Annotated in this window: 94 protein-coding genes and 1 tRNA gene; 49 read left to right on the top strand and 46 right to left on the bottom strand. The window is 73.2% G+C overall.

The window, feature by feature from the left end; genetic code table 11:
* Window positions 1–189 precede the first annotated feature (189 nt).
* Genes IE185_RS27130 through IE185_RS27120 form a run of 3 tightly spaced genes read right to left on the bottom strand, consistent with a single transcriptional unit; the run spans window position 190 to window position 4,003 of the window.
* A complete protein-coding gene (locus IE185_RS27130; protein WP_138898383.1) occupies window positions 190–1,626 on the bottom strand; it encodes a benzaldehyde dehydrogenase in 1,437 nt (478 codons plus the stop codon).
* Between the two features lie 12 nt (window positions 1,627–1,638).
* Complete coding sequence (locus IE185_RS27125) at window positions 1,639–2,814, bottom strand: 4-hydroxybenzoate 3-monooxygenase (protein WP_138898382.1); 1,176 nt, start codon at window positions 2,812–2,814, stop codon at window positions 1,639–1,641.
* 4 nt (window positions 2,815–2,818) lie between these two features.
* Window positions 2,819–4,003, bottom strand: coding sequence for a thiolase family protein (locus IE185_RS27120; protein ID WP_138898381.1), 1,185 nt, complete (start codon window positions 4,001–4,003; stop codon window positions 2,819–2,821).
* Window positions 4,004–4,126: 123 nt separating this feature from the next.
* On the opposite strand from IE185_RS27120, the gene IE185_RS27115 reads away from it, so the two are divergent.
* Window positions 4,127–5,788: an IclR family transcriptional regulator domain-containing protein gene (locus IE185_RS27115; RefSeq protein WP_189716182.1), complete on the top strand. Its 1,662-nt coding sequence runs from the start codon at window positions 4,127–4,129 to the stop codon at window positions 5,786–5,788.
* 130 nt (window positions 5,789–5,918) lie between these two features.
* Here the strand turns inward: IE185_RS27115 and IE185_RS27110 are convergent, their stop codons facing one another.
* Window positions 5,919–6,953: a LacI family DNA-binding transcriptional regulator gene (locus tag IE185_RS27110; protein ID WP_189716180.1), complete on the bottom strand. Its 1,035-nt coding sequence runs from the start codon at window positions 6,951–6,953 to the stop codon at window positions 5,919–5,921.
* A 131-nt stretch (window positions 6,954–7,084) separates the two neighbouring features.
* On the opposite strand from IE185_RS27110, the gene IE185_RS27105 reads away from it, so the two are divergent.
* Complete coding sequence (locus tag IE185_RS27105; RefSeq protein WP_229843716.1) at window positions 7,085–8,368, top strand: MFS transporter; 1,284 nt, start codon at window positions 7,085–7,087, stop codon at window positions 8,366–8,368.
* 26 nt (window positions 8,369–8,394) lie between these two features.
* The gene (locus tag IE185_RS27100; RefSeq protein ID WP_138899079.1) at window positions 8,395–9,090 is read left to right on the top strand and encodes an alpha/beta fold hydrolase; all 696 of its coding nucleotides are present in this window, start codon (window positions 8,395–8,397) and stop codon (window positions 9,088–9,090) included.
* Window positions 9,091–9,157: 67 nt separating this feature from the next.
* Here IE185_RS27100 and IE185_RS27095 read toward each other — a convergent pair whose 3' ends face one another.
* Window positions 9,158–10,231 carry a glycosyl hydrolase family 18 protein gene (locus IE185_RS27095; protein WP_189716177.1) on the bottom strand — a complete coding sequence of 358 codons (1,074 nt, stop codon included), beginning with the start codon at window positions 10,229–10,231 and terminating at the stop codon, window positions 9,158–9,160.
* Between the two features lie 71 nt (window positions 10,232–10,302).
* On the opposite strand from IE185_RS27095, the gene IE185_RS27090 reads away from it, so the two are divergent.
* Window positions 10,303–10,755: a type II toxin-antitoxin system PemK/MazF family toxin gene (locus tag IE185_RS27090; RefSeq protein WP_138897996.1), complete on the top strand. Its 453-nt coding sequence runs from the start codon at window positions 10,303–10,305 to the stop codon at window positions 10,753–10,755.
* Here IE185_RS27090 and IE185_RS27085 read toward each other — a convergent pair.
* On the bottom strand, window positions 10,740–11,612 hold the full coding sequence (locus IE185_RS27085; RefSeq protein WP_138897995.1) for a TIGR02452 family protein: 873 nt from the start codon (window positions 11,610–11,612) through the stop codon (window positions 10,740–10,742). The two genes, IE185_RS27090 and IE185_RS27085, sit on opposite strands and share 16 nt — an antisense overlap.
* A 157-nt stretch (window positions 11,613–11,769) precedes the next feature.
* Between IE185_RS27085 and egtA the strand changes: the two genes are divergently transcribed.
* From egtA to IE185_RS27060, 5 genes are all read left to right on the top strand, one after another.
* Window positions 11,770–13,047, top strand: coding sequence for an ergothioneine biosynthesis glutamate--cysteine ligase EgtA (gene egtA / locus IE185_RS27080; RefSeq protein WP_138897994.1), 1,278 nt, complete (start codon window positions 11,770–11,772; stop codon window positions 13,045–13,047).
* Window positions 13,044–14,402, top strand: a complete 1,359-nt coding sequence (egtB, locus tag IE185_RS27075) for an ergothioneine biosynthesis protein EgtB (RefSeq protein WP_138897993.1) — start codon at window positions 13,044–13,046, stop codon at window positions 14,400–14,402. The genes egtA and egtB overlap by 4 nt, the downstream gene beginning before the upstream one ends.
* Complete coding sequence (gene egtC, locus IE185_RS27070; protein WP_138897992.1) at window positions 14,402–15,157, top strand: ergothioneine biosynthesis protein EgtC; 756 nt, start codon at window positions 14,402–14,404, stop codon at window positions 15,155–15,157. The genes egtB and egtC overlap by 1 nt, the downstream gene beginning before the upstream one ends.
* On the top strand, window positions 15,154–16,116 hold the full coding sequence (egtD, locus tag IE185_RS27065) for an L-histidine N(alpha)-methyltransferase (RefSeq protein ID WP_138897991.1): 963 nt from the start codon (window positions 15,154–15,156) through the stop codon (window positions 16,114–16,116). Before egtC ends, egtD begins: the two co-directional genes overlap by 4 nt.
* Before the next feature lie 204 nt (window positions 16,117–16,320).
* The gene (locus tag IE185_RS27060) at window positions 16,321–16,536 is read left to right on the top strand and encodes a dodecin (RefSeq protein ID WP_138898794.1); all 216 of its coding nucleotides are present in this window, start codon (window positions 16,321–16,323) and stop codon (window positions 16,534–16,536) included.
* Window positions 16,537–16,545: 9 nt separating this feature from the next.
* Here IE185_RS27060 and IE185_RS27055 read toward each other — a convergent pair whose 3' ends face one another.
* On the bottom strand, window positions 16,546–17,049 hold the full coding sequence (locus IE185_RS27055; RefSeq protein WP_138898793.1) for a phosphatase domain-containing protein: 504 nt from the start codon (window positions 17,047–17,049) through the stop codon (window positions 16,546–16,548).
* Between the two features lie 136 nt (window positions 17,050–17,185).
* Here IE185_RS27055 and IE185_RS27050 point away from each other — a divergent pair, with 136 nt between their 5' ends.
* Together IE185_RS27050 and IE185_RS27045 are read left to right on the top strand one after the other, a co-directional pair.
* Window positions 17,186–18,208, top strand: a complete 1,023-nt coding sequence (locus IE185_RS27050) for an MsnO8 family LLM class oxidoreductase (RefSeq protein ID WP_138898792.1) — start codon at window positions 17,186–17,188, stop codon at window positions 18,206–18,208.
* Between the two features lie 46 nt (window positions 18,209–18,254).
* Complete coding sequence (locus IE185_RS27045; protein ID WP_189716175.1) at window positions 18,255–20,741, top strand: excinuclease ABC subunit UvrA; 2,487 nt, start codon at window positions 18,255–18,257, stop codon at window positions 20,739–20,741.
* 8 nt (window positions 20,742–20,749) lie between these two features.
* On the opposite strand, the gene IE185_RS27040 is transcribed toward IE185_RS27045, so the two are convergent.
* The 7 genes from IE185_RS27040 to IE185_RS27010 form a co-directional block, all read right to left on the bottom strand.
* Window positions 20,750–21,169, bottom strand: coding sequence for a hypothetical protein (locus tag IE185_RS27040; protein WP_229843715.1), 420 nt, complete (start codon window positions 21,167–21,169; stop codon window positions 20,750–20,752).
* Window positions 21,166–21,645 (bottom strand): protease inhibitor I42 family protein, encoded by a 480-nt coding sequence (locus IE185_RS27035; RefSeq protein WP_189716173.1) that lies wholly within the window; start codon window positions 21,643–21,645, stop codon window positions 21,166–21,168. The genes IE185_RS27040 and IE185_RS27035 overlap by 4 nt, the downstream gene beginning before the upstream one ends.
* Before the next feature lie 11 nt (window positions 21,646–21,656).
* A complete protein-coding gene (locus IE185_RS27030; protein WP_138899267.1) occupies window positions 21,657–23,261 on the bottom strand; it encodes a C39 family peptidase in 1,605 nt (534 codons plus the stop codon).
* Between the two features lie 61 nt (window positions 23,262–23,322).
* Window positions 23,323–23,760: a type VII secretion target gene (locus IE185_RS27025; protein ID WP_138908013.1), complete on the bottom strand. Its 438-nt coding sequence runs from the start codon at window positions 23,758–23,760 to the stop codon at window positions 23,323–23,325.
* 84 nt (window positions 23,761–23,844) lie between these two features.
* Window positions 23,845–24,594, bottom strand: coding sequence for a succinate dehydrogenase/fumarate reductase iron-sulfur subunit (locus tag IE185_RS27020; protein WP_138896734.1), 750 nt, complete (start codon window positions 24,592–24,594; stop codon window positions 23,845–23,847).
* Complete coding sequence (locus IE185_RS27015) at window positions 24,591–26,549, bottom strand: fumarate reductase/succinate dehydrogenase flavoprotein subunit (protein ID WP_138896733.1); 1,959 nt, start codon at window positions 26,547–26,549, stop codon at window positions 24,591–24,593. Before IE185_RS27015 ends, IE185_RS27020 begins: the two co-directional genes overlap by 4 nt.
* 1 nt (window position 26,550) lies before the next feature.
* Window positions 26,551–27,255: a succinate dehydrogenase gene (locus IE185_RS27010; RefSeq protein WP_138896732.1), complete on the bottom strand. Its 705-nt coding sequence runs from the start codon at window positions 27,253–27,255 to the stop codon at window positions 26,551–26,553.
* A 92-nt stretch (window positions 27,256–27,347) separates the two neighbouring features.
* Here IE185_RS27010 and IE185_RS27005 point away from each other — a divergent pair, with 92 nt between their 5' ends.
* The gene (locus IE185_RS27005) at window positions 27,348–28,265 is read left to right on the top strand and encodes a LysR family transcriptional regulator (protein ID WP_138896731.1); all 918 of its coding nucleotides are present in this window, start codon (window positions 27,348–27,350) and stop codon (window positions 28,263–28,265) included.
* Here IE185_RS27005 and IE185_RS27000 read toward each other — a convergent pair.
* The 4 genes from IE185_RS27000 to IE185_RS26985 all read right to left on the bottom strand — a co-directional run bounded on the left by IE185_RS27000 (window position 28,235) and on the right by IE185_RS26985 (window position 32,938).
* Window positions 28,235–30,448, bottom strand: coding sequence for a putative bifunctional diguanylate cyclase/phosphodiesterase (locus tag IE185_RS27000; RefSeq protein ID WP_138896736.1), 2,214 nt, complete (start codon window positions 30,446–30,448; stop codon window positions 28,235–28,237). The genes IE185_RS27005 and IE185_RS27000 overlap by 31 nt on opposite strands.
* Window positions 30,449–30,450: 2 nt before the next feature.
* A complete protein-coding gene (locus IE185_RS26995; protein ID WP_138896730.1) occupies window positions 30,451–31,263 on the bottom strand; it encodes an SAM-dependent methyltransferase in 813 nt (270 codons plus the stop codon).
* A gap of 229 nt (window positions 31,264–31,492) precedes the next feature.
* Complete coding sequence (locus IE185_RS26990) at window positions 31,493–32,479, bottom strand: SCO0930 family lipoprotein (protein ID WP_138896729.1); 987 nt, start codon at window positions 32,477–32,479, stop codon at window positions 31,493–31,495.
* An 84-nt stretch (window positions 32,480–32,563) separates the two neighbouring features.
* Window positions 32,564–32,938, bottom strand: a complete 375-nt coding sequence (locus IE185_RS26985; protein WP_189716171.1) for a hypothetical protein — start codon at window positions 32,936–32,938, stop codon at window positions 32,564–32,566.
* A gap of 361 nt (window positions 32,939–33,299) precedes the next feature.
* Between IE185_RS26985 and IE185_RS26980 the strand changes: the two genes are divergently transcribed.
* Window positions 33,300–34,064, top strand: coding sequence for a bestrophin-like domain (locus IE185_RS26980; RefSeq protein ID WP_138899068.1), 765 nt, complete (start codon window positions 33,300–33,302; stop codon window positions 34,062–34,064).
* Window positions 34,065–34,322: 258 nt separating this feature from the next.
* Entirely contained in the window at window positions 34,323–34,880 is a 558-nt protein-coding gene (locus IE185_RS26975; RefSeq protein WP_138899069.1) for a hypothetical protein, read from the top strand.
* Window positions 34,881–34,986: 106 nt separating this feature from the next.
* On the opposite strand, the gene IE185_RS26970 is transcribed toward IE185_RS26975, so the two are convergent.
* Entirely contained in the window at window positions 34,987–35,472 is a 486-nt protein-coding gene (locus tag IE185_RS26970; RefSeq protein WP_138899070.1) for a hypothetical protein, read from the bottom strand.
* A 310-nt stretch (window positions 35,473–35,782) separates the two neighbouring features.
* Between IE185_RS26970 and IE185_RS26965 the strand changes: the two genes are divergently transcribed.
* Window positions 35,783–36,442, top strand: coding sequence for a class F sortase (locus IE185_RS26965; RefSeq protein ID WP_138909716.1), 660 nt, complete (start codon window positions 35,783–35,785; stop codon window positions 36,440–36,442).
* Between the two features lie 37 nt (window positions 36,443–36,479).
* Here the strand turns inward: IE185_RS26965 and IE185_RS26960 are convergent, their stop codons facing one another.
* Window positions 36,480–37,328 carry a polysaccharide deacetylase family protein gene (locus tag IE185_RS26960; protein WP_189716169.1) on the bottom strand — a complete coding sequence of 283 codons (849 nt, stop codon included), beginning with the start codon at window positions 37,326–37,328 and terminating at the stop codon, window positions 36,480–36,482.
* Between the two features lie 107 nt (window positions 37,329–37,435).
* Between IE185_RS26960 and IE185_RS26955 the strand changes: the two genes are divergently transcribed.
* Window positions 37,436–37,897 carry a universal stress protein gene (locus tag IE185_RS26955; protein ID WP_138896776.1) on the top strand — a complete coding sequence of 154 codons (462 nt, stop codon included), beginning with the start codon at window positions 37,436–37,438 and terminating at the stop codon, window positions 37,895–37,897.
* 146 nt (window positions 37,898–38,043) lie between these two features.
* On the top strand, window positions 38,044–39,477 hold the full coding sequence (locus tag IE185_RS26950) for an amino acid permease (protein WP_138896777.1): 1,434 nt from the start codon (window positions 38,044–38,046) through the stop codon (window positions 39,475–39,477).
* Between the two features lie 99 nt (window positions 39,478–39,576).
* Here the strand turns inward: IE185_RS26950 and IE185_RS26945 are convergent, their stop codons facing one another.
* Complete coding sequence (locus tag IE185_RS26945; RefSeq protein WP_138896778.1) at window positions 39,577–40,743, bottom strand: CapA family protein; 1,167 nt, start codon at window positions 40,741–40,743, stop codon at window positions 39,577–39,579.
* A gap of 339 nt (window positions 40,744–41,082) precedes the next feature.
* Between IE185_RS26945 and IE185_RS33310 the strand changes: the two genes are divergently transcribed.
* Together IE185_RS33310 and IE185_RS26935 are read left to right on the top strand one after the other, a co-directional pair.
* Window positions 41,083–41,625, top strand: a complete 543-nt coding sequence (locus tag IE185_RS33310; RefSeq protein ID WP_229843714.1) for a sigma-70 family RNA polymerase sigma factor — start codon at window positions 41,083–41,085, stop codon at window positions 41,623–41,625.
* A 237-nt stretch (window positions 41,626–41,862) separates the two neighbouring features.
* Window positions 41,863–42,324, top strand: coding sequence for a hypothetical protein (locus IE185_RS26935; protein ID WP_138896780.1), 462 nt, complete (start codon window positions 41,863–41,865; stop codon window positions 42,322–42,324).
* On the opposite strand, the gene IE185_RS26930 is transcribed toward IE185_RS26935, so the two are convergent.
* From IE185_RS26930 to IE185_RS26910, 5 genes are all read right to left on the bottom strand, one after another.
* On the bottom strand, window positions 42,325–43,566 hold the full coding sequence (locus IE185_RS26930; RefSeq protein WP_138896781.1) for a sensor histidine kinase: 1,242 nt from the start codon (window positions 43,564–43,566) through the stop codon (window positions 42,325–42,327).
* The gene (locus IE185_RS26925; RefSeq protein WP_138896782.1) at window positions 43,563–45,308 is read right to left on the bottom strand and encodes a sodium/solute symporter; all 1,746 of its coding nucleotides are present in this window, start codon (window positions 45,306–45,308) and stop codon (window positions 43,563–43,565) included. Before IE185_RS26925 ends, IE185_RS26930 begins: the two co-directional genes overlap by 4 nt.
* Entirely contained in the window at window positions 45,309–45,707 is a 399-nt protein-coding gene (locus IE185_RS26920) for a hypothetical protein (protein ID WP_138896783.1), read from the bottom strand.
* Window positions 45,708–45,747: 40 nt separating this feature from the next.
* Entirely contained in the window at window positions 45,748–46,026 is a 279-nt protein-coding gene (locus IE185_RS26915) for a hypothetical protein (RefSeq protein WP_138896784.1), read from the bottom strand.
* Between the two features lie 158 nt (window positions 46,027–46,184).
* Window positions 46,185–46,961, bottom strand: coding sequence for a LytR/AlgR family response regulator transcription factor (locus tag IE185_RS26910; RefSeq protein WP_189716167.1), 777 nt, complete (start codon window positions 46,959–46,961; stop codon window positions 46,185–46,187).
* 241 nt (window positions 46,962–47,202) lie between these two features.
* On the opposite strand from IE185_RS26910, the gene IE185_RS26905 reads away from it, so the two are divergent.
* The gene (locus IE185_RS26905) at window positions 47,203–47,898 is read left to right on the top strand and encodes an anti-sigma factor family protein (protein WP_138897247.1); all 696 of its coding nucleotides are present in this window, start codon (window positions 47,203–47,205) and stop codon (window positions 47,896–47,898) included.
* A gap of 9 nt (window positions 47,899–47,907) precedes the next feature.
* Here the strand turns inward: IE185_RS26905 and IE185_RS26900 are convergent, their stop codons facing one another.
* The 3 genes from IE185_RS26900 to IE185_RS26890 all read right to left on the bottom strand — a co-directional run bounded on the left by IE185_RS26900 (window position 47,908) and on the right by IE185_RS26890 (window position 52,326).
* On the bottom strand, window positions 47,908–48,768 hold the full coding sequence (locus tag IE185_RS26900) for an Fpg/Nei family DNA glycosylase (RefSeq protein WP_138897248.1): 861 nt from the start codon (window positions 48,766–48,768) through the stop codon (window positions 47,908–47,910).
* Window positions 48,769–48,782: 14 nt separating this feature from the next.
* Window positions 48,783–50,117, bottom strand: a complete 1,335-nt coding sequence (locus IE185_RS26895) for a wax ester/triacylglycerol synthase family O-acyltransferase (RefSeq protein WP_138897249.1) — start codon at window positions 50,115–50,117, stop codon at window positions 48,783–48,785.
* 115 nt (window positions 50,118–50,232) lie between these two features.
* On the bottom strand, window positions 50,233–52,326 hold the full coding sequence (locus IE185_RS26890) for a SpoIIE family protein phosphatase (RefSeq protein ID WP_138897250.1): 2,094 nt from the start codon (window positions 52,324–52,326) through the stop codon (window positions 50,233–50,235).
* 147 nt (window positions 52,327–52,473) lie between these two features.
* Between IE185_RS26890 and IE185_RS26885 the strand changes: the two genes are divergently transcribed.
* The 4 genes from IE185_RS26885 to IE185_RS26870 are packed head-to-tail and all read left to right on the top strand — an operon-like array spanning window position 52,474 to window position 55,777.
* Window positions 52,474–53,295 (top strand): YndJ family protein, encoded by an 822-nt coding sequence (locus tag IE185_RS26885; RefSeq protein ID WP_138897251.1) that lies wholly within the window; start codon window positions 52,474–52,476, stop codon window positions 53,293–53,295.
* The gene (locus IE185_RS26880; protein ID WP_138897252.1) at window positions 53,292–53,813 is read left to right on the top strand and encodes a DUF1990 domain-containing protein; all 522 of its coding nucleotides are present in this window, start codon (window positions 53,292–53,294) and stop codon (window positions 53,811–53,813) included. Before IE185_RS26885 ends, IE185_RS26880 begins: the two co-directional genes overlap by 4 nt.
* Window positions 53,814–53,840: 27 nt before the next feature.
* Window positions 53,841–55,262 carry a lipase maturation factor family protein gene (locus IE185_RS26875; RefSeq protein ID WP_189716166.1) on the top strand — a complete coding sequence of 474 codons (1,422 nt, stop codon included), beginning with the start codon at window positions 53,841–53,843 and terminating at the stop codon, window positions 55,260–55,262.
* A gap of 41 nt (window positions 55,263–55,303) precedes the next feature.
* On the top strand, window positions 55,304–55,777 hold the full coding sequence (locus IE185_RS26870; RefSeq protein WP_138896431.1) for a hypothetical protein: 474 nt from the start codon (window positions 55,304–55,306) through the stop codon (window positions 55,775–55,777).
* Between the two features lie 67 nt (window positions 55,778–55,844).
* On the opposite strand, the gene IE185_RS26865 is transcribed toward IE185_RS26870, so the two are convergent.
* Complete coding sequence (locus IE185_RS26865) at window positions 55,845–56,030, bottom strand: hypothetical protein (protein ID WP_138896432.1); 186 nt, start codon at window positions 56,028–56,030, stop codon at window positions 55,845–55,847.
* Window positions 56,031–56,332: 302 nt separating this feature from the next.
* Between IE185_RS26865 and IE185_RS26860 the strand changes: the two genes are divergently transcribed.
* Entirely contained in the window at window positions 56,333–56,884 is a 552-nt protein-coding gene (locus IE185_RS26860; protein ID WP_138896433.1) for an inositol oxygenase family protein, read from the top strand.
* A gap of 42 nt (window positions 56,885–56,926) precedes the next feature.
* Here IE185_RS26860 and IE185_RS26855 read toward each other — a convergent pair whose 3' ends face one another.
* From IE185_RS26855 to IE185_RS26840, 4 genes are all read right to left on the bottom strand, one after another.
* Window positions 56,927–58,420, bottom strand: coding sequence for an SDR family NAD(P)-dependent oxidoreductase (locus IE185_RS26855; RefSeq protein WP_138896434.1), 1,494 nt, complete (start codon window positions 58,418–58,420; stop codon window positions 56,927–56,929).
* A gap of 191 nt (window positions 58,421–58,611) precedes the next feature.
* Complete coding sequence (gene glgC, locus IE185_RS26850; RefSeq protein WP_138896435.1) at window positions 58,612–59,829, bottom strand: glucose-1-phosphate adenylyltransferase; 1,218 nt, start codon at window positions 59,827–59,829, stop codon at window positions 58,612–58,614.
* A 17-nt stretch (window positions 59,830–59,846) separates the two neighbouring features.
* A complete protein-coding gene (gene glgA, locus IE185_RS26845) occupies window positions 59,847–61,013 on the bottom strand; it encodes a glycogen synthase (RefSeq protein WP_138896436.1) in 1,167 nt (388 codons plus the stop codon).
* 33 nt (window positions 61,014–61,046) lie between these two features.
* Window positions 61,047–61,775 (bottom strand): (2Fe-2S)-binding protein, encoded by a 729-nt coding sequence (locus IE185_RS26840; RefSeq protein ID WP_138896437.1) that lies wholly within the window; start codon window positions 61,773–61,775, stop codon window positions 61,047–61,049.
* Window positions 61,776–61,973: 198 nt separating this feature from the next.
* Between IE185_RS26840 and IE185_RS26835 the strand changes: the two genes are divergently transcribed.
* Window positions 61,974–63,035: a DMT family transporter gene (locus IE185_RS26835; RefSeq protein ID WP_189716163.1), complete on the top strand. Its 1,062-nt coding sequence runs from the start codon at window positions 61,974–61,976 to the stop codon at window positions 63,033–63,035.
* Here the strand turns inward: IE185_RS26835 and IE185_RS26830 are convergent.
* Window positions 63,005–64,207, bottom strand: coding sequence for a transglycosylase family protein (locus tag IE185_RS26830; RefSeq protein WP_138896438.1), 1,203 nt, complete (start codon window positions 64,205–64,207; stop codon window positions 63,005–63,007). The genes IE185_RS26835 and IE185_RS26830 overlap by 31 nt on opposite strands.
* 249 nt (window positions 64,208–64,456) lie before the next feature.
* Here IE185_RS26830 and gnd point away from each other — a divergent pair, with 249 nt between their 5' ends.
* Window positions 64,457–65,899 carry an NADP-dependent phosphogluconate dehydrogenase gene (gene gnd, locus IE185_RS26825; RefSeq protein WP_138896439.1) on the top strand — a complete coding sequence of 481 codons (1,443 nt, stop codon included), beginning with the start codon at window positions 64,457–64,459 and terminating at the stop codon, window positions 65,897–65,899.
* A gap of 564 nt (window positions 65,900–66,463) precedes the next feature.
* Here gnd and IE185_RS26820 read toward each other — a convergent pair.
* Window positions 66,464–67,576: a PP2C family protein-serine/threonine phosphatase gene (locus IE185_RS26820; RefSeq protein ID WP_138899427.1), complete on the bottom strand. Its 1,113-nt coding sequence runs from the start codon at window positions 67,574–67,576 to the stop codon at window positions 66,464–66,466.
* Window positions 67,577–67,709: 133 nt separating this feature from the next.
* Window positions 67,710–67,937: a hypervirulence associated TUDOR domain-containing protein gene (locus tag IE185_RS26815; RefSeq protein WP_189716161.1), complete on the bottom strand. Its 228-nt coding sequence runs from the start codon at window positions 67,935–67,937 to the stop codon at window positions 67,710–67,712.
* A gap of 169 nt (window positions 67,938–68,106) precedes the next feature.
* On the opposite strand from IE185_RS26815, the gene IE185_RS26810 reads away from it, so the two are divergent.
* The 7 genes from IE185_RS26810 to IE185_RS26780 all read left to right on the top strand — a co-directional run bounded on the left by IE185_RS26810 (window position 68,107) and on the right by IE185_RS26780 (window position 75,764).
* Window positions 68,107–69,006, top strand: a complete 900-nt coding sequence (locus IE185_RS26810) for an SDR family oxidoreductase (RefSeq protein ID WP_189716159.1) — start codon at window positions 68,107–68,109, stop codon at window positions 69,004–69,006.
* A 3-nt stretch (window positions 69,007–69,009) separates the two neighbouring features.
* Window positions 69,010–70,227, top strand: coding sequence for a spore photoproduct lyase family protein (locus IE185_RS26805; protein WP_138898874.1), 1,218 nt, complete (start codon window positions 69,010–69,012; stop codon window positions 70,225–70,227).
* A gap of 192 nt (window positions 70,228–70,419) precedes the next feature.
* On the top strand, window positions 70,420–70,956 hold the full coding sequence (locus IE185_RS26800) for a Dps family protein (RefSeq protein WP_138898875.1): 537 nt from the start codon (window positions 70,420–70,422) through the stop codon (window positions 70,954–70,956).
* 90 nt (window positions 70,957–71,046) lie between these two features.
* Window positions 71,047–72,231, top strand: a complete 1,185-nt coding sequence (locus IE185_RS26795) for a polyprenyl synthetase family protein (RefSeq protein WP_138898873.1) — start codon at window positions 71,047–71,049, stop codon at window positions 72,229–72,231.
* Window positions 72,228–73,709 carry a phytoene desaturase family protein gene (gene crtI / locus IE185_RS26790; RefSeq protein ID WP_189716157.1) on the top strand — a complete coding sequence of 494 codons (1,482 nt, stop codon included), beginning with the start codon at window positions 72,228–72,230 and terminating at the stop codon, window positions 73,707–73,709. The genes IE185_RS26795 and crtI overlap by 4 nt, the downstream gene beginning before the upstream one ends.
* Window positions 73,710–73,719: 10 nt before the next feature.
* On the top strand, window positions 73,720–74,754 hold the full coding sequence (locus IE185_RS26785; RefSeq protein ID WP_138899135.1) for a phytoene/squalene synthase family protein: 1,035 nt from the start codon (window positions 73,720–73,722) through the stop codon (window positions 74,752–74,754).
* Window positions 74,751–75,764, top strand: a complete 1,014-nt coding sequence (locus IE185_RS26780) for a DUF5914 domain-containing protein (RefSeq protein WP_138908565.1) — start codon at window positions 74,751–74,753, stop codon at window positions 75,762–75,764. Before IE185_RS26785 ends, IE185_RS26780 begins: the two co-directional genes overlap by 4 nt.
* A 10-nt stretch (window positions 75,765–75,774) precedes the next feature.
* Here IE185_RS26780 and IE185_RS26775 read toward each other — a convergent pair whose 3' ends face one another.
* From IE185_RS26775 to IE185_RS26765, 3 genes are read right to left on the bottom strand one after another with little or no spacing between them, the layout of a single operon-like run.
* On the bottom strand, window positions 75,775–77,334 hold the full coding sequence (locus IE185_RS26775; protein WP_138898634.1) for an FAD-dependent oxidoreductase: 1,560 nt from the start codon (window positions 77,332–77,334) through the stop codon (window positions 75,775–75,777).
* Window positions 77,331–78,065, bottom strand: a complete 735-nt coding sequence (locus IE185_RS26770) for a class I SAM-dependent methyltransferase (protein WP_138898635.1) — start codon at window positions 78,063–78,065, stop codon at window positions 77,331–77,333. The genes IE185_RS26775 and IE185_RS26770 overlap by 4 nt, the downstream gene beginning before the upstream one ends.
* The gene (locus IE185_RS26765) at window positions 78,062–79,282 is read right to left on the bottom strand and encodes a lycopene cyclase family protein (protein ID WP_138898636.1); all 1,221 of its coding nucleotides are present in this window, start codon (window positions 79,280–79,282) and stop codon (window positions 78,062–78,064) included. Before IE185_RS26765 ends, IE185_RS26770 begins: the two co-directional genes overlap by 4 nt.
* Before the next feature lie 260 nt (window positions 79,283–79,542).
* Here IE185_RS26765 and IE185_RS26760 point away from each other — a divergent pair, with 260 nt between their 5' ends.
* On the top strand, window positions 79,543–80,424 hold the full coding sequence (locus tag IE185_RS26760) for an oxygenase MpaB family protein (RefSeq protein WP_138899359.1): 882 nt from the start codon (window positions 79,543–79,545) through the stop codon (window positions 80,422–80,424).
* Window positions 80,425–80,451: 27 nt separating this feature from the next.
* On the opposite strand, the gene IE185_RS26755 is transcribed toward IE185_RS26760, so the two are convergent.
* Window positions 80,452–80,988, bottom strand: a complete 537-nt coding sequence (locus tag IE185_RS26755) for a DoxX family protein (RefSeq protein ID WP_138899360.1) — start codon at window positions 80,986–80,988, stop codon at window positions 80,452–80,454.
* Window positions 80,989–81,562: 574 nt separating this feature from the next.
* Between IE185_RS26755 and IE185_RS26750 the strand changes: the two genes are divergently transcribed.
* From IE185_RS26750 to IE185_RS26735, 4 genes are all read left to right on the top strand, one after another.
* Window positions 81,563–83,362 (top strand): S8 family serine peptidase, encoded by a 1,800-nt coding sequence (locus IE185_RS26750; RefSeq protein ID WP_229843713.1) that lies wholly within the window; start codon window positions 81,563–81,565, stop codon window positions 83,360–83,362.
* 190 nt (window positions 83,363–83,552) lie between these two features.
* A complete protein-coding gene (locus tag IE185_RS26745) occupies window positions 83,553–86,477 on the top strand; it encodes a helix-turn-helix transcriptional regulator (protein ID WP_229843712.1) in 2,925 nt (974 codons plus the stop codon).
* Between the two features lie 7 nt (window positions 86,478–86,484).
* Window positions 86,485–89,046 (top strand): SpoIIE family protein phosphatase, encoded by a 2,562-nt coding sequence (locus tag IE185_RS26740; RefSeq protein ID WP_138895184.1) that lies wholly within the window; start codon window positions 86,485–86,487, stop codon window positions 89,044–89,046.
* The gene (locus IE185_RS26735; RefSeq protein ID WP_138895185.1) at window positions 89,043–91,565 is read left to right on the top strand and encodes a SpoIIE family protein phosphatase; all 2,523 of its coding nucleotides are present in this window, start codon (window positions 89,043–89,045) and stop codon (window positions 91,563–91,565) included. Before IE185_RS26740 ends, IE185_RS26735 begins: the two co-directional genes overlap by 4 nt.
* A 134-nt stretch (window positions 91,566–91,699) precedes the next feature.
* Here IE185_RS26735 and IE185_RS26730 read toward each other — a convergent pair.
* Window positions 91,700–91,776: transfer RNA gene (locus tag IE185_RS26730), tRNA-Pro, on the bottom strand.
* A gap of 93 nt (window positions 91,777–91,869) precedes the next feature.
* Here IE185_RS26730 and IE185_RS26725 point away from each other — a divergent pair.
* A complete protein-coding gene (locus IE185_RS26725) occupies window positions 91,870–92,403 on the top strand; it encodes a DUF309 domain-containing protein (RefSeq protein ID WP_138895186.1) in 534 nt (177 codons plus the stop codon).
* Window positions 92,400–93,164 carry a precorrin-6A synthase (deacetylating) gene (gene cobF, locus IE185_RS26720; RefSeq protein WP_138895187.1) on the top strand — a complete coding sequence of 255 codons (765 nt, stop codon included), beginning with the start codon at window positions 92,400–92,402 and terminating at the stop codon, window positions 93,162–93,164. Before IE185_RS26725 ends, cobF begins: the two co-directional genes overlap by 4 nt.
* On the opposite strand, the gene IE185_RS26715 is transcribed toward cobF, so the two are convergent.
* A complete protein-coding gene (locus IE185_RS26715; RefSeq protein ID WP_138895188.1) occupies window positions 93,133–93,918 on the bottom strand; it encodes a cobalt-precorrin-6A reductase in 786 nt (261 codons plus the stop codon). The two genes, cobF and IE185_RS26715, sit on opposite strands and share 32 nt — an antisense overlap.
* Window positions 93,919–94,094: 176 nt before the next feature.
* Here IE185_RS26715 and IE185_RS33305 point away from each other — a divergent pair, with 176 nt between their 5' ends.
* Window positions 94,095–95,636, top strand: coding sequence for an RNA polymerase sigma factor (locus IE185_RS33305; protein WP_138895189.1), 1,542 nt, complete (start codon window positions 94,095–94,097; stop codon window positions 95,634–95,636).
* Between the two features lie 131 nt (window positions 95,637–95,767).
* Here IE185_RS33305 and IE185_RS26700 read toward each other — a convergent pair whose 3' ends face one another.
* Window positions 95,768–96,079 (bottom strand): hypothetical protein, encoded by a 312-nt coding sequence (locus IE185_RS26700; protein WP_138895190.1) that lies wholly within the window; start codon window positions 96,077–96,079, stop codon window positions 95,768–95,770.
* Window positions 96,080–96,215: 136 nt separating this feature from the next.
* Between IE185_RS26700 and IE185_RS26695 the strand changes: the two genes are divergently transcribed.
* From IE185_RS26695 to IE185_RS26670, 6 genes are all read left to right on the top strand, one after another.
* Window positions 96,216–96,638: a DUF350 domain-containing protein gene (locus IE185_RS26695; RefSeq protein ID WP_138895191.1), complete on the top strand. Its 423-nt coding sequence runs from the start codon at window positions 96,216–96,218 to the stop codon at window positions 96,636–96,638.
* A 319-nt stretch (window positions 96,639–96,957) separates the two neighbouring features.
* Complete coding sequence (locus tag IE185_RS26690) at window positions 96,958–98,529, top strand: ATP-binding protein (RefSeq protein ID WP_138895192.1); 1,572 nt, start codon at window positions 96,958–96,960, stop codon at window positions 98,527–98,529.
* Entirely contained in the window at window positions 98,526–98,933 is a 408-nt protein-coding gene (locus tag IE185_RS26685) for a roadblock/LC7 domain-containing protein (protein WP_138895193.1), read from the top strand. The genes IE185_RS26690 and IE185_RS26685 overlap by 4 nt, the downstream gene beginning before the upstream one ends.
* Window positions 98,930–99,304, top strand: coding sequence for a DUF742 domain-containing protein (locus IE185_RS26680; protein ID WP_138895194.1), 375 nt, complete (start codon window positions 98,930–98,932; stop codon window positions 99,302–99,304). The genes IE185_RS26685 and IE185_RS26680 overlap by 4 nt, the downstream gene beginning before the upstream one ends.
* Entirely contained in the window at window positions 99,285–99,896 is a 612-nt protein-coding gene (locus IE185_RS26675) for a GTP-binding protein (RefSeq protein WP_138902105.1), read from the top strand. The genes IE185_RS26680 and IE185_RS26675 overlap by 20 nt, the downstream gene beginning before the upstream one ends.
* A 32-nt stretch (window positions 99,897–99,928) precedes the next feature.
* On the top strand, window positions 99,929–101,464 hold the full coding sequence (locus IE185_RS26670) for a cytochrome P450 (protein ID WP_138898575.1): 1,536 nt from the start codon (window positions 99,929–99,931) through the stop codon (window positions 101,462–101,464).
* Here IE185_RS26670 and IE185_RS26665 read toward each other — a convergent pair.
* Window positions 101,439–102,419, bottom strand: coding sequence for a terpene synthase family protein (locus tag IE185_RS26665; protein WP_138898576.1), 981 nt, complete (start codon window positions 102,417–102,419; stop codon window positions 101,439–101,441). The two genes, IE185_RS26670 and IE185_RS26665, sit on opposite strands and share 26 nt — an antisense overlap.
* A gap of 400 nt (window positions 102,420–102,819) precedes the next feature.
* Between IE185_RS26665 and IE185_RS26660 the strand changes: the two genes are divergently transcribed.
* Complete coding sequence (locus tag IE185_RS26660; protein ID WP_189716150.1) at window positions 102,820–103,728, top strand: TetR/AcrR family transcriptional regulator; 909 nt, start codon at window positions 102,820–102,822, stop codon at window positions 103,726–103,728.
* Window positions 103,729–103,804: 76 nt separating this feature from the next.
* Here the strand turns inward: IE185_RS26660 and IE185_RS26655 are convergent, their stop codons facing one another.
* Window positions 103,805–104,770, bottom strand: a complete 966-nt coding sequence (locus IE185_RS26655) for a YihY/virulence factor BrkB family protein (RefSeq protein ID WP_138899587.1) — start codon at window positions 104,768–104,770, stop codon at window positions 103,805–103,807.
* Window positions 104,771–104,899: the final 129 nt, after the last annotated feature.

Raw genomic sequence — 104,899 nt, 5'->3', positions numbered from 1 at the left:
GCACCGTCTCCGCCGGGATCTCCCCAGATCCCTTCGGCTGCATCGACATCCGCACCCATCCCATACGACAACGTCGGCCTTCAAGACCACAACCGGGTCTTGAAGGCCGACGTCACGCAGGGCCCGAATTAACCAACAGCGTCGCGACGTGCGGCCGGGCCCTCGCGCGTCCCGCGCCCGGGGTCGTTCCTAGAAGGGGTGGTCCGCCGGTTCGCGGCGTACCGTCGTCCAGCGCACCTCGGTGAAGGCGTCCAGGTTCGCCTCGCCGCCGAAGCGCGCCCCGGTGCCGGACGCGGCGACTCCGCCGAAGGGCGCGACCGCCTCGTCGTTCACCGTCTGGTCGTTGATGTGGACGATGCCGGTGGGGATGCGGTCCGCGAGCTGGATCCCGAGCGCGGTGTCACGGGTGACGATGCCCAGGGAGAGGCCGTACGGGCTCGCCGACGCCAGGGTCGCCGCCTCGTCCAGGGTGCTGAAGGAGCGGACCGGAGCCACGGGGCCGAACACCTCCTCGGCGTACGCCGGAGTGTCGTCGCCGACGCCCGCGAGCACGGTCGGCCGGTAGAAGAGGCCGCTGTGCGTACCCCCCGCCACGAGCTTCGCGCCGCCGGCCGTGCTGGCCTCCACCAGGGCGTGGATCTTGTCCAGTTGCCCCTGGTCGATGATCGGCCCCAGGTGCACCTTCTCCCGGTGCGGGTCGCCGACGGCCAGGGACTCGGCCTTGGCGGCGAGCCGTTCGACGTACTCCTCGTACAGCGACTCGTGCACGAGGTGGCGGCCCGTGGTCATGCAGATCTGGCCCTGGTGGAAGAAGGAACCCCAGGACGCCTGGGCGACGGCGCCTTCGAGGTCGGCGTCCTCCAGGACGACGAGGGCGGAGTTGCCGCCCAGTTCGAGGTGAGCGCGCTTGAGAGCGCGCCCGGCTGCCTCGCCCACCGCGCGGCCCGCCGCCGTGGACCCGGTGAAGGAGACGACCGGCACGTCCGGGTCTGCGACCAGCGCCTGCCCGGCCCCGGCCCCGCCCGGCAGGACGTGCAGCAGCCCTTCCGGCAGCCCCGCCTCGGCGAACACGGCGGCCAGGGCCAGGCCGCCGCAGACCGCCGTGCGCGGATCGGGCTTCAGCAGTACGCCGTTGCCGAGGGCGAGCGCCGGGGCCACCGAGCGGATGGCGAGGATCAGCGGGGCGTTGAACGGTGCGATGACACCGACCACCCCGACCGGCACCCGGCGGGTGTACGACAGCCGCAGGGCCTCGCTCGGCAGCACCTGCCCGGCGGGGCGGGAGGCGAGCGCGGCGGCCTCGTAGCACTCCTGGGCGGCGACGTGGAGCTCGAAGTCGGCCTTGCCGGGTATGGAGCCCGACTCCCGTACGAGCCATTCCCGCAACTCGTCGGCGTGCGCGGTGAAGAGGTCCCCGGCGCGGCGCAGTACGGCGGCCCGTGCGGAGTGGGGCGTGCGGGCCCAAGCCGTCTGGACGGCCCCGGCGGTCCGGGCTGCCGTGCCGACGTCGTCCGCGGAGGCGAGCGTGACACGGCCGAGCGTTTCGCCCGTGGCCGGCTCGACGACGTCCGACTCACCGCCCGAGAGCCGGACGGGCTGCCAGGTCTTGGGGTCGAGCAGGGGCATGCGGATCTCCAGTCAGAGAGGCAGTCCTGTGTAGTTCGCGGCCAGTTCCGCGGCGGCGGGCGCGGAGGCAGCGAGACGGTGCAGTCGTGCGAGATGCACTCGGGTGTCGAACGCGTTCTCGCCTGGTTGACTGTGCAACATCGTAGTCATGTCGTACGAGAAACGGGTGGCTTGCCACACCCGTCTCAGACACAAGTGCGAGTAGGAGTCGAGGAGTTCGTCCGATCCGGTGCGGTGGTGGTGCGCGAAGGCGCGGGCCAGGACCCGAACGTCGGACACCGCCAGGTTGAGCCCCTTGGCCCCGGTGGGCGGCACGATGTGCGCCGCGTCACCGGCCAGGAAGACCCGTCCGTAGCGCATCGGCTCGGTGACGTGACTGCGCATCGGTGTCACCGACTTCGAGGTGATCGGGCCGCGCGCCAGTCTCCAGTCGCCGTCGTCCGTCGCGAAGCGCCGGTCGAGTTCGTCCCAGATCCGCTCGTCGGACCAGTCGGCGGGGTCGGTTCCGTTGGGGACCTGGAGGTAGAGGCGCGAGACGGTGGGCGAGCGCATGCTGTGCAGCGCGAAGCCGTCCTCACCGCGCGCGTAGATCAACTCGTCGCAGGACGGCGGGACATCGGCCAGGATGCCGAGCCAGGAGTAGGGATAGGTGCGCTCGTACGTACGGCGGATCTCGTCCGGGACGGCGGCGCGCGCGATGCCGTGGAAGCCGTCGCAGCCGACGACGTAGTCGCAGTCGAGAGTCTGCTCGCGGCCCGCGTGGGTGAAGCGGACGACCGGATGGTCGGATTCCGGCTTCTCGACGGCGAGGGCCCGCGCCTCGAAGAGGAGGGGCGGCCCCTCGGCCAGCTGGAGGGCGATCAGGTCTTTGACGACCTCGGTCTGGGCGTACACCGTCACCGACCGGCCGCCGGTCAGTTCGGGGAAGCCGATGCGGTGGCGGCGGCGGTCGAAGCGCAGCTCGATGCCGTGGTGGACGAGCCCTTCGGCGTCCATGCGGGCGCCCGCCCCGCAGGCGCGCAGGGCGTCGACGGTGCCCTGTTCGAGGATGCCGGCGCGCTGGCGCTGTTCGACGTACGCGCGGGTCCTGCTCTCCAGGACGACGCAGTCGATGCCGGCGCCGTGCAGCAGCCGGGCGAGCAGAAGGCCGGCCGGGCCGGCTCCGATGATCGCGACAGTGGTACGCACCGGCTCAGCGCTCCAGTACGAGGGCGAGGCCCTGGCCGACGCCGATGCACAGGGCGGCCAGGCCCGTGCCGGAGCCCGCGGCGGCGAGCTGGTGGGCGACGGAGCCCGCGAGGCGGGCGCCGGAGGCGCCGAGCGGGTGGCCGATGGCGAGGGCGCCGCCGCGCGGGTTGACGACGGCGGGGTCCAGGTCCGGCCATTCGGCGAGGCAGCCGAGCGACTGGGCGGCGAACGCCTCGTTGAGCTCGAAGGTGGTGAGGTCGTCGAAGGACCTGCCGGCCTTGGCGAGCGCGCGCCGGACCGCCTCGACCGGGCCGAGGCCGAAGAGCTGCGGCTCGATGCCGGTGACGGCGGAGGCGCGGATGCGGGCGAGCGGCTCACGGCCGGTGGCGCGCAGGCCCTCGTCGTCGACGAGCAGGAGCGCGGCGGCGCCGTCGTTGAGGGGCGAGGCGTTGCCGGCCGTGACGCTGCCGTCCTTGCGGAAGACCGGCTTCAGTCTGGCCAGGGCCTCCGGGGTCGAGCCCTCGCGGACGCACTCGTCACGGGTGAGGTCCACGCCGTCGTACGGCACGACCTCGCCGTCGTACAGCCCGTCCGCCCACGCCTTCGCCGCCTTCTGGTGGCTGGCCAGCGCGAACGCGTCCTGCTGCTCGCGGGTGATGCCGTGCTTGTCGGCCACGAGCTCCGCGCCCTCGCCGAGCGGGACGGTCCACTCGTCGGGCATCCGCGGGTTGGTCATGCGCCAGCCGAGCGTGGTCGAGTACAGCTCCTGATGCCCGGCGGGGAAGGCGCGCTCGGGCTTCTGGAGGACCCAGGGGGCGCGGGACATGGACTCCACGCCGCCCGCGACGGCGACGGAGGCGTCGCCGACGGCCACGGCGCGGGCGGCCTGGATGACGGCCTCCAGGCCGGAGCCGCAGAGGCGGTTGACGGTGACGCCGGGGACGGAGACGGGGAGCCCGGCGAGGAGCACGGCCATGCGGGCGACGTCCCGGTTGTCCTCACCGGCCCCGTTGGCGTCGCCGAAGTAGACGTCGTCGATCCTGGCCGGGTCGAGGTCGGGCGTGCGGGCGACGAGCGACTTGACGACGTGGGCGGCGAGGTCGTCCGGACGTACGCGGGAGAGGGCACCTCCGAACTTGCCGATCGGGGTGCGGACGGCGTCGACGATGTAGACGTCGCGGATGCTCATCGGGTCTCTCCCGGAGTCGTGGAGTTTTCAGTGTTCGCACAATGAACTATCGTTCACATCTGACTTCGCCCCGAGTCTCTGCCGAGCGCCGTCCGGTGTCAACGGCCTGCCAGGAGGAATCCCATGCCGAACGCCGAGCCCGCCGAATCCGCCGGGTCCGTCGGGTCCGCCGATGCCGTAGGGCCGCTGGAGCGCGGGCTCACCGTGCTGCGGGCCCTGTCCGCACCCGGCGCGGACGACCGGACGCGCCACAGCGACCTCGTACGGGAGACCGGCCTGGCCCGCTCCACCGTCGACCGCGTGGTGTCGACGCTCGACCGGCTCGGCCTGGCGCGCAGCGACGGCCGCGAGGTCGCGCTCGCGCCCCGGCTGATGGAACTGCCCGGCGCGTACCTCATGGCGTGCGGGATCCCGGCGGCCCTCGGACCTGCGGCGGAGCGGCTCGCGGACGAGTTCGACGAGTCGGTGTCGGTCGCGGTGCCGGACGACGGGGTCGCGGGAGTGCGGTTCGTCCTGCAGACGACGCGGCGGCGCACGATGTCCCTGGCCTTCCGGATCGGCGACCTGCTGCCCGCCGAGCGATGCGCGCCCGGCGCGCTGTTCGCCGCCAGGTGGGACGCCGAGGGGTGGCGGGTGTGGCGCGCGCGGCGGGAGACGGATCCGCTGGGGGCCGGGTTCGCGGTGGCGCCGCCGGCGGGAGGGGTGCGGGACGGTGGCGGGTTCGAGGAGCGGGCGGCGCGGGCGGGAGCGGACGGCTGGGCCGGCGACGACCAGCTGATCGAGCCGGGCCTCGTGGCCGTCGCCGTGCCCGTGCGCGACGGGGCGGGCCGGACGGTGTGCGCGGTGAGCGTGGTCAGCCACACCAGCCGGCACACCCTGGAGTCGCTGCGGAAGCGGGTGCTGCCCCGACTGCGTTCCGTACAGGGCGAGTTGGAGGCGGCGCTGGCGGCGCCACGCCCCGCGCCCGGGGCCGCTCCCGTACGGGACACGTCACTGGAGGCCAAGCGTGAGCTGGGGCCCGGCTTCCTCCAGTCGCTGGCACGCGGACTCGCCGTCCTGGGCTCCCTCGGCGCCGACCGGGGCGACGGGATGGCGCTGACGGCGGTCGCCGAGGCCACCGGCCTGGCCAGGGCGACGGCGCGGCGTTCGCTGCTCACGCTGGAGCAGCTGGGGTACGTCGCCCCGGACGGACGCCGGTGGCGGCTGCTGCCGCGAGTGCTCGAACTGGGCTGCGCGCGGCTGTCCGGGCTCGGGCTGGCGGAGATCGCCCGGCCTCACCTGGTGGCGCTGGTACGGCGGGTGCACGAGTCGGCGTCGCTCGCGGTGCTGGACGGCGCGGACATCCGGTACGTGGCGCGCGTTCCCACGGTACGGATCATGAGTGTCAACATCACCGTGGGCACCCGGTTCCCGGCGTACGCGACGTCGATGGGGCGGGTCCTGCTGGCGGGCCTCGCGCGGGACGAGCGGCCGGCGCTGCCGGAGGTCCTGCCGGCGCTGACGCGGCGTACCGTGACCTCGCCACTCGCGCTGGACCGGATCGTGGAGCGGGCCGCGGCCGACGGGTTCGCCCTGGTCGACGAGGAGTTGGAGGAGGGCCTGCGTTCGCTGGCGGTGCCGGTGCGCGGCGCGGACGGCCGGGTGGTGGCCGCGGTGAACGTGGCCCGGCACGCGGGGAACGGTACGCCGGACGAGATGCGGGACGCGCTGCTGCCGGCGCTGCGGGAGGCGGCGGAGCTGATCGGGGCGGACCTGCGGGCGCTGGGCGGGACGCGGTCGCTGTGATCGGGTGAATCAGCGCCTCCGGTACGCCGACCGCGGGGAACGGCGGTTCCAAGGGGGCGCCCCGGGCACCGGGCCGGGCGCGGGAGGGCACTCCCTGGGGCGGCCGGGGCCCGCGGACCCCGCGGCGGGGTCAGCTGGACTCCCGCCCGATCGCGTGCGCCGCCATCAGGTCGTGGCGTTCGACGTCGCCGTCCGGGTCGCGCACCACCCGGTCGACCAGTTCCGCTATCTCCCGGCCCGTCGGCAGCTCGATGTGCACCGTGCTCAGGCGCGGCCGCAGCAACTTGCCGAGCAGCAGGTCGTCGGCGCCGACCACCGCGCACTCCCCCGGCACGTCGACCCCCGCGTCCTGCAGGGCCCGCATCAGCAGCTGCGCGTACTCGTCGTTGTACGCGTACACGGCGTCGAGGCCGAGACCGCGCCAGGCCGCCGCGAGCCGCGCGGCGGACTCCTCGTCGTACGCCATCGTCAGCGGCTCCACCCGGGCAGGCTGGTCCGCGCCGCCCTCCGACACCGCCTTGCGCACACCGGCCAGGCGCGGCCGGGAGAAGAGGTCCAGCCCCGGTTCGGCTGGGACGACCACGCCGATCGCGCGCCGGCCACGCTCCAGCAGGTGCGCCGCCGCCGCGCTGCCGACCGCCCGCTGATCCATGACCAGGGCGTGGGCGCCCTCCACCCGCTGCGGGCCGAGGGTGATGACGGCCTTCGCACCGGAGCGCTTGAGGACCCGCACGCCGTGCGGGGTCAGCCCGATCTCGCCGAGGGAGAGCACCGCGACGGGCCGCAGCTCCGCCCACGCGCGGGCCGCCTCGTCGGCGCCCAGGCCCAGGCTTCCGTACTGCACGACCGTGTAGTCCAGCGCCCGCAGGGCCCACTGGACCTCGTTCAGGAACCTGCTGTAGAGGGGTCCGACGGGAACGTGCGCCGTCGGCAGCAGCACCATCCGGCTGTGCCCCGCCCGGAGGCTGCGCGCGGCCGCGTGCGGCACGTACCCCAGCTCCTCGGCCGCCTCGCGCACCCGGCGGCGCGTCGGCTCGCTGATGCGGACCGCCGAGGTGTCGTTCAGGACGTACGACACCGTGGCGCGCGAGACCCCGGCCAGGCGCGCGACGTCGGTGCTGGTCGGAACGGGGGCATCGGCGGAGTGCTTCGGTGTCTGGCTCATCGCGTTCGGCATCTTTCCAGATCGGTGGGGAGCAGGGTCTGGCGGATGGCCGGATTGCGGTGCTACACAATGCTGACACGTAACTGACACGTGTCACCACCGTCTCTTCGGACCCCCTCATGGAGGGCAGCGTGGCCTTTTCCCCGCCCGGCACCCCCGGCGTCCCAGGCGCCCCGAGCACCCCGGCCTCTCCGGACGGCCCCGGCGCCGGCCCCACCGCCCCGCCCCGCCCGAGCCGGGGACTGCTGCCCCTGCTCCTGGTCGGCAACACGGCCATGTACGCGCTGTACATCGGCGTCGGCGGCGTCCTGCTCGCCCTCCAGGTCGAGGCCGTCGACCCGGCCGGCAAGGTGGCGAACCTCGGGCTCGTCGCCGGCGTCTCCGCGGTCTTCGCGACCGTCTTCAACCCGGTCGCCGGCGCCCTCTCCGACCGCTCCGGCCGCCGCAACCCGTGGATACTCGGCGGCGGCCTGCTCTCCGTCCCCGCGATGTTCCTGCTCGGCAGCGTGCACACGGTCCTGACGATCACCATCGCCTGGTGCCTCGGCCAGGCCGTGATGAACGTCCACCAGGCCGCGATCACCTCCGTCGTCCCCGACCGCGTCCCGATGACCGCGCGCGGCAAGGCGTCCGCGGCCGTCGGCCTCGGCCTGCCCTTCGGCAGTACGCTCGGCGCCCTGATCGGCGCCGCGTTCTCGGACGACTACCGCACCGGCTACCTGGTCCTGGGCGCCCTGGTCGCCGCCTCGGCCGTGCTGTTCACGGCGTGCGCCCGCGAACAGCGCCTGCCGGCCCGGCCGTCCCTGCCCGTACGGGAGCAACTGGCCGCGTTCGCGGGGGCGTTGCGGTCGCACGACTTCCGCTGGGCGTTCATCGGCCGCGCCCTGCTGGTCCTCGGGTACTTCGCCGTCAACGGCTTCCTCCTTTACATCATCAAGGACCACACCGTCCTGCCCGCCGGCCTGCGGCCCGAGGAGGCGGTGGCGGTCCTGATGCCGGTCACCAGCGTGGCCATGATCGTGTCCACGGTCCTCGGCGGATACCTGTCGGACCGCTTCGACCGGCGCAAACTGTTCGTCGGCGCCTCGGCCGCGCTGTCGGCCTTCGCCCTGGTGATCCCCGCCCTGTCGACGAGCTGGACGGCGATGGTCGCCTTCGCGGTCGTCAACGGCCTGGCCTTCGGCTGCTACATGGCCGTGGACACCGCGCTGGTGACGATGGTGCTGCCGAAGGCGGAGGACGCCGCGCGTGACATGGGCGTGCTCAACATCGCCAACGCGGGGCCGCAGATCGTCGCCCCGTTCATCGCCTCGGTCGTCGTCGGCCTCGGCGGCTACACCACCCTGTTCCTCGTCGCCGCGGGCCTCGCGGTGCTGGGCGCGCTCGCCGTGCGCCCGATCCGCTCCGTGCGCTGAACCCCACCCATCAGAAAGGCACCACTGTGCAGCTCCACACCCGTACCTGGGGCGAGGGCGACCGCCTCGCGCTCCTGATCCACGGCATCATGGCCGACCACCGCACCTGGCGGCGCGTGGGCCCCGCGCTGGCCGCGAGGGGCTACCGGGTCATCGCCGTCGACCTGCGCGGACACGGCGCCAGCGGCCGGGGGGCGTACACGCCGGAGATCTTCGCCGACGACGTCGTCGAGACCCTCCCGGCCGGGGCCGACCTCGCCATCGGTCACTCCCTCGGCGGCCTCACCCTCTCGCTCGCCGTCGACCGCCTGCGGCCGCGCCGGGCCGTCTTCTCCGACCCCGCGTGGCACCTCGCGACGGCCGACGAGGGTTTCCGTCCCGCGGTGTTCGCCGAGTTCAAGGGGGCGTCCCGGGAGCGGATAGCGGCCATGAACCCACGCTGGGAGGCGGCGGACGTCGACATCGAACTGGAGACCCTGCGGGCCTGGGACGAGGCGTCGGCCTTCGGCCTGGCCGCGCTGTCCGGTAGCGATCTGCTGCCCGCCGGGCCCGTCGTGCCGTCCCTGGTGCAGCTCGCCGATCCGAGCTTCCTCATCGACGCGGCGAAGGCGGCCGTGCTGGAGGAGCGCGGTTTCGAGGTCCGTACGGTCAAGGGCGCGGGCCACACCATCCACCGTGACGACTTCGACGCGTTCATGACGTCGCTGGAGGGCTGGATCTGACCCGGCGCGCGCGGGGTACGGGCCGGACTCCCCGGGTGGGCGGCCGGCCCGTACCCCGCGCGGCCGTTCAGCCTTTGGCCAGCACCGGCCACAGGTCCGGGTCCTCGAAGTTCAGCGCCCACAGGGCCGTGTGGGTGACGCCGTACTTGCGCAGCGCCGGCAGGTGTTCCGCGACGCCGCGCGCGTCCTGGTACCAGACCTCGCGCCGCTGGTCGCCTTCCTGGTAGCCGAAGTGCGGAGTCCGGGACTCCGGGTCGAGGCCGTACGGCGCGCCCTTGGCGACGCGCAGCGCCTCCGCCTCCTTCCAGGTGACGTGCTTCGCCCGGGACGAGCCGTCGGCGGGCCAGTCCCAGCCGTACGCCGGCAGGCCGACCTCCAGCTTGGCGGCCGGTACCTCCGCGGTGGCGACGCGCAGGATCTCGTCGTACCACTGCGGGGTGGACAGCGGGCCCGGCTTGCCGCCCTTCCAGTGGTAGTCGTACGCCATGAGGCGCATCCGGTCGGCGGCGCGCCCGATGGCCGTGTAGTCCCAGATCCGGCCGGTGGACGCCGTCTTGGGCGACACGGTGACGACACACTGCTTGTCCATCGCGCGCAGGCCGCGGCACAGCTGCGTGACCAGTTCGGCGTATCCGGCGCGCACCCGCTCGTACGCCGCGTCGCCGGTCGCGGCGATGGACTCGTAGTCGAGGTCGAGCCCGTCGTAGTCGCCGCTCCGGGCGACTTCCAGGAGGGTACGGACGTGCGTGGCGCGGCGGGTGGGACTGGTGAGGATGGAAGCCAGTACGCCGTGCTTCAACGTCTCGTTCACGGTCGGCACGACCTTGACACCGGCGGCGCGCAGCCCGTCGACAACGCGCCGCTCGCCCGCGCCCGGGTGGCCGTCGACGCGCCCCGCCGAGACGGCGTGGTACCAGAACGGGCTGACGGTGTGCAGCTGATCGGCGTGGCTGAGGGCGTCGCGGTACGCCCCGTCCTGGTCCCAGTAGGGAAGCCAGGCGGAGACGGTCTGCGGCGCGGGGGCGACGGCCGGACCGGGGTACGGCGGGGGCCCGGGGCGCGGCGGGGCGGCCGGCGGGGACGGGGCCGCCGCGCCGACGAGGGCGGCGGCGACGAGGGCGATCAGGATGCGTGGGGCCATGGACCGAGCCTGGGGCCCGGTCACGGGGCCCGCCCCGCGGACTGCGCCGTCCAGGCCCTGACCTCACCCGGGTGACGACATCTTCCGACGGCCTGGCCGAGCTGCCCGGCCGGCGCGGCCCCGCCGCGACCACCGAGGCCGACCCCCGTACGACCGGCCCGGTGCGGACCTCGTACGCGCCGGACCGCGACGGCGATCCCGACCCGGGCGAGATCGTGTGGACGTGGGTGCCGTACGAGGAGAACGACGGGCGGGGCAAGGACCGGCCGGTGCTCGTGGTCGCCCGCGAGGCGGCCGGCACCCTGCTGGCCGTACGGCTGTCCAGCAAGCCCCACGACCGCGACCGCGAGTGGGCCGCGATCGGTTCCGGGCCGTGGGACGCGCGGGGTCGCGAGTCCTGGGTCGACCTCGACCGGGTCCTGCGCGTGCACGAGGACGGAATGCGCCGGGAGGCGTGCGCCCTGGACCGCCCGCGCTTCGACCGGATCGCACGGCGCCTGCGGGAGCGCTACGGCTGGACCTGAGCGGCGTCTACGGCGGCCGGGGCGGTGGCCGGCGTCCGGGCCGCGAAGACCGTACGGAACGCGCCCAGCACCGTCGCCGCGCGCGTGCGGTCCAGCACCCCGAAGACCACCTCGTCGAAGTGGCGGGAGAAACGGCCCGCGCCGGTGAGGTGCGCGTGGAACGCACCCGCCACCGCGACGGGGTCGTTCATGAACACGCCGCACCCCCAGGCGCCCAGCACCAGTCGCCGGTAACCGCGGGCCGCCGCCGTCTCCAGGACCCGCTCCGCCCGGGACGCGAGCGCCGCCGGGATGCGGTGCTCCCTCTCGGGCTCCCGGCCGCGGATCACTCCCGCGTTGGGCGCGGGCGAGGTCAGGAACCCCACGGTGTACGGCGTGGCGAGCAGCGCGCCGCGGTCGTCGCGGAAGACCGGGACGCCGGGCGAGTGAATGACCCGGTCGGTGTAGAAGGGGCTGCGGTCCGCCCGGTGGTGGGCGTAGAAGCCGGGGGCGCGCAGGAGCGTCGCGTACAGGGCGGACGCACGGCACAGTGCCTCCTCCTGCGCCTGTGCGCCGTTGAGATAGCCGCCGCCCGGGTTGCGCGCGGAGGCGAAGTTGAGCACGGCGACCGCGCCGGGCCCCGCGCCGGTCAGCCGGCGAGCCGCCGCCAGGCTGCTCTCCCCCGTGACCTCGAAGGCCGTCGTACGGTCCGCGTCCGGCGTGACGGCGACCGGGTCGGGGCCGTACACCCTGGTCCCCGCGAGAGCGGCGGCCAGCTCCTCGCCGATCGGCACGCCGCGGCCGCCCGGAGCGGCGTACCGGCCCGCCCGGACGATCTCTTCGGTCTCTTTCGCGATTCCGCGCAGTCGTGCACTCACCGTCAGATCGTCGGCGACCGCCGGGCCCCGGCGCAACGGGGTTCTCGCGCCGACCGGACGCTCTTGTGCGATTCTGCGTCTGTGGCTTTAGCTGGGTGCGATGCCCGTCCCGATCCCGGGACGGGCCCCACACCGTCGCGGCAAGGAGGCACAGGCCATGTCCACGGGCGACTTCGTACCAGAGGGCCCCCCGGTCACGGAGGCCGGAGCGGAAGCATTACTGCACGGCATCTGTTTCAAGACGGGTCCACCGAGCATCGTCGGCGTCGAACTCGAATGGTTCGTCCATGAGCTGCACCTTCCCGAGCTCCCCGTAGAACCCGCCCGCCTCGAAGCGGCTCTGACCGCTCTGCGGGCCCTGCCCCTGGCGTCGGCCCTCACCGTCGAGCCGGGTGGCCAGCTGGAACTCAGTTCCTCCCCGGCCCCGTCCCTGACCGAGTGCGTCGACTCCGTCTCCTCGGACCTCGACGCCGTACGCGCCGTTCTGCGCTCCTGGGACCTCGGCCTCACCGGCATCGGCACCGATCCCTGGCACCCCCCGAAGCGCCTTCTGCGGGAGCCGCGCTACGACGCGATGGAGGCGTACCTGGACCGGGCGGGACCCGCCGGACGGGCCATGATGTGCTCCTCGGCGTCCGTCCAGGTCTGCCTGGACGCGGGCCACGAGGAGCCGGGCCCGCTCGGCCACGGGCGGCGCTGGCTGCTCGCCCATCTGCTGGGCGCGGTGCTGTCGGCCGCGTTCGCCAACTCCCCGTTCCAGCACGGGCGGCGTACCGGATGGCGGTCGACCCGGCAGGCCCTGTGGACGGAGATCGAACCGGGCCGGTCCCTCGCCCCGCCCCTCCACGCGGAGCCGCGCGGCGCCTGGACGGACCGTGTGCTGGACGCTCCCGTCATGTGCGTGCGAGGCGCTCCCGGCCGGTCGTGGGACGTACCCGACGGGTTGTCGTTCCGCTCCTGGATACGCTCCGGGGCGCCGCGCCCGCCGACCCGCGCCGACCTCGACTACCACCTGACCACGCTCTTTCCGCCGGTACGACCGCGCGGCCATCTCGAACTGCGCATGATCGACGCGCAGCCGGGCGAGAACGGCTGGGTCGTCCCGCTCGCCGTGACCACCGCGCTGTTCGACGACCCCGCCGCCTCGGAGATCGCGTACCGGACGGTCAAGCCCCTCGCGGAGACGGCCGGTTCGCTGCCCGCGCCGCGCAATCCGCTGTGGATCAACGCCGCGCGGTACGGGCTGGCCGACGCCGAGCTGCGGGCGGCCGCCGAGATCTGCTTCGACGCGGCGCTCGACGCGCTGCCCCGCCTGGGCGCGTCGACGGCCGTGCAGTGCGCCGTCGCCGCCTTCACCGAGCGGTACGTGGTCCAGGGGCGATGTCCCGCCGACGATCTGCTCGACCCCGCTCACGGGAAGGACATCCGCACATGAGCGACCCCTCGGGCGTCACGGACCCCGAATCGCTGCGCAGCCGCGCCGTCGACGCGCTGCTGCGGGCGCGCGAGCGCACCGCCGGGCTCACCGACTGCGTGGACGACGGTGAACTCACCGCCCAGCACTCCCCGTTGATGTCGCCGCTGGTCTGGGACCTGGCGCACATCGGCAACCAGGAGGAGCTGTGGCTCCTGCGGACGGTCGCCGGGCGCGACGCGATGCGCCCCGAGATCGACTCGGTGTACGACGCCTTCGAGCACCCGCGCGCGGAGCGCCCGTCGCTCCCGCTGCTCGCCCCCGCCGAGGCGCGGGTGTACGCCGCCGACGTACGGGGCCGGGCCCTCGACGTACTGGAACGCAGTCCCCTGCAGGGGACTGCGCTGCTCGACTCGGCCTTCGCCTTCGGCATGGTCGCGCAGCACGAACAGCAGCACGACGAGACCATGCTGATCACCCATCAGCTGCGCCGGGGTCCCGTCGCGCTCACCGCTCCACCGCCGCCGCGTCCCACCGGCCCGGCGGCGAGCGCGGCGGGCGAGGTACTGGTCCCCGGCGGCCCGTTCACCATGGGCACGTCCACCGAGCCGTGGGCGCTCGACAACGAGCGGCCCGCGCACCACCGTTTCGTCCCGGCGTTCTTCATCGACACGGTGCCGGTGAGCAACGGCGCGTACCTGGACTTCATGGCGGACGGCGGGTACGCCGACGCGCGCTGGTGGGCGGCCGAGGGCTGGGCACAGATCCGCAAGCACGACCTGAGCGCCCCGCTGTTCTGGCGCCGCGAGGGCGGCCAGTGGCTGCGCAGGCACTTCGGGGTGGTGGAGCCCGTGCCCGAGGACGAGCCGGTGCTGCACGTCAGCTGGTACGAGGCGGACGCGTACGCGCGCTGGGCCGGCCGGCGGCTGCCCACGGAGGCCGAGTGGGAGAAGGCCGCCCGGCACGATCCGGCGTCCGGGCGCTCGACGCGCTACCCGTGGGGCGACGCCGACCCGACCCCGGAGACGGCCAACCTGGGCCAGCGGCACCTGCGGCCGGCGCCGGTGGGGGCGTACGCGGCCGGTGCGTCGCCGCTGGGCGTACGGCAGCTGATCGGCGACGTGTGGGAGTGGACGTCGAGCGACTTCCTGCCGTACCCGGGCTTCGCGGCGTTCCCGTACCGCGAGTACTCCGAGGTGTTTTTCGGCAGCGCGCACAAGGTGCTGCGCGGTGGTTCGTTCGCGGTGGACCCGGTGGCCTGCCGGGGGACGTTCCGCAACTGGGACCTGCCCGTGCGGCGGCAGATCTTCGCCGGGTTCCGCACGGCGCGCGACGCGCCGGACACCCGGCACGTGCCCGGCGCGGGGGTGTCCTGATGTGCCGTCACTTCGCCGCGCTGGGGCCGCCGGTGCCCCTCGGCGAGCTCCTGGTGAAACCGGCGCACGGCCTCTACCGCCAGGCGTGGGCGCCGCGCCACCAGCGGTACGGGACCGTCAACGCGGACGGGTTCGGAGTCGGCTGGTACGCCGAGGGCGACCCGGCGCCGGCCCGGTACCGGCGCTCGGGCCCGATGTGGGCCGACGCCTCCTTCGCGGACCTGGCCCGGGTCGTACGCTCGGGAGCCGTGCTCGCGGCGGTCCGCGACGCCACGGAGGCGGGCGCGGACGGGGAGGCCGCGGCGGCGCCGTTCGCCGCCGGGCGCTGGCTGTTCAGCCACAACGGCGCGCTCACGGGCTGGCCCCGGACGGCCGCGACGCTCGCCGGAGCACTGCCCGCCGCCGAACTGCTGGCCCTGGAGGCGCGCTGCGACTCGGCGCTGGTCTGGGCGCTCGTACTGCACCGCCTGCGCGACGGCGACGAGCTGGGGCAGGCGCTGGCGGACACCGTCGTGGAGCTGGCGGAGGCCGCCCCCGGCTCCCGGCTGAACCTGCTGCTGACGGACGGCGAGACGGTCGCCGCGACCTCCTGGGGCGACACGCTCTGGTACTTCGCGGAGCCCGGCCGTCGCACGCTGGTGGCCTCCGAGCCGTACGACGACGATCCGCACTGGCGCGAGGTCCCGGACCGCACCCTGCTCGCCGCCACCCGCACCGATGTCCTGCTGACCCCGCTCAAGGAGCCCACTGCGTGAGCCCGTTCCTGCTGACCCGCACCCTGCCCGAGGACGCGACGGACGCCGATCTGCGCGCCGACGTACTGCACGGACTGACCCGCACGCCGAAGGTGCTGCCGCCGAAGTGGTTCTACGACGCGCGCGGCAGCGAGCTGTTCGAGGAGATCACCCGGCTGCCGGAGTACTACCCGACGCGCGCGGAGCGGGAGATCCTGATCGCCCGCGCGCCCGAGATCGCGGCGGCGACGCGGGCGCGCACGCTGGTGGAGCTCGGCTCGGGCTCCTCGGAGAAGACCCGCCACCTGCTGGACGCACTGCCCGCACTGGAGAGCTACGTCCCGGTCGACGTCAGCGAGAGCGCGCTGACGGCCGCCGCGGCGTCGCTCCTCGACGAGCGGCCCGCCCTGTCCGTGCACGCGCTGATCGCGGACTTCACCCGCGGGCTGGCGCTGCCCGGCACGCCGGGGCCGCGCCTCGTCGCCTTCCTGGGCGGCACGATCGGCAACCTGCTGCCGGACGAGCGGGCGGTGTTCCTGAAGTCCGTGCGCTCGCTGCTGGCGCCGGGGGACGCGCTCCTCATGGGCACGGACCTGGTGAAGGACGAGGCGACGCTGGTGGCGGCGTACGACGACGCGCGGGGGGTGACCGCCGCGTTCAACAAGAACGTCCTGTCCGTCATCGACCGAGAGCTGGGGGCGGACTTCGACCCCGACGACTTCGAGCACGTCGCGGTGTGGGACCGGCAGCACGAGTGGATCGAGATGCGGCTGCGGGCGCGGACGGCCCTGACGGTGAAGATCCCGGAGCTGGACATCGCGGTGTCGTTCGAATCCGGTGAGGAGATCCGCACCGAGGTCTCGGCGAAGTTCCGGCAGGACGGGGTACGCCGTGAGCTCGGCGGGGCCGGGCTTGACCTGCGCGAGTGGTGGACCGACGGGGCGGGTCGCTTCGCCCTGTCGCTGGCGGTGGCGGTGTAGGGCGCGATCGGCGCCGTCGGCGGGGCCTTCCCCGCGCTGCCCGCCTCGTTCCCCTGACCGGGGAACGGGGCGGGTGGGGGAAGCCCGGCGGGGCACACGCAGGGGTGCAGGCAGCCGAACGTGCGACCCGGCGTCCGCTGGGGCACGGTGGTAGAAGCGCGCGCCGGGACGTACCCCGCGCCGCAGGAGCAGAGGGAGCGCCGCATGTCCGACCACACGTACCGCGTCACCGAGATCGTCGGCACCTCGACCGAGGGCGTCGACCAGGCGATCCGCAACGGCATCGACCGCGCCTCCCAGACGCTGCGCGGCCTCGACTGGTTCGAGATGACCCAGGTGCGCGGTCACATCGTCGACGGCAGGATCGAGCACTACCAGGTCGGCCTCAAGGTCGGCTTCCGCCTCGAAGACAACGCGTGACCCGCGCCGTCACGTCCGGCCGTCGCGCTCCTGCGCGTCCCTGAGCGCCGCCGACGTGGCGGCCCAGCGGGCGCGTACGACGGTGAAACCGGCCTGCTCCGCCGCCACGCAGACCAGCTCGTCGTCGTCCACGAGCATCCGCACCTCCCGGCCCCCCGCCGCCAGCCGCTTCAGGATCTCCAGCTTGGTGACGCGGGCGGGCCGCCGGTCGTGGTCGCGGCGCATCCAGATCCGCCCCTCGGGCAGGTCCTGGGCGGCGAGCCAGTCGAGCGTGTCGCGCCGGCACCGCTCGGGACGGCCGGTGAGGTAGACGACCTCGCACTCGGCGGCGCTCTCCCGCGCCATGCGCACCCCCTCCGGCAGCGGCGGATCGTCGGGCGCCGCGCCGAAGAAGCCGTCCCAGTCGCGCGGCGTGCGCTCCAGGAAGCGCTGGCGGTGCGCGGTGTCGGCGAGGGTTCCGTCGAGGTCGAACACGGCCAGTGGCCTGCTGCTGTGCGGCGTACGAGGAGTCATTCCGGCACTCTAGGACGCGCCCGGCCCGTTCGTCCGCGGCGGCCTCGCGTCCGTCCGCGTCGGCCTCGCCCCCCGGCGGGGGAAGGGTCACGTCACCGGCGGGGAATCCTCACGCGGCTGCGGTGTTGAAGCAGGGGTGAGCTCAGTGATCGCGCGGACCCGGTTCTCCGTCCTCGACCGTTCCCGGACGCGTCAGGGGTACGACGCCCCGCAGGCGCTGCGGGACACCGTGGACCTGGCGCGGCGGGCCGAGGCGCTCGGTTATCACCGCTTCTGGGTGTCGGAGCACCACAGCGTGCCCGGAGTCGCCGGTTCCGCGCCGACCGTGCTCGCCGCCGCCGTCGCGGCGGCGACGTCCACGATCCGGGTGGGCACGGGCGGGGTGATGCTGCCGAACCATCAGCCGCTGGTCGTGGCGGAGCAGTTCGGCGTACTGGAGTCGCTCTTCCCGGGCCGGATCGACATGGGGCTCGGCCGTTCGGTGGGGTTCACGGACGGGATACGCCGGGCCCTGGGCCGGGACAAGAAGGACGCCGGGGACTTCGCCGAGCGGCTCGGCGAGCTGCTGGGCTACTTCACCGGCGACCAGAGCGCCCATCCGCAGGTCCACGCCCACCCCGCCGAGGGCCTGCGGCCGCCCGCGTTCGTGCTGGCCACCGGCGCCGGGGCGCGGGTCGCCGCGGCGGCCGGGCTTCCGCTGGTGATCGCGGCGGCACGCGGCGAGGACGAGATGCTGCGGGCGATCGACGGCTACCGCGAGGCCTTCCGCCCCTCCGCCTGGGGTGAGCGGCCGTACGTCGTCCTGTCGGGCACGGTGGCCGTCGCGGACACCTCCGAGGAAGCGGGGCGGCTCCTGGTGCCGGAGGCCTGGGCATCGGCGTACTCCCGCACGCACGGATCCTTCCCGCCGCTCGCGCCCGCCGACGAGATCCTGGCCCGGCCGATGACCGACCGCGAGCGGGGCCTCTTCGAAGACGCCCGGCGCGGCCACATCCACGGCACGCACGACGAGGTCGCCGACGCCCTGGAGAAGGTGCTCGGGCGCAGCGGCGCCGACGAGTACCTGGTCGCGACCAGTACGTACGACCGCGGGGCCCTCCTGGACTCGTACCGGCGGCTGGCCCGGCTGGCGGGGCTCACGGGCACGGACGCCGCCTAGGATCGGACCGTTTGCCGCACCAGTCCCCGCGTACGGAGCCCCGCCGATGCACACTGCCCACGACCCGTACGTGCGGGTGCGCGGCGCCGACGAGCACAACCTGCGGCACGTCGACGTCGACATCCCGCGCGACGCGCTCGTCGTCTTCACCGGCGTCTCCGGTTCCGGGAAGTCCTCGCTCGCCTTCGGCACCGTCTACGCCGAGGCCCAGCGCCGCTACTTCGAGTCCGTCGCGCCGTACGCCCGGCGCCTGATCCACCAGGTCGGCGCTCCCAAGGTCGGCGAGATCACCGGGCTGCCGCCGGCCGTGTCGCTGGAGCAGCGCAGGTCGGCGCCGTCCTCGCGCTCGTCGGTCGGGACGGTCACCACCCTCTCCAACTCCCTGCGGATGCTCTTCTCCCGGGCGGGCACGTATCCGCCGGGCGCCCCGCGCCTCGACTCGGACGCCTTCTCGCCGAACACGGCGGCGGGTGCCTGCCCCGAGTGCCACGGCCTCGGCCGCGTGCATCGCACGAGCGAGGAGCTGCTGGTGCCCGACCCGTCGCTCTCCGTCCGTGAGGGCGCGATCGAGGCGTGGCCGGGCGCCTGGCAGGGCAAGAACCTGCGCGACGTGCTGGACGCGCTCGGGTACGACGTGGACCGGCCCTGGCGCGAGCTGGAGCGGCGGGACCGCGACTGGATCCTGTTCACCGACGAGCAGCCGGTCGTCACGGTCCACCCGGTGCGCGACGCGGGGCGCATCCAACGCCCGTACCAGGGCACGTACATGAGCGCCCGGCGTTACGTCATGCACACCTTCGCGGACTCCAAGAGCCAGACGCTGCGGGCGAGGGCCGAGCGTTTCCTGACCGCCGAGCCGTGCCCGGTGTGCCACGGCCGCAGGCTGCGTCCCGAGGCGCTGGCGGTCACGTTCGGCGGCCGTACGATCGCCGAGCTGGCCGGCCTGCCGCTGTCGGCCCTCGCGCGCGTGCTGGGCGACGGCGACGGAGGGCCGGCCGGCGGTGGCGAGAGCGCGCGCGTCCTGACGGGCGACCTGCTGGCGCGGATCGCGGTCGTCACCGAGCTGGGGCTCGGCTATCTGAGTCTCGACCGTACGACGCCGACCCTCTCCTCGGGCGAGCTCCAGCGCCTGCGGCTGGCGACGCAGCTGCGCTCCGGTCTCTTCGGTGTCGTGTACGTCCTGGACGAACCGTCGGCGGGACTCCACCCGGCCGACACGGAGTCCCTGCTGGTCGTCCTCGGCCGGCTGAAGGCGGCGGGCAACTCGGTGTTCGTCGTGGAGCACCAGATGGACGTGGTGCGCAGTGCCGACTGGCTGGTCGACGTCGGGCCGCGGGCGGGCGAGCACGGCGGCAGGGTGCTGCACAGCGGTCCGCCCGCCGGCCTGGCCGGGGTCGCGGATTCGGCGACCCGCCGCTTCCTCTTCGACCGCGCGCCCGCGGCCCCGCGCGAGGTCCGCGTGCCGTCCGGCCTGCTGCGGCTGAACGGCGTCGAGCGGCACAACGTGCGGGGCGTGGACGCCGAGTTCCCGCTCGGGGTGTTCACGGCGGTGACGGGGGTGTCGGGGTCCGGGAAGTCCACCCTGGTCGGGCAGGTGCTCGCGGGCGTCCTGGCGGAGCGGACGGGCGCGGACCCGACCGGCGGCGCGGGACGGGAGTCCGACGAGGGCCCGGAGTCCGGCGCGGGGGCGGGGTCCGGCGCGGGGGCGGGGTCCGGTTGTGCCTCGGCCGAGGGGACGGAGGCCGTGGACCGGCTGGTGCAGGTCGACCAGCGCCCGATCGGGCGTACGCCCCGCTCCAATCTGGCGACGTACACCGGTCTCTTCGACGTCGTGCGCAAGCTCTTCACCGGCACGGACGAGGCGCGCGCACGCGGGTACAAGGCGGGCCGGTTCTCGTTCAACGTGGCCGGCGGGCGGTGCGAGACCTGCCAGGGCGAGGGGTTCGTCTCGGTGGAGCTGCTGTTCCTGCCGAGTACGTACGCCCCGTGCCCGGACTGCCGGGGCGCGCGGTACAACCCGCAGACCCTGGAGGTCACGTTCCGCGGACTGAACATCGCCGAGGTGCTCGACCTGACCGTCGAGGCGGCCGCCGCCTTCTTCGCCGGTACGCCGGCGGCCGAGCGCAGTCTGCGGGCGCTGCTGGACGTGGGCCTGGGCTACCTGCGCCTGGGGCAGCCCGCGACGGAGCTGTCGGGCGGCGAGGCGCAGCGGATCAAGCTCGCGAGCGAGCTCCAGCGCACGCGGCGCGGCCACACGGTGTACCTGCTGGACGAGCCGACGACGGGGCTGCATCCGGCCGATGTCGAGGTGCTGATGCGGCAGTTGCACGGCCTGGTGGACCAGGGGCACACGGTGGTCGTCGTCGAGCACGACATGGCCGTCGCGGCGGGCGCCGACTGGGTGATCGACCTCGGCCCGGGCGGCGGCGACGAGGGCGGCACCGTCGTCGCGGCGGGACCGCCGGCCGAGGTGGCGGAAGCCCCGGGCAGCCGTACGGCGCCGTACCTGGCCCGGGAGCTCCGGCCGTCCTGAAAGGGCGGTCAGCGGCCGCGGGCGCGGCTGGTGCGGCGCAGTCCGATCAGCTCGGCCACGGACTCCAGCCAGCGGGCGGTGGTCTCGTCGCCGACGACCGGGCGGGCGACGGTCCCGGCCGCCTCCAGCCAGGGGCGGACGACGTCCGTGGCGGCCGGGCCGGGGAGCAGTTCGGGGAGCTGAGACGCGTACCGCACACCGCCACTGCGCACGACCTCGGCGAGGAACGCCACGGATCGCGGCAGGACGCCGAGCCGGTCGAGGACGACCGCGGCCCCGATGGCGCCGTCACCGAAGAGGGCCGTGCGGTGCGGGCCTTCGGCGGGGATGCCGTAGCGCAGCATCCTGGCGGTGTCGAGGGCGGCGCAGTCGTCGTCGGTCTTGGGCGGGCGGGGCGTGGAGGGCATGGGGGCCTCGGATCCGGTCATCGGACGGTGACGGTGTAGATGAAGTACTCGGGATTGGTGCCCGGCTTCCCGGTCGCGGTGGGAACGGGTGTGTCACTGGAGGACGTCGGCGACGGCTCGGGGTTGTCCGCGGTGGTGGAGCAGCTGCTGGAATACGGGCAGTGGATGAGCTTGATCTCCGTCGTGCCCGACTTGACCGCCTCGAAGTCGAAGAACCGCTCGCCGCTGCCGCCACCTACCAGGTCAGGGTCGCTCTCTTCCGTCTCTTTGTGCTGCCCCGTGCGCTTGACAACAGCCGGGTCGGGGTGGGGGCTGACCAGATGCCAGTCCTGCCCCATCGAGGGACTCGCCGGGAGAGACAGGGTGAACTCGTCGCCCGCGTCAACCTCTATGGACCTTTCCTCGGGTCCATACGTCGCGGGGCCGAAGAGCCCGCATCCGGACAGGGCCAAGGCGGACAGCGGCAGGGCGAGGGCGGCTGCGAGTCGGGGGCGCATGACGGAACTCCTCACTCGGCCGGAAGGTGGACGCCGGTGGCGTTGGGCATGCGGTTGTCGGACGCCTTCTGCATGTTCCCGTTGATGAAGTCGTCCTCGCTGATCCAGGTGGTGGTCCCCCAGGGGTTGTACACCTGGAGCATGTCGCCCTCCTGGCCGACGATCATCATCGAATGGCCGACATAGTCACCGTTCTTGTCCTTCCCCTCGACGGTGATGGGCACGGGCTTGCCCTCCGCGACCGACTTCTCGACATCGGTCAGGACTTCACGCCGGGCGTCGGCACTCGCCGCTTCCTGGTACCTGTACTCGCTGCCTGTGTGCGGGCTCATCTCATGGTTGGAGATGGTGGTCTTGCCCTCTTCGTCCATGCCTGCCGGTGTGCTGCCGAAGGGGAAGTCGTACTCGTTGGAACCGTCACCGTCCTCATGCAGCCGCATCTGCTCGTCATGCAGCCGTTCGCGGAAGGCAGCGGGGTCGTCCTCCTGACCCGAGGGGCCACCGGTGAGTTCGAGGGCGTACAGAGGATCGACCACGGCACGGCCGGTGACGACGGTCGACGGCACGCAGGTGGCGGCGTCCTGGGACCACCTCTCCCCCTTGAAAGCCTGCTGGTCCGTGTTCTTGTTCGAACCGTCGGCGTTGAGGCCCTCGTTGAACTTGCTGTCCCCCGCCGTCGTCACCGGCGTCAGGTGCCGCTGCAACCAGGCCGGGTCCTTGCCGTGGATCTTGTCGCGGAACTCGGAGACCTCGTTCAGGTCGTGTCCGGCGGCCAGCGCCTTCACCAGGTACGCGCGCTCCTGGGGGCTCTTGGCTTCCGCGAGCATCCGCTCGAACCTCGCCTGGTCCTGGGCGTTCATGCGCTCCATGGCCTTGCCCGAGCGCTCCAGGTCGTTGGCGGTGAGCAGCTCGTTCATCTCGGCCGGTCCGCCGGTTCCCGAGATGTCCGCCAGGACGAGCCGGTCGGCGGCGGAGATGTTGTCGGTCTTCATCCTGCCCGCGCGGGCCTCGGCCGCGAACTTGTTCAGGTCGCGGGCGGCCTCGCGGGCCGCGTCGTCGGCCTTCTCCGCCGCCGCGTGCATGGTCTTCGCCCCCGCGCTCGCGATGTTGCGGGCCCGCAGCCGCTCCGCCTCCTCGGCGTCCTTCTCGACCATGTCGTCGAAGAAGCCGTCCTGGCTCCCGAGCATGCCGAGCGCCTCGCGCAGTTGCTCGCGGCCGCCCTTGTCCTCGGACTGCGCGGTGGTCAGGGCGTCGGACAGGAGGATCAGCGCCCTTCGCGCGCCGCGTATCGCCTCGTCCATCTGGGCGGCCGCTCGCGCCGCCGCCGAGACCACTTCCTGGGCCTTGGCGCCGGTGCTGCCCACCCAGGCGTCGGGCAGGCCCGTGAGGGCGACCTGCTCGACCCGGTCCTGGACGTCCCTCGCCGCGTCGGCCTGCTTGGCGTACCGCTCGGCGATGTCGTCGAGGGTGCTCGGCGAGCCGACGGGCGCCGAGACGTCCAGGGCGCTGCGGATGGCCTCGATGAGGGTGTTCTTGTCGTCGGCGCCGGCGATGGACCGCTGGTACCCGGCGAGCTTCTCCCGGCGGTCGGTGGTGGATTCGCCTGCGGCGGGCATGGCTTCGCGGCCTCCGGTATTCGTTTCGGGGCAGTCAACAGGGGCGGGGAGGAGGCCGTGCTCAGCCGAAGTCGGCGAGACCGACGGGCTGCGAGCCCGGCGGAGGCGGGCCGGGAGCCGGCATGGTCCGTACGCCGGGGGCGGACCCGGCGGGTGCGGGGGCCGGCATGGTCGTCAGTCCGCCGCCGCTCGCCTGGAGGTCGTTCATGCTCTGGACGTCGGCGCCGTGGTAGTTGGCCTTCGAGACGCGGACCTTGTCGGCCAGCTCGTGCAGGGCGCTCTCCAGCACCTTGGCCTCGGCCTGCCACGCCTCGGAGAAGTGGTTGAACGCCGGGCCGGAGTCCGAGCCGCCCAGGGCGTCCGGTGTGTAGCAGAGCTGCTCCTGGAGAGCGGCGCCGATGTCACCGGTGTCGTCGCCCGCCCGGTCGAGCTTGTCCGCCTCGGCGTCCATCCCGCTCTTCTGGACGCGGTAGCCACCCTGTTGCGTCTGCCCGGCCATCTTCCCCCGCCTGCGAGCGTTCCCGATCTTGCCGGGGAAGATTAGCAGCAGGCGGTGACATGCCCACAACTACAGACGCGTCGGTCAGCGCCGCGACGCCTTCCTCGTCGCCCGCAGCCACTCCTTGTTCATCGCGGCGATGGACGGCAGCGCGATGCCCTTCGGGCAGGCGGTGGCGCACTCGCCGGCCAGGGTGCAGCCGCCGAAGCCCTCCTCGTCCATGGCGGAGACCATGTCGAGGACCCGGGTCTCGCGCTCGGGCGCGCCCTGCGGAAGGACGTTGAGGTGGTTGACCTTCGCCGAAGTGAAGAGCATCGCCGAGCCGTTCGGGCAGGCCGCGACGCACGCGCCGCAGCCGATGCACTCGGCGTGCTCGAACGCGAAGTCGGCGTCGGCCTTCGGCACGGGCGTGGCGTGCGCCTCGGGGGCGGCGCCGGTCGGGACGCTGATGTAGCCGCCCGCGCCGATGATCCGGTCGAACGCCGACCGGTCCACCACCAGGTCCTTGACCACCGGGAAGGCGCCCGCCCGCCACGGCTCGACGTCGACGGTGTCGCCGTCGTCGAAGTGCCGCATGTGCAACTGGCAGGTGGTGGTGCGTTCCGGCCCGTGCGCGTCGCCGTTGATGACGACGCCGCACGCCCCGCAGATGCCCTCGCGGCAGTCGTGGTCGAACGCGACCGGCTCCTCGCCGCGCAGGATCAGCTTCTCGTTGAGCGTGTCGAGCATCTCCAGGAACGACATGTCCTCGGAGATGTCGTCGATGTCGTACGTGACCATGGCGCCGGGGGTGTCGGCGTCGCGCTGACGCCAGACGCGCAGGGTGAGCCTCATGCGTAACTCCGCTGGGTGGGGTGGACGTAGGCGAATTCGAGGGCTTCCTTGTGCAGTACGGGAGCCCGGCCCGTACCGGCGAACTCCCAGGCGGCGGCGTACGAGAACTCCTCGTCCCTGCGCTCCGCCTCACCGCCCTCGGTCTGGCTCTCCTCACGGAAGTGGCCACCGCAGGATTCGGTGCGGTGCAGGGCGTCGAGGCAGAGCAGTTCGGCGAGCTCCAGGTAGTCGACGATCCGGTTCGCCTTCTCCAGCGACTGGTTGAGCTCCTGGCCGGTGCCCGGCACCTTGATCCGGTGCCAGAACTCCTCGCGGATCTCCGGGATGCGGCCGAGCGCCTTGCGCAGGCCCTCCTCGGTGCGGGCCATGCCGCAGTACTCCCACAGGAGTTCGCCGATCTCCCGGTGGAAGGAGTCGGGCGTGCGGTCGCCGTCGACGGCGAGCAGTCGCTCCAGGCGGTCGTTGGTCTCCGCGACCGCGCGCACGGCCTCCGGGTGGCTCGCGTCGATGTCGTCGTGGTGGGGGTTGCGGGCCAGGTAGTCGTTGATGGTGGACGGCAGGACGAAGTAGCCGTCGGCCAGACCCTGCATGAGGGCGGAGGCGCCGAGGCGGTTCGCGCCGTGGTCGGAGAAGTTGGCCTCGCCGATGGCGAAGAGGCCGGGGACGGTGGTCTGGAGGTCGTAGTCGACCCACAGGCCGCCCATCGTGTAGTGGATCGCCGGGTAGATGCGCATGGGCACCTCGTACGGGTTCTCCGCCGTGATCCGCTCGTACATCTCGAAGAGGTTGCCGTACTTCTCCTCGACGGCGTCGCGGCCCAGGCGGCGGATCGCGTCGGCGAAGTCGAGGTAGACGCCCTGGCCGCCGGGGCCGACGCCGCGCCCCTCGTCGCAGACGTTCTTCGCGGCGCGCGAGGCGATGTCGCGCGGCACGAGGTTGCCGAAGGACGGGTAGATCCGCTCCAGGTAGTAGTCGCGCTCGTCCTCGGGGATCTCGGCCGGCGGGCGGGTGTCGCCGTGCGCCTTGGGGACCCAGATGCGGCCGTCGTTGCGCAGCGACTCGCTCATCAGGGTGAGCTTGGACTGGTGGTCGCCGGAGCGCGGGATGCAGGTGGGGTGGATCTGGGTGAAGCAGGGGTTGGCGAAGTACGCGCCGCGCCGGTGGGCGCGCCAGATCGCCGTCGCGTTGGAGTTCTTGGCGTTGGTGGAGAGGTAGAAGACGTTGCCGTAGCCGCCGCTGGCGAGGACCACGGCGTCGGCGAAGTACGTGTCGACGTGGCCGGTGATCAGGTCGCGGGCGACGATGCCGCGCGCCCGCCCGTCGACGACGATCAGGTCGAGCATCTCGGTGCGCGCGTGCATCTCGACGTTCCCGGCCGCGATCTGCCGGGACAGCGCCTGGTACGCGCCGAGCAGCAGCTGCTGTCCGGTCTGGCCCCGGGCGTAGAAGGTGCGCGAGACCTGTACGCCGCCGAAGGAGCGGGTGTCGAGCAGGCCGCCGTACTCGCGGGCGAAGGGCACGCCCTGGGCGACGCACTGGTCGATGATCTCCACGGAGATCTGCGCGAGGCGGTGGACGTTGGACTCGCGGGCGCGGAAGTCGCCGCCCTTGACGGTGTCGTAGAAGAGGCGGTGGACGGAGTCGCCGTCGTTGCGGTAGTTCTTGGCGGCGTTGATGCCGCCCTGCGCGGCGATGGAGTGGGCGCGGCGCGGTGAGTCCTGGTAGCAGAACTGGACGACGTGGTAGCCCTGTTCGGCGAGCGTGGCGCCGGCCGCGCCGCCGGCCAGGCCCGTGCCGACGACGATGACGGTGTGCTTGCGGCGGTTGGCCGGGTTGACCAGCTTGGCCTCGAAGCGGCGGGTGTCCCAGCGCTCGGCGACGGGGCCGGCGGGTGCCTTGGTGTCGACGACCGGCGCGCCGGTCTCGTACGCGGTGTAGTCCGTGTTCTCACTCATGTCAGCCCACCACTCCAGTCATGACGGCGACCGGCACGGAGACGAATCCGGCGGTCAGCACCAGCGCGAGGCCGTTGGCCAAGGTCTTGAGGATCCGGTCGCGCCGGGCGTTGCCCATGCCCAGCGTCTGCGCGGCGCTCCAGAAGCCGTGCCGCACGTGCAGCCCGACGGCGAGCATCGCCACCAGGTAGATGACGTTCCCGTACCAGGTGCTGAAGGTCGCGACGACGTTCTCGTACGGGCGCCCCGGCTGCGCGTTCTCGTTCACCGTGAGCGTCGTCAGGTCCAGCAGGTGCCACACGATGAACAGGGCGAGGATGATCCCGCCCCACCGCATGGTGCGCGTGGCGTAGCTCGCCCGCCGCCGCTTGTGCACGTACTTGCTCGGCCGCGCCCTGATGTCCCGCCGGCTGAGCTGGTACGCCGCGACGCCGTGCAGCACCACCGCCGCGAGCAGCACCACGCGCACCCCCCACAGCGCCCACTCGTAGTGCAGGAGGGGCTCGCCCATCGTGCGCAGCCAGTGCGCGTACGTGTTGAACTCGCCGGAGCCGAAGAAGATCTTGAGGTTGCCGAGCATGTGGGCGACCAGGTACATCAGCATGATCAGACCGCTGACGGCCATCACCGTCTTCTTGCCGACGGTCGATCCCCAGAGCGAGCGGGTGAGGGACGGTCGTCGGTCCGTCCGCGTTGCCAGTGCCATGGCACCGACGCTAGGGCCGGAAGGGGTCAGAGGTCCAAGACATGGTCCGGCTCATGTCCATAGCCTGTGCCTATCATGGATATCGTGGCCGCATGCAGTTTCAGCAGCTCCTGTACTTCGTGACCGTCGCCGAGACCCTGCACTTCACGCACGCCGCCGAGCGGGTGCACGTCTCCCAGCCGTCCCTCTCCCAGCAGATCCGCGCCCTCGAGAAGGAGCTGGGCGCCGGCCTCTTCACCCGCGCCCGGGGGAACATCGCCCTCACCGACGCGGGCGAGGCCCTGCTGCCGCTGGCGCGCCGCATCCTGGCCGACGCCGACACCGCCCGCCACGAGGTCCAGGAGCTGGCCCAGCTGCGGCGCGGCCGGGTGCGCCTCGGCGCGACGCCGAGCCTGTGCACCGGGCTGCTCCCCGACGTACTGCGCACCTTCCACGACCTGCATCCCGGCGTCCAGCTGCTGATCGAGGAGAGCGGTTCGCACGATCTCGTACGGGAGCTGGCGCGCGGCGCGCTGGACCTCGCCCTGGTCGTGCTGCCGCTGCCCACGCCGTCGCCCGCCCTGACCACGGTCGAGCTGCTGCACGAGGACCTGGTCGTCGTCTCGGCCTCCTCGCTCCCGCGCCCGGGGCGGGGCAGGTCCGTGCGCGTGGCGGATCTGGAGGGCGAGCCGCTGGTGATGTTCCGGCACGGGTACGACCTGCGGGAGCTGACCGTCGCCGCCTGCCGGGCCGAGGGCTTCGAGCCGTCGTTCACGGTGGAGGGCGGCGAGATGGACGCCGTGCTCGGTTTCGTACGGGCGGGGCTCGGGCTCGCGGTCGTGCCGCGCATGGTGGCCGCCCGGGCGGGGCGCGACCTCAGGGTCACGCCCCTGGCCCGGCCGGGCCTGCACCGTACGATCGCGCTCGCGCACCGCAGCGACGTGGCTCCGCCGCGCGCGGCGCGCGAGCTTCAGAACGTGCTCCTCGCCTCCCGGGTCCGTCAGACCGCGTCGGCCAGCAGCAGCGTGTGAATGCGGTCGGGCGCGCCAGGCCTGGCGTAGTACCAGCCCTGGGCGGTGTCGCAGCCCAGCTCACGCAGCTGGGCGGCCTGGGCGCCCGTCTCGACGCCCTCGACCGTCACGCCCAGGTTCAGGCTGTGCGCCAGTGACACGATGCCCTCGACGATCTTCACGTCGACGGTGTCGGCCGGGTGCTGCTGCATGGACTGGGTGAAGGATCGGTCCAGCTTGAGGACGCTCACCGGCAGCCTGCGCAGGTTGGCGAGGTTGGAGTAGCCGGTGCCGAAGTCGTCCAGCGCGATGTCGACGCCCATCTCGGCGAGCTGGCGCAGCGGCTTGAGGAGATCGTCGTCGGCGCCGATCAGGGCCGACTCGGTGACCTCCAGGCACAGGGCGCCCGGTTCGAGGCCCGCGCGTTCCAGTACGTCCACGGTGTCCGAGACGAGGCCGGGATGGTGCAGCTGCATCGGCGAGAGGTTCACGTTGATGCGCAGCGGCCCGCCGTCGGTGTGCCGCTTCTGCCAGAACCTGGCCTGGCGTACGGACTCCTCCAGCACCCAGCGGCCGAGCGGCACGATCAGCCCGGTGTGCTCGGCGAGCGGGATGAACCGGTCGGGCCCGAGGACCCCGTGCTGCGGATGGCACCAGCGCACCAGCGCCTCGGCGCCGTGCACGCTGCCGTCGCCGAGATGCACGAGCGGCTGGTACTCGATGAAGAACTCGTTCCGCTCCAGCGCGGCCGGCAGGGCGTTGGTGAGGCCGTGGCGGGTGATGGCGCGGGCGTCCGCCTCCGCGTCGGCGGTCTCGAAGCGGTTGCCGCCCGCCGACTTGGCGCGGTACATCGTGATGTCGGCGCTGCGCAGCACCTCGGCCGGGCCGCGCTCGCCCGCCGGGCCCTCGACGATGCCGATGCTGCCGCGCACCGTCAGGTCCCTGCCCTCGATGCGGATCGGGGACGCCAGCGCGTTCAGGATGCGGCCGGCGAGCTCGTCCACCTCCCGGCGGGTGTCGGGGCCGGTGGTCAGCGCCACGAACTCGTCGCCGCCGAGCCTGGCCACCATCTCGCCGGGCGCCGTCGCGCAGCTCTGGAGGCGGTCGGCGACCTCCACGAGCAACCGGTCGCCGGCCGAGTGCCCGAGACTGTCGTTCACCGCCTTGAAACCGTCGAGGTCCAGGTAGCACAGGCCGAAGCGCATGCCGTCGCCCGCGGACAGGGCCTTCTCCAGGCGCTCGAAGAACAGCGTGCGGTTGGGCAGTCCGGTCAGGGCGTCGTGGGTGGCCTCGTAACGCAGGCGCAGATTGAGCAGCCGCCGCTCGGTGGTGTCCTCCATGAGCGCGAGCTGGTACTGCGGCCGGCCGTCGGCGTCGCGCAGCAGCGACACCGTCAGGTTGGTCCACAGGACGGTGCCGTCGGTGCGGTAGTACGGCTTCTCGACGCGGTAGCTCTCCCGTTCACCGCGCACCAGTTCGCCGTAGAGCTTCCACACGTGCGGGGTGTCCTCCGGGTGGACCCACTCGCTGACCTTCCGGCCGCGCATGTACTGGTCCAGCCCGCCGAACATCCGCATGAGCGCCTCGTTGACCTCCAGGATGTTGCCGTCGAGGTCCGCGATGCCGATGCCGATCGCCGCGCCCTCGAACACCGCGCGCAGGCGGGTCTCGGTGGTGTGCAGCGCGCGCTGCGCCTCGCTGCTCGCCAGGAGCGACGACCGCGCGAGAGCCTCCTGCTCGGCGAGGGTCCGCTCGCGCAGCGCCTGCGCGAAGCCGGCGGAGAGCGCGTGCTGGAGCCGCGCGCAGCGGGCCCGGTGCTCCTCGGTCAGCGCCGGCGAGTCGTTCTCCCCGGCGCAGTACAGCACCAGGTACGAGTCGACCACGCCGAGCGTCCGCACGAGCGCGTCCGGGTCGGTGCAGTGGGCGGCGACCAGAGCGGCTCCGACCTCGTGCGCGGGCGCGGTGTCGAAGGGCCGCCGGTGCAGCGCGTCGCTTAACCGCCGCGCGAGCGGCAGCAGATGGCGTTCGACCTCGGGGCGCGTCATGGAGGTGGCCGTGACGGGGAAGACGGCGCGGCTCCAGATCGTCGCGAACCGTCTGAGTCTGCCGTCCCGGTCGTCCACATCCTCCAGGTCGTCCGGGCCGGCCGCCGGGGCGCGTCCCGCCGGCCGTCCGGAGCCGGGCCCCGGTGCCCGCGATGGCACGCTCACGCCTTGCGTCCCACTCCGGCGAAGCCCGAGAAGGCGTACGGATCCTCCTGGGCGAGCGGGGTCTCGGGCCGCCACTCGGCCATCGGGACGAGTCCCGGCTCGACCATCTCGTACCCCTCGAAGAACCGCGCGACTTCCTCGTGCGAGCGCATGACCAGCGGGTTCTTGATGTTCTGGTAGACCCCGACCGTGCCGCCGATCCGCTGCTCGGGCAGCGGGATCCCCGCGTAGGACGCGTGGGTGAGGATCACGAGGCTGCCGGGGGCGAGCGCGTCGCGCAGGGCGGCCACGGCGGCTCGCGGATCGTCGGAGTCCTCGACGAAGTGGAGTACGGCGACCAGCAGCAGCGCCACCGGCCGTTCCAGATCGATGAGTTCGTTCACGACCGGGTCGCCCAGGATGTCCTGCGGCTTGCGCAGGTCGGCCGCGGCGATGCCGGCCCGGTCGTTCCCCGCGAGTACGGCCCGGCTGTGCGCCACCGCGACCGGGTCGTGGTCGACGTACGCGACCCGGGCCTCGGGGTCGGCCGCCTGGGCGACCTCGTGGACGTTGCCGAAGGTCGGGATGCCCGATCCGATGTCGAGGAACTGCGTGATGCCCTCGTCGACGGCGAAGCGCACCGCGCGCCGCATGAACGCACGGTTCGCCTGCATGATCTTGGGGAGGCCCGGCATGAACTCCATTGCCTTGCGGGCTGCTTCCCTGTCGACCTCGAAGTTGTGCGAACCGCCCAGGTAGAAGTCGTAGATCCGGGACACGCTCGGCACCGTGAGGTCGATGCCCTGGGGTGCCCAGGCGGGTCGCTCCATCAATGTCTCCAACTCATCGCCACGGGACAGCCGGTCATGACCTGGACCGGTGTTCGAGCCGAGGCTACTGATCGGCAGGCATCAGAGCGAGCAAAAACGGAAATTAGCGGTCCGTTCTCGGTCACACGCCGCAGGCATGTGCACCGCGAACGACCGGCCCGCCCCCGCCGGACGGGGCGGGAACGGGCCGGTGCTGGACGGGCGCCACAGCGCGGGGACGCTGCCGGACCTACTTGGGCGCGCCGACCATCTTGCCCTCGGGCGAGACCGCGTACCAAGTGCCGCCAACGCCCTGGCCGTTGGTGTCACCCGGCTTCGCGTCGCCCGAGAAGGTGTAGACGGGCCAGCAGTCGATCGTCTGCTGCTTGATCCCGTCGGGGCGGTCGAAGACGACGAAGCCCTTCTTGAGGATGCCTTCGGTGTCGTTCTTCTCGACCGGCGGGACGACCGGCCACTTCTCCAGGCAGGCGCCGGTGCAGGCCGTCTTCATGGGCCAGGCCGAGTCCTTCTCGAACCGGTAGACCGTCATGCCCTTGGAGTCCACCACGATGTCACCGAGCTTGGGGTCCTTGCGCACGGACATCCCCGCGAGGTCGGGCTTCTCCGCCTCGGCCTCACCGCCGCCGGCCTCGGCGTCACCGCCTCCCGCGCCCACAGCCGCCTTCTTGCCGTCGGGGGCGGAGGCGAACCACGTGCCGCCCACACCCTGCCCCTTGGCGTCGCCCGGCTTGGCGTCCTTGGCGAAGCGGTACATGGGCCAGCCGCCGATGGTGAGCTGCTTGGTGCCGTCTGCCCGCTCGACCTCGCCGAGCAGCGAGGCGTCGGTGCCCGGCGCGGCCGTCGCGTCGCCCGCCGGTACGACCGGCCATGCCTTCGCGCAGTCGCCCTCGCAATTCGACTTCGGCGGACTGACGGTGTCCTTGTCGAACCGGTAGAGCGTGAAACCCTCGCTGTCGGTGAGTACCTTGCCGAGCTTCTTGCTGTCCCAGACCGCGAGTTGGCCCGCCGCCTTGGGCGCGGCGGCCCCGCCGGCGTCGTCGCCGTAGCCGGTCTTGTCCGAGCCGTAGCCGCCGTCGGCCGGCTGCTGCGCGGGGTTGGCGTTGCCCACCGCCTGCCCGTTGGGGGACTCGGTCACCGTGTCCTGACCGCACGCCGTCGTCAGCGCCATCACAGCCGCCGCCGTCACCGCGAGCGAGACGTTCCGCCAGGTCTTCATGTCGACTCCTGTGTACCGAGGGTGTGGTGCGACGCTCTGCGCGTCGCTCATGGCCCTAGGTACGGGCGGCGGGTGTCCGGGTGTTCAACGCATTCGCAGAAACTTCGCGACGACCTTCGCGGTGACCTTCGCGGTGACCTTCGCGAGGGGCAGGATGATCTCAAACGCGAAGACGCGAAAGTCCCGCCCAACGGGGGAACTGGGCCGAACGGGCGCGTGCCGGACGCCGGACCGGTCCATGCTCCGGGACGTGCACCCTCCGCTCCCAGGACGGCTGTTGGCCGCCGTGACCCTGATCTGGCTGCTGCTGAGCCCCGTGCCGGCCGTGGCCGACGACTGTTCGTACGCGTCCATCTCGCGCGACGGCCAGGTGTCGTCGGGCTCGGCGGTCGCCGTGGGCACCGGCGCGACCTGTACGGCGGGCCCGAAGCCGAAGCCACCGCCACCGCCACCGCCCACCCCGGAGCCACCACCCCCACCACCGCCTCCTCCGCCTCCCCCGCCGCCTCCGCCGCCGCCAGCCGCGCCCGAACCGCCTCCGCCGCCGCCTCCGCCGCCGCCCCCCGCCCCGGCGCCGCCGCCCGCGCCCGAGCCGCCTCCTCCGCCCAAACCCAAACCGGCTCCTTCGCCGAAGCCCGCGCCGTCGGCCAAACCGAAGCCCTCCCCCAAACCGGTCGCCCTCCCCGTGTACCGCAAAGCCACCCGTCAGGAGCCGCAGAACGGCCCGTCCCTGGTTTCCCTCACCCTCCTGATCACGGCCCCGGCGGTGTTCGCCGCCGCCGTACTGCGTCCACGATCCCGCTAGCCGACGGAGAATCCCATGTCGGAATGGCTCGTTCTGAGCATCGCGATGGCGTCCGCCTGCGCGGTCGTCCTCACCATCACGGTCATCAACCACCGCCGCGTCGGTGAGGACGACGACCCGTCCGAGACCCCGGACGTCATCGAATACATGACGATGATGATCGGCGTGGTCTACGCGATCGTCCTCGGTCTGGCCATCGCGGGCGTCTGGGAGGGCCGCAGCGCCGCCCAGGACTCCGTACGGCAGGAGGCCCAGGCCCTGCACGAGGTCAGCGCCCGCTCGGAGGTGTACCCCGCCGAGGTCCGGGCCAGGATCCGCGGCGATGTCGACGCGTACGTCTCGTACGTCGTCAACACCGAGTGGAAGCACATGGCCGAGCACGGCAGCCTGACCGAACGCGGCACCGAGCTCCTCGAACAGGTGCGCCGCGACGTCACCGACTACGAGCCCAAGACCGACCACGAGGGCCAGGCGTACCAGCCGCTGGTGGACCAGGTCGCCACCGCGGACGACGCCCGGGGCGCGCGGGGCGCGGGCGCGGAGGCCACCATGCCCGGCGTCGTCTGGTTCGGCCTGATCATCGGCGCCCTGGTCGCGGTCGGGCTCATCTTCACCCTCCAGATCCGCCGCACCGGACGCGAACTGCTCCTGGCCGGTCTCTACAGCGCCCTGATCGCCTTCCTGCTCTTCCTCATCTGGGACTTCGACGCCCCCTTCGGACGCGGGCTCTCCGCCACGGCCGGGCCGTTCCTGGACCTGTTCCCGGAGGCCACCAGGTAGCCGGCCACGGCCGCCGTCCCCCCGAAGCCCCTGGAAACAAGGGCCGGCAGGGGGCGGCGGCCGCGGGCCGAGCGGCCCGCCGGGCCGGTGCGACGGGCCGCGGCAGTGCACCGGGTGGCGTAGGCCGGTACCCCATTTGCGCGACTGTGATCGCGCGCCGCCGCCACCGCTCCTAGCGTTCGGGATATCGAGGCGCATTTCCTGCCATGTGTGGATAAAAATTCCGCCGCTGCTCCTCGAGGACCCGGAGGATTGTCCATGCGCGCGATACGTGTGACATCGGCCGCCGCGCTCGGCCTCGCCGCTCTCTCACTCACCGTCCCGGCCGCCTCGGCGGTCGACACCAAAGCGCCCGCGGTGGTCGGCACCGCCACGCCGTCCACCATCGCCGCCGGCGGACAGGTCACGCTGTTCGTCTCGGGGTGCGACGGCGACGCGGAAGCGACCTCTGCCGTGTTCGACACCGTCGTGATCCCCAGGGGGGACACGGCGACCGCCACGGTCGACTGGGACGCGAAACGCGGTGCCCTGTACACCATTACGTACACCTGCCTCGAAGACGGCCGCCAGGGCACGTCGCAGCTCACCATCGCCGGCGACGCCAGGCCGACGCCGACTTTCACCACGCTTCGCCCGACCGTGACCACCACGGCCACGGCGACCCGCTCCCCCGCCGGCCCCGCCAGGGGTGGCGTGGGCGGCAGCCAGGGCGGGATGGACGCCGGGGAGATCGCCGCCGGTGCGGCGCTGGTCCTCGCGGCCACCGGTGGCGTCGTCTTCGTCCTGCGCCGACGCGCCGGCAGCCGCCAGCACTGACGGCGGCGGAGCCGAACCGCACCCGACAAGCCCGTTGCCCCGCGTCCTCGTAAGGACGCGGGGCGACGGGCGTTCACGCGAGTACGGGCCACGGGCGGCCGGGCGCTCAGACCTCGCCGCGGTTCAGGCGCCGCCTGCGCGCGATGAAGAGGCCGCCGCCGATGGCCGATGCGGCGACGAGGCCGGCGCCGACCTTCATCTCCGTGTCGGAAGGGCCGAGCGACCCGCCGATGCCGCCGCGCGCGCCCCGGCCCGACAGGACCGTGAACTGGTGGGTCGCCACCAACGGGTTGTCGTTGCACTTGACGGCCAGGTTGTAGTGGCCGGGCGTGGCGTTGTGCTTGATCTTGGCGGTGGCGAACGACGTGGTGTCGCTGGCCGGAAGGTGGGCGGGACGCTGGAAGGCGTTGGACGTCACGGTTCCGCCGTGGCCGCACCCCGAGGCGCTGACCGTCAGCACGCCGCCCTGGTGGACCGAGAACGGGTTGACGTTGACGTTGCGAGGGCCGTTGGTGGCGGTGGCGGTGGGGGCGACGAGTCCGACCGCCGCAAGGGCGGTCGCGGTCACCAGACAGGCGCGTGAGACACGCATCGTAGAACCTCCACGGGACGGCGCCCCGGAGCGGTGCCCCGGGAAGATCGACGAGAACGCCTCCCATGACGAACACTCACCGGGCGCGATGATTACCGCATTTCGGGCTGGTCCACCCCGGTGAGGCGACACGCCGGTGCGGCGCGTCCCGATCTGACGGAGCCGCAGGTCACAGACCGTCAGATATCTTGTACGACCAGTTACCCGGATGGGTCACCGCGCGGACGCCGCGCCACCCGTTCGCCCCTCACGTATCGCCGCCCCCACCCCGCGCGCTTAGCGTCCGTACAGACGCGTCGAAGGGAGAACAATGGGCCAGGAGTACAACGGCTCCGAGCCGAGAAAACGCTCGCCCTGGGGGGTCCTGGCGCTCGTCATGCTCACTGGCCTCGCGCTGATGCGCAACGGCGCGGACGTGTCCATCGGCCCCCCTCAGCCCGCGTCCGCCGCGGCTCTCGACAGCCCCTCCGAGGTCACCGGCGCCCGGACCTCGCGCACCACCGTGCGGCCGCTGCCGTACGCCCCCGCCTCCCGCATCCGCCTGCCCGACATCCGCGTCGACGCGCCCATCGTGGACGTGGGGCTCGACGACGAGGGCTGGATCGACGCGCCGTCGCCGCAGGATCCCAACCTCGCCGGCTGGTACCAGAACGGCATCTCCCCCGGCCAGCTCGGCACCTCGGTGATCGTCGGTCATGTCGACAACGCGGTGGGCCCGGCCGTCTTCTACAACCTGGGTTCGCTCAGGAAGGGCCACCGCATCGAGGTCGAGCGCTACGACGGCCGCGCCGCCGTGTTCGAGGTCTACGGCGTCGAGGTCTTCTCGAAGGAGGAGTTCCCCGGCCCCCGCGTGTACGGGGACGTCGGCAGGCCCGAGCTGCGCGTGATCACCTGCGGCGGCGGTTACTCGAAGACGAACGGCTACGCAGGCAACGTCGTCGTCTTCGCCCGCATGGTCGCCACCCGCTGAGCGGGGTGGCGACCGGAGGGCGTGCGGGGTACGGCGCTCACCCCCGCGGGGCGGTGCCCGGCACCGTGAGCCGGTAGCCCCGGTCGAGCAGTTCCGGCAGGTACGTCCGCAGCGCCTCGACGCTCTGCCGCCGGTCGCCCCCGGCGTCGTGCGAGAGCACCACCACACCGGGCCCCGCCCCCGCCCGCACCCGGCGGACGATGAACCCCGTACCGGGCTCCCGCCAGTCGAGCGTGTCCACGGTCCAGCCGAGCGGCTCCATGCCCAGTTCCGCGCCGATCTCGAACGAGCGGCGGTTCCAGGCTCCGTACGGCGCGCGGTACCAGTCGGGCGCGCGTCCGACGGTCCGCTCGACGATGTCGCTCGTACGCCCGAGCTCGGCGCGGATCCCCGCCGGTGACAGCCGCGTGACCAACGGGTGCGACCAGGTGTGGTTGCCCACGACGTGGCCGTCCTCGGCCATCTCGCGCAGCAGGTCCCGGTTCTCCGCCGCCATCTCCCCGCACACGAAGAACATCGCGCGCACGTCGTAGCTCCGCAGCGTCCGCAGGATGTCCGGGGTGTAGCGCGGGTCGGGCCCGTCGTCGAAGGTCAGCACCATGCTGCGGCCGGTTCCCGCCATTCGGAGGAAGGGCCGGCGGCGCACCGGCGGCCGGGCGGGCCGGTACCGGGGCGGCGTGTACGCCGTCATGGGCCGCAGCCGGTACGCCGAGGGCCTGACCGGCGCACCGGCCTGCGGCCCGGCGGCCGGCGGCGGTCCCGACGGATGGCGTCCGGGCGTCTGGGCGGGATCCGGGCCGAGGAGGCGTACGGCGGTAGCGGCCCCCAGGCAGGCGGCCAGGCGCAGCATCGCCCGCCGCCTCGAAGGCATCTGATCGTTTTTCATGACTAATAGCTCGCACGGCCGAAGGCCCCGGGGCCCGACCCACACCGGCGGTGGGGGCCGAAGTACCCGATGGGACGAGCCGGTCGGCGCCGGATAGCCTCGCTGCTGTGACAGAGCAGCAGCGCCATCAGTTCGAACGCGGCACCGACGGCCCCAAGGTGATCGTCGCCGGCCTGGACGGCTCCGATTCCTCGTTGCGGGCCGCGGCCTACGCGGCGGGCCTGGCGAGACGACAGAACGCGCTGCTGGCCCTGGTGTACGTACAGCCACTGATGCCGGCCGGGGCCTCGCTCGGGGTGCCGGTCGCGGGGACGACCGAGGAGATCGCCGCCGATCTGATGGCGGAGGTCCGCAGCGCGGCGGAGCGGACGAAGGGCACGTTCGAGGTGCGGTGGGAGTTCCACACGTTCCGCGGCGACCCGTACAACGGCCTGGTGAGGGCGGCCGACGAGCTCAAGGCGGACGCGGTGGTCGTCGGGGCGTCCGAGTCGGCGGGCCACCGGTTCATCGGCTCGGTGGCGCTGCGTCTGGTGAAGGCGGGGCGCTGGCCGGTCACCGTCGTACCGTGAGCGCGCGACGACGGGACCCGGGCCCGACGGCGAGAACCGTATGCGACGGCCAGGACGCCACTTGGCGTACACCGCCTTTCACCGCGCCCTCGCCTGGTCCATCATGAGCCGCCACCAGCCGACAGTGGTCTGCGGAGGTATGACTCATGGCCGGACTCCGGGCGGGGCAGGGTGTTCTGCGCCGCAAGCCGATCGAACAAGTCGAAGAAGGTGACACGAGCGAGCGGCTGACCAGAACGCTCGGGCTCTGGCAGCTCACCGCGATCGGCGTCGGCGGCATCATCGGCGCGGGCATCTTCACTCTCGCCGGTACGGTCGCGAACGGCACGGCGGGCCCGGCCGTCCTGATCTCCTTCCTGATCGCCGGGGTCGCGAGCGCGGCGGCGGCCTTCTCGTACGCCGAGTTCGCGGGCATGATCCCGAAGGCCGGTTCGGCGTACACCTACGGCTATGTGGTCCTCGGCGAGCTCGCGGGCTGGTTCATCGGCTGGGACCTGCTGCTGGAGTACACCGCGATCGTGGCGGTGGTGGCGATCGGCATCTCCGGCTACTTCAACTTCCTGCTGGACGACCTGGGCGCCGAGCTGCCCACCTGGATGCTGGGCGCGCCCGGCACCGGCAGCGGCCACCGGGTCGATCTGATCGCGGCCGTGCTGTGCCTGTTCATCGCGTACCTGCTGACGCTGGGCATCAAGAGCGCGGCGCGCTTCGAGACGGTCGTGGTGGTGCTCAAGGTCCTGGTCGTGCTCGTCGTGATCGTGGTCGGTTTCTTCCACATCAGCACCAGCAACTACAGCCCCTTCTTCCCTTTCGGGGTCGGCGGCGCCTTCACCGGTGCGGCGACGGTGTTCTTCGCGGTCTTCGGGTACGACGCCATGTCGACGGCGGCCGAGGAGTCGAAGGACGCGCAGCGCCACATGCCGAAGGCGATCATGTACTCGCTCGCCATCTCGATGGCGCTGTACGTGCTGGCCACCCTGGTGCTCACCGGCATGCAGAACTACACGGAGATAGATCCGGAGAGCGGCTTCTCGACGGCGTTCCAGTCGGTGGGGCTCGACGCCCTCGCGGACGTCATCGCCGTGGGAGCCATCATCGGCATCCTCACCGTCATGTTCACGTTCATGCTGGGCGTGACGCGCGTGTGGTTCTCGATGAGCCGCGACGGGCTGCTGCCGCGCTGGTTCGCCAAGACGCACCCGACGCGGCACGTGCCGGTGCGCGTGACGTGGATCGTGGGCGTCGCCTCGGCGCTGATCGCCGGGTTCCTGCCGATCGGCGAGGCGGCGGAACTGACCAACATCGGAATCCTGCTGGCGTTCGCCGTGGTGTGCACCGCCGTGATCGTGCTGCGCTACCGGCGGCCGGAGCTGCCGCGCAGCTTCCGCACGCCGGGCATGCCGCTGGTGCCGGCGATCGGGGTGGTGTCCTCGATCTGGCTGATCACCTACCTGGCCTGGGAGACCTGGTTCCGGTTCGCTGTCTGGTTCGCGCTCGGGCTGGTGATCTACTTCGGGTACTCATACCGGAAGTCGGCGCTGGCGAAGCAGCCGGGGGCCGACGTGGGCGGCAAGGAGTAGGCGGGGGCGGACGTCCGGGTCGCCGCCGCGCGGGAGCCTTCCCGTTCAGCGGCGGCCCGCGCCCATTTCCGGCAAGCGGGGGCCGATCGGCCCCAGGGCCTACTGGCCCATCCGCAGGCCCGCCTTCGCCGCGCCCCGGCTCAGCACGACCTCCCGGATCCGGTCGCGTACGTCCGTGTGGTCCGCGCCCTCCTTGATCGCCGCGTTCAGGTTCACCACACGCCCCGCGTCCGGGTCGAACCACTGCGGCAGGAACTCCGCCTTGCTCACCTCCCACCGCTGCCCCTCCCGCTTCGGGGGTGCGAAGGTGAAGCGGCCGATCGTGCCCTGGTTGCCCCGCGGGTCGAACGCGCCCGAGTGGTTCACCATCGCGCCGGCGACCTGGTCGCCCATGCCGTAGATCACCCAGGTGCCGTTGACCTTCTCGTACGCCTGCGGGACGTGCGCGTGCGTGCCGAGGATCAGGTCGATGTCGGGGCGGCCGTCCGTCTTCGACGCGGTGAGCGCCTTGCCCAGCCGCACCTGCTGCCTGTCCGGCTCGTCCTGCCACTCCGTGCCCCAGTGCAGCGAGACGACCACCACGTCGGCGCCCGCCTTCCTGGCCGCCCGCGCGTCGGCGACGATCCGGTCCTGGTCGATCATGTTCACCGCCCACGGCCGGCCCTCGGGCATCGGATAGCCGTTCGTGCCGTACGTGTAGGCGAGCTGTGCCACCTTCGCGCTGCCGCCCGTCAGCCAGGCCGGCTCCTTCGACTCGGCCTCCGTCCGGGCCGAGCCCACGTGCCGTACGCCGGCCTTGTCGAGCGCGGCGAGCGTCCGGTCGATCCCCTCGGCCCCCGCGTCCAGGCTGTGGTTCGAGGCGGTGGAGCACGCGTCGTACCCGGTGGCGCTCAGGCCCTTGGCCACCTCGGGAGGCGACTTGAAGTCGGGGTAGCCGGTGTACGGGCCGCCGTCCTTGCCGTACACCGTCTCCATGTGGCAGATCGCCAGGTCGGCCGCCGAGACCACCGGCTTCGCCCCCGCCAGCATCGGCGCGAAGTCGTACCCCTCGCCGCCGGCGTCGGCGGCGGCCTGCCGGATGATCGACGCGTGCGGCAGTACGTCGCCGGACGCGACCAGGGTGAAGCCCCGCTGATCGCGGCCCGCGCCCGCCGCCAGGGGTGCCGCGTGTTCGGATCCCTTCCCGGACGGCCCGGTGCACGCGGTGACGCCGCCGATCAACAGCGCGGCCATGGCCGTCGCCCCCTGCAGTGTTCGCTTCACCATCAGACCGACTTTCCGCTTGTATTACTTATGGTGAAACAAACCGATATGGATGGCTCCCGCAAGTCAAGGGACACGGCCGTCCGGGTCACCGCAACAGCTCCCGGGGCCCCGGCCGTACCGTCCCAGCCGGTCGTCACGGCTGGTCGTCACGGCTGGTCGTCACGGGCGTTCACCGCGACCGTTCGTCGTGCCATTCGTCGCACCGTTCGACCGCTCACCGCACGGCCCCTGCCGCCCGTTCGGCCGCCGCCTTCCGCACGGCGGCGCCCCGGCCGGACGGCGGTTATCTTCGCCGCCTTCAGGCCATCGGCCACCCGGTCTCCCGAAGGGGCGTCAACGGTGACTTCCTCCGCTTCCTCCCTCCAGCAGCACACCGACGAACGAGCCATCGCCGACCTCCAGCGCGACCACGGCAAGGCGCTCTTCTGCTTCCTCCTGGGCCTCACCTACGGGGACAGGCAGCGCGCGGAGGATCTCCTCCAGGAGACGCTGGTACGGGCCTGGCAGCACCCGGAGGCGCTGGCGAGCGACCACGAATCGCTGCGCCCGTGGCTCTTCACCGTGGGCCGCAGGCTGGCGATCGACGCCCGGCGGGCCCGCCGGTCCCGGCCGCACGAGGTCGGCGACGACGTACTGGAGCACTCCGCGCTCCCCGACGACCACGTGGAACGCTCCGTCACCGCGCTCGACGTCCGCCAGGCCGTCGGAGCGCTGCGCGGGGAGCACCGCGACGTGCTGGCCCAGGTCTACTTCCGGGGCCGTTCCGTGGCCGAGGCGTCGGAGGCGCTCGGCATACCGGCGGGCACCGTCAAGTCCCGTACGTACTATGCTCTGCGCGCGCTGCGGAAGGTACTTCCGGGGTACGGCCGCGACGCCGCCTGAGGCACGTTCGTACCACCCGCCCCGCAGGTCAGATCTTCACCTTCCGTACCCGTGCAGAGCAGGCCGATTTCGAAACAGCAGCGTCAAGTTGAGTAAAGACCGCACGCTGTGCGTGTCTGAGAGTGAAGGCTCGGCGGTGCCCCGCAGGAACAGAGAACAGATCAGCCCGGGAGAAGGTGAAGTGCTGTGCTGCCCGAGAGTTCGAACGGCACCAGCGGAGACAGACTCACGGTACCGATGGCTTGGCTGTACGCCGAGTACATCGCCGACGAGCTGCTGCGCACGGGCCAGCTGATCCCACCCGGCACGATCGAGTTCCGGGCGGGCCGGGAGACCCTGGCGCTCACCGTCTATCTGTCCGACAGCTCCGACGAGCTGTCCGGCATCCGCGTCGTCTCCGGCCTCGACGAGTGGCTCTCGCTCACGACGTACGGCCATCCCTGGGAGACCTGGGTACGGGAGAGGCTCGCCGAGCGCACCGCCGCGGCCCGCCGCGACGCGTCCGCCGGTCCCGACCTCGAACTGGCCCTGGCCTCATGGCGCTGGCTCAGCGGCACGGAACTCCTCGCCGCCGACCTCGGCGGCGCCGTTCCCCGGCACCAGGCGGCGGATCTCGCGGTGGACGAGAGCGAGCAGGTGTGGATGCCGGCCTGGCAGTTGGGTCTGCCCCTGGGGCATCTGGCCATCCACCTCTTCTGATCACGGCCCCGTCCGCGGGCCCGGCCGCCGGCCCTGTCCGGCGGGCGACGAGGGGTGCACTCCCGCGCGGTACTTGGGAAAGCGCAGCGTGATCTTCATTCCCGCGCCGACGCCCGTCTCGATCACGAGGCCGTAGTCGTCGCCGTACACCTGGCGCAACCGGTCGTCGACGTTGGACAGACCGATGCCGGACGAGGCGGTGTGCTCGCCCGCGAGGATGCGCCGCAGGCGCTCCGGGTCCATGCCGACGCCGTTGTCCTCGATGACGACCGTGGCCTCCGCGCCCGCGTCCCGGGCGGAGATGGTGACCTTGAACTCGTCGGTGGAGTCCTCCAGTCCGTGCTTGACGGCGTTCTCCACGAGCGGCTGGAGGCAGAGGAACGGCAGCGCGACGGGCAGCACCTCGGGGGCGACCTGGAGGGTCACCTTCAGCCGGTCGCCGAAGCGCGCTCCGGCCAGGGCCAGGTACTGCTCGATGGAGCGCAGTTCGTCGGCGAGGTGGGTGAAGTCGCCGTGGCGGCGGAAGGAGTACCGGGTGAAGTCCGCGAACTCCAGCAGCAGTTCGCGGGCGCGCTCGGGGTCGGTGCGGACGAACGAGGCGATCGCGGCGAGCGAGTTGAAGATGAAGTGCGGCGAGATCTGGGCGCGCAGGGCACGGATCTCCGCCTCGACGACGCGGGTGCGCGAGCGGTCCAGCTCGGCGAGTTCCAGCTGTACGGACACCCAGCGGGCCACCTCGGTCGCCGCCCGGACCAGGACCGCCGACTCCCGCGACCCGTAGGCGACGAGCGCGCCCAGCACCCCCTCCTCGCCGGTCAGCGGCGCGATCACCGCCCACCGCAGGGGGCACTGGAGGTCGTCGCAGTCGGTGCGTACGCTCTGGCTCCGCCCGGAGTCGAGCATCTCCCGTACGCGGCGCATCACCGGCTCGCGGTGGTGGTCGCCGCCGGGCCCGTCCCACGCGAGCACGCTCTCGCGGTCGGTCAGGCACAGGGCCTCGGTGCCGAGCAGCGAACGAAGCCTGCGGGCGGCCTTGCGGGCGGTGTCCTCGGTCAGGCCGGCGCGCAGCGGGGGCGCGGCGAGCGAGGCGGTGTGCAGGGTGTGGAAGGTGGCGTGCTCGACGGGCGTACCGAGGTCGAGGTCGCCCCGCCCGTGGCGGGCGGTGACGCGGCCGAGCACGATCCCGGCGGCGAGGAGCACGGCGCCGGCGGCGGCCACCGCCGCGATCTCGATTCCGGTCATCGTCCCGCTCCCCCGCCCACGCCCGTGCCGTCCTTCGCCATCAGGTCCTCCGGAAGGTGCAGCCGGGCGAGCGTCGCGGCGGTCGTGGCCGGTACGCGGTGCGGGGTCGCCAGCGACACCAGCACCATCGTGAGGAATCCGAGCGGCACCGACCAGACGGCGGGCCAGGCGAGGAGCGAGTGCGACCAGCCGCCCCCGGGCAGGCCGGCCCGGGTCGCCATGACGGCGGTCAGCGCGGCCCCGCCGCCCACCACGAGCCCGGCCACCGCGCCCGGCGGGGTGAGGCCCCGCCACCAGATGCCGAGCACGAGCAGCGGGCAGAAGGAGGAGGCGGAGACGGCGAAGGCGAGACCCACGGCGTCGGCCACCGGCACGTTGACGGTCACGATGCTCAGGCCGAGCGGCACGGCCATGGCGAGGACGGTGGCGAGCCTGAAGTGCCGTACGCCCCGGGACGGCAGGACATCCTGGGTGAGGACGCCCGCGACCGACATGGTCAGCCCCGACGCGGTGGACAGGAACGCCGCGAACGCGCCGCCGGCGAGCAGCGCCCCCAGCAGGTCGCCGCCGAGGCCACCGATCATCCGGTCCGGCAGGACGAGTACGGCGGCGTCCGCCTCCCCGGTGAGGGACAGTTCGGGGGCGTAGATCCGGCCGAGCGCTCCGTACACCGGCGGCAGCAGGTAGAACGCGCCGATGAGGCCGAGTACGACCAGGGTCGTGCGGCGGGCGGCGGTGCCGTTGGGGCTGGTGTAGAAGCGCACGGCGACGTGCGGCAGGCCCATGGTGCCGAGGAAGGTGGCGAGGATCAGGCCGTACGTCGCGTACAGCGGGTGCTCCTCACGGCTGCTGGCCAGCGGCTGGGACCAGCTCGACGCGCCCGTTCGGTCGGTGCCCGCCTTCTCCGGTACCCGGGCGTGCGCGGGGAAGGCGAGTGAGGTGCCCGCGCCGATGCGGTGGACGCCCGCGTCGAGGGCGACCGGCTCGCGCTCGTGGCGGCGGTCGTCGACGGTGCCGGTCACGGTGACGCGCAGCGGCCGGTCGAGGTCGACGCGCACGGTGTCGTCGACCGTCACGACCGTGTGCTCGCGGAACGTGGCGGGCTCGGCGAACCGGGCGCGCGGCGCGTCGTCCCCCAGCCACGCGACGGTGAGGAAGAGCGCGGGCACGAGCAGCGCGGTGAGCTTGAGCCAGTACTGGAACGCCTGCACGAAGGTGATGCTGCGCATCCCGCCCGCCGCCACCGCCCCCGTCACGACGAGCGCCACGACGAGGCCGCCGACCCAGTCGGGCGCTCCGGTGAGTATCTCCAGCGTCAGGCCCGCGCCTTGCAGCTGCGGCAGCAGGTAGAGCCACCCGATGCCCACGACGAAGAGGCTGGCGAGCCTGCGGACCTGCGGCGATTCGAGGCGGGCCTCGGCGAAGTCGGAGAGGGTGTAGGCGCCCGAGCGGCGCAGCGGGGCCGCGACGAGGACGAGGAGTACGAGGTAGCCGGCGGTGTAGCCGACCGGGTACCAGAGCATTTCGGGGCCCTGGAGGAGGACGAGCCCGGCGACTCCGAGGAAGGAGGCGGCGGACAGGTACTCGCCGCTGATGGCGGCGGCGTTCAGGCCGGGCTTGACGCTGCGGGAGGCGACGTAGAAGTCGGAGGTGGTCCGGGATATGCGCAGGCCGAGCGCGCCGATGAGGACGGTGGCGAGCACGACGGCGGTGACGGCGGCCACCGCGTACGCCTGGTTCACTCAGCGTCCTTCGACGAGCTTGCCGAAGGCGCGTTCGTTGCGCTCCGCGCGCCGGACGTACCAGCGGGCGATCAGCCACATGACGGGGTAGACCGCCACGCCGAGCGCCGCCCAGACGAAGGGCGCGGGCGACGGCAGGTCGGACGCGGTGAAGACCTCCGGGAGCGAGAACAGCAGCGGCAGCGAACCGACGAGCAGCGCGAGCGCGCCCAGCGAGACCATCGCCGCCCGCAGCTGGCTGCGCATCAGGGAGCGCACGTACGTCGCTCCCAGGGTCGTCTGCTCGGTGATCTCGGACCGCGCCGGAGCGTGGCCCGGGGGCCTACGGGCACCGCGGGGCACACCGGTGACCGTTTCGCGGCGTGGTGGTCGCTGTGGGGGCGGCTGATCTGCGGACATCGGCGCGAGTCTACGCAGCGCCGATCGTGCCGGACAGGGGTCAGCGGCCGGACTTCCGGCCGCTGGTACCGCAGTCGTCGAGGGCGAATTCGAGCTCGACGTACGACTCCTCGGCCCTGCGGAACGCGATCTCCAGAGCGGCGGCGGTGCGCGGTCCGGCGAGGTCGCGGGCAGCCTCCCGCACTTCGTCGAGCACGTCGGCCCACCGGCCCGCCGCGCTCTTGACCCTGGTGAGCAGCGCTTCGAGGTCGCGTACGTCGGACGGCCTGGTAGGCGGCAGCCTGCGGAGCTCCTGAAGCAGCGCGTCGAGTTCGGACATCCGGTCTCCTCGTGACGGTGGCCCGACCGAGCGTAGGCGGCGAGCGGGGACCGTGCGGCCCGTTGGCCGGCCGGGTGCGGCGAGCGGCGGGTGTACGGCGGTGAACGGCGGCCCGGGGAGGGCCGGCGGTCGGGGGGGCGGGCCGCCGCGCGGCGGGGTCAGCCGTGGGCGCGGCGCATGAGGAGGTCGCGCAGCTCGCGCGCGTGGCGGCGGCTCACCGCGAGCTCGGCGTCGCCCACGCGCACGGTGGTCGCGCCCGCGTCCAGCCGCAGTTCGTCGATGCGGCCGAGGGCGACGAGGTGGCGCCGGTGGATGCGGACGAAGCCGCGAGCGGCCCAGCGCTCCTCCAGCGTGGACAGCGGGATGCGGACGAGGTGGCTGCCGGCGCGCGTGTGGAGGCGGGCGTAGTCGCCCTGCGCCTCGACGTACGCGATGTCGTCGATCGGGACGAAGCGCGTGACGCCGCCCAGTTCCACGGCGATCTGGTCGGCGGCGCTCTGCTGCGCGACGGCGGGCGGGGCCGCGGCCGCCGGGGCGGGGCTCGCCTCGACCTGGTCGCAGACGCGGCGTACGGCTTCGGCGAGGCGTTCCCGGCGTACCGGCTTGAGCACGTAGTCGACGGCCTTGAGGTCGAACGCCTGGACCGCGAACCCCTCGTGGGCGGTGACGAACACGATGAGCGGCGGGCGGGCGAACCCGGCGAGGAGTCGCGCGATGTCGAGGCCGGTGAGTCCGGCCATGTGGATGTCGAGGAAGACGACGTCGATGGCGTCGTCGCCGTCCGGGCCCGCGTCGAGCGCGCGGTTGATCCGGCGCAGGGTCTCGGTGGCGTCGGTGGCCCCTTCGGCGCTGCGGACCCGGGGGTCGGCGCGCAGCAGGTAGAGGAGCTCCTCCAGAGCCGGTCGTTCGTCGTCGACAGCCAGTGCGCGCAACATGGTGGGGAGTGTAGGAGCAGCCGGGTGAGCTGGACATACGGGCCGTGCGCTGGGGGGCGGACGGCGGGTTCCTGGCGCCCGCTCTTCGTGCGCGGAGCGCCCGGAACCCGCGGCGGCCGCCGGCCCCGGAGAAATGCGGGCGGATCGGCCCCGCGCGTGAGCAGAAACCGCCTGGTTTCCGTACCTCAGGATGACCGTTCGGTTACCCCACGAGCAACGCGAGCCCCCTAGGAATTGCCCCATGAGTCCGAACCAGCGGCATCGTGACGTCGGCGCGTACGCGCTCGGCGTCCTCGATCCAGCGGACGCGTTCCGCTTCGAGGAACATCTGGCCGACTGCGCGACGTGCGCCGTGCGCCTGAGCGAGTTCGCCGGACTCGAGTCGACGCTGGCCGCGTACGCCCCTCCCGGCGCCGGCGCCCCGGTGCCGCTGGTGGAGCGTCCCACCGAGGGGCTGCTGGACCGGCTGCTGGACACGGTCGAGGCGGGCCGCCGGCGCCGGGGCAGGCGCCGTCTTCGGCTCGTCGCCGCGGCGGCGGCGCTGATCATCGCCGGTCCGGTGGCGGCGCTGGGCCTCCAGGCGCGCGCGGGTGACGACGGCGACGGGCCGGTGCGGCAGTACGCCGCCACCGACCCGGTCTCCGGCGTCCGGGCGGCGGTCGCGCTGCGGGAGCGGGGCTGGGGGGCGGCGGTCGGGCTCGAACTGGCCCGCGTCGCGGGTCCGCTGACCTGCGAACTGATCGCCGTGGGCAAGGACGGCGAGGAGCAGACGGTGACCACGTGGGCGGTGCCGGACGGTGGTTACGGCATGCCGGGCGTCGAGGGCCACGAGGAACCGCTGCGCACGGAGGGCGGCGCGTCCCTGCGCGGGACGGAGATCGACCGCTTCGAGGTCCGCACGCTGGACGGCAGGCGCCTGGTCACGATCGGGGCGTAGGGCCCGAGGTCACTTCAGCAGTCGCGACAGCCGGCGGTCGGCGAGGGGCTTGCCACCGGTCTGGCAGGTCGGGCAGTACTGCAACGACGAGTCGCTGAACGACACCTCCCGGATGGTGTCGCCGCAGACCGGACACGCTTCCCCGGCCCGGCCGTGGACCCTGAGCCCGCTCTTCTTCTCCGCCTTCAGCCGGCCCGCCGCCACACCCCGCGAGCGTGCGACGGCCTCGGCGAGGGTGGCGCGCGTCGCCTCGTACAAGGCCGTGATCTCGTCGTCGGTGAGGTGCGCGACCGGCTTGAAGGGCGACATCCTCGCCGCGTGCAGGATCTCGTCGCTGTACGCGTTGCCGATGCCGGCGATCAGGCTCTGGTCGCGCAGGGCGCCCTTGAGCTGCCGCCGTTCACCCCGCAGCAGCTCCGCGAACCGGTCGCGGCCGAAGCCGTCGGCGAGCGGATCGGGGCCGAGCCGTGCGACGCCCGGCACGTCGGCGGGATCGCGCACGACGTACACGGCGAGGCTCTTCTTCGTGCCGGCTTCCGTGAGGTCGAACCCCGCGCCGTCCGCCAGCGCCACCCGCAGCGCGAGCGGCCCCTTGCCGGGGCGGGGCGGCTCGGCCGGCAGCTCGTCCTTCCAGCGCAGCCAGCCCGCCCGGGCGAGGTGGGTCACCAGGTGCACCCCGCCCGCGCCGATGTCGAGGAACTTGCCGTGCCGGCCGACGGAGGTGACCGCCGCGCCCTCCAGCGCGGAGGGCGGCGGGTCGTACGTCTTGAGCACGCTGACGGCGACCGGGACGACCCGCGCGATCTCCCGGCCCACCAGGTGCTCGTCGAGGAACTCGCGCAGCGCTTCGACTTCCGGCAGCTCAGGCATGTTCCCAGCGTGCCTCAGCCGGTGGCGGCCCGCAGCAGGGCCGCCAGCTCGTCGGTCAGGCCCGCGGTCAGCCGGTCGAGGTCGGGAACCGCCTTGGCGTCGGCGACCAGGCCGGCGTGCACCCGGCCGCCGTACGTCGTCAGCGCGACGGCCAGGGACTGGCCCCGGGCCAGGGGCGCCATCGGGTAGACCGCGCGCAGCGGGCTGCCACCCAGCGAGAGGGTGGAGCGGGGCAGCGGCACGCTCGTGACGAGTACGTCGAAGAGCATCCGCGCCGCGCTGCCGGCGAGCGGCGCGCCGAGGCGGTGGGCGAGCGGCGGGAGGTGGTCGGCCAGTACGGCGACCGCGCCCGCGCCGCGTCCCGGCCCTTCGGCCTTGTTGCGGTCCATGGTCCGGCACACCGCCGTGAGCCGGGTCCAGGGGTCGGCCTCGGAGACGGGCAGGCCGACGAGGTACGCCGACAGTTTGTTGCCGGAGGCCGCGGCGCGGCCGGGGCGGCGCCGTGAGACCGGCACCAGGGCGCGCGGGTCGGCGCCGGGCAGGGGTTCGCCGCGCTCCAGCATCCAGCGGCGCAGCGCGCCGGCGACGACGGCCAGCAGCACGTCGTTCGCGGTGCCGCCCGCCGCCCTGCGGATCCTCAGCACGTCGTCGAGCCCGAGCACGGCGGTGCCGAGCCGCCGCGTCCCGCTGGACCCGGCCGCGAAGGCGCTCGCTCCCCACGGGTCGAAGCGGCTGGCCCGCATGACGGAGGCGCCGATGCCGACGGCCCGGCCGACCTCCTCGATGCGGTCGCGGGCGAAGCCGACGACCTGGTGCGGGCCGGGCAGCCAGGACCGGGGCGGCACCCTGCGCTCCGTGCGGGCGCCGGCGGTGCTCGCGCCCGCGATCTGGTCGAAGATGCCCGCCCCGATGGCGACGGCGCGCATGCCGTCGGCGAGGGCGTGGTGCAGCTTGACGAGCACGGCGAACGTGCCGGTGTCGGCGGCGGTCAGGACGTACATCTCCCACGGCGGAAGGCCCCGTTCGAGCGGCTGTTCCATCAGCGCGCCGGCGATCTCGGCGGCGTGCGCCTCGAAGTCGCTCTCGGGCAGTCTGATCCGCCGGACGTGGCGGCGTACGTCGAAGTCCTTGGCCGTGGACCAGGCCGCCCCGCCGACCGGCAGCAGGACGGTCCGTACGCGCATGCCCAGCCGGGGGATCGCTGCGGCCCGCTCGGCGAGCAGCTGCGCGACGCGATCGCCGTCGGACTGTCCCCCGAAGAAGGCGAGCGCGCCGAGGTGCATGGGGTGTTCGGTGGATTCGAGGTGCCAGAAGGCCAGATCAAGAGGTGCCAGAAGCTCGGTGCTCAAGGAGCCCTCACGTCGTTCGGAGGCCGGTGCAGAGCCGCAGTCAATCCCGGCCGGTCGGTTACGGTCAAGTACGAACAGGGCACATACCGTTACTGAACGGTACGGTCAGGAGTGGTCATTCCCGGGAGGGCACGGCGAACTCGCACCAGACGCACTTGCCGCTGCCCCGCGACTCCACGCCCCACACGTCCGCCAGCCGGTCGACCAGCATCAGCCCCCGCCCCGACACACCCGACTCCCCGGCCTCGCGGCGGCGCGGCAGCGCGCTGGAGCGGTCCTCGACGTCGATCCGCAGTCTGCGCTGCGCTCCCGTCAGGACCCGGGCGGTGATGATGGCCCCGCCGTCGGTGTGCATCAGCGCGTTGGTCATCAGCTCGTCGGCGGCCAGCTCGATCTCGTCGGCCCGCTCGCGCGCCCCCCAGGCCCGTACGGCGGCGCGGACCATGTGCCGGGCCGAACGCAGCGCTTCGGGGTCGTTCTGCGCGACGTGCTGCCGGAGCCGGCCGCCCGTCTGCGGCGCGTCGGCGCTCTTGCGGCGCAGGAGCAGCAGCGCCACGTCGTCCTCGCCGCCCCGCTCGTCGACCACTTCGCAGAGCGTGTCGGCCAGCCGCTGGAGGTCCGGGGGCCCGTTGTGGACGAGCTCGGAGAGCATCTGCATCCCGTCGTCGAGGTCCGCGCCCGGCAGCTCCACGAGTCCGTCGGTGTACAGCACCAGGGTCTGGCCGGGGTCGAGCTCGACGGTCGAGACCGGGTACTCGAGCTGACCGAACTCCGCCGAGAGGCCGAGCGGCAGCCCGCCGGGCGCGGGCAGCCTGCGGCAGGTGCCGTCGATGTCGCGCACGAGCGGATCGATGTGCCCGGCCCGCACGAGCTGGACGACTCCGGTGGTCAGGTCGGTCTCGGCGTACGTACAGGTGGCGAAGCGGTCGGTGTCCAGCTCGTGCAGGAAGACGGATGCCCGGGCCATCACGGTCGCCGGCGTGTGCCCCTCGGCGGCGTACGCGCGCAGCACGATGCGCAGCTGCCCCATGACGGCGGCGGCGTGCGTGTCATGGCCCTGTACGTCGCCGATGACCGCGCCGACGCGTCCGCCCGGCAGCGGGATGACGTCGTACCAGTCGCCGCCGATGTCGCGGCCGAGCCGGGCGGAGCGGTAGCGGACGGCGATCTGCGCGCCGGGGACGGAGGGAATGCGGCGCGGCAGCATGGCCTGCTGGAGACCCTCGGCCAGGTCCTTGTCCTGCTCGAAGAGCATGGCCCGCTGGAGGCTCTGCGCGATGCTGCTGCCCAGGGCGATCAGGACGTTGCGCTCGTCGGAGGTGAATCCGATCCGGTCTCCGTAGAGCAGACCGAGCGCGCCGACCGGCCGGGCCTGGGCGATCAGCGGCAGATAGGCCGCGGAGGTGATGCCGAGGCTCTTGATGTGCTGCCACAGCCCCGGGTAGGAGGCGGCGAAGTCCTCCGGCGACTCGATGAAGCGGGGCGCGAGGGTGCGGACCACCTCGCTCATCGGGTACTGCTCGTCGATGCGGGTGTAGCGGGTTCCGGGCATGAAGGAGCCGTCCGGGCCGTCGGCGACGAGATGGATGCGGCCCGCCTCGACCAGGCCCATCACCAGGCTGTGGGCCCCGAGGTTCTCCAGGCCCTGGGAGTCGTTGAGTACGTCGATGACGTCCTCCACGGTGCGCGCGTGGGCGAGCGCGGCCGTGGTGCCCTGGACGACGCTGGTCCTGCGCCGCCGCTCCGCGTCGTGCTCCAGCCGGTCGGTCGAGTCGGCGAGCTCCTGGGTGGCGTCGCGGACGATGCCGATGATGCGCCGGGGCCGGCCGGTGGCGTCGCGCCGCACGGCGCCCTGCGTGTGGGTCCAGCGCAGCGTCCCGTCGCGGCAGCGGATGCGGAAGTAGGCGCCGTACGTGACGCTGCCGTTCTTCAGCGCCTGGGAGACGAGGGCGTCGAGCCGGGCGCCCTCGTCAGGCGGCACGCGTACGCCGAGGCTCTCCGGGCGACCGGTGTACTCCTCGGGGGGCATGTCGAAGACGGCGAGAGCGGAATCGTCCATGCGCATGAGGCCGCTGTCGAGGTCCCAGTCGAAGCCCCCCAGGCCGAGGACCGACCCGTACGCCTCGAAGAAGCCGCAGGCCACGCCACCTTTCCGCTCCCAGCAGCGGCAGTACTCCGCCGCCTCGCCGCCCCCTGTGCCCGCGTCCATGGACTCACGCTAGGCGCGGTAGCGGGCGGGCGCATGCGGGGCGGCCGGCACGGGCGTACCCGGGAACAGCGACTTGAACGCGTTCAAGATTCGCCGTATGGTCACCCCAAGAAGAGTTGAACACGTTCAAATCTGGGGGGTCTCGCCGTGTCCGTGCTGGTCAACCTGATCGTGATGCTCGGCATGCTGGTCATCGTCCCCCTGGGCCTGCGCCTCGTCGACACCCCCGGGCCGGGCCGACTGCGCCGGTGGTGGCCGCTGCTCGCGGCGCCGGGGGCCGTAGCCCTGTGGCTCCCGCGCGGCCCGGCGGCGACGGCGCTCGCGGCGGTGTACGCCGCCGCGACGCTCGCCCTGGCGCTGCACGCCCCGGCGCGGCTGGCCCGCACGCGCTCGCTCGCCCCGGCCGAGATCGCGGTGCTCACCGCGCTCGCCACACCGTCCGTCGCCGGCCTCGCGCTGGTCGCCGAGCGCTCCGGGCACGAGCTCTTCGGCTTCGACCTGGGGATCCTGGCGCTCACCGTGCCGCACTTCCACTTCGCGGGCTTCGCCGCCGCGCTGGTGGCGGGCCTGGTCTGCCGGGTGTCCGCGGACCGGCCCGCCGCGCGCTGCGCGGCCCTGAGCGTGCCGCTCGGCACACTGCTGGTCCTGGTCGGATACTTCGTCGACGACTGGGCCGAGCTGGCGGGCGCGGTCGTCCTGACCGCCGGCATGTGGGCCGTGGCACTGGTGACCTGGCGGGACGTACGCGACGAGCGGCAGGACCGGACCACCCGCACCCTCCTCGCCGTCTCGGCCGCCGTCCTGGTCGCCACGATGCTGCTGGCGCTCAGCTGGGCGCTCGGCGAGGCGACCGGCCTCCCCCACCCCAACCTGACCTGGATGGCCGCCACCCACGGCCTGGGCAACGCGCTCGGCTTCGCACTGTGCGCGGTGCTGGCCTGGCGACGACTCGAGGAGAGCACCGCATGAGCACGCTGAACTACCCCGAGACCGGCGCCACCCGGCAGACCCCGCTGCCCGCCGGCTACCACCACCTGCGCCACCGCACGGCGGTGGGCACGGGCCGCGCCGCCTTCGAGGCCGCGGGCGCGGCGGTGACGACCTGGCGGCTGCACCGGACCTCGGGCGCGCGGGTACGGGCGGACGCGGCCCGGGCCGAACCGGGCGTGGCCGTCGAGGTCTCGATCGGCGCGGGACCGCTGCGGGTGGCGGCGCCGTGCGTCGTGGTCTGGACGGCGTACGAGAAAGACCGCACCGGCTTCGCGTACGGGACGACCCCCGGGCACCCCGAGTGCGGCGAGGAGTCGTTCGTCGTGGAGCTGGATGAGGACGGCACGGTGTGGTTCACGGTCACCGCCTTCAGCCGGCCGGCCGCCTGGTACGCCCGGCTCGCCGGGCCCCTGGTGCCCGTCTGCCAGCACGCGTACGCCCGGCACCTCGGCAGGACCCTGCGGCGGATCGCCACCGGAGCGTCGAGCCGCCGCTGAGGCGCCCGGCCACCGACAATGGCCGTGATGGAATGGTTCACCGAGCCCGACTACTGGCTGGGCCGGCTGGTTTTCCAGCGGGCCCTGGCCGCTGTGTACCTGGTCGCGTTCCTCGCGGCGGCCCTCCAGTTCCGGGCGCTCATCGGCTCCCGGGGCATCCTGCCGGTGCCGGAACACCTGCGGCGGGTGCCGTGGCGCCGGTCGCCCACCCTCTTCCGGCTCCACTACAGCGACCGCTTCTTCGCCGCGTGCGCGTGGGCGGGCGTCCTGCTCGCGGCGGCGCTGGTCGCGGGCGCCGCCGACCGGTTGCCGCTGTGGACCGCCATGCTGATGTGGGCGGCCCTCTGGGCCCTGTACCTGTCCATCGTCAATGTCGGGCAGACCTGGTACGCGTTCGGCTGGGAGTCCCTGCTCCTGGAGGCCGGTTTCCTCGCGGTCCTCCTCGGCAACGAGCGCACCGCCCCGCCCGTGCTGGTGCTCTGGCTGCTGCGGTGGGTGCTGTTCCGGGTGGAGTTCGGCGCCGGGCTCATCAAGCTGCGCGGAGACCGCTGCTGGCGCGAGCTCACCTGCCTGGACTTCCACCACGAGACCCAGCCGATGCCGGGCCCGCTGAGCTGGTTCTTCCACCACCTTCCGAAGCCGCTGCACCGGGTGGAGGCCGCGGCCAACCATGTGACGCAACTGCTCGTCCCCGTGCTCCTCTTCACGCCGCAGCCGGTCGCGACCGCCGCCGCCGGCCTGATGATCGTGACCCAGCTGTGGCTGGTGCTCTCCGGCAACTTCGCGTGGCTGAACTGGCTGACGATCGTCCTGGCGCTCTCGGCCGTCGACTTCTCCCCGTGGGTCACCGCCCCCGCCCTGCCCGCCTCCCCGCTCTGGTACGAAGTGGTCGTCCTCGCCGTCACCGCGCTGCTGCTCGCGCTCAGCTACCGGCCCGCGCGCAACCTGTTGTCGCGCCGGCAGGCGATGAACCGCTCGTACGACCCCCTGCACCTGGTCAACGCGTACGGCGCCTTCGGCAGCATCAGCCGGGTCCGCCAGGAGATCGTCGTGGAGGGCACGGACGAAGCCGTGGTGCACCGGGGCACGGTGTGGCGGGCGTACGAGTTCAAGGGGAAGCCGGGAGATCCGCGCCGGCTGCCGCGCCAGTTCGCCCCGTACCACCTGCGCCTCGACTGGATGATGTGGTTCGCGGCGCTCTCCCCCGCGTACGCGTACGCCTGGTTCGACCCGTTCCTGGAACGTCTGCTGACGGCAGACCCGGCGACGCTGCGACTGCTGCGCGGCAATCCGTTCCCCGATGCCCCGCCCACCCATGTCAGGGCCCGTGTCTACCGCTACCGCTTCACCACCTGGCGCGAACTGCGGGCGACCGGCGCCTGGTGGCACCGCACGTTCGTCCGTGAGTTCCGGCCGCCGACGGCTCTCGCCCCCGGAGGACCGCCCTGACAGAATCGGGCGTTCCATCCGGAACGCGGGGAGGCGGGGCGATGACGGCGGGAGCGTTCGAGGCGGCCACCGGTGACGGGCCGGCGCCCGGGGCGCCCGAAGGGCGGCGGGACGCCGAGGTGCGGGTGGCGTTCGAGGGGCTGATGCAGATCAGGCGCCTGACGAACACGCGGGCCGAGGATCCGCAGGCCGTACCCGCGGCGTGGGAGGTCAAGCAGGTGGTGCGGTCCGTGGCCCTGGTGCTGGAGGCCGCCGGGATCCCCGCCTCCGCGGTGGACGCCGACGGCGCGCGGACCGCGACGGGCTACCGGGTGGAAGCGGGCGAGCGCCCCGGCACGGCCCGGGTCCAGTGGCTCGGCCCGCCGGGCGGCGGCGCCGCGCACGAGGAGCAGGAGGCACTGACCCGGTGCGCGGACGAGCTCGGCCGCCTCGGCTGGACGGCCCTGCTCTACCGGGGCCCACGACGGCGGCGGTTCCTGGAAGTCGAGCCCCCGGCGGCCGGCCGCGCACGGTGACGACGTCGGCGTCCCCCCGCCGGCCTGTTGAGGCCCGGCGGGGGGACGCCCGTCGCACTCGGTTCGCTCAGTCGATGCCCGGCAGGATGTGCGGCTCCGCCAGGTCCTCCTCGTACCCCGCCAGCCTGATCGGGGCGGAACGGGACCACACTTCCAGGCTGCCCAGTTCGTCGGGCCTGCGGCGACGGGCCTGACCGGCCCGTTCACCACGATCGTGCGATCGCTTGTCCTGCTTTGTCATCTCTGGCGTCACCGCGCACTCCTCTGTGTCGCGTAACCCGTCGGACGTGTCGCCGTGGCCTGGGCCGGCGGCGACCGGGCGCCCGATGGGTCAGGAATATGGGGGCTTTACGGTCGCGGTGGCGCCGGTTACTCAGACGGGAGTGGCCTTGGTGAGGCGGTCCGTGAGCAACAGAGTACCCATATGAGCACGGTTCCGCTCGATGGTTTACGTCACCTTTCGGCCTGCTGTCCTTCGTGTCCCGTTCAGCCCGAGTCCGGTACGCGCTGATCTCCTCGGGGCGACAGGACCGGGCTTCTCGAAAGGGGAACGGCGTGCAGCCGCGCAGCGTCGAGGAACTGATGTCCCTGCTGCATGCCTGCCGGGGCGCGTGGGACGCCCCCGATCGCGACGGCGATTTGGTGGACCTGCACGACCACGCGCTGCAGACCGCGCAGGTGTTGCGTCGCTCACACCCCATCGACAAAGAACTGCAGGTGGCGGGGCTCGTCCATGATCTGGGGCACCTGCTGCGGCCCGGCGACGACGCGGGGCACGCGGACCGGGCGGCCGACGCGGTGCGCCCGGTGCTCGGCGCGCGGGTCGCCCGGCTCGTACAGCTGCACGTGCCCGCGAAGCGCTACCTGGCGACGATCGCGCCGGGACGCCCGCTGTCCCCGCAGAGCGAGCTGACCCTGGGGCGCCAGGGCGGGGCGATGACACCCGGCGAGGCCGCGGAGTTCGCGCGCGATCCGCTGGCGGAGGCGGCGGTGACGCTGCGCGAGGCCGACGACGCGGGGAAGGTCGTCGGCCTCGACGCCGGAGTCATGGAGGACTGGCAGCCGGTCCTGGAGCTCGTCGCCGCGGCCCACAGGTCCGGTGGGTGACGCCCCGCCCGGGCCGTCGCACACCGGACTGGCGCCCGTCTCCTACCAGTTGGCGGGGGCGTAGTCCTTGAGGAAGACGCCGAAGAGGTCCTCGCCGTCCTCGCCGCGCACGATCGGGTCGTAGACGCGGGCAGCGCCGTCGATCAGGTCGAGCGGGGCGTGGAAACCCTCCTCGGCCAGCCGCATCTTGTCCGGGTGCGGGCGCTCGTCGGTGATCCAGCCGGTGTCCACGGCCGTCATCAGGATGCCGTCGGACTCCAGCATCTCCTGGGCGCTGGTACGGGTGAGCATGTTCAGCGCGGCCTTGGCCATGTTGGTGTGCGGGTGCCCCGCGCCCTTGTAGCCGCGGCTGAAGACGCCTTCCATCGCCGAGACGTTCACGACGTACTTGCGCTGAGCGGCGGCCGCGGCCATCGCCGGGCGCAGCCGGCTGATCAAGATGAACGGCGCCGTCGAGTTGCACAGCTGCACTTCGAGCAGCTCGACCGGGTCGACCTCGGAAACTGTCTGGATCCAGCTGTTCGTGTCGTCGAGGTCGGGTACGAGCCCGCCCGCGTCGATCGCCGTACCGGCCTCGATCCTGGCGAGCGACGTCGAGCCCGTGACCAGCGCCAGGTCGGTGACCTGCTGGGCGGTGAGGCCCTCGGGGCGAGCCGTGGGCAGGGAGAGCTGGGCGCCGGAGCCGAAGGCGCCGATGACCTCGGCGGCCGGGAGCTCGCCGGCGGGCAGCGGGGCGGACTCGGCGGCGATCAGCTCGCTGTACGCGCGCGGGGAGCGGCGTACGGTCTGCGCGGCGTTGTTGATCAGGATGTCGAGCGGGCCCTCGGCCGCGACCGAGTCGGCGAGCGCGACGACCTGGGCCGGGTCGCGCAGGTCGATGCCGACGATCTTGAGGCGGTGGATCCACTCCTCGCTGTCCGGCATGGCCTTGAAGCGGCGGATCGCGTCGTTCGGGAAGCGCGTGGTGATGGTGGTGTGCGCGCCGTCGCGCAGCAGCCGCAGCGCGATGTACATGCCGATCTTGGCGCGGCCGCCGGTGAGCAGCGCGCGGCGGCCGGTCAGGTCGGTGCGGGCGTCGCGGCGGGCGCGGTTCTCGGCGGCGCACTTCTGGCACAGCTGGTGGTAGAAGGCGTCGACCTCGACGTACCGGGTCTTGCAGATGTAGCAGGACCTGGGCCGCTGGAGGATGCCCGCGATCTCGGCGGTGGCCGTGGAGGAGGGGAGCACGCCCTGCGTCTCGTCGTCGATGCGGTCGGCGGAGCCGGTCGCCGTGGCGTGCGTGACGGCCCGGTCGTGGGCGGTCTTCGCGGCGCGGCGCTCCTGGCGGCGGCGCTGCTTCACGGTCCGGTAGATGCCGGCGGTGGCGCGGCGTACCGCGATGGCGTCGGGGTGGTCGACGTCCAGCTTGTCGAGCTCGTCGAGCACGCTCAGGCAGACGGCCATGCGGTCCGGGTCGATGCCGGGGCCGAACGCCTGGGTGTCCTGGCCGTCCGGGATGTCGTCGTACGCCGCCGGACTGTCCTCTGTCACCGTCATCGCCGCTGCTGTCCTCGTGTCGCTCGTGCCGCATGTGCCGCTTGTGAAGTACCAAAATCCGAACTTTACGTAAGCAGGGGGCCCGGAGCCAAACCCCTCACCCCCGGGAAGGGCCCGCAGCGACCTATCTCACACGCGCCGCTCACGGACGGGCCCGGTCGCGCACGGCACCGGTCAGCCGTGGCCACGCGTCAGGACACCACCTGGCCCTTGCCGAGCGCGATGACGCCGTTCTTCGAGACGGTGTAGAGCTGCTCGTCGCGCTCCGGGTTCACCCCGATCGTCGCTCCGGGCGGTACGTCGACGTTCTTGTCGAGGATCGAGCCCCTGACGACCGCTCCCCGGCCGATGCGGACGTTGTCGTGCAGGACGGACCCCTGCACCACGGCGCCCTCCTCCACCATCACACCCGGCGAGAGCACCGAGCGCGTGACCTGGCCGCCGATGCAGCAGCCCGCACTGACGATCGACTCGCCCGCGATGCCCCCGGAGACGAAACGGGCCGGGGGCAGCTGGCCGGGGTGCGTGTAGACGGGCCAGCGCCGGTTGTGCAGGCTGAACTGCGGCTGGTCGGAGATGAGGTCCATGTGCGCGTCGTAGTACGTGTCGAGGGTGCCGACGTCGCGCCAGTAGCCGTGCTCGCGCGGGGACTCCCCCGGCACGTGGTTGTCGTCGAAGTCGTAGACCTGCGCCACGCCGCGCTCGGTGAGCATGGGCAGGATCGAGCCGCCCATGTCGTGCACCGAGTTCTCGTCCTCGGCGTCCCGGTGCAGGGCGTCGACGAGCACCTTGGCGGTGAACATGTAGTTGCCCATGGAGGCGAAGACGCGGCGTGGGTCGCCCGGCAGGCCCGGCGGGTCGGCGGGCTTCTCCAGGAACCGCTCGATCCTGGTCCCGTCGGCGGCGGGCGTGATGACCCCGAAGGACGACGCCTGGGTGCGCGGCACCCGGATGCCGGCGACCGTGACGCCCGCGCCGCTCTCGATGTGGCGCCGGAGCATCTGCCGGGGGTCCATGCGGTAGACGTGGTCGGCGCCGAACACGGCGATGTAGTCGGGCTGTTCGTCGTGCACGAGGTTGAGCGACTGGAGGATCGCGTCGGCGCTCCCCAGGTACCAGCGCGGCCCGAGCCGCTGCTGGGCGGGCACCGGGGTGACGTAGTTCCCCAGCAGGCTGGACATCCGCCAGGTGGTGGTCACATGGCGGTCGAGCGAGTGCGACTTGTACTGCGTCAGCACGCAGTTGCGCAGGATGTCGCCGTTCACGAGGTTCGACAGGACGAAGTCGACGAGCCGGTACGTGCCGCCGAACGTCACCGCCGGTTTGGCCCGGTCGGCGGTCAGCGGCATCAGCCGCTTGCCCTCCCCGCCTGCCAGTACGATCCCGAGCACCGAAGGTCCACCGCGCATCTGCCGCCCCCTGCTCGCTACTTGGACTTGAGAATCTCCTCGTACACGACGGCCGTACGGCGCGCCACGGCGTCCCAGCCGAACTCCCGCACCGCCCGTTCGCGGCCCGCCGCGCCCATCCGCGCCGCCGTGTCCCGGTCCCCGGTCAGCCGGTCGACGGCCGCGGCCAGGCCCGCTTCGAAGGCGGCGGGGTGCGACTCGTCGTACGGAACCAGCAGCCCGGTGCCGCCGTCCTCGACCACCTCGGGGATGCCGCCGACCGCCGAGGCGACGACGGGCGTACCGCACGCCATCGCCTCCAGGTTCACGATGCCGAGCGGCTCGTACACCGACGGGCACACGAACACGGCGGCGTGGGTGAGGAGCTGGACGACGTCCGGGCGCGGCAGCATCCGTTCTATCCAGTGCACACCCCGGCGGGTGCGGCGCAGCTCGTCGACGAGGTCGCGGAACTCCCGCTCGATCTCCGGGGTGTCGGGGGCGCCGGCGCACAGGACGAGCCGGGTGCCCGGGTCGAGCGCGCGGGCGGCCCGCAACAGGTGGGGGACGCCCTTCTGGCGGGTGATCCGGCCGACGAAGAGGGCGTACGGGTGCTTGGGGTCGATGCCCACGCGCTCCAGCACGTCGGTGGCGGGGTCGGGCCGGTAGAGCGAGGTGTCGATGCCGTTGTGCACCACGCGCACCCGGCCGGGGTCGAGGGCCGGGTAGCTGCTCAGGATGTCGGCGCGCATGCCGTGCGAGACGGCGACGACGGCGTCGGCGGACTCGATCGCGGTGCGCTCGGCCCAGCTCGACAGGGTGTAGCCGCCGCCGAGCTGCTCGGCCTTCCAGGGGCGCAGGGGCTCCAGCGAGTGCGCGGTCATCACGTGCGGGACGCCGTGCAGCAGCTTCGCGAAGTGGCCCGCGAGGCCGGTGTACCAGGTGTGGGAGTGGACCAGGTCGCACCCGTCGAGCGCGGCGGCCATCCTCAGGTCCACGGAGAAGGCGCGCAGGGCTTCGTTGGCGTGCCCGAGGGCGTCGTCGGGGCGGTGGCCGTGGACCGCGCCCAGGGCTTCACGAACGCCCCAGCAGTGCACCTCGACCTGGGCGAGGGCGCGTAACTCGCGGGCCAGGAACTCGACATGGACGCCGGCTCCGCCGTACACGTCCGGCGGATACTCACGGGTGAGCAGTCCCACCTTCACCGCGGTCCCCCCGTCGTCGCCTTCCCTTGATGGTCACTCAGATACGGGCTGTGCGGAAGACCGCCGCACGGAGCGCACCGGAGGGCGCTCGAACACGCAGTCGCCGCACAGGCCACCGGACGGGCACCGGTAGTAGAGGCAGCAGCTGCGGCGGCGGAACGACGCCCCGTCCAGCGCGCCGGTGGCGCGCAGGTCAGGGTAGCGGAAGAGCTCGGCGGCCAGGGCGAGGGCCCGCTCCCCCACCTCGGGCCGCCCGTTCGCGCGGCCCCAGGCATGCAGCTCGCGGGCCGAGCCGGCCAGCGCCGAGCCCGCGTTGCCCCGCAGCAGCGCGCGCGAGATCCGGCCGTCCCGGCGGAACGCGTCGGCGAGAGGGGCGAGGTGGCCGTACTGGACCACTTCGCGGACGCGCTCGGCGGTGGCGGGCAGCGGGCGGGGCGGCGCCGTGAGCCACAGGTCGTGCGGCGACGTCAGGTCGGCGTCCCACCGCAGACCGCCCGGTGGGAGGTCGGGGAACGCCCCGTACAGCGCGGCAGGGCCCAGGGCGAGCGACCACAGCCGGGCGGCGAGCCCCAGGTGCGCGACGGAGGCGGCGACTCTGCGCTCGGGGGCCGCGAGCCGGGCGGCGACCTTGTCGACGCGGAACGTCAGCGGGGCCGTTTCCCCGGCGTAGATCCGCGCGAGCGGCACGTGGGCGCCCCGGTCGGGCGTCCCGGTTCTCAGCGCGAAGAACCCGCCCACCGCCGCCACTTCCGCCAGGTCCATGTCTCCCCCACCCTTTCGCCGGGGCCAGTGTCACACGCCGCCGTGGCAGGGAAAGGGCCCGCTGTCCTCCGCCCCGGGGAGGGGAGACGATCACCGGGAGGAGGACCTTGGTCGTACCCCCGTACTACGTCGGCAGTACGTCCGAATGCGTGCTCAAGGACGACGACGCGAACGCTTCGAGGAGAGATCGTGGAGCACATGAGTGCTCTCGCGCTGTCCGTGCTGCTGGCGCTGGTCTCCGCTGTCGCCTACGCGGCCGGTGCCATCGTCCAGGAGCGCGTGGCGGCCACGACCCCGGCCCGCCCGTACGCCCCGCTGCGCCACGGCGCGTGGTGGGCCGCCGTGGCGCTCAACGGGTTCGGCGCGCTGCTGCACGTCGGGGCTCTCACGTACGGGCCGCTGTCCCTGGTGCAGCCGCTGGGAGCGCTGACGATCGTCTTCGCGCTGCCGATGGCGGCCGTGTTCGTACGGCGCGGGGCGGGCGCCGCCGCCTGGCGCGGGGCGATCATGGCGTCCGCCGGGCTCGTGGGCCTGTTGTCGCTCACCGGCACGGCGGACGCGCGGTCCCTGGCCGGCGGTGAGCGGCTCGCGGTGGCGCTGGTGACCGCCGGCGGGGTGGCGGCGCTGTTCCTCGTGGCGCGGCGGGTGCACCGCGCGGTCGTACGCAGCGTCCTGCTGGCGACGGCGGCGGGCGGCGCGTTCGGCATCGCCTCGGTGTTCACCAAGACGGTGGCGGTCGACTGGACGGCGGCGGGCGGTCCCGGCGGACCGACGGGGCAGCTGCCGAGTCTGCTGGCCGTGGCGGGGCTCGCGGCCACGGGAATGATGCTCTCGCAGGCGGCCTACCGGGGCGCCGGCCTGGCCGCCCCGCTGGCGACGGTCACCGTGGCGAACCCGGTGGTCGCGGCCGCCGTGGGCATCACCCTGTTCGGCGAGCACTTCAGGTACGGCGTGACCGGCACGGTGCTGGCGCTCGGCAGCGGTGTGGTGGCGGCCGGCGGGCTCATCCTGCTGACGACGGAGCGGCTGGGGGCACACGCCGAGCAGCAGCGAACGCGGGGCGTACCGGCACAGACGCCGGCGTCGCCCGGACCGCTGGTGTCACCCGGCCCGGCGGTCCCGCCCGTACCGCCGGTGTCGTCTGGACCCCCGGCGCGGACGGAGCCGGCGGCGGTCGCGGCGCCCGGGCCGCGGCCGCGTACTCGTCCCGCGAGGCCGCCGTCCCGGACTCAGACGGCGACGCCGCCCGCCCTGAGGTAGGCCAGCGGGTCGATGTCGGAGCCGTAGCCGGGCCCGGTGCGCACCTCGAAGTGGAGGTGCGGGCCCGTGCTGTTGCCGGTGGAGCCGGAACGCCCGATGCGCTGGCCCGCGCCGACGCTCTGGCCCTCGCGGACGGTGAGCGCGGACAGGTGCGCGTACTGGCTGTACTTTCCGTCGGCGTGCCGGACGACGACCTGGTAGCCGTACGCCCCGCCCCAGCCGGCCGACACGACCCGGCCGGGGGCGACGGACTTCACCGCGGTGCCGGTGGGCACCGGGAAGTCGACCCCGGTGTGGTAGCCCCTGGCCCAGGAGGAACCGGCCGCCCGGTACGGCGTACTGGGGCCGGCGTCCACCGGGGCGGAGAGGCCCGTGGACCTGCTCTCCTTCTTCGGCGGCCTCGGAGCCGTGACCCGCTCGGCCTCGCTCCCCCGGCCGGCCCGCTGCCCCGCCTTCTTGCCGGGCGCGGATCTGTGCGCGCCGTCCAGCGTCAGCCTCTGTCCCGGGAGGATGAGGTCGGGGTCCGTGCCGACGACCTCGCGGTTGGCGGCGTACAGGCGCTGCCAGCCGCCCCTGACGTCCTCGGCGTCCGCGATGGTGGACAGGGTGTCACCGCCGGCGACGGTGTACGTCTTGCCCTTGGCCCCGCCCTTCTTCGCCCCGTCGCGCTTCGCCTCGTCCTTCGGCTTCGGCGTACGGGTCTCGCCGTGCGTGGTGGGGGCCGGCGCCTTCCTGGGCTGCGTCGCCTTCACGGGGGCGGCCTTCGGCCCGGTGCTGATGTCCGGCACGTCGCCGCCCCGGGTCAGGCCGGCCCGTACGGAGCACAGCGGCCACGCCGTCGGCCCCTGGCCCTTGAGGACCTTCTCGGCCACGGAGATCTGCTCGTCCTTGGTCGCCAGGTCGGCGCGCGGGGCGTAGGCCGTGCCGCCGTACGCCTGCCAGGTGGACTGCTTGAACTGGAGGCCGCCGTAGTAGCCGTTGCCCGTGTTGATCTGCCAGTTGTTCGTCGACTCGCAGGCCGCGACCTTCTCCCACACGTCCACCGAAGCGGCGTCGGCGGCTCCGGGCGCGACCAGGGGCAGTGCTATCCCGGCGCCCGAGGCCGTGACCGTGAGCGATGCACGGTTGATTCGGCTCGGCTGGTACCGGCGGTGTCGACCGGATGCGGCCATGCTCGGTTCCCCCCACTCACGTCACGCGTCGGACACGTCGCAATCGGCAAAAGTAGGGCCACCGTACGCTCCGAGACAAGGGCTTGTACGCCGAACTCACCCCTGCCAGGGGCATATTGAGCAGCCGGACGGCCGGACGGGCCGGTCCGGAGTGCGGAAGCCGCCGCGCGGCACGAAGATCGATGAACAGCCGGATCCCTCGGTACGTATCCCCACGGACGCAGACACGGACACCCCAGGAGCTCACGCATGAGTGACAAGGCCCAGATCGGTGTAACGGGGCTGGCGGTAATGGGCAGCAACCTCGCCCGCAACTTCGCCCGCAACGGCCTCACGGTCGCGGTGCACAACCGCACCGCCGCCAGGACGCGCGCCCTCGTCGAGGAGTTCGGTGACGAGGGCGCCTTCGTGCCGGCCGAGAGCGCCGAGGACTTCGTGGCCGCCCTGGAACGGCCGCGCCGCCTGATCCTCATGGTGAAGGCCGGCGAGCCGACGGACGCGGTGATCCGGGAGTTCGCGCCGCTGCTGGAGCCCGGCGACGTCGTCATCGACGGCGGCAACGCGCACTTCGAGGACACCAGGCGAAGGGAGAAGGAGCTGCGGGAGCTCGGCATCCACTTCGTCGGCACGGGCATCTCCGGCGGCGAGGAGGGCGCGCTGCACGGTCCGAGCATCATGCCGGGCGGGTCGGCCGAGTCGTACGCGTCACTGGGCCCGTTGCTGGAGAGGATCGCCGCGAAGGCGAAGGACGGCACTCCCTGCGTCACCCACATCGGTCCGGACGGCGCCGGCCACTTCGTCAAGATGGTGCACAACGGCATCGAGTACGCCGACATGCAGCTGATCGCGGAGGCGTACCACCTGCTGCGCACCGTCGCGGGGTACAGCCCGGAGCAGATCTCGCGGACGTTCCGTTCGTGGAACACCGGCCGGCTGGACTCGTACCTGATCGAGATCACCGCCGAGGTGCTGTCCCACATCGACGACGCCACCGACGAGCCGTTCGTCGACGTCGTCGCCGACGAGGCGGAGCAGAAGGGCACGGGCCGGTGGACGGTCCAGATCGCGCTCGATCTGGGCGTGCCGGTCTCGGGCATCGCGGAGGCGGTCTTCGCCCGTGCGCTGTCCGGCCACACGGATCTGCGCCGGGCCTCCCGGGAGCTGCCCGGCCCGGCGGCGGCGCCGCTCGGGGAGGCGGAGGCGGCCGCCTTCGCCGATCAGGTGGAGCAGGCGCTGTACGCGTCCAAGGTCGTGTCGTACACCCAGGGCTTCCACCAGATCCGGGCGGGCGGCGAGGCGTACGACTGGGGCATCGATCTCGGCGCCGTGGCCGCCGTCTGGCGCGCGGGGTGCATCATCCGGGCCGCGTTCCTCGACCGGATCAGGGCGGCGTACGACGCCGAGCCGGGGCTGGTGAGCCTGCTCTCCGACAAGGGGTTCACCGAGGAGATCGGCGCGGCGCAGGACGACTGGCGCGCGGTGGTGGCGGGCGCGGCGCTGCGCGGCGTGCCGACGCCGGGCTTCTCTGCGGCGCTGGCGTACTACGACGCGTTGCGCGCGGAGCGGCTGCCCGCGGCCCTCACCCAGGCGCAGCGCGACTTCTTCGGGGCGCACACCTACCGGCGCACCGACCGCGAGGGTTCGTTCCACACCCTCTGGGGCGGTGACCGGTCGGAGGTGCGCGCCGACTGATCAGGGTCCGGCCGGCCCAGGCTGCGGCTCCGGGTCGGGTACGGGATCGGGCCCCGGCGGCTTCGGAATCGGGTCCGGCGCCGGCCCCGGCGGAACCGGCCCGGGCCCGGGCTCGGGGGCAGGTGCCGGACCGGGGCCGGGGGCGGGCGGCTCGGGGGCGGGCGCCGGCCCCGGGTGGGGCAGGGGGCCCGGGTCGGGCAGCGGCCCGGGGTCCGGTCCCGGGACGGGGCCGGGGGGCGGCGTCGGGGACGGCGGCACCGGCTCGGGGTACGGATGCGTCATGGCTGGCCTCCTTGCCTTCGGCCGTCGGGTGACGGAAATCAAGACTCACTTTCTCCCGCTGCGACTGCCCTCGCCCGCCGGCGCCACACCTCCGGGGGCGAACGCGTCGCGGGGACGGCTGCTCCCGGCCGTGGTGCGCGGCGGCTTCGTCCGCGGCGGACGTGGTGACGCACGGTGGCGGCGCGCCCGCCGCGTGCGCAACTGCCGCGCCGCGGAGGCGTCGTACCGCTTCCCCCGACGCGTGCGGCGGCCGTGCGGGAGTTCCCCGGGCCCGGCCCCCGGTCACCGCTCCCGTTCGATCGCCACGAGCGCCGCGTCGTCCCCCAGGTGGCCGCCGGCATGCCGGCGCAGGTCGTCGCACAGGTGCCGGAGCAGGGCCTCGGGTCCCTCACCGGACCACGCGGCGACCCGCTCGGCCAGGGGGTAGAACGTCCCGTGCCGGTCCCGGGTCTCGATGACGCCGTCCGTGTAGAGCAGGACGATGTCCCCGGGCGCGAAGGGGAAGTCCTGCGCGGCGAAGCCGGTCGTCATGAACGCGGTGAGCCCCAGGGGCGGCGCCTGCTCGCGCACTTCCAGCGTGGTGACGCCGCCGCTGTGCAGGAGCAGCGGTGGGGGATGCCCGCAGTTGATCAGCTTGAGGACCGACGAGCGGTCCGGGATGTCGAGGACGGCGGCGGTGGTGAACGCCTCGCCGCCCTCTCCGTCGGCGGCGTAGTCGCCGGGCGTGTCCAGGTCCGAGGAGACCGCCGCCTCCAGGTAGGCGGTCAGTTCGGGCAGCTCGGGCTGCCAGTGGGCGGCGGCCCGGAAGGCGCCGAGGAGACGGGCCGCCTCTCCGATGGCCTCCAGCCCCTTGCCCCGTACGTCGCCGATGAGGAAGCGGGAGCCCCCGGTCGTGCGCGCCGCCGCGTACAGGTCTCCGCCGATCTGCGCCTCCGCCTCGGCGGCGAGGTAGACGGCGGCGAGCCGCAGCGGGCCGATCCGGTGCGGAAGGGGCCGCAGTACGACCTCCTGCGCGGCCCGGGCCACCGAGCGGAGCTGGGTGAGCTGTTGTTCGTGCCGTTCCCGCAGACCGGCCAGGAAGGTGACCAGGAGGGAGATGAGGACGAGGGAGATGATCTGCAGGGTGTGGTTCAGGTCGGTCAGACTGGTCCGCGCGACGGCGACCACCGCTTGGGCGAGCACGGCGAGCGCGCCGATGAGACCCGTCGTACGGGGTCCGGCGAACGACGCCGTGAGGGCCGGCGCCGCGACCAGGAACGGCCCGAGGTGGACCTCGGGCGGCGCCAGGATGTCCACCACGGTGACGATCACGATCAGGGAAAGCGGCAGGGCCAGCCGTATGTCGTACGTTCCCCGTGACCGGCCGGCATGTGCGGCGAAACGCGCGGTGCCCATCCCTCCTGCATACACCGTGCGCGCCCACGGCCCGCGCCACCGCCCCTGGGCGCGCGTGTCGGCGGCCTGGCGGGTTCGGCGGACGGTCGGACATCGTGCCGGTGCTCAGGTCACGGTGTCTGGGCCCGGGCCGTCACGCGTCCTTGCCGCGCTTGCGCAAGGACTGCGGCTTGTGGACCGCCCTGCGGCCGCTCTTGTCGCTTTCCACCTCGTACTGGGGCGCGTCCTTCGAGGCGTCGACGGTCCGGCCCGCCGCCTCCGTGCGCTTCGTGATCTTCTTCTTGACCTTGCCCGGCACGGTCTGTCCGTGGCTGCTCCAGGAGACCTTGTCGTCCTTGCCGAGCTTCTTGTCCTTCGCCATGGGCCGTTCCCTCCTCCCCCGCCCGCCTCCGCAGGGTGCGGCTGCGCCCCCTCCACTCTCGCCGCACCGCGCCGCCGCGGCGACTCGCGGCGGCGGTCCCCGCGTCCGCTGCCTATGGTGAAAGGACCAACCGCCGACTCGGCGGCACCTTCCCAGCCAGGAGGACCACGTGACCGGCACCGCACGTCCTCTGCACGGCCGCACCGCCGTCGTGACCGGCGCCGCCCGGGGCCTCGGCGCGGCGCTGGCGCTCGAACTGACCCGGCGGGGGGCCACGGTGGCCCTGCTCGGCCGGGAGGAATCGACCCTGGCGGAGGTACAGGGCGCGCTGGGCGGGCGGGCCGCGTGCTGGGAGGTCGACATCACCGACGACGACGGGATGGCCCGGGTGGCCGCCGAGGTGCGGGACCGCCTGGGGCCCGTATCGGTGGTGATCGCGAACGCGGGGGTGGCGGAGGGCGGCCCCTTCTCGGAGACCGACCCGGCGCTGTGGCGCCGGGTGATCGAGGTCAACCTGGTCGGCAGCGCGATCACGGCGCGTGCCTTCCTGCCGGATCTGCGGGCGACCCGCGGGCACTACCTCCAGATCGCCTCGCTGGCCTCCATCGGGGCGGCGCCCATGATGAGCGCGTACTGCGCCTCCAAGGCCGGCGTCGAGTCGTTCGCCCACGCCCTGCGCGCCGAGCTGGCGCACGAGGGCGTCGGCGTCGGCATCGGGTACCTGAACTGGACCGACACCGACATGATCCGCGACGCCGACCAGCACCCCGTCCTGCGCGAACTGCGGGGGCACATGCCGCGTCCGGCGCGCAAGGTCTACCCGCCGGACCTGGTGGCGGCGCGCATGGTGCGGGCCGTCGAGCGGCGCCGGGCCTCCGTGTACGTACCCGGATGGCTCCGTGCCACCCAGGCCGTCCGCGCGGCGATGCCCCCCGTGGTCACCTGGGTCTCGAAGCGGGAGCTGCCGCGGCTCGAACGGGAGGCGGGGCTGACGGCGACGGGGCTGCTGGGCGCCGGCGGGCGCGCGGCGGTGCTCGGCCCCGGGGCGCCGGAGGGCGGGCGGGTGTGAGCGGTGGCTGACGACGGGACGTGGACCGGGGCGGACAGGCCCACTCCCCGGCCGTCCGGTGCGCCGGACGAGGAGCCCGACGGGCTGTTCGGCATCGAGGAGATCCGGACGGGCCGGGAGGTGCGACGGCCCCAGGGGCCGCTCTTCCGCGACTCGCCCCGGGCGCGGCGGATGCTGTCGGTACGGGAGATCCACGCCGAACCCGGCGCGGCGGCCTCACCGAGGGGGCGGCGGATCCTCGCGGACTTCCCGGACGCTGAGGTCGTGTTCACCGACTCCCACTGGCGCATCCCCCACCTGCACGGCAACCAGGGGAACGCGGAGCGGTGGGTGCGGATCAAGAGCACCGTGCTGGTCCTGGGCGAGAAGAAGACACTCACCGTACGGCCCAACGGCCGCTCGGCGGACTGGATCGCGCCGGGGGCCGCCAACGGGTGCGCCATGGCGTGCGCGTACTGCTATGTGCCGCGGCGCAAGGGCTACGCCAATCCGGTCACCGTCTTCACGAACGTCGACCGGATCATCGCCCGCCTGGCCCGGCACGTCACCGCCCAGGGCCCCAAGAGGGAGCCGAACCAGTGCGATCCGAGCGCCTGGGTCTACGACATCGGGGAGAACAACGACTGTTCGGTCGACGCGCTGATCTGCGACAACACCGCTGAGCTCGTGGACGCCTTCACCCGCTGGCCCACCGCCAAGGCGTCGTTCGCCACCAAGTTCGTCAACCCCGACCTGCTGCTGCTCGACCCGCGCGGACGCACGCGCGTCCGGTTCTCCGTGATGCCTCCGGACGACTCCCGGCTGCTGGACATCCGCACCAGCCCCGTGGAGGAGCGCATCGCGGCGGCCGGGGACTTCCTCGACGCCGGCTACGAGGTCCACTTCAACCTGTCCCCCGTCGTCATCAGGCCCGGCTGGGAGGAGGCCTGGGCGGAGCTGCTCCGGCGGATGGACGACGTCCTGCCGCCCCGGGTGAAGGAGCAGGCGGCCGCCGAGGTGATCATGCTGACGCACAACGCGGACCTGCACGAGGTCAACATGGCCTGGCACCCGCGCGCCGAGGACGCCATCTGGCGCCCCGACCTCCAGCAGCCGAAGCGCTCCGAGAACGGCAGCTGGAACGTGCGGTACCGCAACGACGTGAAGGCGGCGGGGGTGGAGACCGTACGCGCTCTCGTCGACCGCCACGCTCCCTGGCTGACGATCCGTTACGCCTTCTGACGCGGCCCGGCGGCCTTCCCCTGCGGGCTCTTCCGCAGCCGGGCCGTCCGGTGCGGGGCGTCACCTCAACGGCGTACCGCCCGCCCGCCGTGGCCGGGCGCGACGGCGCCGGCGGTGGTTGCCTTGGCGAGAGGCAGCCACGACCAAGGAGCGAGAGTGACCCCCAAGGACCCCGACTACACCGTGCCGGGCATGACGACGCAGGACAGCGGCGCGGTCATCCCGCTGCTGCAGATGCGTCTGCACGCACTCAACGACCTGGCCCTCACCCTCAAGCACATCCACTGGAACGTCGTGGGACCGCACTTCATCGCCGTGCACGAGATGATCGACCCGCAGGTCGAGCAGGTCCGGGCGATGGCGGACGACCTCGCCGAACGCATCTCGACGCTGGGCGGAGAGCCGCACGGCACCCCGGGCGCGCTCGTCTCCGACCGTACGTGGAACGACTACTCCATCGGCCGTGCCGAGGCCATCGAGCACCTGGGCGCACTCGATCTCGTCTACACGTCGGTCATCGAGGAGCACCGGGCGGCGATGAAGGCCACCGACGAGCCCGACCCGGTCACGCAGGACATGCTGATCGAGCAGTTGCGCGGACTCGAACTGTTCCAGTGGTTCGTACGGGCCCACCTGGAGAGCGGCGGCGGGCGGCTGAGCACCGCGGGCGCGTCGACCGAACGCAAGGCGGCCGCGCAGGCCGCCGAACAGGCGCGCGGCCGGCCGTGAGAACCGGCGTACGCCTCACCGCATCCGAACGCGCCCTTCGAGCGGAAGAGGCGGTGTTCGACGGAGTCGCGACGCGCGGGAAGGGGCTGCATGCTCGGCATCGAGGCGACGGAGGACGACACGCACACGACGGGTGGCACAGGAGGACCGGCCGGCGCTGACTTCCCGACGGTGGCGCGGGTCGACTCCGCCGTCGCCGACGCCGTGGAGGACGTCCTGCGGACCTGCCTGGACGAACGGCTGGCCGAGGCGGCCCGGACGGACGGGGTGTTCGCCGCCGAACTGGCCGCGCGCGTACGCGATGTCGCCCTGCGCGGCGGCAAGCGGCTGCGGGCCCAGTTCCTGTGGTGGGGGTGGCGGGCCTGTGGCGGTCCGGCCGGTGGGGCGGACGCACGCCGGGTGCTGAACGTCGCCGCCGCGCTCGAACTCATCCAGACGTGCGCCCTGGTCCACGACGACGTCATGGACCGCTCTCCGGTACGCCGCGGCGCCGCCGCCGTGCACGAGGACTTCGCGCGGCGGCACGCCCTGGCCGGGATGCGCGGTTCGCCGGAGTCCTACGGCACCGCCGGAGCCGTCCTGGCCGGCGACCTCGCCCTCGCGTGGGCCGACGACCTGGTGACCGAGACGGCCCTGTCCTGCGCCGAGGGCCGGCGCGTGTACCGGGAGTGGCGCGCCATGCGCACGGAGATGGTCGCCGGTCAGTACCTGGACGTACGGGCGGCCGCCACGGGTGCTTCGGCTCCGGAGGAGGCCCTGCGCATCGCCCGTCTCAAGACCGCGCTCTACACCGTCGAGCGTCCGCTCGCGCTGGGCGCCGCGCTCGCGGGAGCGACCGGCCGCACCACGGGGACGCTGCGGGCGGCGGGCCGCGGCGCGGGCCTCGCCTTCCAGCTGAGGGACGACCTGCTGGGCGTGTTCGGCGATCCGCGCCGCACCGGCAAACCGGTCGACGAGGACCTGCGCGACGGGAAGCTGACGTACGTGCGCGCCGTCGCCCTGCGGCTGGCCGACGCGTCCGGCGACGCCTCGGCCGGTGCGGCGCTGAGAGCGGTAGGCCCGGGCCTGACCGACGCCCAGGTGCGCGGCGCCCGGCAGGCGCTGGAGAGCACCGGTGCCCGGCGCGTCGTCGAGGCGGAGATCGGCCGCCTGGTCCGTACCGGTGAACGCCGCCTGGCGGGCCTGCCCGGTGAGCCCGCGGCGGTCGCGGCGCTCGGCAGGCTGGTCCGTACGGCGGCGGGCCTGGACCCGACGGGCGAGGAGAGCGCCGGATGAGAACCGTTCCCGGTCGTACGGACCGTGTGGTCGTCGTGGGGGCCGGTCTTTCCGGCCTCGCCGCCGCGCTGCACCTGGTGGGCAGCGGCCGCGAGGTGACGGTGGTGGAGCGGTCGGACCAGCCGGGCGGGCGGGCCGGGCGCACCCGCCTGGGCGGCTACAGCCTCGACACCGGCCCGACCGTGCTCACCATGCCCCACCTGGCCGACGAGGCCTTCGCCGCGGTGGGCGACTCGCTGGCCGCCCGGGTCGACCTCGTGGAGCTGCACCCCGCCTATCGGGCGCTGTTCGCCGACGGCTCGGGGCTCGACGTGCACACCGACGGCGACGCGATGGCCGAGGAGGTCCGCGCCTTCGCGGGTCCGGCGGAGGCGGCCGGGTACCGCCGGCTGCGGGTGTGGCTGAAGTCCCTCTACGAGGCCCAGATGCGCCGGTTCATCGACACGAACTTCGACTCCCCCTTCCAGCTGCTGCACCCCGACCTGGCCCGGCTGGCGGCGCTGCGCGGCTTCGGCCGGCTGGACGCGCAGATCGGCCGGTTCGTCAAGGACCCGCGCCTGCGCCGGGTGTTCTCCTTCCAGTCGCTGTACGCCGGTGTGCCGCCCGCCCGGGCGCTCGCCGCGTATGCCGTCATCGCCTACATGGACACCGTCGCGGGCGTCTACTTCCCGAAGGGCGGCATGCACGCGCTGCCCGTGGCGATGGCGGACGCCGCCGGGGACGCCGGGGCCCGGTTCCGGTACGGGAGCGAGGTGACGGACCTGCGGGTGCGCGCGGGGCGTGTCACCGCCGTACGCCTGGGCGACGGTGAGGAACTGGCCTGCGACGCGGTGGTCCTGACTCCCGATCTGCCCGTCGTCTACCGCCTGCTGGGCCGCGCCCCGCGCCGCCCGGTGCGGCTGCGGCACTCGCCGTCGGCGGTGATCCTGCACGCGGGCACGCGCCGCACCTGGCCGGGGCTGGCCCACCACACCATCTCCTTCGGGCACGCCTGGGAGCGCACGTTCGACGAGATCACCCGGACCGGGCGGCTGATGAGCGACCCGTCGCTGCTGCTCACCCGCCCCACGGCCCACGACCCGCTGCTCGCCCCCGAGGGCAGGCACCTGCACTACGTCCTCGCCCCCTGCCCGAACACGTCGGTCGGCCCTTCCGCCGCCGCGTGGGGCGCGCTCGGGCCCCGTTACCGCGACCGCCTGGTGCGCGAGCTGGAGCGGCGCGGGCTCGACGGGTTCGGCGACTCGATCGAGGAGGAGGAGCTGATCACTCCCGCCGACTGGTCGGCGCAGGGGCACGCGGCGGGGACGCCCTTCTCAGCCGCCCACACCTTCGCGCAGACCGGCCCGTTCCGGCCCCGGAACCTCGTGTCCGGCGTCGAGAACGCCGTACTGGCCGGCTGCGGAACGACCCCGGGCGTGGGCGTGCCCACCGTGCTGGTCAGCGGAAAGCTGGCGGCGTCCCGCATCAGCGGACTGTGAGAGGCGGGCCATGACACGACGCGAACTCGACGCGGCGCGCATCCACGACCCGGGACTGCGCGCGGCGTACCAGCACTGCCGGCGGCTCAACGCCCGGCACGGCAAGACCTACTTCCTCGCCACGCGCCTGCTGCCGGTGCACCGGCGTCCGGCGGTGCACGCGCTGTACGGCTTCGCGCGCTGGGCCGACGACATCGTGGACGACCTGGCCGCGGCGCACTCGCCCGAGGGGCGCGACCGGCGGCTCGCGCGGCTGGAGAGCGAACTGCGCGCCGGGCTGCGGACCGGCAGGAGCGCCGAGCCGGTGGTCCGGGCGGTGGCCGACACGGCCCTGACGTACGCCATCGCGCCCGAGCACTTCGCCGACTTCATGACGTCCATGCGGGACGACCTCACGGTCACGGACTACGCGACGTACGACGACCTGAGGGCGTACATGCACGGTTCGGCGGCCGTGATCGGTCTGCAGATGCTGCCCGTGCTGGGGACGGTCGTGCCCAGGGAGGTGGCGGCGCCGCACGCCGCCGCACTGGGCGTCGCGTTCCAGCTCACCAACTTCCTGCGCGACGTCGGTGAGGACCTCGACCGGGGGCGCGTCTACCTGCCGGCCGATCTGCTCGCCGCGCACGGGGCCGACCGGGCGCTGCTGGAGTGGAGCCGTGCCACCGGGAAGTCCGACCGCCGCATCCGCGCGGCGCTCGTGGCCGCCGCGGCTCTCACCCGGAGCGTCTACCAGGAGGCGGAACCGGGCATCGGCATGCTGGAACCGCGGGTGCGCCCGTGCATCCGTACGGCGTACGCGCTGTACGGCGGGATCCTCGACGCCATCGCGGACGACGGCTACGGCGTGGTCCACCGGCGTTCGGTGGTGCCGCGCACCCGGCGGGCCGGCGTGGCGCTGGCCGGGCTCGGGGCCATCCTCACGGCGCGTGCCCGTACCCGGGTACGGCGCCGAGAGCTGCCGGAGCGCGGCCCGGAGCCGTCGCGCACGGCGTCCACGGCAGGCAGGCCGGCAGGCGCGGGGCGGAAGGGGGCGGGGACGTGACCGGAGTACGAGGACCGCGCCGGCGGGGGCTGCCCCTGCGGGCGCGGCGGCGGGACCACGCCCGGTGGGAGCAGCAGACCCCCACCTGGCGCGAGGCGAGACCAGCCCTGATCGCCGGGGCTCTGAAGCGCTCGGCGGCGCGCCCGTCGGGCAATTGGTACGTGATCGGGGCCTCCCGCGACATCGGTCGCGGCGGCCGGCCGTTCGGGCGGACCGTGGGGGGCGCGGAGGTCGTCGCCTGGCGCACCGTCACGGGCGAGCTGAGAGCGGGGCCGGGCGCCTGCCCGCATCTGGGGGCGCCGCTGCGGGAGGGCAGGGTCGTGTGCGGCACGCTCGTGTGCCGCTGGCACGGCCTGTCCCTGGACGGCCGGCCGTTCGCGGGCTGGGAGCCGCTGCCCGCCCACGACGACGGCGTGCTCGCCTGGGTACGCCTCGACGCGCTGGGCGGGGAGCCGCCGCTGGAGCGTCCCGTCGTACCGAGGCGCCCGGAGGGCGGCGCTGTGGACGCGGTGTTCGGCGCGGTGGGGCGCTGTGAGCCGCAGGACGTGGTGGCCAACCGCCTCGACCCGTGGCACGGGTCCTGGTTCCACCCGTACTCCTTCGTCGACCTGACCGTCGTCGAGGCGCCGGAGGGCGAGGGGGACGACGACGCGTTCACCGTCGACGTGTCCTTCAAGGTCGCCGGGCGGCTGGTCGTGCCCGTACGGGCCGTGTTCACGGCGCCCGAGCCGCGCACGGTCGTCATGCACATCACCGAGGGCGAGGGGGCGACGTCCGTGGTGGAGACGCACGCCACGCCGCTGGGCCGGGGCCCGGACGGCGCCCCGCGCACGGCGGTGACCGAGGCCGTGGTGGCCGCTTCCGACCGGCGGGGCTTCGCCGCGGCGCGGGCCGCCGCCCCCGCTCTGCGGCCGCTCATGCGGTGGGCGGCTGGGCGGCTGTGGCGCGACGACCTCGCGTACGCGGAGCGGCGCTGGCACCTGCGCAGCACCGGCCGCTTCCCCGGCTGAGGGCGGCGGCTCAGCCGGTTCCCGCGGCGAGCGCCGCGAGGGCCCGGAGCGCCGGTGAGCGCCCCTTGCGCGGAACCGTCCACAGCGGGTGGCCGCGTACGCCCCAGCGCCGCAGCAGCGTGTTGGCGGCGAGGAAGCCGGTGGTGGCCGCCCGTTCCATGAGGGCCACGGGCAGGTCGCAGCGGACCAGGTCGCCGGCCGTCATCACCGTGGGGTGGGGTGTGCGTACCGTCGGGCGGGACGCGTGGCCGCCGACGGGGAACAGCGGGCAGTCCGCCCGCCACTCGTGGCGGGCGTCCACGATCCGGGCGTCCGCCGTCTCCGGGTAGAGGCCGTGGAGCCGGCGCAGCAGGCGTTGTTCCACGGCCCGGCGGTCGGCGTGCTCGTCGACCGCGTACCCGTGCAGTTCGACGACGCTGCCGCCGGTACGCCGCGCCCAGCGGGCCGCTTCGCCCTCCCAGCGCTCCAGGACGCTGACGTTGTCGAGCCCGTCGAAGCCGCTTGTACCGAGGAAGCCGGCCCGGTCCGCCCGGACGGGTCGGTCGAGCCACAGCCGGGAGACCAGGAACGGCGGCGCGGTGCGCTGGGCGGCGATGTCCGCGCGCCAGAGCTCGTCGCCCAGCTTCGGTGACGCGGCGACGAGGCTCCGCAGCCCGGCCACGTCCAGGGCGAGGACGACGGCGTCGTACGCGGCCGAGGCGCCCCCCGCCTCGACGGCGAGCGCCGTGCCCTCGGCCGGGACGACGCAGTCGACGGGCGCGGCGGTCAGCACGCGGACGCCGAGCCGGTCGAGGTAGCGGGCCAGCGGGTCCCACAGGGCGTCGGGGCAGGGCTCCGCCGGTACGTCGAACAGCAGGCCCTCGGAGGAGCCGAGGAAGTAGATGTGGAACATCAGCAGCAGCTCGGCCGCCGACAGTTCGCGCGGGTCGGCGAAGAAGCTGCGGGAGAAGACCTCGAAGGCCAGGTGGTGGGCGGCCTCGGGGAAGTTGACGGCGTCGAGGAAGTCCCGGGCGCTGACGCGGTCGTAGCGCTCGTACACCTCGGGCACCCGGACGTCGAGCAGCGGAAGGGCCGCCCGGGGGTTCATCGCGGCGAGGTCGCGCCAGCCGAAGGTGGGGCTGAGCGCCACGAATCCGAGCGCGCTCCAGGGCGGGGTGCGGGGCACGTGGGCGAAGCTGTCGGTGAGTCCGCCGCTGTGGCGCAGGGGGTAGTCGGGCAGCGGTCGCAGGACGGCGAGGGTCGGGTCCGCCCGGCGCAGCAGCCCGCGCAGGTTGTAGTACTGGCGGAAGAACGCGTGGAATCCGCGGCTCATCGTCGCCGGCGAACCGTCGGCCAGGTCCGTGGGCCAGCCGGCCAGGCGGCCGCCCAGAGCGGTCTCGCGCTCGTGGAGCGTCACGTGTACGCCGCGTTCGGCCAGCGCCGTGGCGGCGGCCAGGCCCGCGATGCCGCCGCCGACGACCGCCGCGCGCGGCGCCGGGCCGTCGAAGCGGTCCCGGCCCTGTGCGGCCGGCACCCTCTGGGCCTTGCGGTCCCTTCCCCGGCGCGGGCCCGTGGTCCCGGTGCTCCTCATACGGCGTCTCCGCTCGCGATCCGGCCGCCTCGGCGGCCGAGGAAGGTGTGGACGATGCCGGTCTGCCAGCCGGGTACGGGCAGGACGCGCGTCCCGGTGAAGCCGGCGCCGGCGAGGCGTGCGGCGAAGACGGGCGCCGTGTCGAAGTCCAGGACGCTGCGGTGGAGATGGCGGTACAGGTCCGCGTCGCCGGTGCACCTGCCCGCCGGGAGGATGACCGCCCGGCACACGGCGGACCACACGGCCCGGTGCGCCGCCGAGCCGCTGAGGGAGTACTCGTGCGCCGCGAGCCGGCCACCGGGGCGCAGCAGGCCGTGTACGGCGGCGAGTACGGCGCCGGGGTCGGCCACGTTGCGGAAGAGGTAGCCGGCGAAGACCGCGTCGAAGGGCCCGGTGACTCCCGCGGCGGCCAGCCGCTCCGCCGGGGCGTGGACGAACGTGACGCCGTCCGGCCAGCGCTTGGCGGCGGCCCGCTCCAGCATCCCCGCCGAGGCGTCGACGGCGGTGATCCGGGCCAGCGGGGCGGCGCGCAGCAGGGCCGCGGTGGAGGCGCCCGTACCGCAGCCGAGGTCGAGGAGGCGCAGACCCGCGCCGCCGTCGGGCAGCCGCAGCCGGCGCGCCGACCGTCTGAGGTCGGCGTGGTACCCGGCGTTGAGGCCGACCAGCCGGTCGTACCCCCGTGCGGCGTGGTCGAAGGCGTCGGCCAGGTCCGCGTCCCGCAACAGTGTCATCCAGGGGTCTCCTCGCGTGTGCCGGGGAAGGGTCGGCGCGGCAGGAAGGGGAGTTCCGCCGCGGTGCGCAGCATGGGGCCGACCGGGGTGGAGAATCCGATGAGGACGTCCTCCCACAGCCGGCTGCGTCCGTCGAGGAAGCGCAGTACGCGCTCGGTCGGGGTGCGCGCGAACAACCGGGTGAAGAAGTCCGGGCCGTTGACCCGCCCGGTGTCCAGGGCCCGCAGCATGACGGCGTCCATCGCCAGCGCCCGGCGCCCGTGCGGCGGCGGGAACGCCATCTCCCCGCCGTCGCGCAGTGCGGCGGCGACGGCCTTGATCTGCCGCTGTACGGCGGAGAAGGTGTACCCGGTGGCGGGCCGGGTGGCGCCGCCCACCGCGCCGATCCGGTAGACGGCGGGGCCGATCCGGCGGGGGAAGCGCGCGTCGGTCATGGGGATGACACCGCCCTCGACGGAGCGTACGTCGAGGGGCCCGAGACGCAGGACGCGGCGCGTGTAGTGCTCCAGCGCCGCGTCGTACGCGCTCCGGGTCAGGGGGCTGCGGGAGAACTGCGTGTACTCGACGAGCGCCTCGCGCGGGCCGAGCGGGAGCACGTAACCGAACGCGAGGCCGTGGGCGGGCTGCGGCACCCGGAAGTCCATCAGCTCCACGACGTCCTCGTCGAAGGCGGGAGCCGAGGTACGGACGAACCAGCCCCGGAAGTGCTGGAGGAGGGTGCTGCGGGCCGGCGGGAGCGTACCGGCGGGGCGGGAGTCGAAGACGTACCGGCCCCTCAGGGTGAGGCCGTCGCCGTCCTCGGTCACGCACCGGGCTTCGGCGCCGCCGGCCACGTCGCGCACCGTCCGGGCCGTCGCCTCCACCAGGCGTACGTGCGGGCGGGCGGCCAGCCGTTCGCGCACCCACGCCTCGAAGGTGCCGGAACGGAGCATCTGATAGCGCAGCGCCCCGAGTTCGCCGTCGGTCACGGAGCCGTCCCGGCCGCGCACCCGCAGCCGTCGCCAGGACGCGGCCACGGCCTCGTCGTAGTCGCCGGGGCCCTCCTGCCAGAAGCACCAGGTGCGTTCCGCCGGGCGCAGGGACCGGCGCGGGGTCTCCACGAGCGTCACGGACAGCCGGCGACGGGAGCCGGGGGCCGTCAGGGCGTGGGCGAGCGAGAGTCCCGCCGCTCCCCCGCCGACGATCACGACGTCGGCGACGGCCCGCTCCTGGCTCATGCGCCCTCCTCACCGGGTACCGCTGCGCCCGTGTGGGCACCTGCCGCCTTCGCCCGCCTCTCCTCGGCCCCGTGTGCGCCGCTCCCTCCCGAGTCTGCCCGCCCGTGCCACCGCGGGCGGTCTGCCGCGACCGCCCGCGCGGCGTGGTGCCCCGACTTCCCTTCGGGGGGCCCGGGCGGATGCGGCCGAGGGGGACGAACGGGCCGCGGCCCGTGGACGGGCCCCTGCCGCGGTGTGGCGGACCGGCGGATACTGGTCGCATGGACGTGTCGTCGCCCGGCGCCCGCGCTCTGCGCGAGCGGCTGGGCAGCAGCCTGTTCACCCGGGTCGCGGGCCCCTCGGGCGCACGCACGCGGGCGCGGATCCATGACACCCCGGGGCCGCGCTGGTTCGGCCCCGAGAGACCCGTGCGCGTCGTGCACGGGGACGCGTCGATGTTCATCGGCGGACTGCGGGCCCTGCTGCTGCAGTCCCTGCACCCGCTCGCCATGGCCGCCGTCGCGGCCCATTCCGGCTACCGGGGCGATCCGTGGGGCCGCCTCCAGCGCACGAGCACGTTCCTGGCGACGACGACCTACGGCACGGCGTGGGACGCCCAGCGGGCCGTCGACCGGGTCCGGTCCGTGCACCAGGGGGTACGGGGGACGACCGCCGCCGGGGAGCCCTACCACGCCGCGGACCCGCACCTGCTGGCCTGGGTCCACGTCGCCGAGGTGGACAGCTTCCTGTACGCCCACCAGCTCTACGGCCTGCGGCCCCTCGACGCGGACGGCTGCGACGCGTACGTCGCGGACATGGCGCGGGTGGCCACCGCGCTCGGGGTGAGTGATCCGCCGCGCACGCGGGCGGAGCTCGACGAGCGGCTGCGGGCCTACCGCCCCGAGCTGCGCGCCACCCCTGAGGCACGTGAGGCAGCCCACTACATCCTGCTGCACCCGCCGCTGCCCTGGATCGCCCGCCCGCCGTACGCCGTCCTCGCCGCGAACGCGGTCTCGACGCTTCCGCCGTGGGCCCGTGAGCCGCTGCGACTGCCGTACCTGCCGGGGCTGGAGCGGACCTGCGTGCGGTTCACCGGACACGCCCTGACCAGGACGATCCGGTGGGCGATGGCACCTCCACCGCGCACCGCGGACCCCGCCTGACCACACGGCACGCCCCACGCCCCGCCCCTAGACCGGGGCCTCGTCGGCGCTCTCCGCCGGCGCCTGCGCCTTGCTGCGCTTGCTGAGGACCCCGGCCGCCGCGAGGGCGCAGCCGGTGAAGGCCAGCGCCACGGTCCACGGCTGGTCGAAGTGGTGGCCCATGGCGTGGTCGAGCGAGTAGCGGCCCGGTCCCGCGAGGCCGATGGCGGCCGCCGCGAAGCCGAGGAAGGCGGGGTACTCGTAGCCGCCCGACTGGGCGAAGAACCCGGCGGGCGCGTGCACGGCTACGGCCCCGGCCATGGCTCCGGCCGCCGCCGCGCCGGCCGCGGGCGTCGCGAGCCCGAGGGCCAGCAGCACCCCGCCGCCCGCCTCGCCGAGTCCCGCCGCGACGGCGCTCTCCCGTCCGGGGGTGAAGCCCATGTGCTCCATGGCCGCCGCGGTCCCCTCCACACCTCCGCCGCCGAACCAGCCGAGCAGCTTCTGGGTGCCGTGCGCCGCCAGGACGGCGCCGGTGCCCGCGCGCAGTACGAACAGGCCGAGATCGCGTCGGTTGAGGTGAGCCATGAGGTTCTCCCAGCGTGTGAGGGGGCGCTTCTGTGCCTCCACTTTCGTCACGAAACGCACGTCGCGCACCATTTCGCCCGCACCGCGGGCAGCAGTTGCCCCGTACGCCGGAGCGTGATCCCGGCCGCCCGTAGCGGGATTGCGCCGACCGACGTACGTACGGCGTCGTCGGCCCACAGCCTGAAGACCGCACGCCGCGAACGCACCGCCCGAGCAGCGCCCACACCCGGCGTCCCCCCGGGCCCCTCCCTCTCTCCGCCCGGACCCCTCGCGGGGGCGACAAGGGTTTTCCCCGTATCGGGTTCATCTCGCCGTTCCCTACTGTCTGCCGCACCGGCGAATCCCGTCTCCTGACCATTGGCTGTCAGGTGCATGTAAAGGGTGGGGTACGCCGGGCGACGGCCTTGACCCAGGGTCGTAGCGCCGGCGGCGGCGCACGGGCTGACCCGGCCCAGGAACCGCGGATCCGTGGCCCCCACGCCACGCGCGACTCCCGCGCCGCCCGCCCGCGCTCCGCACGTCAGTCATGAAAGGGAACACCTTGAACGGTTCCAGGCGGAGACTCATATCCGTCGTGGCCGCGACCGCCACGATCGCCGGCGTCGTTGCCACTTCCTCCGTGGCGTCCGCCGCCGCCACGGGCCCCTCCCCGAAGCCCGCCCCGGCTTCGCAGGCCATGACCGGACTGCCGGCCGCCCCGGTCGAGAAGGTCATCGTCACGTACAAGTCCAAGGCCGCCGAGGCCGGTTCCAACACGGCGGCCAAGAACGACGCCGCCGCCAAGGGCGAGAAGACCGGCGAGAGCCTGTCGTTCGAGCGCCGCCTCGCCGGCGGCGCCGCCCTGGTCGATCTGGGCGGCGAGGCGTCGAAGAAGGACCTGGCCGAGGTCATGGCCGCGTTCCGCGCCGACACCTCGGTCGCGTCCGTCGAGCCCGACATCCGCGCCTACGCGATGGCGGCCGCCCCGGACGACACCGACTACGCCAAGCAGTGGGACCTCTTCGAGGCCACCGGCGGCATGAACGTCCCCGGCGCCTGGGACAAGACCACCGGCAGCGGCGTCACCGTCGCCGTCATCGACACCGGTTACGCCGCCCACACGGACCTGGCCGGCAACGTAGTCGCCGGGTACGACTTCATCTCCTCGTCCGCCGACGCCCGCGACGGCAACGGGCGTGACAACAACGCCAAGGACGAGGGCGACTGGAACGCCACCGACGGCGAGTGCGGCACCGGTTCCAAGGCGAGCAACTCCTCCTGGCACGGCACGCACGTGGCCGGCACCATCGGCGCCACGACCAACAACACCAAGGGCATCGCGGGCATCGCGTACAACGCGAAGATCCAGCCCGTGCGCGTCCTCGGCAAGTGCGGCGGCTCCTCGGCGGACATCGCCGACGCCATCACCTGGGCGTCCGGCGGCACCGTCCCGGGCGTCACGGCCAACGCGACCCCGGCCAAGGTAGTCAACCTGAGCCTCGGCGGCGCCAGCGCCACCTGCCCGAGCGTCTACCAGACCGCGATCAACGGCGCCGTCTCGCGCGGCACCACCGTGGTCGTGGCAGCCGGCAACAGCAACGCCAACGTGTCCGGCTTCACGCCCGCCAACTGCTCCGGCGTCATCAACGTGGCGTCCACCAGCCGCGAGGGCAACCGTTCGTTCTACTCGAACTTCGGCACCGGCATCGACGTCTCCGCGCCCGGCGGCGAGACCCGTCGCGCCACGGACACGCCCGGTACCGTCACCACCCCCGAGAACGGCATCCTCTCGACGCTGAACTCCGGCACCACCACGCAGTCCGCCGAGAACTACAAGCCCTACCAGGGCACTTCGATGGCCGCCCCGCACATCGCCGGCCTCGCCGCGCTGCTGAAGTCGGCCAAGAGCACGCTCACCCCGGCCGAGATCGAGTCCGCGATCAAGGCCAACGCCCGGCCGCTGCCCGGCACCTGCTCGGGCGGCTGCGGCACCGGCATCGCCGACACCGTGAAGACCGTGAACGCCGTCACCGGCACCACCACCCCCGGCGGCGCCACCTTCACCAACGCGGCGAACGTGACGATCAACGACAACACGACCGTCGCCTCCTCGCTCGCCGTGACCGGCCGCACCGGCAACGCCCCCGCCGCCCTCAAGGTCGACGTGGACATCAAGCACACCTGGCGCGGCGACCTGGTCGTCGACCTGGTCGCCCCGGACGGCACCGTGCGCAATCTGAAGGCCTCGTCGTCCTCGGACAGCGCCGACAACGTCGTCACGACGTACACGGTCGACGCGTCCAGCGAGGTCGCCAACGGCACCTGGAAGCTCCAGGTGCGCGATGTGGCCTCCGGTGACACCGGATACATCGACAGCTGGAGTCTCACCTTCTGAGACGTTTAGTACGTCACATCCACGCTGTTCAGGGGCGCGTCCACGGCTTGCCGCGGGCGCGCCCCGTCTGCTGTGCGTCCGCATGCCGGACAACCGGTCTGGACGGCGGCTGTCGACTTCGTATTCTCTGCTCGCACGGGCAGTGGGCTCGCGCGCACCGGAAGGCGGTGGTGGGTTCGTGGCGTCGGCGGTGAACCGACCCGCGCCGGTCGGGCGGACGGAGCTCCTCACGCGGCTGGAACGGGTCCTGCACACCCGCGGCCGCGCCCTGCTCACCGGGCCCGCCGGAGTCGGCAAGACCGAGCTCGCCCTGGCCGCCGTCGCGCGCGCCGAGGCCCGCGGCGAAACAGTGATCTGGCTCGCCACGCTGCCCGCCGACCGCGACATGCCGGGCGCGGCCGCCGCCGCCCTCGTCGCGTCCGTCGCGGCCTGTGTCTCGTTGCCCGCGGCCGGCACGGCCCACAGCGGCCCGGGCGGCGCCGACGGCGGGAGCGGCCCCGCCGACCCGGGGACGTACGACCTGCTCGAAGGGCTGCCCGGCCCGCAGCGCACCGCCGTCGCGATGCTGTGCCGCGAGGCGGTCATCCCCGACGACGGCTGGGACGCCATCGCCCTGCGGCTCGCCCTGGCCCAGATCCTGCGGACCCTCGCCGGGCGCGGCCCCGTCCTGCTGGTGGTCGACGGGGTGCAGCGCGTCGACGACACCAGCGCCGACCTCATGCGCTTCGCCCTGCACCTGGCCCCGTCGGCGCTGCGGGTGCTCGCCGTCGAGACGCCGTCCCCGTACGGCGCCGGCCCTCCCGGCGGCGCCGCGCCCCGGCCCGGACCGGCCGGGCCGGAGCCGCTGTGGGTGCCCTCCGAGGCCGATGTCCTGTTCGTGCCGCCGCTGCACGCCGACGAGATCGCCGAGCTCCTCATCCACCACCGGCTGCCCTCCCGGATGGCCGGCCGCATCCACCGCGCCAGCGGCGGCAACCCCCGGCTCGCGCTGGCGGTCGGCCGCTCCCTCGCCGACGCGCGGACCCCGGTGCACCACGCCGAGGCGCTGTCGCTGTCGGGGCGGGCCCGCGACCTCGCCCGGCAGCTCCTGGGCGCCGCCTCGCCCGACGTGCGCGCCACGCTGCTGCTGGCGGCGCTGGCGCTGCGCCCGACGGCCTCGCTGATACGCCGGGCCGGCCGCCCCACCGCCGAGGCCGACCTCGCCGCCGCCGAGCGCGCGAACCTGATCTGTCTCGACGAGGACGGGACGGTCGGCTTCACCGCCGGTGTCCTGCCGTCGACGCTCGTGCACGACGCCTGCTGGACCGAGCGCAGCGCGGGCCACGCCGCGCTCGCCCGGGTCGTCGACGACCCCGTCGAGGAGGTACGCCACCGGGCCCTGGCCACGGACATCCCCGACGCGGACCTGGCCGCCGAGGTCGCCGCGGCCGCCGACCTCGCACGGCGCCGGGGCAACAGCGCGCTCGCCGCCGAACTCGCCCTGCTGGCCGCCGAGTCCACGCCCGTGGGCGACGGCGCCCGGCGGCTGGCCAGGCTGGTCGACGCCGCCGAGGAGGCCGCCCGCGCGGCCCGCGCCGACCTGGCCATGCGCGCGGCCACCGATCTGCTCGCCCGCGACGCCGCCCCGGCCGACCGGGTCCGCGCGCGGCTCGCGGTGCTGGACACGGCGGGCCAGGGGCTGTGCGACCTCGAAGAGATCTACGTCCACGCCATGGAGGACTCCGAGGGCGACACGGCGCTGCGCGCGGCCGTCCAGCTCCGGCTCGCCGTGAAGTACGTCCTGGCCGACGGCGATCCGCTGCGTTCGCGGGCCGCCGCCGTCGAGTCCGCCGCGCTGGCCGGCTCGGTGGGCGACCGCAGGACGGCGGCGAGGGCCCTGACCGTACAGGCGCGCATGGACCGGGTCCTCGGCTCGCCGGACGCGGAGCGGGTGCTGGCCGAGGCGCGGGCCCTGGAGGTCTTCGAGCGTCCGCTCGGTATCCGCAACGCCGCGCAGATCCTGACGATCCGCCACGCCATGTTCGACGACCGGCTCACGGACGCCCGCGACCAGCTGAACGCGCTGCTGCCGCTGGTCGAGCGCCGCGGACCGGTGGAGGACTCCATCGAGCTGTTCCGCACGCTCGCCGAGATCGACGCCCGCCAGGGCCAGTGCGCGGCGGCCCTCGCGCACGCCGGCCGGTCGCTCGCCCTGACCCTGGAGGCCGGTCTCTCACCCGGCCCCGCCTGGTACGCCCTGGCCCTCGCGGAGACCGCGGGCGGCAGTTTCGAACGCGCCGCGAGCTACGCCCGGCGCAGTGTCCGGGCCTCCGAGGAGGAGGGCGACCACGTCTTCCTCTCCCGCAGTCTGTACGCGCTCGGCCGGGTCCAGCTGATCAACGGCGACGTGGCGTCGGCGCTGGAGAGCCTGCGCCGCGTCCAGACCGGCGAGCGCGCCCAGTCGACCGTCGACCCGTCCATGCTGCGCTGGCACGAGGAGCTGGCCGAGGCGCTGCTGGCCAACGACGCCCCCGAGGAGGCCGCCGCCCTGCTCGACGCGGTGCGGCCGGTCGCCGAACGCCTCAGCCGTACGACGGTGCTCCTCGGCTGCGACCGGGCGTACGCGCTGTACCTCGCGGCGAGCGGCAAGGCGGACGAGGCGGCCGGCCTGCTGGCCCGCACGGCGGAGAGCTTCGGCGGGGCGGGGCTGCCGCTGGAGCGCGGCCGGGCACTGATCGCGCTCGCCCGCGTGGAGCGCCGCCGGCGCAGACGGTCGGCCGCCCAGAGCGCGCTGCACGCCGCCGCGGCGGTCTTCGAGCGCGCGGGCGCGGTCCCCTGGCTGGGGCTGACGACCGAGACGTCGTCCCGTACGGCCGAAGCCGCCCCGGCGAACGGCGAGAGCCTCTCCGCCCTCACCGACGCGGAACTGCGCCTCGCCCAGCTCGTCGGCCGGGGCGCCAGCAACCAGGAGGCGGCGGCGAAGCTGTACCTGAGCGTGAAGACGGTGGAGGCCCGGCTGACCCGGATCTACCAGAAACTGGACGTCCGCTCGCGCGCCCAGCTGGCGACCGCCCTGACCGCCCGGCCCGGCCACCGGCCCGCGGCCGCCGCCGCGGAAAGCCCGGCGGCCGGCTGACGCGAAGATGCGCGCCACCACAGCCGGGGAGCATCCTTGCTGTGTGACCTGGTACGGCGCGGCCGGGCCCGCACCGCCGAGCCAGAGCGGGGCGACCACCGGGAAACCGCACAGCGACGGCCGAGCCCCGGACGAACTCGCCCTGGTGCTCGCGCAAGCCTCGGTGCACGCGATCGAGTCCGCCGGCGGGTTCGCCGGCGGGGTCTACCTGCGTTCGCGGACGCCGGGGCTGCTGCGCCTGGCGGTCCTGGGCGGGCTGCCCGGCGCGCTGTTCCGCCCCTGGTGGCGCATGCACGTGAACCGTCCCTTCCCGGTGGCGGAGGCGTACCGGTCGGGCCGGCCCGTCCACCTCGCCCACGCCGAGGAGGCCATGCGCCGGTTTCCGCAGCTGATGGCCGGGCTGCCGTTCCCCTTCGGCTCTCTGTACGTTCCGGTCACCGACGGCCGGGAGAAGTTCGGGGTGCTGGTGGTGCTGCGGGCGGCCACCAAGGGCTCGCCCGTCGACGACACCGACCGCCGCCGCATGCGGCAGGCCGGGGACCGGCTCGCCGCCGAGCTGGCCGGGCTGAGCGCCGCAGGGAAGGCCGTCGAGTGGGAGGGCGAGCCGGTCTGCGTCCAGCTGCCGTCCGTCACCACACCGCCGGTGCGGATCGGGAACTTCGACTGGGACCTGGCCGCCGGCACGGTGTCGGCCGACGACGAGCTGTGCGCCATCCTCGGCACCTCCCCGGCGGCCTTCCCCGGCACGATCGAAGCGCTGGCGGCGCGGCTGGCGCCCGAGGACGCTTACGGGCTGTGGGCCCTCGCCCGCCACGTGGCGAGGTCGGGCGCCCCGGCGACGCGCAGGATGCGGCTGAGGGGCCCCGACGGACGCCCGCACCTGCTGGAACTCACCGCCCGCGCCCGCCCGCCCGGCGGCGGCCCCGGCGGCCGCCTGAGCGGCTTCCTGGTGGACTTCGGCACCGGCCCGGTCGTCGAGGAGGCGACCGACCGGCTTCCGCGCGCCGTCCTCTCGCTCGACCGGGTCGGACGGATCACCTATCTGAACCGCAGCGCGGAGACGCTGCTCGGCCACGCGCGGTCCCAGCTGATCGGCCGTGTCCTGTGGGAGGCCCTGCCGTGGTTCGGCCACCCGGCGTACGAGGAGCACCTCCGCGCCGCGCTGCTCTCCGACGAGGACGTCCACTTCACGACCCACGGCGCCCCCGGCCCAGAGGAGTGGCTGTCGGTCTCCCTGTTCCCGGGCCACGACGGCCTGACCGCCACCTTCGCCCCGGCCGACCAACCCGCGTACGCCCCGGGATCCGTCACCCTGCCGGGCGCCGGTCTGGGCTCCCCGGCCGACCGCGCGTCGGCGCTGTACCGCCCGGTCGCCCTGGCCATCGCCCTGACCGAGGCGGTCACCGCGCGCCAGGTGTCCGCCGTGGTCACCGACGAACTGCTGCCCGCCTTCGGCGGCCGTCAGCTGGCGATCTACCTGCTGAACGAGAGACACCTCTACCTGGCCTGGGAGACCGGCTTCCCGCGGGGCTTCCTCGACCGCTTCGACGGCGTGGCGCTCGACGCCCGGCTGCCCGGCGTCGAGACGCTCACCTCGGGACGCCCCCTGTTCTTCGAGTCCATGGAGCATCTGGCCGCCGCCTACCCCGGCATCCCGATGGACTCCCACATCGGAGCCAGGGCCTTCCTGCCGCTGATCGCCTCCGGGCGCCCCGTCGGCTCGTGCATCCTGGGCTTCGACGAGCCGCGCGGCTTCAGCCCCGAGGAGCGCACGGTCCTCACCGCGCTGGCCGGTCTCATCGCCCAGGCCCTCCAGCGGGCCCAGCGCTACGACTCCGAAGCCGCCCTCGCGCGCGGCCTGCAGAGCGCGCTGCTGCCGCACCGGCTGCCCGTCGTCGAGAACGTCGACACCATCGCCCGCTATCTGCCCGGCACCCAGGGCATGGAGGTGGGAGGCGACTGGTACGACGTGGTCGGCACGGGCACGGGGCTCGCCCTGGTGGTGGGCGACGTGCAGGGGCACGGTGTCGCCGCGGCCGCCACGATGGGCCAGCTGCGCAGTGCCGTAAGGGCGTTCGCCCTCGCCGGCCAGGACCCCCGGGAGGTGATGCGCGACACCAACCGCCTGCTCATCGACATCGATCCGGGCCAGTTCGCCAGCTGCTGCTACATCGTCCTGGACCCCGTGTCCGGAGTCGCGCAGGCCGTACGGGCCGGGCACCCGCAGCCGCTGCTGCGCCACCCCGACGGCACGGCTGAGGTCCTGGACCTGGCCGGCGGCATCGTGCTGGGCGTGGACGCCGAGGCGTCGTACCCCGTCACCGAACTGCGGCTGGAGCCGGGCGCCGTCCTCGCCCTGTTCACGGACGGGCTGGTGGAGCAGGCGGGCATCGACATCGACCTGGGCATCGAGCATCTGCGCGCCACCTTCTCCGCCATCGGCTCGGCGTCGCTCGCCGAGACGGCGGACCGCCTGATCAACGAGGCCAGGCAGGCCGCCGACCGGCCCGACGACATCGCGCTCCTGCTCGCCGCCCGCTGGTCGGAGCCGACAAGGCAGGCGCCATGAGCGCGGTACACGCGGCCGGGAACGCCGGCTCCCGCGGCCCTCTCGACGTCTCGCGAGCGGGCACCGTGGTGCTGGACACCGACGGTACGGTCGTCGGCTGGAGTCCGGCGGCGCGCGGACTGCTGGGACACGAACCGCAGGACGTGCTCGGCCGGCCCGTCGACGCGCTCGTGGTCGACGGTGACGACGACGCGGACACCGCGCCCGGAGAAGAAGGCGGCGGTACGGCCAAGAGCCCCCCGGCCACGGGCACGGCCATGGCAGACCTCCTGACCCCGGGCCCCCCGGACACGACGCCCGTCCGCCGCCGGGTGCTGCGGATGCGCCACCGCGACGGCCGCGTCGTCCGCGTGGCCGCGGCCACCCTCGCGCTGTCCCCCGCCGGCACGGGACCGGCCCGACTGCTGGCGGTGGCCGACGCCGAGGAGGCGGAGCAGTGGGAGGCGCTCCAGTCGATGCTGCGCGGGCTCGCCACCCAGTCGCCGGTGGGCCTGGCGATCTACGACACCGACCTTCGGGTGGTGTGGACGAACGCCGCCCTCTACCGGGAGATGGGGACCATGCAGTACGCCGGGGTGGGCCCGGACGAGATGGTCGCCGAAGGGGAGATCCTGTCCGACCGGTATCCGCCGACCCTGGAGGAGACGATGCGGCAGGTGATGGCCACCGGCGAGCCCGTCATCGGCCTCCACTACCGCGGCCGCCCGCCCTTCGACCCGCGGCGCGACCACGTCTGGTCCTGTTCGTACTACTGGCTGCGCGACGCCACCGGGTCGTCCCTCGGGGTGTGCGAGGAGACGACGGACGTCACCGACCGTTACCAGGCGCAGCAACGTCTGGACCTGCTGGTGCGGGCCGGCGGGCAGGTGGGCACGACCCTGGACACGGCCCGTACGGCGCAGGAGTTGTCCGAGGTCACGGTCCCGCGCTTCGCCGACGCGGTCACGGTCGACCTCCTGGAGGCGGTCCTGGACGGCGACCAGCCGACCGTCGGTGCCGAGGCGGGCGATGTGATCCGCGTGTGGAGTCCGCACGGCGGGGCGGCCGCCCTGGACCGGCCCGAGGACCGGCGGCGGATCGACTACCCGCCCGACTCCCCGCAGGCCCGGAGCCTGTCCTCGGGCCGCTCGGTGCACGAGCGCCCGGACACAGCGGACACAGCGGACGACGCCGACGGGCAGCCGCGGGCCCGGCTCGCTGTGCCGCTGCGCGCCGAAGGCGCCACCCTGGGCGTGGTCACGTTCGAACGGCAGCGCCGCCGCGACCCGTTCGACGCCGGCGAACTGGCCGTGGCCGACGAGCTCGTCGCCCGGACCGCCGTGAGCATCGACAACGCGCGCCGCTACACCCGCGAGCACACCGCCGCCCTCATGCTCCAGCACAGCCTGCTGCCGCAGAACCTCCCGGAGCTGTCCGGCGTGGACCTGGCGTACCGCTATCTGCCCGCGGACAACAAGGCGGGGGTCGGGGGCGACTGGTTCGACGTCATCCCCCTGTCGGGTACCCGGGTGGGCCTGGTCGTGGGGGACGTGGTGGGTCACGGACTGCGCGCCGCCGCCACCATGGGCCGGCTGCGCACGAGCGTACGGGCGCTCGCCCGGCTGGACTTCGCCCCCGACGAACTCCTCGCACGCCTGGACGACCTGGTGACACAAGCGGCCAACGAAGGTGCCGCCGTCGACGGCCACACCATGCCGTACGACGAGGCACAGGGCGCGACCTGCCTGTACGCCGTGTACGACCCGGTGTCCAGCCGGTGCGCGATGGCCAGGGCGGGCCATCCCGCCCCCGCCGTGGTCGACCCCGCGACCGGTGCCGTCACCTTCCCCGACCTGCCCGCGGGCCCGCCGCTCGGACTGGGCGGCCTGCCCTTCGAGACGGCGGAGCTGAGCCTGCCGGAAGGCAGCGTCCTCGCGCTGTTCACCGACGGTCTCGTGCAGAGCCGCGAGCGGGGCCTCGGCGAGCAGCTCGACCGGCTCGGCTCCGTCCTCACCGAGCACCGGCGCCCGCTGGACGCGCTGTGCGACCGGGCGGTCGCGGCGCTGCTGCCCGGACCCGTGGACGACGACGTCGCGCTGCTCCTCGTCCGTACGCACACCCTGGGCCGCGACCAGGTGGCCGGCTGGGAGCTGACGGCCGATCCGGAGGCGGTCTCCTTCGCACGCGCCGTCGCGACGAAGAAGGTCGGCGAGTGGGGGCTGGAGGAGCTGTCGTTCACCACCGAGCTGGTGGTGAGCGAGCTGGTCACGAACGCCGTCCGGTACGCCTCCTCCGGACCGATCCAGCTGCGGCTCATCCGCGACCGGACCCTGATCTGCGAGGTCTCCGACAGCGGTCACACGTCACCGAACCTGCGCCGTGCCCGGAGCGACGACGAGGGCGGCCGTGGCCTGTTCCTCGTCGCGCGGATGACCCAGCAGTGGGGCACGCGCTACACCCCCACCGGCAAGACCATCTGGGCCGAACAGCCGCTCACCCCGCAGGAGCTGGACCTCGACGCGTGGGACGACGACCTGTGAGCCGTACGCCGGCCCGCCCTTCGGCCCGCCGCCGGGACTGCCGCCCGGGGCCTTGCCCGGGCCCTCGCCCGGGCCGGAAAACCGAAAAGGCCGCGTCGGATCTCTCCGACACGGCCTTCGACCCGCGTAAACGCTGGTCGGGACGACAGGATTTGAACCTGCGACCCCTTGACCCCCAGTCAAGTGCGCTACCAAGCTGCGCCACGTCCCGGTGCCCGCCTGACCTGGGGTTTCCCCTGGCTGGGCGCGCAACAGAACCATACCTCACTCTGTGCGTGCTCCCGACTCCGGTGACAATGGGCGGATGGACGACAGGGAACAGGACAGGAGGGACCGCGACCCCGAGGGCCGGGCGCGCAACGCGCGGCCGCGCGACGGGCTCGGCAGGCCGCTGCCGTACGGGGCCGAGGGCGTGGCGCGGCAGCCGGAGGGCGTGGAGCGCACCGGGGACGAGACGGTGTACGAGGCGCAGCGGCTGCTGGACGCCGGTATGCCGTTCCACGCGCACGAGGTCTTCGAGGACGCCTGGAAGTCCGGCCCGGAGGCGGAACGCGCCCTGTGGCGCGGCCTGGCCCAGCTCGCCGTCGGCCTCACCCACGCGGCGCGGGGCAACAGGAGCGGCGGTTCGACGCTGCTCCGGCGCGGGGCGGCCGGCCTCGCCGCGTACGGCGACGCCCGTCCGTACGGGATCGCCGTCACCGAACTCACCGCGTGGGCGAAGGAGCTGGCCGGGCGGGTGGAGCGGCGGCAGGAGCCCGTACCGGCGGCCGCGAGCGCTCCGCGCCTGCGTGGGCGGGCCGAAGCCGCCGGACCCGATGCGGCAGACTCCGTCCGGTGAGAACGATTCATGTCATAGGCATCGGCGCGGGCGACCCGGACCATCTGACGATCCAGGCCGTCAAAGCGCTCAACACGGTCGACGTCTTCTTCCTCCTCGACAAGGGCGAGGAGAAGTCCGACCTGATCCGGCTGCGGCACGAGATCCTCGACCGTCACATCGCGGACGGGCGGCGGTACCGGCTGGTCGAGGGCCGCGACCCGGACCGCGACCGCCGCGCCGGGGGCGCCGACTACTCCCCCGCGGTCGGCGACTGGCGCAGCCGCCGCGCCGACGTCTTCGAGGCGATGATCACCGACGAGCTCGGCGAGAACGAGACCGGCGCGTTCCTGGTGTGGGGCGATCCGGCGCTGTACGACAGCACCCTCGGCATCCTGGAGGAGATCCTGGAGCGGGGGGAGGTGACCTTCGACTACGACGTCGTCCCCGGCGTCAGCAGCGTGTCCGCGCTGGTCGCCCGGCACCGCACCGGTCTGAACCGGGTCGCGAAGCCCGTCCAGATCACGACGGGGCGGCGGCTCGCGGAGGGCTGGCCCGAGGGCACGGACGACGTGGTGGTGATGCTCGACGCGCACCAGGTCTTCCAGCGGTACGCCGAGGAGGACCCGTACATCTACTGGGGCGCCTACATCGGGACGGCCGACGAGATCCTCGTCTCCGGCAGGCTCTCCGAGGTGTCGGACCGGATCCTGCGCCTGCGCGCCGAGGCCCGCGCCCGCAAGGGCTGGATCATGGACACGTACCTGCTGCGCCGGGGCTGAGGCACCCGAGCCGCTCCAGCTCCGCGACCGCCCCGGCCGCGTCGGGAACGGTACGCACCCCCGGCGGCGGAGGCGGCCGCCGTACGACGACGACCGGCAGTCCGAGGTCGCGGGCGGCGGTGAGTTTGGCGGCGGTGGCGGGGCCGCCGCTGTCCTTGGTCACGAGCACGTCGGCGGCGTACGTGCGCAGCACCTCCGTCTCACCCTCGACGGTGTACGGGCCGCGGTCCAGCAGGAGCCGGGTACGGCGCGGCAGCGGCGGCTGTGGGGCCTCCACGGACCGTACGAGGAAGTCGAGCCCGTCCAGGCCGGCGAAGGCGGCCAGGCCGAGCCTGCCGGTGGTCAGGAAGATCCGCCGGCCGAGCCCCGGCAGCAGCGCCGCCGCGCCGTCCAGGTCGTCGGCGTGGTGCCAGCGGTCGCCCGGGCCCGGCTGCCAGCCGGGGCGGCGCAGGGCGACCAGCGGGACCCCGGCGGCGGCCGCCGCCGTGGCCGCGTTCGCGCTGATCACGGCGGCGAACGGGTGCGTCGCGTCGACCACGGCGGTGACCCGGTGCTCGGTCAGCCAGGCCGCCATCGGCCCCGGACCGCCGAAGCCTCCGACGCGAATCTCACCTTCAGGCATCCTTGGTTGTGTCACCCGTCCCGCGAGTGAGGTCGTGACCCGCAGGAGGGGGACCGGGGCCAGTGTCCGCGCGAGCTGCCTGGCTTCCGTCGTACCGCCGAGTATCAGTGCGTGGGCAGTGCCGGTGATCATGCCGTCACGCTACCGGAGGGGCCCCGAGCGGGCCGTTTCGGGAAAGTGGTTCAGGTCACTCCATTCAAGGCGTAACGAAATGGCGCGAGCGTGCGATGAACTCACAGGTGTCGTCGCGCTGCCCCTTACGTCATGCGACCTCGCCCCGTCATCATTTTTGCTACGAGAGGCTCCTCGTGTCGGTCAGTCCGTCCCGCCCGTTCCCACAGGAGATTGCGGAATCCCCTTCCCTGGTCGCGCTCATCGAGCGTGGCAAGGAGCAGGGTCACATCAACGGCGACGACGTACGCCACGCCTTCGAGGCGGACAGCATTCCCGCGGACCAGCTCAAGCGGGTGCTGCGCAGCCTCAACCAGGTCCTCGACGAAGAGGGCGTGACGCTCATGGTCACGGCGCCCAAGGCTCCGGCCAAGGCGCCGGTCAAGCGTGCCCGCAAGGCCGTCGCGCGTGACGAGGAGAAGCGTCCGGCCGTCAAGAAGGCCGCGGTGAAGAAGACCGTCAAGAAGACCGCTTCGGCGACGTCTCAGGCGGCTCCCGCGTCAATATCGGTAATGGACTCCGCCGCCGAGGCCGAGGCTCCGGCGGCCCCGGCGAAGCGCGCCGCGAAGAAGACGACCGCGAAGAAGACCGCCGCGAAGAAGGCCGCCGCGGCCCCCGAGGAGCCGCAGGGCGACGCCTGGGCCGACGAGTCGGCCGCCCCGGACGAGGCGGACGAGAAGCCGGCCAAGCAGCCGCAGCAGGGTGACGGCTACGTCCTGTCCGACGAGGACGAGGACGACGCGCCCGCGCAGCAGGTCATGGTCGCCGGCGCCACCGCCGACCCGGTCAAGGACTACCTGAAGCTGATCGGCAAGGTCCCGCTGCTCAACGCCGAGCAGGAGGTGGAGCTCGCCAAGCGCATCGAGGCCGGTCTCTTCTCCGAGCACAAGCTGGAGGACGAGGACGAGCAGGACCCGGTCTTCCGCCGCGAGCTGGAGATCCTGGTCGAGGACGGCCGCCGCGCCAAGAACCACCTGCTGGAGGCCAACCTCCGTCTGGTGGTCTCGCTGGCCAAGCGCTACACCGGCCGCGGCATGCTCTTCCTGGACCTGATCCAGGAGGGCAACGTCGGTCTGATCCGCGCGGTGGAGAAGTTCGACTACACCAAGGGCTTCAAGTTCTCGACGTACGCCACCTGGTGGATCCGTCAGGCGATCACCCGCGCGATGGCCGACCAGGCCCGCACCATCCGCATCCCGGTGCACATGGTCGAGGTCATCAACAAGCTGGCCCGTGTACAGCGCCAGATGCTCCAGGACCTGGGCCGCGAGCCTACCCCGGAGGAGCTGGCCAAGGAACTCGACATGACCCCGGAGAAGGTCATCGAGGTCCAGAAGTACGGCCGCGAGCCCATCTCGCTGCACACCCCGCTGGGTGAGGAGGGCGACAGCGAGTTCGGTGACCTCATCGAGGACTCCGAGGCGGTCGTGCCGGCCGACGCGGTCTCCTTCACCTTCCTCCAGGAGCAGCTGCACTCGGTGCTGGACACCCTGTCGGAGCGCGAGGCGGGCGTGGTCTCGATGCGCTTCGGTCTGGCGGACGGGCAGCCGAAGACGCTGGACGAGATCGGCAAGGTCTACGGCGTGACGCGTGAGCGCATCCGCCAGATCGAGTCGAAGACGATGTCCAAGCTGCGCCACCCGTCGCGCTCGCAGGTGCTGCGCGACTACCTCGACTAGGAGGTCCGGGAGCCCCGGCTCCCGCACAGCGGCTTCGGCGCCTCGGGCAGATCACTCGCCCGTGGCGCCGAGCCGCGTTCCGGGGGCGTTCTGCCGGGCGCCGGTTCAGCGGGGCCCGGGTGCGCGGGGGGTCAGGGGATCAGGAAGGCGTCCGTCGCCACGGCCGCCGCCAGGCCCGCGCCCAGCAGCCAGGTCGCCAGGCGGGTGCGCCCGCGCCGGCTGAGCTCGATCACGCCTCCGCACAGGATCAGCGCCAGCCCGTACACCCCGACGACCAGGACCGACGACCGGCTCGCGAGCCGCACCGCCAGGACCGCCGCCACCACCACCATCAGGACCGAGGCGGCGGCGACGCGCAGGCGCCTGGCCTGACGGGGCGCGAGGCCGCCGGTCCGTGCGGGAGTGGGGTCGGTCACGGCCTGTTCCTGGTCAGAAGCGCTCATGAGTTCGGATCGTAATCGGTCGTACCGGCAACCGGGACGCGGTGCCGCAATCCGTCCCGCCTCTCCAGGACACCCGTGCGATAGGTTTTGCCTCTCCTTGACCACGATCCACTTCACGCGCGGAGACTGCAGACCCATGGAAGACATCGTCAACGGACTTGGCCGCTCCGCCGCCTACGGCGCCTTGGGCGTGGTGCTGCTGACGCTCGGCATATTCCTGGTGGACGCCCTGACGCCCGGCAAGCTCGGCCGGCAGATCTGGGAGCAGCGCAACCGCAACGCGGCGCTGCTGCTGAGCTCGGCACTGCTGGGCATCGGCGGGATCGTGTTCACCTCGATCTGGACGACGTACACCGACTTCGGCAAGGGCCTCGTGTCGACCGCCGCGTTCGGGGTGCTGGGGCTCGTGATGATGGCGGTGGCGTTCTGGGTCGTCGACCTCGTGACGCCGGGCAAGCTGGGCGAGACGCTGGTCCAGGACGAGCCGCACCCGGCGGTGTGGGTGACCGCCTCGTGCAACGTCGCCGTGGCGGCGATCATTTCGGCGTCCATCGCCTGAGGCGGGGGCGCGACGCGCCCCTCACCTCGCCCGGCCCAGGCCGCTTCCGCTACCGCGGGAGCGGCCTTTGTGCGTACACAGGGCCCATACGTCACCCGTTCAGTTACTCCTTGCGCACGCGCATGAGCCCAGTGTGCAAAATTGGCGAGTCTAAACCCGCCGGGTGGGCCCGTGCAGAGGGTTACGTGAATATGCCGTCGCACTGATCCTATCTGGCTAAGCTCGCTCGAAGCGCGCCGAGTTGATATGAAATCACGCACTTGTTCGCAAGTGTCCGGACAGCTCGAAAACATCCCGAATCGACCGCCAGAGGGTTTACATGGTTCGCGTTGAATCGCCTCCAACTGACCGAAAATCCCCCTTCTTTCGCGCGCTCGTGCCACCCGTCCTCCTGATGGCCGCGGCCACCGTCGTCGCGTACGTCGTCGTACCGGCCGCCTCCCGGACACCGGTCGTCTGCTTCGGCGCGCTGGCGACCGTGGTGGTGACGGCCGTCGCCGCCGAAGTCGTGCGCCGCGGACGGGCGATGGACGCCCTGCGCGCGGAGTACGGGCAGCGCCTGGCCCTCCTCGATCAGCGTGTCACCGGCCACGACCGGCAGACCCTGCGGCTCAGCAACGAACTGCTCCCGGCCACCATCCGCCGTCTGCGGCAGGGCCAGTCGCCCGCCGAGGTGATGCGGGACATGGTGGACGCGGACCCGACGTACCGCGATCTCCCCGAACCGGAGCGCGCCCTGGTGCGCTCGGTCCTCGAAATCGTCGACAACGAGGAGGCGATGCGCGACTCCGCGCAGCGCGCCTTCGTCAACATCGCGCGCCGCGTGCAGGCCATCGTCCACCAGCAGTCCAGCGAACTGCGGCTGATGGAGGAGGACCACGGGCGCAACCCCGCCGTCTTCGACGACCTGCTGCGCCTGGACCACGGCACCTCGCTGATCGGCCGCCTCGCCGACTCCATCGCCGTACTCGGCGGTGGCCGCCCCGGACGCCAATGGCCCGAGCCCGTACCGCTGTTCAGCGTGCTGCGCGGCGCGATGTCCCGGATCCTGGAGTACCAGCGGGTCGATCTGCACTCGATCGCCAAGGTCGCCATCGTCGGCACGGCCGTCGAACCGCTCATCCACGCCTGCGCGGAGCTCCTCGACAACGCCACGCGCTACTCACCTCCGCAGACCCGGGTGCACGTCACCGCGGTCGAGGTGCAGACCGGCATCGCCATCGAGATCGAGGACGGCGGCGTCAGCCTCAGCGAGGAGGCCAGGGGCCGGGCCGAGCGCATGCTGGCGCAGGCGCAGGCGGGCATCGACCTCAACGACCTCGGTGAGACGCCGCGGCTCGGCATGGCCGTGGTCGGCCGGCTCTCCCAGATGTACGACCTCAAGGTCTCACTGCGGCAGTCCGCGTACGGCGGGGTCCGCGCGGTGCTCATCGTGCCGCGCGGCGTGATCACCACCGGGCCCGCGCCCGGCATCGCCCACGGCATCGGCGCCACCGCCGTCCCCCGGCAGGGCCCGTCCGGCCTGTCCGCGGCGGAGGAGGCACGCGTCCCCCGGCGCAAGCCGCGGCCGGCCGCCCAGCCGAAGCGGCCGGTGCACGTGCCGGTCGCACGGGAGGAGGACGTTCCCGAGGTGACCGAATGGACGGCGCAGGGGCTTCCGCAGCGCCGCAGCCGGGGCCGGGCGCCGCTCGGCTCGCACAACCTGCCGCCGGAGCAGCGCCCCGGGGCGCTCAACGGCCACACCAACGGCCACGCGAACGGCGCGGCCAAGGAAGAGCCGGAGCCGGGGCTCTGGCTCGAAGCCTTCACCAAGGGGTTCAACGGCGAGGCGCCTGACCCGTCTGCCGGTGACGAACCAGATGACGCGTTGGACAAGGGAGATCTCAAGTGATCACGCAGCGGGCGAACTTCGACTGGATGCTCAAAGAGCTGGCCGACGGGGTGCCGCAGGTCCAGCAGATCGTCGTCCTGTCCGCGGACGGACTGCGCATCGCCCGGCACGGCGGCGACCCCGACGCCGCCGACCGGCTCGCGGCGGCCTGCGCGGGGCTCCAGAGCCTCGCCGCGGCCGTCGCCACGGAGATCCCGTACAGCGAGGGCAAGATGCGGCTCGTCGTCATCGAGGTCGACGGCGGGCTCTTCTACCTGATGGCCGCCGGGACCGGGGCGTACCTCGCCGTACTCGCCGACGACACGGTGGACGCCGGCCTCATGGGCGCCCGTATGCGGGATCTGGTCATCCGGATCGGAGCTCATCTGACCAGCCCGCCGCGCCACGACGGGCGAACCGTATGAGTCCGCCCCGACGAGAACGACGACAGCCGGAGAACGACGAGACGAAGGACCCGGAACGGCTGTACGTACTGACCGGCGGCCCGGACGGTGCCGAACGGGCCCCGCTCGACCTCGTCACCATGGTTGTCTCCCGCACCGAACCGACGCCGACGGTCCAGCCCGAGCAGGCCGCCATCCTGCGGCTGTGCCAGGCGCCGTTGTCCGTGGCCGAGATCTCGGCGTATCTCAGCCTGCCCTTCAGCGTGGTGACGGCGCTACTGACCGATCTCCTCGCCACCGACCTGGTCGAATCGCGGGCGCCGATCGTCCGCGCGGCGCTGCCGGACCGGTCCCTCCTCGAAGCGGTGATGCATGGACTTCAGAAGCTCTGACACGATCACCGGCCCGCGCAGCGAGGACGTTCTCCCCACCACGGCCACGGCCGCGGTGAAGATCGTCATCGTGGGCGGGTTCGGCGTGGGCAAGACCACGATGGTGGGCTCGGTGAGCGAGATCCGTCCGCTGACCACCGAGGAGACGATGACCGAGGCCGGGGTCGGCGTCGACGACAACCTGGAGGGCAAGACCGCCACCACCGTCGCGATGGACTTCGGCCGGATCAGCATCAGCGACGAGCTGATCCTCTATCTGTTCGGCACACCGGGCCAGGAGCGCTTCTGGTTCCTGTGGAACGGCCTCTTCGAGGGCGCCCTGGGCGCGGTCGTGCTGATCGACACCCGCCGCCTCGAAGTGAGCTTCGACGTGATCGGACGCCTGGAGGAGCGCGGCGTGCCGTTCGTCGTCGCGATCAACACCTTCCCCGACGCGCCGCGGCACCCCGTCGACGCCCTGCGCACCGCGCTCGACCTGCCCCCGGAAGTGCCGATAGTGGACTGCGACGCGCGAGGGCGCGGGTCCTGCCGCGACGTGCTGCTGACGCTGATGCGCTATCTGCACGCCCTGTCCCTGCAACCGCCGGCCTGATCGCCCCCGATCGCCCGATCCCTGGAGTGACCGTGACCACCCCCTTCCACCATCTACCCGGAGCGGACGACGGGGCCCTTCCGCCCCCGGGATGCCCGGCCCACGCCATCACCGGAACGGGCCCGGGCGGCCTGCGCCGGCTGTACGGACCGGAACACGAGAGCGACCCGATGGCCGTGTACGAGAAGCTGCGCGCCGAGCACGGCCCGGTGGCCCCCGTACTGCTCAACGACGACGTACCGGCCTGGCTGGTCCTCGGCCACACCGAGAACCTGCACATGACGCGCACCCCGTCGCAGTTCTCCCGCGACGCGCGCCGGTGGCGGCTGGTCGCCGACGGCACCGTCCCCCCGGACCACCCGCTGGCGCCCATCTTCACCTGGCAGCCCCTGTGCGTCTTCGCGGACGGCGGGGACCACGAGCGGCTGCGCGGCGCGGTCACCGACAGCATCGCGCGCATCGACACCCGGGGCGTACGCCGCCACATCAACCGGTACAGCAACCGGCTCGTCAACAGCTTCTGCCAGGACGGCAAGGCGGATCTGGTGGGCCGGTTCGCCGAGCACCTGCCGATGATGGTGATGTGCCAGATCCTCGGCATGGCCGAGGAGTACAACGAGCGGATGGTGCAGTCCGCCCGCGACATGATCAAGGGCACGGCCACGGCGAACGCCAGCAACGCCTATGTGATGGGCGTGCTGAGCCGGCACGTGGCCCGGCGCCGGGTGGCGCCCCAGGAGGACTTCACGACCTGGCTCGTGGAACACCCGGCCGGGCTCACCGACGACGAGGTCAGCCAGCACCTGCGGCTGGTGCTCATCGCGGCGTACGAGACGACCGCGAACCTGATCGCCAACGTCCTGCGCATGGTGCTCACCGATCCGCGCTTCCGCGCCCAGCTCAGCGGCGGTCACATGACACTGCCCGAGGCCGTCGAGCAGACGCTGTGGGACGAGCCGCCGTTCACCACGATCCTCGGCCGCTGGGCCGTCGGCGACACCGAGTTCGGCGGCCAGCAGATCAAGAAGGGCGACGCCCTGATCGTCGGCATCGCCGCCGCCAACGTCGACCCGGTGGTACGCCCCGACCCGCACGCCTCGATGCAGGGCAACCGCGCCCACCTCGCCTTCAGCGGCGGGCCGCACGAGTGCCCCGGGCAGGACATCGGGCGTGCCATCGCCGACACCGGCATCGACGCGCTGCTGATGCGGCTTCCCGATCTGCAACTCTCGGTCCCCGAGCACGAGTTGCAGTACCGCAGCGCGCTCATGTCGCGGCACCTCATCGAGCTCCCGGTGAAGTTCGCCGCCCGGCCGCCCGAGGCCGACACGGGCCATCTCACCACGGCCTCGCGCACGACGCCGCAGCCCGACTGGCGGGTCGACTCGCCGACGCCGGTGGCCGCGAGCGCACCGCAGCCGGCCCGGGTGCCGGGCCCGGCGCCGGAGTCCGCGTCCGTACCGCTCCCCGGCACGGCACGGACACCGGTCATGATTCCGGCTCAGCGCGGGCCGGTGGCACCCAAGCGGCTGTGGCAGGCGGTCACCCGCTGGTGGCGCGGTTACTGACCGCCAGCTGGTCCCACCACCAGGAGATCGTCGGGAGGGGAAGCGGCTCGAAGCTGTCGTCGGCGGGACGCTGCTTCCACCACCCGTCGTCCGCCGAGCCCTCCGAAGTGGACGGCACGCTGTAACGGGGGCAGGTGGAGGCCCAGTCGAGGTGCCCCCGGACGAACTGGCCGAGCCCCTGTACGTACCGGCGCAGGCCGCCCTCCGCCTCCCTCATCACCTGCTCGCGCAGGCGCAGGAAGAGCACCATGACGCGGTCCCGCATCTCCACGGCCTCCTGGAGTGCGTGGTGCGGGTCGCAGTCGAGTTCCTGGCACAGCACGTCGACCAGGTTGAGGTTGTCGTCGGCCCGCAGGAGCTCCTTGTTGCGGGAGTAGAGGTCGTTGTCCCAGCTGACCAGCGTCCAGGTGATCTCGGTGAGGGCCCGTACGCGGGGATCCTCCACATCGTGGTCGGGAACGGAGTGTCCGGCGACGATCTCGATCATCGCGGTGGAGGGGGCCATGCCTATGGCCCTCATCCACAGCGTCACATAGTCGTTGAGAGAGGGCAGGTCCGGGTTGCGCCGCCAGGCCGCCTCCCACACGAGTCCCGAGGTATAGACGCGCATGGCGTCGGTCCAGCGGCGGAGCTGCTGGCGGGAGGCGTACCGCTCCAGTTGCAGCCGCAGGGAGCGCAGCGCCGCCGCGTGCGGCGACTCGTCCGGCTGCTGGACGGTCGGGGCCTCGATGGCCCGCATGATCCGGGACGTCTCCTGCGCGAGCGTGTCCGCGGTGACGTACGCCTCGTCGCACACGCCGTCGTCGAGCGAGAAGAGCACGGCGTGGAACCTCGCCATCAGCGTGAGCGGTTCGAGTTGCCCGTACGGCATGGTGGACGCCGTCAGACCGCCGAAGTCACAGAGCGCGAGCCGCCGTCGCTGATGATCGTCCGTGTCGAGGCTCTGTTGGAGCATCCAACGCACCGTCATGTCGTTGAGCGCCTCGGCCGACGGATGGACGGCGGACGGCACCGGGCAATAGAAGGGCGCCCTCGGTAACTGCCGGCCCGGTCGACTTGGCGAGATTACGTTCATGTTCGGCCTCCTCTTGAGTGCCCCGCGTGCGCTGGGGCGTATATGCCCATGACCGACCAGCAATAACGATGCAACTGACCCTTGCCTGAACCAAGTTGATCGTGAGTTGCCCAAAGTTGCAGAAGTCCGCTTTCACCGCTGTGCCGGGGGTTCTCACGGGTTATGACGGCGACTGACGCATCAGTCAGCGCCTCATCACTCGACCGCTCTCCTTGCCACGCAAGGCCGCACGCCTCGCGCCCGTTGTGTTCCTCTCAACGCAGGGGTACGGTGGCCGACCATGCAGCCGGATCCCGCGAGCCGAGTCGGCGACACCGGCGGTGAGGTCGCCGCGCGCGTGCGTAAGGTGATCGCCACCGCGGGCGTGAGCCAGCGCGAGTTCGCCCGACGGAACGTCATGGACCCGTCGAAACTGTCCCGTTCGCTCAGCGGAACCCGCCGGTTCACAGTGGCCGAATTGGCACGTATCGCCGATACCACCGACGTGGACGCGGCCTGGCTTCTGGGGACCCGTACCGAGGCCGCCGCGAGGCCCTCCGCCGTACGCCGCGACCGTGCCTCGGCAGCCGGTGCACCCCAGGGCGGCAGGCCGCTCCAGATCGTCCGGGAGACCGTGCGGCTGATCGCGGAACGCGGCTTCCACGCCGTACGGGTCGCCGACATCGCCGAGGCCTGCGGCACCAGCACCGCCGCCATCCACTACCACTTCCCGGGCCGCGACGAGCTGCTGGAAGCGGCTGTGCGCTGGTGCGTGGACGAGGACTCCGCCCGCCGCGCGAACCACATCGCCGACGCGGACGGCGCGGCGGACGAACTGCGCCGGCTCATCGAGCTCCGGACGCCGTACACCCGCCTCCGGCGATGGCAGTGGAGCATCTGGCTCGACCTGTGGGCGGAGGCGGCCCGCTCCACCGCCGTCGGCCGGCTGCACATCGAGCACGGCCGCCAGTGGCGCGCCACGGTCGCCGACGTTCTGCGACGCGGCGTCGGCCAGGGCGTGTTCCGTCCCACCACGGACCCGGACGCCGACGCGCTGCGGCTGACCGCGCTGATCGACGGCCTGGCCGCACAGGTCCTGGCCGCCGCACCGGGCTCCGGCGCCGGCACGAGCCCCGACGCCATGCGGACGGCGCTGCTCGCGTACGTGGACGCCACCCTGGCCGTACACCGACCCTCCCCCGAGGACTGAACTCCCCGCCCCCGCAGGAGGGTCCCTCACTCTGGTCCCGGCTGCCCCGGGTACGTTCGAGGCCGCCCGCGCGGTCTCATGCGCCCGGGCCCGGATCGGGCCTGACCGGCTCCAGGATGCCCGCGCGGGCGGCTTCGAGCTGGGCGGCGAACGCGACGCCCAGGAAGAGGGCGATCCCGGTGAGATTCGCCCAGAGCATCAGGGCCACGAAAGCGGTGAGCGGGCCGTAGACCGCGCCGAAGGAACCGCTCTTCGCGACGTACAGGGCGAGCAGCCAGGTCGCCACGACCCACAGCACCAGGTGGACGGCGGAGCCGACGGCGAGCCAGGTGTAGCCCGGCTGGTCGCGGCGGGGCGCCCAGCGGAAGATCACCGCGGACGCCAGCAGGGCGAGCAGCACACCCACCGGGACCTGCAGGGGCCCCCACAGGTCGAGCAGGGACTCGGGCCACCCCAGCGCCTCGACCAGCGAATCCCCCACGGCCTCGCCGGCGACGAGTGCCAGGAAGCCGAGCACCATCGGCATGCCGGCCCCCAGCGCCAGCAGCAGGCTCCGCCCGTACTTCGCGTGGAAGGGCCGGTCCCTCTCGATTCCGTAGATGCGGTTGCTGCCGCGCTCGATCTGCCCCATGGCCGAGGTGAGGTTCAGTACGGCGAAGCCGAGCCCGAGCCACATCGCGACGGCGATCGACGTACTGCCGCCGGCGCTGCGCCGGGTGTCCGCCAGGGCCTCTTCCACCAGCTCGTTGCTCGCACCCGGCACGATGTGGCCGAGCGTCAGCTCCACGACCCGCCCCACGCTGTCGGTGTGCACACTCGCGGCGACACCCACCAGCGCGATGGCGAACGGCACTATGCCGAGCACCACCTGGAAGGCCAGCGAACGCGCGTGGCTGAAGCCGTCCGCGTACCGGAAGCGAGCAAAGGCATCGAGGAACAGCTTGCGCCCCCCGTAGTGCCGCAGAGCAGTCAGGGCTTCGTCGCCGGAGAGCTCCTCCCCGATCATGTCCCGAGTCTGGGGGACATGCACCACAGTTCCCATCGAACGCCCGCTTCCTTCAAATGTTCCGTACGCGAAAGAGAATACGGTCCCTGAACGCAAAAAAGCCCCGACCCCTGGACATAAGTCCAGGGGCCGGGGCATAAAATTTGTTCGGCGGCGTCCTACTCT

It is taken from the genome of Streptomyces chryseus, assembly GCF_014650755.1.
GTDB classification, from domain to species: domain Bacteria; phylum Actinomycetota; class Actinomycetes; order Streptomycetales; family Streptomycetaceae; genus Streptomyces; species Streptomyces chryseus.
This window is presented reverse-complemented; position numbering and strand designations above follow the sequence as displayed.

What these genes read in the sequence shown, in the direction of transcription:
- IE185_RS26995 (WP_138896730.1), bottom strand. Translation starts at nt 31,263, where the DNA reads ATGGAGCGACCCGCCTGGGCACCCCAGGGCATCGACCTCACGGTGCCG.
- IE185_RS27010 (WP_138896732.1), bottom strand. Translation starts at nt 27,255, where the DNA reads ATGGCACTGGCAACGCGGACGGACCGACGACCGTCCCTCACCCGCTCG.
- IE185_RS27005 (WP_138896731.1), top strand. Translation starts at nt 27,348, where the DNA reads ATGCAGTTTCAGCAGCTCCTGTACTTCGTGACCGTCGCCGAGACCCTG.
- IE185_RS26855 (WP_138896434.1), bottom strand. Translation starts at nt 58,420, where the DNA reads ATGACGGTGACAGAGGACAGTCCGGCGGCGTACGACGACATCCCGGAC.
- egtB (WP_138897993.1), top strand. Translation starts at nt 13,044, where the DNA reads ATGAGCGACCCCTCGGGCGTCACGGACCCCGAATCGCTGCGCAGCCGC.
- IE185_RS26795 (WP_138898873.1), top strand. Translation starts at nt 71,047, where the DNA reads ATGCTCGGCATCGAGGCGACGGAGGACGACACGCACACGACGGGTGGC.
- IE185_RS27115 (WP_189716182.1), top strand. Translation starts at nt 4,127, where the DNA reads ATGCCGAACGCCGAGCCCGCCGAATCCGCCGGGTCCGTCGGGTCCGCC.
- IE185_RS26975 (WP_138899069.1), top strand. Translation starts at nt 34,323, where the DNA reads ATGCGCGCGATACGTGTGACATCGGCCGCCGCGCTCGGCCTCGCCGCT.
- IE185_RS26695 (WP_138895191.1), top strand. Translation starts at nt 96,216, where the DNA reads ATGGAAGACATCGTCAACGGACTTGGCCGCTCCGCCGCCTACGGCGCC.
- IE185_RS26970 (WP_138899070.1), bottom strand. Translation starts at nt 35,472, where the DNA reads ATGCGTGTCTCACGCGCCTGTCTGGTGACCGCGACCGCCCTTGCGGCG.
- IE185_RS27020 (WP_138896734.1), bottom strand. Translation starts at nt 24,594, where the DNA reads ATGAGGCTCACCCTGCGCGTCTGGCGTCAGCGCGACGCCGACACCCCC.
- IE185_RS27095 (WP_189716177.1), bottom strand. Translation starts at nt 10,231, where the DNA reads ATGGCCCCACGCATCCTGATCGCCCTCGTCGCCGCCGCCCTCGTCGGC.
- IE185_RS26870 (WP_138896431.1), top strand. Translation starts at nt 55,304, where the DNA reads ATGACGGCGGGAGCGTTCGAGGCGGCCACCGGTGACGGGCCGGCGCCC.
- egtA (WP_138897994.1), top strand. Translation starts at nt 11,770, where the DNA reads ATGTCCACGGGCGACTTCGTACCAGAGGGCCCCCCGGTCACGGAGGCC.
- IE185_RS26760 (WP_138899359.1), top strand. Translation starts at nt 79,543, where the DNA reads ATGGACGTGTCGTCGCCCGGCGCCCGCGCTCTGCGCGAGCGGCTGGGC.
- IE185_RS26875 (WP_189716166.1), top strand. Translation starts at nt 53,841, where the DNA reads ATGGAATGGTTCACCGAGCCCGACTACTGGCTGGGCCGGCTGGTTTTC.
- IE185_RS26945 (WP_138896778.1), bottom strand. Translation starts at nt 40,743, where the DNA reads ATGGTGAAGCGAACACTGCAGGGGGCGACGGCCATGGCCGCGCTGTTG.
- IE185_RS26900 (WP_138897248.1), bottom strand. Translation starts at nt 48,768, where the DNA reads ATGCCTGAGCTGCCGGAAGTCGAAGCGCTGCGCGAGTTCCTCGACGAG.
- IE185_RS26690 (WP_138895192.1), top strand. Translation starts at nt 96,958, where the DNA reads ATGGTTCGCGTTGAATCGCCTCCAACTGACCGAAAATCCCCCTTCTTT.
- IE185_RS27055 (WP_138898793.1), bottom strand. Translation starts at nt 17,049, where the DNA reads ATGACTCCTCGTACGCCGCACAGCAGCAGGCCACTGGCCGTGTTCGAC.
- IE185_RS27045 (WP_189716175.1), top strand. Translation starts at nt 18,255, where the DNA reads ATGCACACTGCCCACGACCCGTACGTGCGGGTGCGCGGCGCCGACGAG.
- egtC (WP_138897992.1), top strand. Translation starts at nt 14,402, where the DNA reads ATGTGCCGTCACTTCGCCGCGCTGGGGCCGCCGGTGCCCCTCGGCGAG.
- IE185_RS26655 (WP_138899587.1), bottom strand. Translation starts at nt 104,770, where the DNA reads ATGGGAACTGTGGTGCATGTCCCCCAGACTCGGGACATGATCGGGGAG.
- IE185_RS26820 (WP_138899427.1), bottom strand. Translation starts at nt 67,576, where the DNA reads ATGGGCACCGCGCGTTTCGCCGCACATGCCGGCCGGTCACGGGGAACG.
- IE185_RS26905 (WP_138897247.1), top strand. Translation starts at nt 47,203, where the DNA reads ATGAGTCCGAACCAGCGGCATCGTGACGTCGGCGCGTACGCGCTCGGC.
- IE185_RS26965 (WP_138909716.1), top strand. Translation starts at nt 35,783, where the DNA reads ATGGGCCAGGAGTACAACGGCTCCGAGCCGAGAAAACGCTCGCCCTGG.
- IE185_RS26675 (WP_138902105.1), top strand. Translation starts at nt 99,285, where the DNA reads ATGGACTTCAGAAGCTCTGACACGATCACCGGCCCGCGCAGCGAGGAC.
- IE185_RS27120 (WP_138898381.1), bottom strand. Translation starts at nt 4,003, where the DNA reads ATGAGCATCCGCGACGTCTACATCGTCGACGCCGTCCGCACCCCGATC.
- IE185_RS27015 (WP_138896733.1), bottom strand. Translation starts at nt 26,549, where the DNA reads ATGAGTGAGAACACGGACTACACCGCGTACGAGACCGGCGCGCCGGTC.
- IE185_RS26800 (WP_138898875.1), top strand. Translation starts at nt 70,420, where the DNA reads ATGACGACGCAGGACAGCGGCGCGGTCATCCCGCTGCTGCAGATGCGT.
- IE185_RS26890 (WP_138897250.1), bottom strand. Translation starts at nt 52,326, where the DNA reads ATGGACGCGGGCACAGGGGGCGGCGAGGCGGCGGAGTACTGCCGCTGC.
- IE185_RS26840 (WP_138896437.1), bottom strand. Translation starts at nt 61,775, where the DNA reads ATGGACCTGGCGGAAGTGGCGGCGGTGGGCGGGTTCTTCGCGCTGAGA.
- IE185_RS26830 (WP_138896438.1), bottom strand. Translation starts at nt 64,207, where the DNA reads ATGGCCGCATCCGGTCGACACCGCCGGTACCAGCCGAGCCGAATCAAC.
- IE185_RS27040 (WP_229843715.1), bottom strand. Translation starts at nt 21,169, where the DNA reads ATGACCGGATCCGAGGCCCCCATGCCCTCCACGCCCCGCCCGCCCAAG.
- IE185_RS26960 (WP_189716169.1), bottom strand. Translation starts at nt 37,328, where the DNA reads ATGAAAAACGATCAGATGCCTTCGAGGCGGCGGGCGATGCTGCGCCTG.
- IE185_RS27060 (WP_138898794.1), top strand. Translation starts at nt 16,321, where the DNA reads ATGTCCGACCACACGTACCGCGTCACCGAGATCGTCGGCACCTCGACC.
- IE185_RS27025 (WP_138908013.1), bottom strand. Translation starts at nt 23,760, where the DNA reads ATGGCCGGGCAGACGCAACAGGGTGGCTACCGCGTCCAGAAGAGCGGG.
- IE185_RS26920 (WP_138896783.1), bottom strand. Translation starts at nt 45,707, where the DNA reads ATGTCCGCAGATCAGCCGCCCCCACAGCGACCACCACGCCGCGAAACG.
- IE185_RS26755 (WP_138899360.1), bottom strand. Translation starts at nt 80,988, where the DNA reads ATGGCTCACCTCAACCGACGCGATCTCGGCCTGTTCGTACTGCGCGCG.
- IE185_RS26765 (WP_138898636.1), bottom strand. Translation starts at nt 79,282, where the DNA reads ATGAGCCAGGAGCGGGCCGTCGCCGACGTCGTGATCGTCGGCGGGGGA.
- IE185_RS26910 (WP_189716167.1), bottom strand. Translation starts at nt 46,961, where the DNA reads ATGTTGCGCGCACTGGCTGTCGACGACGAACGACCGGCTCTGGAGGAG.
- IE185_RS26785 (WP_138899135.1), top strand. Translation starts at nt 73,720, where the DNA reads ATGACACGACGCGAACTCGACGCGGCGCGCATCCACGACCCGGGACTG.
- IE185_RS27035 (WP_189716173.1), bottom strand. Translation starts at nt 21,645, where the DNA reads ATGCGCCCCCGACTCGCAGCCGCCCTCGCCCTGCCGCTGTCCGCCTTG.
- IE185_RS26980 (WP_138899068.1), top strand. Translation starts at nt 33,300, where the DNA reads ATGTCGGAATGGCTCGTTCTGAGCATCGCGATGGCGTCCGCCTGCGCG.
- IE185_RS27030 (WP_138899267.1), bottom strand. Translation starts at nt 23,261, where the DNA reads ATGCCCGCCGCAGGCGAATCCACCACCGACCGCCGGGAGAAGCTCGCC.
- IE185_RS26835 (WP_189716163.1), top strand. Translation starts at nt 61,974, where the DNA reads ATGAGTGCTCTCGCGCTGTCCGTGCTGCTGGCGCTGGTCTCCGCTGTC.
- IE185_RS26990 (WP_138896729.1), bottom strand. Translation starts at nt 32,479, where the DNA reads ATGAAGACCTGGCGGAACGTCTCGCTCGCGGTGACGGCGGCGGCTGTG.
- IE185_RS26740 (WP_138895184.1), top strand. Translation starts at nt 86,485, where the DNA reads ATGCGCGCCACCACAGCCGGGGAGCATCCTTGCTGTGTGACCTGGTAC.
- IE185_RS26665 (WP_138898576.1), bottom strand. Translation starts at nt 102,419, where the DNA reads ATGCTCCAACAGAGCCTCGACACGGACGATCATCAGCGACGGCGGCTC.
- crtI (WP_189716157.1), top strand. Translation starts at nt 72,228, where the DNA reads ATGAGAACCGTTCCCGGTCGTACGGACCGTGTGGTCGTCGTGGGGGCC.
- gnd (WP_138896439.1), top strand. Translation starts at nt 64,457, where the DNA reads ATGAGTGACAAGGCCCAGATCGGTGTAACGGGGCTGGCGGTAATGGGC.
- IE185_RS27110 (WP_189716180.1), bottom strand. Translation starts at nt 6,953, where the DNA reads ATGAGCCAGACACCGAAGCACTCCGCCGATGCCCCCGTTCCGACCAGC.
- IE185_RS27130 (WP_138898383.1), bottom strand. Translation starts at nt 1,626, where the DNA reads ATGCCCCTGCTCGACCCCAAGACCTGGCAGCCCGTCCGGCTCTCGGGC.
- IE185_RS26950 (WP_138896777.1), top strand. Translation starts at nt 38,044, where the DNA reads ATGGCCGGACTCCGGGCGGGGCAGGGTGTTCTGCGCCGCAAGCCGATC.
- IE185_RS26725 (WP_138895186.1), top strand. Translation starts at nt 91,870, where the DNA reads ATGGACGACAGGGAACAGGACAGGAGGGACCGCGACCCCGAGGGCCGG.
- IE185_RS26775 (WP_138898634.1), bottom strand. Translation starts at nt 77,334, where the DNA reads ATGAGGAGCACCGGGACCACGGGCCCGCGCCGGGGAAGGGACCGCAAG.
- IE185_RS26770 (WP_138898635.1), bottom strand. Translation starts at nt 78,065, where the DNA reads ATGACACTGTTGCGGGACGCGGACCTGGCCGACGCCTTCGACCACGCC.
- IE185_RS26880 (WP_138897252.1), top strand. Translation starts at nt 53,292, where the DNA reads ATGAGCACGCTGAACTACCCCGAGACCGGCGCCACCCGGCAGACCCCG.
- IE185_RS26660 (WP_189716150.1), top strand. Translation starts at nt 102,820, where the DNA reads ATGCAGCCGGATCCCGCGAGCCGAGTCGGCGACACCGGCGGTGAGGTC.
- IE185_RS26680 (WP_138895194.1), top strand. Translation starts at nt 98,930, where the DNA reads ATGAGTCCGCCCCGACGAGAACGACGACAGCCGGAGAACGACGAGACG.
- IE185_RS26700 (WP_138895190.1), bottom strand. Translation starts at nt 96,079, where the DNA reads ATGAGCGCTTCTGACCAGGAACAGGCCGTGACCGACCCCACTCCCGCA.
- IE185_RS26915 (WP_138896784.1), bottom strand. Translation starts at nt 46,026, where the DNA reads ATGTCCGAACTCGACGCGCTGCTTCAGGAGCTCCGCAGGCTGCCGCCT.
- IE185_RS26815 (WP_189716161.1), bottom strand. Translation starts at nt 67,937, where the DNA reads ATGGCGAAGGACAAGAAGCTCGGCAAGGACGACAAGGTCTCCTGGAGC.
- IE185_RS26715 (WP_138895188.1), bottom strand. Translation starts at nt 93,918, where the DNA reads ATGATCACCGGCACTGCCCACGCACTGATACTCGGCGGTACGACGGAA.
- IE185_RS26735 (WP_138895185.1), top strand. Translation starts at nt 89,043, where the DNA reads ATGAGCGCGGTACACGCGGCCGGGAACGCCGGCTCCCGCGGCCCTCTC.
- glgC (WP_138896435.1), bottom strand. Translation starts at nt 59,829, where the DNA reads ATGCGCGGTGGACCTTCGGTGCTCGGGATCGTACTGGCAGGCGGGGAG.
- IE185_RS26935 (WP_138896780.1), top strand. Translation starts at nt 41,863, where the DNA reads ATGGCTTGGCTGTACGCCGAGTACATCGCCGACGAGCTGCTGCGCACG.
- IE185_RS26930 (WP_138896781.1), bottom strand. Translation starts at nt 43,566, where the DNA reads ATGACCGGAATCGAGATCGCGGCGGTGGCCGCCGCCGGCGCCGTGCTC.